We start from the raw sequence: 115,343 nt of genomic DNA on the forward strand, positions 1-115,343 counted from the left end.
ATGTACGCAACCGGAGCACTCAGGTATACATCAACCGTGGCTATACAGATGAAGATGAAATTGTTTACAGTCTCCCCGAAGGGTACAAAACCGATAAAAACCTGCTGGATATAGCTATAAATAAACCTTTCGGTAAGTTCACAGCAAAGACAACACTAAGCGGCAATAAGCTAATTTATAAACGCCGATTGGAGATAGTAGACGGATTGTACAATAAAGAGCTGTATCCGGAACTTGTGGAGTTTTATCAGCAAGTGGTGGATGCAGACAGTTACAATGTTGCCTTGGTGAAAAACTAATTAGCTGAATATAATAATGCCAAGTACTATACCTACGATCATGATAACGTATAATAGTATCTCCGTACCTGCAAACCGCTTGTATTTGGTCCAGAAGGAGTATTCGTCTTTGGGCTTTTCCATAAGATTACAAAATTAAAATTATAATACCATGAACGTTAATGAAGGCGAAGAAATTAAGAAAGAGTTCCAGTTAGAGCGTGTGATACTCTTTAGTGATGCGGTTTTCGCCATCATTATAACAATAATGGTATTGGAAATGAAGATGCCTGAAGGGCTGCGGCATGCTAATGCTGAAAAGGTTAAAGAAGCTTTCATGGAGCTGCTTCCTAAGTTTGGCGGTTACATAATATCATTCCTTATTGTAGGTGTTTTCTGGTCGAAGCACCTCAAGATATTCAGTTTTCTAAAAGATTATACAAGCCAGCTGATTGCCCTGAACCTGCTTTTTCTTTTTTCTATATCCCTGTTTCCGTTTGCTGTTTCGCTAATGACAGAAACACTTGGTCCGCATAGCTTGTACGGGCTGGCGGTGTACTTTGGTATAGTAATGTTTTGTTCTCTTACGCAAACGCTGCTGGTGCATTACCTGATTATAAATGCCAATGAGCTGTGCATTATGCCTGCAGAAATAAAAAAGAACCTGCAATGGAAATCGCAACGCTTTACCTATATCGCTGTACCGGCGTTTTACGCACTAATCATAGCAGCAATAGTGCTGAATTTAAATGTTAATGTTATAACCACCATAAGTGGTGTTTGGGCTATTACACTTGCTGTGATACGCAAAAGGTACTATCCTGCGGCTAAAGCTGAGGGCGGCCCTATACTGGCGAGGTTATTCCGCTCAAGAAGGCGCCTGAAAGAAGCTGCTGAAAAGCAGTAGAGAGTCTTGGAAATAACTATTTTAGTTGCCCGGTGCCGCCAGCTCAGCGGGATCGAAGATAGACCCTGCCCGGGAGAAATATTGATACAAGCCGTTATCATGTAAGCGTACTACTACAACGCCTCTGCGGGTACTGGCGTGTACAATGTAGCCGTTTTGCAGGTACACCCCTACATGGCTGAACTGCTTTCCGTCAAAATCAAAAAAGACCAGATCGCCTTCTTTCAGTTCATCCTCATACTTTCTTTTTATGGTATTAACCTGCATGGCACAAGTACGAGGTAAAGCGGTATCGTAAACCTGCAACTGCAACAATGAAACCAAACCCGAGCAATCGACACCGTCTTTTCCTAAACCGCCAAACCGGTAGGGGGTACCCATCCATTCGTCAATAAAGCTGTATAGCCGTCCGTTTTGTATATCGTTGCGTTTAACGCCCATCATTGTGGCGTACTTGTCGGCAAGCTCTTTATCAGGCTTCACCATCACATATGGTCCACGCCTGGTAATTACTGCAGTACTTCCGGCGTTACCATAGTTGTCTGTACGCGCTGTGAGTTTACGTGTGTGACAAGAAGCTAAAGTGGCTACGGCAACTATAAACAGTACAGCCTTAGTATAGGTACGGAAGTTAAACATGCTATAAAGATATTTGTGCACGGCAATATGTTACAACGGATGTTATAAACATTTTATCAAAGGTGGGACAAACAAACCCTTATCAGCTTTTTATTACCCGTTGTATTTCGTCCAGTTTCATTAGGGCTTCTACAGGGGTTAAAGTGTTTACGTCCAGATTGTTCAGGGTATCGCGGATCTTTACAAGCACCGGATCATCAATGGAAAACATTTGCATTTGTACGGCTTGTTTTTGCACTTTACGGATACTCTCTTTGATGTGCTCGCCGCCGGTGCGCTCATGTTCAAGCTTTCTTAAAATCTCGTTAGCGCGACTAAGCACTTTGCCTGGCATACCCGCTAGTTTAGCTACGTGTATACCGAAGCTATGCTCGCTGCCACCCGGGACTAACTTTCGCAGGAAGATGATCTGCTGACCAACTTCTTTAACTGAGACGTTGAAGTTCTTAATTCGATTGAAGCTGTTGCTCAATTCGTTCAACTCATGATAATGCGTTGCGAATAAAGTTTTCGCCTTTGCTGATGGATGATTGTGCAAGTATTCGGCTATAGACCAGGCTATTGAGATTCCATCATAAGTGGAAGTGCCGCGCCCGATCTCGTCCAATAATATCAAACTCCGGTCACTTAGGTTGTTGAGAATGCTGGCGGTTTCATTCATCTCCACCATAAAGGTTGATTCGCCGGAAGAAAGGTTGTCAGATGCGCCTACACGGGTGAAGATCTTATCAATTAATCCTATAGAAGCAGCTTTGGCTGGTACAAAGCATCCCATCTGTGCCATCAATACAATAAGGCCGGTTTGCCTAAGCAATGCCGACTTACCTGCCATGTTTGGCCCGGTTATAATGATGATCTGCTGTGAGTCGGAATCAAGGAATACGTCGTTAGTAATGTAGTCCTCACCAGGAGGGAGGTTTTTTTCTATCACCGGGTGTCGACCGCCTTTAATGTCCAGCACGCGGCTTTCGTTAACATCAGGCTTAACATAATAGTTCTTTAACGAAATGGTCGCAAAATTAAGCAACACATCCAGCCGGGCTACCAGTTGGGCATTCAGCTGTATCGGTTTGATATATTCTGCAAGTGCATATAGTAAATCGTTATACAGGCTGGTTTCTAATACTAATATCTTTTCTTCCGCACCCAGTATCTGCTCCTCGTATTCCTTAAGCTCCGGGGTAATGTAGCGCTCTGCATTTACCAGCGTTTGCTTACGAATCCAATCAGTTGGCACTTTATCCCGGTGGCTATGTGTTACCTCTAAATAATAGCCAAATACATTGTTAAACGACACTTTAAGCGATGGTATCCCGGTCACTTCTGCCTCACGTTTTTGTATTTCAAGCAGGTAACCTTTGCCACCGAAAGCTATTTTACGCAGTCTGTCCAGTTCTTCGTTAAGCCCATCGTTCATCACCGAGCCCTTTACCATCATAATCGGTGGTTCGGGATGAAGCTCACGTGCTATCTTCTCACAAATGGTAGTGCATTGGTTTAGCTGCTCGGCAATAGCACGCAGTGGTTCGCTTTCGCTGTTCTCTGCAAGTTTTTTGATGCTTGATATTGCCAGTAGCGCTTTCTTCAACTGGCAAACTTCGCGCGGATTGGCTTTTTGCAAGCCGATTTTTGATATAAGCCGTTCGAGGTCGCCTATTTGCCTTATCTGCTGTTGTAGTTCTTCGCGTAGTTCTTCCTGGCTTATAAGGTATTCTACCACCCCCAGGCGGTCACGTATGGGTTTTATCTCCTTTAAGGGCATCACTATCCATCGGCGCAGTAAGCGCGCACCCATAGGGGAGCAGGTTTGGTCAAGCACATCAACAAGCGTTAAGGCATTCTCATTTGCCGAGCCAACCAATTCCAGGTTACGTATGCTGAACCTGTCCAGCCATAGGTAGCGGTCTTCTTCTATGCGGCTTATGGCGCTGATGTGCTGCAGGTTCCTGTGCTCTGTTTCGTTAAGGTAATGCAGGGCAACCCCGGCCGCAACAATGCCTAGGTTCAGCTTATCAATACCAAAGCCTTTCAGGGATTTTACGCCGAAATGCTTTAGCAATGTTTCGTGGGCGTAATCGCCGCTGTATGGCCATTCATCAAGTGTGAAGGTGTAGTACCGATCGCCGTAAGTATCTTTAAAATCGTGCTGACGACTTTTGGGAAATATTATTTCGCTGGGAGAGTAGCTTTGCAGTAATTTATCAATGTAATTGCTGTTTCCCTGAGCGGTTAAGAATTCACCAGTGGAGATGTCAATTAATGCGATCCCAATACTGTTCTTTTCAAAATATAGAGATGCGAGGTAATTGTTCGTTTTTTGCTGAAGGATGTTATCGCTTGTGGCTACGCCGGGTGTAACCAGTTCTGTAACGCCGCGCTTTACAATTCCTTTCACCGACTTAGGATCCTCCAACTGATCGCATATAGCCACCCGCTGACCAGCCCTTACTAACTTTGGCAGGTAGGTTTCAAGCGAGTGGTGCGGGAATCCTGCAAGCTCGATGTGTGTTGCAGCGCCATTTGCACGTCGGGTAAGCACAATGCCTAAAATGCCGGATGCTTTAACAGCATCCTGTCCAAAGGTCTCATAAAAATCGCCCACACGAAAAAGCAGCAACGCACCCGGGTGCTTAGCCTTTATGGCATTGTACTGCTGCATTAAAGGGGTTTCTTTGGTTTCGCTTTTTGCCAAGGGTGCTCCGTTCAAATAATCCGCTAATTTAAGCCTATTGCAGCGTATAAACAGTATTGTGGAAAAGTAGGAATAATGTGGATTGCTAAATACCTACAGAACGGTTAATTGCCGTTGTGATAGGCCATGCTGTTAGCGTAGGTAGATTCCGCTGCTATTTTATTGAGGCTGTCTATGCGAAAAATACTGCATTTACGAAGATCATACCTTACACCGCCATTGGCTTTGTCGTGCAGCCCCACTACATCATATTCCACAACTACAGTGGTGTCGGTGTTGATGATCTTATCCACCAGATATTTTGCATCAGGTGAAACATAGAATTCTAAATGGAATATCTGGTCAGCGCCCTCCGGCCCTGTAGCCATGCCCTTCCAATCACTTGATGAAATGTTTGCTTTGGGCGCATACTGACTTGCCAGGCTTCTAAGGTCATGATCATTAAGGTACCTGAAGTGCTCCTGTATAAGTGTTTCCGACTGCATCTTCTTGTCAGCAGCAGGCTTTTCAGGCTTTGGCTGCCCACATGATGAGATCAGGATAATTGCTACAGCAGTAACTGCTGGTAAACATTTCTTAAGCATTGCTAAAGATAGAAAATACGTTATTAAAAAAGCAGGACTCATAAAGCCCTGCTTTTCTTTCTTTGTAATGCGATTAGAAGCTGCTTCTTACCGCATTGCCAAATGTTTTGGTGCTCCAATAGCCACTATCCAATATACGGCGAACGGTCATTAACGGGTACTCCGGATCGCGCTTATCAGCTAGCTGGAAGGCGATTTTAAAACCTCTTTTCTCAATTTCAGGCAATACAGGTTGTTTCCAGATACCAAACGGATAAGCAAAGTAGATTATTTTTTTTCCGGTGATCTCTTCGAGTTTCTTGGTTGGCTTGTCTATTTGTGTTACCCAATCGTCTACAGGGCGTTCGGTAACTTTGCCGTTCTTGCCGATTATTTTTAAAGTAGATGTGTGGGAAAGTTTATCCACTCGGTGGTGGTCCCACGTGTGGCTGCCGATAACATGGCCGTCGTCAGACAGTTTCTTGATCATGTCTGCAGTCATATAGTGTGGGCGGCCTATAGATACTGTCATCACAAAGAAAACGCCTTTGAACCCGTATTTTTTCATCTCTGGTGCAGCGATAGTAAACTGATCCAGGTCGGTATCATCAAACGTTAACATTATAGGCTTTTTAGGCAGCGCTGCTCCTGTAGTAAGATAATTGTATAACTGATCCGGCAATATGGTGTGATAACCGCTGTCTGCCAGCATTTTTAAGTGTTCTTTAAAGGCCGCTATCTGCACAATGTAATCCTTAGCGCCTTTGCTGTCAGTTGCTTTCCAGTCGCGTATTTGGTGATAGCACACAACCGGTACCTGCTTGCGCGCCATCACAGCGGCTTTGTCTACCGGGCCTGTGGCAAGCTTAGTGGCAGGAGCATCCGGCTGTCCGGCAGTTGCTGCGGTTGATGAAGCACTGTCTTTGGTGGCTTCGGCCTGGCCGGTTGGTTTTGATTGACAAGAGATCATGCCGGCTACAAGCAGCGGCAAAAGGGCAGAAAGTTGTTTGTACATAAGTATGGGACGTTTTAACAAGATGCTAAAATTATAAATTGCAGGAGATATATTATTAACTGTTAATAAATAAGACTAATGTTAAAGAACTATTCTTTTTCCTTCGGCCACAGACCTTTTAGCCGCATCAAGTATTTGCATTACCAGCATATTGTACTTTAACGATGACCGGTCATTAATGCCAAGCAAACGGTTTTTAAGAACCAGTTGCAAGTAGGTGACCGGATTGTCCAACGGTGCTTCCAGGGCATTCGTTACATTTATTGTGCTGGCAGTATCGCCGGTGCGGATAAGCGTGCTGCTGTTGTTAAACGCGTGCATGTAGCCGCTATCGCCAAAAACCTCCAGATCTTTGATGGAGAAAGGCCAGTTCCATGATGCTTCTATAATGCCGGTAGCCGTAGGGTATTCTACAATAATGCTTACATCATCTTCCACCTTAGGGTACATCTGCAGTTTCATATGACGGGCAACAGCTGTAACTGCCACTGGTTTTTGCCCCTCCATAAGCCAGGTCATTAAATCAGCGCCATAGCATCCAAAGTCTATAAGGGCACCACCGCCATTAAGTTCAGGGTCTGTAAGCCAGCTTACAAATTCTTTACTGCAACCAATCTCCTTTGGGCCCTGGTGGCCATCGTGCACTATCATTTTCCGTATCCGGCCAATGCTGTCTTTTTGCGTAAGGTTGTATACATGCTGGTAAGACTGGTACCAGGTAGTTTCGTAATTGGTAAGCAGCTTTATATAGTATTTCAGCGCCAGAAATTCCATTCGTTTTGCTTGCGCCAGGGTGGCTGCAAGTGGCTTTTCTACCATCACACTAATGCCAAGGGGCGCACAAACTTCAACCACATCTATGTGCTTTGCAACCGGGTTAAAGCCGAGTACAGCGTCCGGCTTTTTGGTGACCGCCATTTTTTTAAGATCGTCAAAAAACAAGGAGTCGGGTATGTCATACCGCTTCTTGTATTTTGCGCGGAGTTGCTTATCGGCTTCTGCTATGCCTACAATTATTACTTTTCCCTGGTGGTAATCAGTAAGGATATTATTTACGTGATCGTGTGAAAGGCCTGCTATGCCCAATCGTAACGTACTTACGGGCAAATTCATGGGCACAAAAGGTACAGCCGCAGGAATTGCCACTGCCGGCTGTTTTGCAGCCGGAACTTCCTGCGCTAACACAGCCGACGCAGATAACGTAATAAGTAAGCTAAATAGAAACCCTTTAATATTCATGCTACAACCAGCGTTATTTCTCGGTCGATAACGAATAAGGTACGTCCTCTGTTTTGATGCCGCGTGTTTTGTTAGGTGATGCAGACATGTCAAAGTTAAGCACTGCACCTTTTAGCAGGTTGAAATGGCTTAACCAATTATGTGTATATGGCTTCCCACCAATGGTAAGGGTTTTTACATATCGGTTAGCGTCGCTATTGGTTGGTGCGTTTATCACCAGCTGTTTGCCGTTCTCCAGAGTTACGGTCATTTTCTTAAACAATGGTGTACCTAAAACGTACTGATCGCTCGCCGGAGTAACAGGGTAGAAGCCCATTGCTGAGAATACATACCATGCAGATGTTTGCCCGTTATCTTCGTCGCCGCAGTACCCGTCAGGTGTAGCTTTGTACAACTTATTCATCACGTCGCGTACGTGCAATTGAGTTTTCCACGGCTCTCCTGCGTAACCATAAAGATAGGTCATGTGCTGTATGGGTTGGTTGCCGTGTGCGTATTGGCCCATGCCGGCAATCTGCATTTCGCGGATCTCATGAATTACTTCGCCGTAGTAGCTGTCGTCAAATACAGGTGGCATTGTCCAAACAGAGTCTAGCTTGGTTACAAATTTTTGTTTGCCGCCCATCAGGTCAATAAGGCCTTGCACGTCCTGGAAAACGCTCCAGGTATAGTGCCAGCTATTACCTTCGGTAAAAGCGTCGCCCCACTTAACCGGGCTAAAAGGCGTTTGGAAACTGCCGTCTTTATTTTTTCCGCGCATTAAACCTGTAGAAGGATCGAACAGGTTCTTGTAGTTCATGGCGCGTTTTTTATATAAGCCCGTCTCTGATGCCGGCCTACCTAAAGCTTTACCTAATTGGTAGATTGCAAAGTCGTCATAAGCGTATTCTAACGTGCGTGCGGCATTCTCGTTTATTTTAACGTTGTAAGGCACATAGCCAAGCGAATTATAGAACTCAACACCTTCGCGTCCGGTAGCAGCCGGGCCTTTATTGTTAGCGCCATGTAGTAGCGCCTGGTAAAGTGTGTTGATATCGTATCCGCGACCACCTTTTAGATAGGCGTCTGCAACTACTGATGCTGAGTTGTTACCAACCATTACTGCGCTATAACCCGGGCTGCTCCATTCCGGCAGCCAGCCGCCTTCTTTATAGTCGTTAACCAAACCAGCCTGCATTTCTTTGTTGATGGAAGGGTAAACCAGGTTCAGGAAAGGGTATAATGCCCGAAAAGTATCCCAAAAACCGGTACCGGCAAATTTATACCCAGGCAATACCTCGCCATTTTGCGCGCTGTAATGCATTGGCTGGCCTTTGGCATTTATCTCATACATTTTATTAGGAAAGAACAGCATACGGTACAGACACGAATAAAAGGTACGTACCTGGTCTACCGTTCCGCCTTCTACCTGTATGCGGTTTAGAGTTTTGTTCCATGTTGCTTTAGCTTTGGCACATGTTGTATCAAAGCTGTCATTTGCCAGTTCTCTGCTGAGGTTTAGTTCTGCTTGTTCCGGGCTGATGAAAGATGAGGCCACTCTGAGATGTACCTTTTCTCCTGTTTTGGTTTTAAAGCCTATTAGCGCGCTCACATGCTTTGCAGAAAGCTCGTTGCCATTGTTAAGTGTACTATCGCTATAAACCTGGGAAAGGTTGATAGCCTTATCTACATATATTACAAAATAATTCTTGAAGTTTTTGAGCGGACCGCGGGCGTACTTGGTGGAGTAACCCACAATTTTGCGTTGCTCGGGTATAACTTTAATGTATGATCCACGATCAAAAGCATCAACAACAATGTAAGAACTGTCGGACTTTGGATAAGTGAACCTGAACTGCGCAGCACGTTCAGTAGGAGTTATTTCCGTAGTGATATCATGATCGGCCAGGTATACGCTGTAGTAATATGGTTTTGCTACTTCTGCTTTATGCGAAAACCAGCTTGCACGTCCATTTTGCGACACTTTGATTTTGCCTGTAACTGGCATAATTGCAAATTGACCATAATCATTCATCCATGGTGATGGCTGATGGGTTTGCTTAAAGCCGTTAATTTTGTAAGCGTCGTAGGTGTATTGCCAGCCGTCGCCCATTTTACCTGTTTGAGGTGTCCAGGTGTTCATGCCCCATGGAAGGGCTATAGCAGGGTAGGTGTTACCATTGCTCAGGTCGTATTTAGATTGCGTTCCCATTAGCGGGTTAATCCATTCCACGGGGTCAGTTACTTTGGTAACCTGCTGGGCAAATACATTAGCGGAAAACAGACATGTAGTCAGGAAGAGTGAAATTTTCTTCATAGAGATATTTTGGGGATATACAGGCCGTAAATATAAAAGACCGGCAGGGATTGCCGGTCTTTTATATTGTAAAATTATTACCACCCTTGGTTTTGTTTCAATTTAGGGTTGGTGTTTATCTCTCTCTGTGGTATTGGCCAGAAATAATACTGTTCTTTAAACGTTACTCCCTGCTCATTCGGCGTAGAGGTAGCGTCGGCAAAAGTGCCGCCTGGTACAACGTATATTTTATGTGTACGCTGAATATCGAAGTAAGATTTGTCCTCATAACATAGCTCAAGGTAACGTTGCCTCCAAACTTCCTCACGGAATGCGGCCTGAGAAAGGTTTCCTATAGGAGCCAACTCGGCGCGTGCGCGGATAGCGTTCACCTGATCTCTGGCAGTTTGATTAGGTGCGCCTTCAGCTTCATTTTGTGCTTCTGCGTAAATCAACATTGCTTCGGGCAAACGGAATAATGTCCAGTTTTCATCACTCTTACCATTTCCCAACGCACTTTCTGCATGGAAGAATTTATAAAGCGAAGCTTTCTCAAAAGTGATGATTGTTGATGGATCTTTGTCTTTTGGATAGCTGCTGAAAAAGAATTGACGTTCTTTTGCACGTTTATCACCGGCAGGGTAGCTGGCAATAAATTGGGTAGTAGGTATCATTGCACCCAGGTGATCACCATAAGCACCAACTTGTAAGTTAAAAGGCAGTGTTAATTGTGGTATCGCGTTTTCTTTTACACCCACCAGGTAGTTAATCTGGAAGATCAATTCCCCCTGGTTTTTATGAGCGTTATCATGTAAATATGCATAATCCGGGAAAAGCGTATACTTTGTTAATACTGGTAGTACCTCAGCGGCCGCCAAAGCATAGTTTTCTTTTTTCTGCATCGGATAACCAGCCATGGTTAAATAAACGCTGCCCAGTAAGGTACGTACAGCGCCCAGAGATGCACGGCCGGTTTGGTCGGTCTCGGACAAGCCAGATTCCTTAGCGGCCTTTAGGTCGGCTACTATCAAGTCGTAAACTGATGCCATTGGCGAACGTTCAGGGTAAAGAGTTTCACTGGTGATGGTAACCGGTTCAGTAATCAAAGGCACATCACCGTACAGGCGCACCAGGTGGAAGTAGAAAAATGCTCTAAGAAAGTAAACTTCGCCAAGCAGCTTTTTCTTATCGGCATCCGGCATTGCAATATCTGGTATTCGTTTTAGCGCAATGTTGGCGTTTGCAATAGCGGCATAACTATTAGACCATACGGTTTGAAAACCGGGGTTTGTAGGGCTGGTGGTTTGGGTTATAACTTGTTTATTATTTACACTTTGCCCAAGCGTGGTGGTATGGCCTGCAAAAAGCTCCAACGTGATAAAAGGGCTCTCGCCATAGGCATCACCATTTTGAAACATGTATAAATTAGAGTATATACCATTTACAAAAGTTTGCGCCTGCGATGCAGTTGTAAAGTAGTTATTGGTGTTGAAATTGTCCCTTCGCTCTTCGTCCAGGTATTTTTTACAGCTACTGGCCGAAGCAGTAAGGATTAGCATTAATATACCAGCGCTATATTGTTTTAGGTTAAACTTCATAATAATGTATATTAAATTGTTTAATTAGAAACTAACATTTACTCCAAGCAAGAATGTTCTTGGTTTTGGATAATCGTAAAACAGGATGCCCTGTGTAAAGTTGCTGCTGCCGTTGTAGGTAGATACCTCAGGGTCGTAGCCGGTGTATTTTGTTATCACAAACAAGTTTTGAGCCTGCGCGTAAACCCTCAAACGGTTTATCTTCAAATGTTTGAGTATGTTGTCCGAAAAGTTGTACCCTAACGTTACCGATCTGCCACGGATGAAGTTGCCGCTTTCTACCTTAGTAGAATAAATTTCGGTCTGATAGTAAACATATGCAGGGCGGGTTTGAGCTATCGAGGTATTTTGGTGCTCTGGCGTCCAGGCGTCTAGTACGGTGGAATAGCTGTTAGCCTGACCGGTACGGTCCTGGCCCGAGTGCCTTGTCAAGTTCATGATTTGGTTACCGTAGTTAAACTGTAACTCTACACCCAATTCAAAGCTTTTATAGCGGAAGTTGTTAGTGAAGGTGCCAAAACCATCAGGTGTTGATTTTCCAAGTACTTCGCGGTCATCAGCTGTTATTTTGCCGTCACCGTTCAAATCTTTGATTTTCAAATCACCAGGTAATAGGTTGTATTTCGCAGCTTCAGCAGCCTCAGAAGTTCCCCATGTGCCTAGTACTGTATAACCGTAAAAGCTACCCGGCGACAAGCCTACCCTCATCAGGTTAAAATTTGAAAGGAAGCCAGGGTCAAGGAAGATATCATCGTTATTTTGGCCAAGTTGTAATATTTTGGTCTTTAAAAACGTGATATTGAAGTTAGTTGTCCAACTAAAGTCGTTTGTCTTAATGTTGGTAGTATTAATTGCAAGCTCAATACCTTTGTTTTCTAACTTACCAATGTTTTTGAATACGTTACCAAACCCGCTTGTTTGTGGTATCGGCGCATTAAGCAACAACGCTTTGGTCTTTTTCAGGAACGCGTCTGCTTCAATATTAACACGGTTGTTAAACAGGCCTAATGATACTCCCAAATCTAACTCCGAATTTTTTTCCCAGCCAAGTTCTTCGTTACCAATTGAAGTTTGATGAGTGCCAATGGCCTGTGCACCGCCAAATACGTAAGGGGTTGTTTCAATGTTGGCAGTTGAACGGTACTCGCCAATCTCGGTGTTACCGGTTAAACCATAGCTTACACGAAGTTTAAGGTCAGATATGGTTTTGTTATCCTTCAAGAATGATTCTTGCGATGCTCTCCAGGCCAGCGCCGCTGATGGAAAAAAACCATTTTTGGTATTTTTACCTAAGCGGGATGATCCATCCTGGCGGCCGGTTACAGTTAAGAGGTACTTCTCTTTGAGGTTGTAGTTCAAGCGAGCAAAGAACGATTGCATTTGCCATGCATCGTAGTTTGACGAAGGTATACCCGGGATTGCACCTGCTCCAAGATTATAAAAGCTATAGAAGTTATCAGATAATGTGCTTGTTGATGCACCAAAGCCTGTCTGTTTAAAGTTCTGACGCTCGAAACCCGCCACAAGGTTAATTTTGTGAATACCGGCAAAAGTTTTGTTGTAGGTAAAGTAGTTAGACCATTGCCAAAAAACATTGTTCGCCTCGCTTATAGAAGCAGAGCTGTAATCCTGACTGGCACTTGCACCACCTACCAAACCGGTTTGAGAGCTTGGGTAGTAATTGGCAGATGTAGTAACACCCAGCACACTGCGGAATTGCAAGCTTGGCAGAATGTTAAAGTTGGCGTAAGTATTACCACTAAACACCCGTATCTTGGTTAACTGGGTTATTTCATTCGCTTGAGCAACCGGGTTATCGCCGCCTTCCATATTAGGGTAGTCTGTACGTTTGCCATAGCTGCCATCAGGGTAGCGAATAGGGATGATAGATGGCATCTCTACTAACATACGCGGAATGTTGTTACCGCCTACGCCATTATCCTGTGCACGGCCTTCCTGCGCATTGTAGTTTAACGTTGCACCAACCTTTAACCATGTTTTTATTTGATTATCAAAGGTTAAACGTGCGTTATAGCGTTTTAAATAGCTGTTTAAGATAATACCCTGATCATCGGCATAGTTTAAGAAGAAACCATAGTTCATTTTTTCACTATTGCCTGTAAAGCCCAGGTTATGGTTCTGGCTTACCGCGGTGCGGGTAGTAGCATCCTGCCAATCTACATCGTACAGCGGGTTAAGGTTGGCATCGAATAATTTACCAATAAGTGCAGTGCGGATAACTTTGGGATCTTTCGAGGCATAGTTGCCGGCAGCCCATCCTACGGGATCAAACTTTTGTATGTTAGCATAACCCTGGTCTTCAATAGCTAAAAACTCCTTAGCGTTAAGCACATCAAGCTTTTTAGCCATTTTGCTTACGCTAACGTAACTGTCATAGCTTACAGTTCCGGCACCACCACGGGCACCACGTTTTGTAGTAACCAAAATTACACCATTTGCACCGCGTGTACCATAGATAGCAGTAGATGATGCATCTTTCAACACGTCGATAGATTCTACGTCATTTGGGTTGATAGCGTTACCGCCTTCTGTCCAAACCACACCATCTACCACATAAAGCGGGTTGGTACTGGCGTTTAATGACGTATAACCACGGATACGTACCTTAGTAGCGCCACCTGGCGCACCTGAGTTGGTAGATACATTCACACCGGCTATTTTGCCTGCAAGTTCCTGCTCCAGGTTGGTTTGCGGGCGGTCCTGTAGTTGTTTGGCGCTTACGCTACCTACTGATCCGGTAAGGTCTACACGTTTCTGTGTACCATAACCAACAACAACAACTTCGTTAAGTGCTTTTGAGTTTTCACCCAATACAACGTTAACTACTTGCCGGTTGTTAATTGGCTCCTCAATTGTATTGTAGCCTATAAAGCTAAACACCAGCGTGCCGCTGCCGTCTGGTACATTAAGCTTGTATTTACCGTTCACATCGGTTACGGTACCAGTTACAGTACCTTTAAGTTTCACGTTAACACCCGGTAGCGGGCCTTTTGCGTCGGTAACTGTACCGGTTATGTCTATTGCTTGTATAACAGTATTATGTTCAGCATCCTTTTTCTTAACTACAATGGTTTCATCAAAAATCTTGTAGGTGAGGGGCTGATCTTTAAACGCTTCATCAAGCGCCTGGTTAATGGTTACGTTATCTACGGCAATGTCAATCCCGCGTGCTTTTGCAACATCGGCTTTGTCGTACATAAAGTGATAGCCGGTTTGCCGCTCTATAAGGCGGAGTACTTTTTCCACCGAGGCATTCTTTTGCCTAATTGATACCGTTTGGCCAACAGTTTTGGCAGTAACATTGGTAAGTGCTGCAATTAATATAATGGCAGTTAGTTTCATAACCAATATAAATTTGAATGGTTTAGACCACGCCACAGGCGTAGCCTTAGAATTAAAATTCATAAGTTTGAGTGTTTGGGTTAAACGTTAAGTTTCAATTCGCTAATTGCAATGAATAATGGGTGACCCTGGCATTTTGCCGGGAAAGTGGGTCCAAGCACTTCCCGGTTTTTTATGCGATATATTTAAAAGAGGGCACCTTTTTCGGCGGCTAACTGTCTGTGTATACTTCTTTCATCATAGGTGTTTTTGTAGGGTTAGTTTATAGATGTTTACCGTGTGTGTTGCTATTGTACTATTATGGTGGTGCCTTCTATCTCAACGTTTACGCCGGTATACTTAAGCATTTTTAAAAGTTCCGATGCACGTACATTGCGTGACAGGTGACCGGTAAATTCTCTCTGCGGCACTTTTCCTTTGTAAGTTACGTCTACGTCATACCAGCGTGAAGCCTGTCTCAGGATCACGTCTATACCGGCATCCCTGAACTGGAAAATCCCATTCTTCCAGGCCGTTTCATCGTCTACATCAACATCGTCAACAACTCTGTTTTGCCCTGAACGATGTATCTGTGCCTGCTGACCCGGTTTAAGTGCCGCGCTGAAGTTGCCGCTGCTGATGTTCACAGCACCCTCCAGCAGCGTTGTTTTCATGACGTTTTCGTCGTCGTAGGCCATAACATTGAAATGAGTGCCCAGAACTTCTATTTTGGCCTGGTTTGTTTTTACCCTAAAAGGCATGGCTTTATTCTTTGTAACTTCAAAGTAGGCTTCGCCGGTAATGGTAACTTCTCTCGATGAACCAGTGAAGTGAGCGGGAAAACTGATTGACGACGCAGCGTTAAGCCAAACTTTAGAGCCATCAGGCAGTATGATCTGATATTGGCCACCTCGTGGCGTGGCAATGGTGTTCATTGCCATAGCATCGGATGTTTCCGCAGCAGCTGCGGCATTATAGATAAGTTGCCCGTCGGCCGTTTTCTTTATTATAGTAGCGCCCTGTTTGGCTAGCGTGCCGTTCTGCGCATCGTCTAAAATAATCGTCTGGCCGTTAGCCAATGTTAATACGGCTTTGTTACCACCGGGTAAAGCGTCATGTGCCGGGCGTTTTGCACGGGCGACCACCTGCTGTTTAGCTGGCCGTTCCTTAATCTGGTGGAAAACAGCTGCGCCTGTAAATACAATAAGCATAGCAGCTACAGCAACTTTGGCCCACATGATAATGGAACCTTTTGACTGGTGACCTGAACTTTCGTTCTGTTTAGTAATACTAGCAAGGATGGATGCTGACTTTTCTTTGGTGAAGAAAGGCTCTGTACTATTTAATTCATCCCAAGTTTGGCTAATAAGGTGTGCAAGTTCTTCATCCTGCTGCCCGGCATCTATAATGGCAAACAACTCGTCGCGCTCTGACTGAGAGGCAGTGTTATTGTAATAGCGATCAAAAAGATGTCGCAATCTCAGCCGGGACGTTTTCATTGATGTGTTTTAAATTGGTAGAGCAAGCTTGGGCAGCTTTCTATAACTAAGACACCATCGTTATTGAAAAAGGGGGTATAGGTAGACTATCTTTTTAAAATAAAATTAAAAGCAAGCAGTACTATTGCAGAAACATCAATATTCGACTGTACAAAGTTGGTAATGGAGTGCGTTGCACCTTGTAAATATTTTTTGACTGTTTCGCGGGACAGTCCCATTTGCGTGGCAATCTCATCGTACTTTAAGCGATTGTGCCTGCTTAGCAAGTAAACCTTTTGCTGTTGGGGGGGGAGGTGGTCTATTGCTTGATCTAATAAGGTATAAATATCCATTGAGCTTGTTTGCTCTACAGCAAGTACTGCGGCGTTTTCTTCTATAGCTTTCTGATGCATACGCTCCCGGGCCAGTTTGCGCAGGCAATTAAGCGCATGGTTACGAGAAACAACAAACAGGTAGGCTTTAAAATTTTCTACTAACGCAAGGCTCTCTCGGGCGGTCCAGATTTTTAAGAATACGTCCTGTACAACTTCTTCGGCGAGTTCTGCGGAGTCTGTTATCTTGTAAATATGCCTTCCTAAAAGGTGATGCCAGGTGTTGAACAATTCGCTGAAAGCGTGTTCATCTCCACGGGAAATTTTCAAGAGCAACTCTTTTTCACAGGGTGATCCCAAGTCAGACATAGGCGATAATTGGCGCTGGCAAGTAATAAAAAATTAACTATAACTGCAAATAAACAACAGCTTTATGTTAAAAAAGTATCACATTGTGTAAATTTTACACAAGCTAATTATCTGTAAGGCAATAACTTATTTTTTAAGCAATAAGAAAATCAGAACAAAGATGGGTTACCGCCAAGCTTAATTTTACCCAGGTGCTTGTAAGCACTCTCGGTAACCTCGCGTCCGCGTGTAGTACGCATCAGAAAGCCCTCCTGTATCAGGAACGGTTCGTAAACTTCTTCAATGGTTCCTTCGTCTTCGCCTACTGCTGTCGCAATGGTTTTCAGGCCGACAGGCCCTCCCTTGAATTTGTCGATAATGGTGGATAGTATCTTATTGTCCATTTCGTCTAACCCGTGTTCGTCAACGTTCAATGCGTTGAGGGCATATCGGGCTATCTCCGTATCAATACTGCCATTGCCCTTAATCTGAGCAAAATCGCGCGTGCGGCGCAGCAGTGCATTGGCAATACGTGGCGTGCCGCGGCTTCTGCGTGCTATTTCGTAGGCGCCTTCGTCGCTTATAGGTGTACGTAAAATAGACGACGAGCGGAGCACGATAGTAGTAAGCAGCTTTGCGTCGTAATATTCCAGCCTGGAGTTGATGCCGAAACGAGCCCTCAAAGGAGCAGTAAGCAGGCCGGAGCGTGTTGTTGCGCCAACCAGTGTAAAAGGATTTAATGATATCTGTACGGACCTCGCGTTCGGCCCGCTCTCCAGCATAATATCTATCTTAAAGTCCTCCATGGCCGAATACAGGTACTCTTCCACCAGCGGACTTAAACGATGTATTTCGTCAATAAAAAGGATGTCTCCCGTTTCCAGGTTGGTAAGCAGGCCTGCAAGGTCGCCCGGCTTGTCTAATACGGGGCCGGAAGTTATCTTGATACCAACACCCATCTCATTGGCGATGATGTGCGACAAGGTTGTTTTACCGAGACCGGGAGGGCCATGCAGCAGCACATGGTCTAGTGCCTCGCCACGTAAACGTGCGGCCTGAACAAATATCCTGAGGTTTGCTAATATTTTATGTTGCCCGGTAAAGTCTTCAAAAGCCTGCGGCCGAAGTACTTTTTCTATATCCCGCTCAGCAGGGGAGAGGCGTTCGCCATCCGGATCAAGGTTTTCGTTCATTGCCAACGAAATTAGTAATTTCTTTTTAGTCCGAAAGACTTAACAATTGCTTATGACATCGAACTTACTGACTTTCGGACTTTGCTATCCTTCAGGATATTTCCTGAAGATGCTGTTAAGTTTCATGTGGAGTACGCCAACTACCGCTTCGGTAAAAATACCTTTAGACATTTTTGATGAGCCCGCTGTACGATCAGTAAAAATGATAGGTATCTCTTTCACCTTAAAACCATGCTTTATGGTAGTAAATTTCATTTCAATCTGGAAGGCATAGCCAACAAACTTTATCTTATCCAGATCTATACTTTCCAGCACCCGGCGTTTGTAGCACATAAACCCGGCTGTAGCATCCTGTATGTTAATACCGGTGATAAAACGCACATAAACTGATGCAAAGTAGCTCATCAATACCCTGCTCATAGGCCAGTTAACTACATTAACTCCTTTTATGTATCTAGATCCAATAGCCGCATCAGCACCCGCTACACACTCTTGCCTTAGTCTCAATAGGTCGTCGGGGTTATGAGAAAAATCGGCATCCATTTCGTATATATAATCGTAATGGTTAGCAATGGCCCATTTAAAACCATGTATATAGGCAGTGCCAAGGCCCATTTTACCTGCTCTTTCAATCAGATGGAGCTTTTGAGAATAATCACGCTGCAAGGCTTTGATAATTTTGGCGGTACCATCAGGCGAACCATCATCAATTATCAATAGATGAAAATCGTGCTCCAGCGAAAATACCTTATGGATCATTCGCTCGATGTTTTCCTTTTCGTTATAAGTGGGTATAATTACTATACTGTCAGGCACTTAGCTAATGTTGGGTTAGGGGATGGACTGCAGGTGGCTAAAATAGCCGATTTACTTTGCTTAAAAAATAAAAAAACAGGAAAGCTGATGCCTTCCTGTTCTTTTATTGGTATTTTTTTCTTTACAGCCCCTTGGTATCGGCCATTACTTCGTTTTCAATGTATGGATCGGTGATATAGTTACGTTCTTTTAAACGGGAAGAAACGAACAGGAATGCAATTATAAACACACATATGAAAGCCACAAAGAACCATTCATAGTTGGCTCCTTTCAGGTTTTCGGCCCACCAGCCGCCGTCTTCAATTAATCCATTAACAACGGCTGTGATCAGATTCCCAAATGAAACTACCAGGAACCAAATACCAGACATAGTGCTTTTCATTGATTTTGGCGAGTGTGTATATGCGTACTCCAAACCTGTTATAGAAACCAGAACTTCTGCTGCAGACAATATCAAAAATGCCAATACCTGCCACCACATTGATGGTGCACCACCATTATCAATACTTACATGGGTGAAACCGATAACCACAAATGATAGAGCGGTTAAAACCAAACCCGCACCAAGCCTGCGTAAAGGAGTTGTTTTTAACCCCATTTTGTCTAATCGCGGATAAACCACGTAATTAAAGAAGGGTATAAATATCAACAGGAATATGGTGTTGAATGTAGACATTGAACCCGGCTCTACAGTAAACGACGTAAAGCCAAGATTTATATTGCGGTCCATTTTAGCAGCATACAACGTCCATTCTGAAAGGCATTGATCCCAAACTGCCCAAAAAGCCAGTGCGAAAAAAAATACCGCGATAACTCTATATACCGCTTTTACCCCCTCAACACGTTCCGGGTCGTAACTTTCTTTGGCAATGTCGAGCATGGATTGGCCTGGTTTCCTGTTTTTTAAATGGGTTAACGCATACCAGGTGATAAATACCAGGTTGTTACGATTAACACCCTGAGGCGGTACCTTAACGTACTTCTTGCGCCCCATAAAAAATATTACCGTTGCCAAAGCCATCAATATACCGGGGATACCAAATGCCCATTGAGGGCCATAGTACTTATAAACGGTAGGGATAGCGATTGTTGACAACATAGAACCGGCATTGATACTGAAGTAGAACCAGCCGTAAACCTTGGAAAGCAGATCCTGATTGCTGGCATCAAATTGGTCGCCTACGTTAGCCGAAACACAGGATTTAATACCACCTGCGCCGATAGCTACCACAAGCATACCTATTTCGAAACCGCTCAGACTGGTATCAAACATGGCCAGCAATAAGTGGCCGATGCAATAAATTATCGATACATATAGTATAAGTTTATACTTCCCGGTGAACCAGTCCGCTATCATGCCACCTACAAAGGGTAATGCATAAGCTACCATTACAAACAAGTGGTTTAACTTGTTGGCGTGGGCATCTGCCTGTTGCGATAAAGCAACATCTCCGGTGGGGTTAAAAAATTGCTTTACTAAAAAGAGCGTGAGTATAGAACGCATACCATAGAAGCTGAAGCGTTCTGCTGCTTCGTTGCCTATAATATAGGGTACTGCTTTGGGAAATCTTGACTTGGCCTTCACTGGAGCCTCGGTGGTTTCTTGCATACTGGAGTTAAAAAATTTGCCTAAAATACTATTATTCCGCTGAAACGGAATTTTATACCGAGATTATTACGAGCGGTAATGCTGTTATTTGGATTGCGTTAAATGTGTTAAGGTTTAATTCGTTTAGGTGCAGGCTGTAAGCTTTGACGATCTATTTTTGCCTGAGCTTTTGGATCTACGTAGTCAGCATCTTGTTCCTGAGGTACGTTGCGCATGTCAAGGTTTTCTACCAATACCCACTTGCCATTCTTAAGTTGGTAACCGTCGTAACTCAGGTCGGGGCCGTAGCTGTCCATTTTGCCCTTCATGCGGTCATCCGGTGGGGCAAGATGATCAAATACAATGAGGTTTTGCTCCGGTACATAGCGCAACAGCATAGATGCCTGCCGGGCATATTCAAATACCACACGCTTGCGCGTCTTGCTGTTTCCGGTAAATACGGGCATCCCTAGCACCGGCTTATCATCGCGGTTAAAAGAAAGTACTTCAATTACCTTTTTTGTTGATTTTACGGTGTTACCTTTCCAGCCCAGCAATACATAATATGGATTTGCGGCCGCTACCCTGATGATCTTATAATATTGAGCGCCGTACCATTTACGATTATCGGTAATGGTGTCTTCAGGGTTCTTAAACATGGGCGTGTAGTCTTCCAGCGGGTACATTACCAGCTTATCGCCGGTATTCATTTGTATCGTGCCGTAAAAGCGGTAGCTTCCATCCTGGTTCATGATATGCCAGCTGATAATACGAAAACGGCTATCCGGAGAATTGATAATGCTGATAGCCTTTACCGAGTCAAAAGAGTAGTTGAAGGAGTGTGGCACCTTTAACGCCGATACCAACGTAGGAATGAATTTATAATTTGCTGATTTACGGTCGAGATCACTGGTATCGTTTATAAAGTGTTTACCAAGGCTCGCCAGGCTATCCTCATACATTTTCAGCAACTTCAGATTTTTACTTTCGTCAGAATGCTGCGCAAAAGTATACAGACATGAAATTAGCAGAAGCAAAGTAATTACAGAACGTTTAACCACCTTTAACTAGTTGTTTTATTAGGTAAACTAAAAATAGGATAAAATATTTTAGCCCTGAGTTATTACGATAAATTTTCGATGACCATAGCACTTGCGCCACCACCGCCGTTGCAGATGCCCGCTGCCCCTAACTTGCCGCCGTTTTGCTGTAACACGTTTATAAGCGTTACTATGATGCGTGCGCCGGATGCACCAAGCGGGTGGCCGATAGCCACAGCACCGCCGTTAACATTAACCTTCGCGGCATCTAATTTAAGCAGCTTATTGTTGGCAAGCGACACTACCGAAAACGCCTCGTTTATTTCATAATAGTCTATCTGTTCTCCGGTAAGGCCAGCTTTATCAAGCGCCAGCGGAATGGCTTTAGAAGGTGCAGTTGTAAAATGCTCAGGCGCTTGTTGCGCATCAGCAAATGAAACTATCCTCGCAAGGGGTTTTACTCCCAGTTTTAGTGCTTTTTCTTTGCTCATCAACACCACTGCGGCTGCGCCGTCGTTCAAGGTAGAGGCGTTGGCTGCGGTTACGGTACCATCTTTTTTAAACACAGGTTTAAGTGACGGAATCTTCTCGAACTTTACTGTTTTAGGCTCTTCATCATCAGTAAATAATGTAATGTCGCCTTTTTTATCTTTTAATTCAACGGGTGTAATCTCGTTACTAAATTTTCCTTCCTGCTGTGATTTCAGCGCGCGGGCGTACGATTCTATCGCAAAGGCGTCCTGCTCTTCGCGGGTAACGTTACAATCCACCGCGCAAATCTCTGCAGCCGACCCCATGTGGAAGTCGTTGTAAACATCCCACAATCCGTCTTTAACCAAACCATCAGTAATTTGCCCATTTCCTAAACGGTAGCCATTGCGTGCTTTGTCAAGATAGTAGGGCACGTTGCTCATGCTCTCCATGCCTCCTGCTACAATAATGTCTTTATCACCGATAGCAATACTTTGGGCAGCCAGCATAATTGCCTTCATGCCCGATGCGCAAACCTTGTTAACAGTAGTAGCAGGCAGGTGAGGCAAGCCGGCGTAAATTGTTGCTTGTGTAGCAGGCGCCTGCCCAAGATTAGCCGACAGAACGTTGCCCATAAAAACTTCCTGAACATCGCCCGGCTGAATGTCTGCTTTATCAATTGCCGCTTTAATGACAATCGCTCCCAGTTGGGTGGCTGTTAAGCTTGCAAGGCTGCCGCCAAAAGCACCAATTGGGGTGCGTGTTGCCGACACAATATATACTTCTCTCATTACAATAACCTATTTTGATAAATGGTGATAGCAAAGTTAGAAATTTTACAACAAGCTAAAGAATATTATGCATGCATAGTAAATATCGCGATTGGTGTGTGATTATGATATAAATTCTAACAACTTTGCAACACGGAAGATCAATCAGTAACCGGCGATCAGAATAAGTGTGGTTTTTGATGGTTTTGGAACATGAAAATCACTTGTCCAACTTTTTCTTACGCGCACTCTTTCTGGCTTTGAGCGCCTCTTGTAGGAGGTACTCTATCTGCCCGTTTGTGCTCCGGAATTCGTCGGCAGCCCAGGCTTCGACTTCCTTTAGCATATCAGGATTTATGCGTAAAACAAAAGCTTTTTTTTCTGCCATAGTTTAACTTGCTGCGGCTGCCGCGGCGCGCGCTTGCCTTATCAAAACAATGTTTATACCTATAAAAGCCAGCAATAGCAAAGGCAGCGGCAGATTGTTCTTAAGATGCTGAGGCTCAATCTTAACCTCAAAAGGTTTGCTAAAACCCCATACCTTTTGTACCAACTGCATTATGTCGCCATATTGGTCATTATGAAGGTTTAAAGATTTGGAAAACAGCTTTTTATATTGGTAGGTAGCCTCAAAACCATTGTCCGTTTGTACCTTTATGTCTCGTTTCCAATTTGATGGCGTGATAGTACCAATAGTTTGGTCTTCACCATGGTTGAGCAATAAGGAGCGATTAAACCAGCCTTTCATTTTGATGGTCCACATATTATCTGCTGTCTCAATTATGGCGTATCGCTTCCAATGCCCTTTATAGCGCATACGCGCATAAATAAACTGCCCGTCAGTTAGTTCAAAGTAGGGGAAGAACCACTTATGGCGAGTTACAAAAAGCTCGCTTGTTTTTAGAAGATTGATGTCTCTTAAATCGTTCATCTTAATGGTATAAAGTGCCGGTATTTACAATAGGTGAAACAGCCTTCTCACCACAGAGTACAACCAGTAAGTTGCTCACCATGGCTGCTTTACGTTCCTCATCCAGGTCTACAATGTTCTTTTCTTCCATCCGTGTGAGCGCCATCTCAACCATGCCAACGGCACCTTCAACAATAAGCCTACGGGCTGCTATAATAGCAGATGCCTGTTGCCTTTGCAACATAGCCTGCGCTATCTCGGGTGCGTAAGCCAGGTGAGAAATTCTTGCTTCCATTACAATAATACCAGCACGTTCCAACCGGTCATTAAGTTCTTTTTCGAGCATTTCGCTTACTTGGTCGGCCCCGCCACGCAGGGTAATGCTGGCATTTTCATCCTCAATATGATCATAAGGAAAAGAGTTGGCCAGGTGACGTACGGCTGCCTCGCTTTGTATATTTACATATTGCATGTAGTTCTCGACAGCAAAAACAGCTTTAGCGGTGTCTTGTACCTGCCAAACTATTACAGCAGCTATTTCAATCGGGTTACCTACACTATCATTCACTTTTAATTGCTGGCCGTTAAGGTTAAATGCCCGTAAGGATACCTTCCTTTTTACGGTGAAAGGGTTCACCCAGAAAAAGCCATCAGCTTTAACGGTTCCCAGGTATTTGCCAAATAAGATCAGTACGCGAGACTCGTTTGGGTTTACGATGATAAGACCGGCAAGCACTACAACAAAGTCCAAAATACCAAGGATAACCGCCGGAACCGGGTAGCCGGCAACTCCTAGTAAAGCCGAAGCTCCCGCAAGCACAAAAAACAATAGCAAGCCCAGATAACCTGAAGGCGCTGTGATAATTTTTTCAGTGTTCATGATTAATTGTGATTTAAAATGATATCATAAAGATATCATATTTGGTTTGACTAAAGCAAGAAAAAATAGTTACAACCGAAACTTATCTTATTTTTGATTGATTTAACACGCACATGGCAAAACTATCTACATCACGTCAAAAGGCATTGTTGCGCAAATACGCACTTAATGTCAAGTTTTTTATGATGATAGTGAGTATAAGTGTAATCGTTTATACGCTACCTAAGCAGGCTAAATTTGGCTATGAATACGAGAAAGGCAGGATATGGAACCAAAAGGACCTGGTATCTCCTTACAGTTTCGCCATTTTAAAAACCAATCAGGAGATTGAGGCGGATCAAAAAGCAGCACTTAGTACAATTACACCTGTTTATCAGCTCAATTCAGAAGTAGGAAAGCAATTAACGGAGGGTTTCAAGAACGATCTTGAAATAAAGTGGCACGGGGCGGGAATAAATGATAGGCTTAAACCCAAATATATCCAGACTGGTACAGACCTGCTTTCGCAGGTTTACGATCGTGGGGTCATAAAGCCAACTGCAAAATACCAACAAGGCGGGCAGAACTATAAAATTACTATTCTTAGCAATAATATTGCTACAGAAAAAAACACTGCGGACATATTTACAAGGGAAACTGCTATTGCATACTGCGATAATGCTATAAGTAAAACACCTTCTTTAGACAAAGCTTTTCTGCTTAACCTTTTACAAGATAGGCTACAAGTAAATCTTACCTATGATGTTAAATTAACAGGTCGATTAGAAAAAGAAGTGCTGGATAATCTTTCTATTACCCGTGGTATGGTGCAAAAAGGAGAGACTATTGTTACTAAAGGAGCAGTAATCAACGACGAAACTTACCAAAAGCTATCATCTTATAAAAAGGCGTTTGAAGATAATGCCCGTATTAACGGAAACTACACGCTAGTATTATTGGGGCAGTTTTTATTGGTTGGCCTGGTAATAACATTACTGATGATATTCCTGTACTTGTTCAGAAAGGATATTTACAGCGATAACCGCCTCGTAAGCCTTATTTTGCTGGTAGTTACAGCAATGTTAGCTACGTTGTCGTTAGCTATAAAACTACAATGGCCGGGTAATCTTTACTATATACCTTATTGTATAGTGCCTATTATCATCAGGATATTGTTTGATACCCGTTTGGCGCTAAACATCCATTTGCTTGTGGTGATGATAGCGGGCTTTTTTGTGCCAAACAGCTTCGAGTTTGCTTTTTACGAGATCACGGCGGGGATGGTATCTATTTACAGTATTAAAAACCTTATTCGTCGGGAGCAGTTCCTGATATCGGCGGTAATAATTATACTGGCTTACTTCGTTGCATTTTTGGGAATTTCGCTAATACGCGAGGGTAGTTTCACAAACATCGACTGGATGGACTTTCTTCCTTTTGTTGCCAGCGTTGGTCTTACGTTGCTAGCTTATCCGCTTATCTATGCCTTCGAAAAGGTATTTGCTATCACGTCTGACATAACCCTTATTGAACTTACCAATACTAACGCCCCATTATTACGCGAAATGGCGTTTAGTGCACCGGGTACTTTCCAGCATTCGCTTCAGGTAGCTAACCTTGCCGAGAACGCTATATATGCTATCGGCGGGAATGCCTTGTTAGTAAGGGCAGGAGCGCTGTACCATGATATAGGTAAGCTACAAAACCCGTTATTCTTTATAGAAAACCAGAGCTCACATTTTAATCCGCATGATAAGCTACCTTATGAAGAAAGTGCGCAGATCATCATCAGGCACGTAAGCAAGGGAATAGAGATGGCAAGGAAAGCAAATTTGCCGGAGATAGTTATTGACTTTATACGTACCCACCATGGCAATACAAGGGTAGATTATTTTTACCAGTCTTATCTGAAAAATTTTCCGGAGAAGTTTGTAAACGAGAACATTTTCCGCTACCCTGGCCCTATACCTTTCTCCAAAGAGGGGGGCGTTTTGATGCTGGCGGACTCTATAGAGGCTGCTTCGCGTTCGCTCAAAGAACCTGATGAAGAGTCGATAAGTGTGTTAGTAGATAGAATAGTAAAGTACAAGCTTGATCAAAATCAACTGAAGGACAGTAATATAACATTGAAAGACTTGGAGACGATTAAAACCATATTTAAGCGAATGCTGATGAGTATTTATCACGTGAGAATAGATTATTAGAAATGTGATCTTTTTTTTTGACAGCTTTAACGATTTGCTATATTTGCAGTCCCTGAAAAAGGGATATTATTTATGATCTGGTGAGGTGCCTGAGAGGCCGAAAGGATCAGTTTGCTAAACTGACGTACGGGAAACTGTACCGAGGGTTCGAATCCCTCCTTCACCGCTGAATTGAGTTCAAACTTCATTAAAGCCCTGTAAACAAAATGCTTACGGGGCTTTTTGATTGATGGGCTTAGTGAAAACTTGCTTGACATAGCGCAGAGCTCTCAAAAGTTTGTGAAGCATCAATAAAAGTCCTGGTACTTTCTTGAACTGAAAAAATTAGACCCTCACTGTCAATAACTCTTTCGATAAATTATATCGTTTAAACTTCAACAGTTTATATCCAGCCATAGGAACTATTAAGCATGTTTAGTAATTTGCTTAAATGAGTACTATTACCGTAAACGTTGCACTTCCAAAAAACTTACAACCGTCTGAAAGGCATTTATTTGAGCCGTATAAAACTTATAAGATTAGTAATTTGCCAGTATTAGACTTGGAGGAAGTTTTTGTTACTTATACCGGTTTTTGTGCCAATGAAGATGGACTTATCAGCGATTGTCATCACGATCATCCTTATCAAATGGCAGGTTACGTTGCAGAAACGATGAATTACTACCAGGATGCGTCTGACTACCCCGAAAATCTGATCGAAATGGATGAGCATAAGCGCTATTTATTAATACATCACCCATGGTACAACTACTACCATTGGCTTTGCGAATGTATCCCCCGACTTTGGCGGGTACGAGACCAGTTAAAGGACGTAGTTTTATTAATCCCCGAACACTATATTCAAACAGATTTTATCAGCGGGTCGTTGGTTCCGTTCAATGTGCAAAATATGTTTGTTATCCCACGGGGGAAAAGCCTGATGGTACCTAAATTGAGGTTGCCGCGCATTAAGCCACTTTGCGATTCTTACGATAAGCTTGAGCTAAAGGAGCTGGCTGCATTTTATAGTAAATATGCAATAGAAAGTATTGCGGATATAAATATCGGTGATAAAATTTATCTAAGCCGCCGTAAGGCAGCTCGTAAAAAAGTGCTTAACGAAGACTTGGTTGAAAAGGTAATGACTCAATATGGCTTTAAAACAGTGTATAATGAAGATTATACCTTTTTAGAACAGGTACGTTTGTACGGTCATGTTAAGTACCTTGTATCTATACATGGTTCTGGGCTTACCAATATGATGTTTATGCCTGAAGGGGGCAGCGTCTTAGAAATTTTAAAAGCAAAAACCAATGACCTTGATAGACCAAGCTTTGTGTTTTGGTATGAGGCAGACGCTTTGAGCCACCAGTATTATGCACAGATAAGTGCACCTGTTAGTGAGCCCGACGATTACTTTTTTGGTGATTTTTATATTGATATTGAAACTTTAAAAAAGAATATGGCACTGATGATGAACCACTCATGAGTTTTCGTATATTGGATCGCCAATAAGCCTTTAGGGGCCACCTATGTTAACATCATTTCCTAATTTCAAGCAACTCGATACGATGGATTGCGGGCCTACTTGCCTGCGTATAGTGGCCAAACACTATCGGCGCGACATTAGTCTGGGTGTTCTGCGCAATCACTGTCAAATTAATAAAGACGGCGTTAACCTACTGGGTATTAGTGAGGCTGCCGAGAAAATCGGATTTCGGTCACTCAGTCTACGGCTAACGCCGGAACAGTTGAAAACTGCAGACCTCCCTTGCATCCTCCACTGGAAAAACAACCATTTTCTGGTGCTTTATAAGATCAAGAATGATCAGTATTATCTTTCAGATCCTTCGGGTGGTTTGGTTACGCTCAATCAGGTAGATTTTAACAGGGGTTGGAGTGAAAGCGGTGCGGGCATTGCCCTAATGCTAAGCCCAACGCCAAACTTTTATACCCAAGAGCACGAGAGAGACGTACTCAACTGGAAAACTTTGCTTCGCTACGTATCCAAGTACCGTAGCCTTATCACACAGTTGTGTTTGAGCCTTGCTTTAGGCAGTATCCTTCAGCTGATATTTCCCTTTTTAACACAGGCTATTGTTGATGTTGGAGTACAAACCCGCGATCTCGGTTTTATTTACATTATACTAATCGCTCAAACAGCGCTTGTTCTTGGCCGTGTAACTGTAGAATTTTTACGTTCCTGGATCCTTCTTCACGTGAGTACACGCATTAACCTTTCCATCTTGACGGACTTTTTAATAAAGCTTATGCGTTTGCCCATGAGCTTTTTTGACACCAAGAAAACGGGCGATATCATGCAGCGGATGAGCGATCAGCGTAATATAGAGACCTTCTTAACCGGGTCGGCACTTAATACAATATTTTCGCTTATCAATTTAGTAGTATTTTCGGTTGTATTGGTCTTGTACAATGCCACCATTTTTGTGGTTTTTGTAGTTAGTGGTATAGGCTACCTTGTTTGGATAAATCTTTTCTTAAAAGCCCGGCGTGAGTTAAATTATAAAAGTTTTGACATTTCCTCCCGCACGCAAAGCAATGTAGTACAGTTGATTAGTGGTATGCAGGAAATTAAACTGAACAATTGCGAACGTCAAAAACGATGGGAGTGGGAGCGGCTGCAAGCCAGTTTATTCAGGTTTAGTGTAAAAAGCCTTGCATTAAGTCAGTATCAGCAAGGAGGCTCAACGTTGATCAACGAAGGAAAAAATATCCTTGTGACGTTTTTGAGCGCAAAAGCTGTGATAGAGGGGCACCTCACTCTGGGCGGAATGGTGGCAGTGCAATATATTATAGGACAGCTGAATGGCCCGATAGAACAGATGCTGGGCTTCATCAGGTCCTTTCAGGACGCGCGGATAAGCCTTGAACGGTTGAATGATATACAGGCCGTTGCCGACGAAGAACCTGTAGGAAAGGAGCTGATATATAACTTACCGCAGGATAAAAGTATCACGATCAAAGATCTATCATTCACCTATCCGGGAGCAGGAAGCGAACCGGTTTTAAAGGATCTATTTTTAGAAATACCGCAAGGCAAAACCACTGCAGTTGTAGGCATGAGCGGTAGTGGTAAAACAACCCTGCTTAAACTTTTGCTGCGATTTTATGAGGTATCTGCAGGCAGTATTACGATAGGGAACACAGCTTTGAGCCAATTTAGCGTTCGCGCATGGCGTGGCAAGTGTGGTGTGGTTATGCAGGACGGTTTCATTTTTTCTGATACTATTGCTAACAACATAGCCGTTGGGGACGATAGCCCCAATGAGGCGAGACTGTGGCATGCCGTAAATGTCGCAAACATCACCGACCTGATTGAAAATCTGCCGCTTGGTATTGATACTGTAATAGGTGCCGAAGGAAACGGTATAAGCCAGGGTCAACGGCAGCGATTGCTCATTGCCAGGGCGGTTTATAAAGATCCGGATTATATTTTCTTTGATGAGGCTACCAACGCCCTCGACGCGAAAAACGAACGTGTAATAATGGACAACATGGCCGGTTTTTTTAAAAATAGAACGGTAGTAGTGGTTGCACACCGCCTAAGTACGGTAAACAATGCGGATAACATTGTGGTGTTAGATAAAGGAAACATTATTGAACAGGGAACACATCAGCAACTGATAGCCTTGCGTGGCGAGTACTATAAGCTTGTAAAAAATCAATTAGCATTGGGAGAATAGCAAATTAGAATAGGTTATGCCAATAGATAGCACACGAGATTTACAAAGACGCAATAGCCCTGAATTAGATGAGGTTATCTCAAAACCGCCACCGACTATCATCGCTTGGGGCATAGGCACCATTACTGTTATTATTATGGTGCTGGTGGCATTAGCAGGCTATTTAGAGTACCCCACCTTCATCAATGCACCTATCCACCTTAATGAAGAAGCTAGTGGTCAATTAACTGGTAGTGCTCAAATAGCTGAGCGTGACATTAGCAAAATCAAAAGCGGACAATTGGTTTATATTCACCTGAATGCGTTAGCCAATGGCGGCAATAATGATTTGCGGGCGGCAATCAGTACTATTGATACTGTTGTAGGAAAAAATGGATTAATTAGTGTTAAAGTCACCGGCCTTCCTAACACGTCAACTGCTGGCGAGCGAGCATTATTACCGGGCATGTCTGGCGAGGCGAAGATCCTGATATCTCGAGCTTCATTACTTCACCGGGTTACTGAACAATTTATTCATTTGCCAAAATGATTGGGGACAACATACCTACCGTATTGTTTGAGCTGGCGCGAAGGTTAAAGGTGCCGCTTACGTCAACGGGTATAAAGCGCGAACTGAATAAGCACCCAGAGCACTATAATTTCGTTGGTTTGGCGGATGTGCTCGGTAATTTCCTAATTCCAAATGGTGTATTCGAATTGCCAATTGATCGTCTGACAGAACTCGAGACTCCTTTTATTGCTCATTTAAAAAGCAGGGGAGGCGAGTTTGTAGTAGTAACCAATATAGATGATGGTAGTGCAACAATAGTAAATGAAGTTTATGCCAACAAAAAAGTTCAACGGGAGTGGCTAAACAGTCAGTATTCTGGGAGGGTATTAGTAGCAGAAGCGAATGATGGTGCCGGTGAGAAAAATTACGTTGTGAAACGACGACGTGAATTTAGGGAACTTTACCGAGGTGAATTTTTAATTGCAGGTGCTACGATTGCTGTGATGTGCTTGCTGATCGCAAAATATCCCAATTTCGCCGACGAGCCGGGTATCTTGGCGTCGTTAATACTCAAACTGACCGGCGTAGTGATTAGCCTGTTGCTTGCGCTCAAGAGTATAGATATATCTAACCCGTTGCTTGACAAATTTTGCTTTATAAACCGGAGAAGCGACTGCAACCAGGTGATTTTTTCTGATAGCGCAAACATTATCGATGAGCTTAGTTGGGCTGAGGCAGGATTATTCTATTTTTTAACGACTTTTTTGCTGACGGCATTTGCCGGTGCCCATAGTCTGCTGATACAATACCTCGCGCTTGCAGCCTTGCTGCCGGCCGTGTTTGTATTGTATTCGTTTTACCTTCAGGCATTTGTTATAAAGCAGTGGTGCATGCTGTGCCTGTCTATATTAGTTATACTTTGTGCAGACGGTGCTTTGTTATTCAAATATGCGTCCTGGCGGTTGCCCTTACTTACTGTTGATAGTGCTTTTTTTATGTTGTTTTGCTTTATTGTACCTGTTATTGCATGGACCGCTATCAAACCTCATTTAAAAGCAACACGAATGTTGCAGGCTAGCCGGGAGCAACTACGAGCGATTAAAGGCCAGAACATTTCACTTTTCAAAAAGATAATGGCCGATCAGCAGGAGGTGGTGATGCCTCCCCCGGAAATTACAATTATAGAAGGGGATAGAGATGCAAATACCGTAATAACTATCGTATCCAAACCGTTTTGTGAGGCCTGCGGTGAAGCGCATAGCCTCTTGTCGTCATGGTTAAGTTCCCGGGAGGATATTAAAGTTCAATTGTTTTTTTACGTGTTGAACTACCATGGCGACCCGGAAACAGCAGTAGCCTCGCACATGATGAGGCTTGCCGCTGAGCATGATCCGCATACATTATCGAACGCAATTAACGCATGGTTTGATGATAAATTAAAAAATTTCGATGCATGGAGGGCAAACTATCCTGCATCTCAACAACTTAATGTAGAACCTTTATTGGAGATGCAGAAGAAATGGTGCGAAGCTAACGATATATCAAGTACACCCCGCTTGTTTATTAATGGCAGGCAGTTACCAAATTTCTATAAACTGGAAGAAATCAAATACTTTATCTAAGATCATGCACGAGGAGTTTTTGCTGGCGGCAGACTATTAACTGCTTCCCAAAAAATAATTTTTGCTTGAGCGTTAACGTGTAAACCGTTCATGTTTCTGACGAAGTAAGCATTAAACTCTACAGCTTCGCTCAAAAAATTGCCAGTTTGCTCCAGGTGCCGCAAGTAAAAGCCACGGTCATATAGCATCTTGTGGATATCAAAGAACAGTTTTTGTTCTTTGTATATCTGTAATAAATGAGTTTCTAGTTCTATGCAAAGGACCTGATCCAGCAATTTGCCAAATCCTTCTAATACTTCATATTCAAATCCTTGTACATCTATTTTTATAAAATCTGGTACATGCAACCCCGTTTCCGCCGCAACTTGTTCAAAGCGCCTAAGGTTCGCCTTGGTAGAGCCGATCACCGTAAACCACTTTTCGAGATTAAAACGTCTGAGAACATCCATATTAGGTTCCAATACTGATGAGCATGATTGAGACGCCGTAATATTAATGTCGCGTTCCTCGTTCAGGTTGCTTAAACCCGTTTCCAAAACCATTGCATTTGGGTACTGTAGCCTAATATCAGCCGCTTGTCCGGCATCAGGCTCTATTAGCAATAGCATGAAATTAGGCTGCTGCGCAAAACGCTCCCATTTTGGCGGTAACCCGTAGCTTGCACCAATGTCAACGTAGGTTACTGGAAAAGGTAAATCGTCTATATCAGTTAACGATGACGGCTGGATGTCCTCAATGGCTAAAGCAGTGCCTGGTTCTGGCGGCTCCAAAACCAAAACAGTCCCACCAAAAATCAATTTAAATGAGTCCAGCAGCATAGGAACTTCATAGCTGTTGCGACTGGTTAACGACGCTTCCCTGTCGTTAATTTCGGTTACGATCATGTACTCGCCATTATGCGTATTAACGTATGTAATAAAAGGCAACGGTAATTCATGCAAACGCTCGAAAGGCCAGTTAAATGCTGCATTATCTATGCCGTATGCTTTCAGCGTCTCACTTATTGATAATAAACTTGGGTAGTCGTCATGAGCTTTAAGGTGGCGGCATGCGGTCACCACATCCACTTCTGACCTGAACTTCCTTAACATAGCACTTATCACATGTTCTTCGCTGTCCATTCAATTATGATTGTATTGCGTCCAACAACGGCGCAAAGCATTTTTCCGGTCCGTAACTTTGTTCTATAAAGTCGGCAGCTTCGGCAACTAAGCGCTGTCGTATGAGGCAGTCGTTTATTAATCTTTCTATTTCAAAAGCAAAATCTTCTGTGTTATTAACTATTATTAAACCTTTACCTGCAATTTCTTCAAGGCCGCGGGCACCATGCGCAGTGGTGACTAATGGCACGCTGCTGGCCAGTGCTTCAAGCGTTTTTATCTTCATGCCTGCTCCAAACCTTACAGGGTTAATAATAATGTCTGCATTGTCATAAACCTTGTTGAGGTCAGCGGCGTATCCCTTAAGAAACACACGCTCAGGTAATTCGCGACCGGTAAGCCGGTGACAAACATTGCCGTAAATATGCAGTTCAATATTTTTTTCTGCAGATACCAGAGGCCATGCCGTTTCCATGAAGTAAAATATTGCGTCAACATTTGGCAGGTATTCGCTAGCGATGTAAGTGATTGTATTTACCTTCGGCCGTACAAGTCGCCGGTGAACTAAATTTGGATGAGGGCACAGTACTACTTTTCCGGGAATGATATCATCTAACTTTTTGCGGTCGGGTTCGCATAGAACCATAACATGATCGTACACATCCATAATCCCGAATTCGTCTTCCGCGCACATTTCAGGGATTACGCCGCCATAATTAAATGTGCGAAAGGCTTCGGTACGGTCACTAATGATGTCGTGCATGTCCAGCAGCATTGTTACATCTTCATTGACAAAATTTAGCATATAGCTAAGGTGGATATACTCAATGATTACTGCATCTAGATGAATATCTTTTATTTTTTCGGCAAGCTTTTCACCATACTTCATAGGAGAGAGGGTGCCTTCGTTATCAAGGATGATTACCGTCGCTTTTAGCTCAGCTATTCGCAGCGTTTCCATTGGCGACACTATACCAATGTAAGCGATATATAGTTCGGTATTATTACCCAGGTAACTTACCAGCGCGCTGATGCGTACTCGGTGGCCTGCGCCGCCATTCCAAAAATCAACATCAGTAATCAGCAGGAGTTTTTTCATAGTGAGTTAGCAATGCCGGCGTTGTAAATTGAAGCAACAATAACCTTTTTCACCTCTACGGGTAAAGCTAATAGATGTAACAGTAATGTGCTTACATCATCGAAGAAGTCGACAGGTGAGGCATTAAGCCGCGTTTGGTCGGCGGCAGCGGTTACCATCCATTGTTTCATCCAGGCATTTTCTGGAGCGTCTAGAAATTCTAAAGATGACATGTCGTTCATTATTTCAATAAAAGTAGCTTCGTTGCCTTGGGTAATATCCATCAGGTTTGTGTTACTACCCGTCAGTTTTTTTTCATTAAGATTGCGCAATTCCTCAGTGGAAAGATTTAATCCCTTTCTCAATAAAGCATGAAGATAAAAAGCCAAGGTAAATGCACTATCACTATCTATTGTATCTTGAGCCAGAACATTTGTTAGGATGCCGGTAACCGTCCTTGATAGATTAATTACAGTTTCCACATCCAGCGCTTTAGTTACAACCCCCGGGAATTGATATAACCCGTAAGCAACCCGCCCGGCAGGGAAATTCATAAAGGTGCTGTGGTAGCGGGCAATTACAGGCACCGTCACAAATGAGAACTGCGATAACAACACATTAGCTTCTGCAACTAGCCACGAAAACAGGCTTTCTGAATTGCCAGAAGGCAAGAACCAAGTAACGGAGATATTATTGCCGCGGTAATTACTTAGACCGTATACGCAAAACGCTTCGGGACTTTGCCTAATGACTTTTTCCTGTAGAGGCAAGAGGACTTCCTGTAGGAGTTGGTGCCATTGACTTATGTGACAATATACCGACGTTGTTAGCACACGGTAGTTTCCTGCATTATTATCAACATTTATTGGAACAGATGTATCGTTGCTTAAAAAGCGCCTATTGGTGTATTGGGTATAAAACATTAGCATTTCGGTTACCATTTTTTTTTCGGTTACCTTTTCCATGCTGCGATCAGACGACGTAAGGTGTCCGTCTTGGACTGCAAATTTCAATTTCTGTCCATTCGGCTCGTCAATTGTCAAAGTCTCAGCCCCAAGCGTCCAACGGCCAATTACCCATTCGGCGTTTGTAAGTGCAAATTCATACCGGTGCCTTAACGGCCGAAGTGTGTTTTCTGGAGATGCCCAGTTTTTTGTGGTGCGGTCAACAAGTCTACCTGACGCACAAGAGCCGTCCTTAAAAAGAAATAACAGGTCAGATTCGTACGGCGAAATCAAGCCCAGATAAATGTCCTTTAAAGATGAGAACAACTGTTCTTCACGTATGCGTTCGTCGTCGTCGTGAGTAATGGCGTTAAAAAATCTTTTGTCAGTAATTACCTCTTGTTTCAAACCGGCTTTTTTTAGTCGGCTAATAATCTCGTAATCTTCAAAACCATAACCCTTTATGGCTTCGTTGTAACCTCCTATTTGCATAAAGTCAGTTCTTCTACAGCATATACGCCCCAAAAAGTCAGGAGTATTAGCTATCTCATCAGAAAAGGTAGTTAGGAAAATATCGGGGTCAGAGTGAAAGCAGCTATTAATATAATGAGCGAATCCCATGCCCACAAAATTGTCAGCATCTACGTTACATACCAGTTGGCCGGTGGCTGCATTGAAAGCCATGTTGCGCGACTTGCTCCGTTCGAAATATTCAACTTCATCCACTCGAATGTATTTGACTTTTCCAGCGGCCAAATGGGTAGCCATGTTTATGGTTATCCATTGTTCCAGCCCATCGTTCGAGTTGTAATCTAAAATGACAAATTCTAACGTCGGGTATGCTGCGTTATCAGCAAGGTTTTTTGGCAGCGTTTGCCTAAGATGGTGCAGGCGATTGCGGATTGCTGTGCAAAAGGAAATAGTGTACAACTCACTATAAATTTTAATGAGGAAAAAATTTGAAGTAACCAACGCTGGACAAAGCCAGCGTTGGTTTAATGTGGGTTAGCAGCCCTCGGCATAGCACTTTACAGTGCCGGGATAACTAGATACGCATATGCTATAATTAACAGAATAAGTACAGCTACTAGACTGGAAGCTACCTATAATGTAGCCACCAGAATTCTGGCAATGTACCCAGTGCATCACTGGTGGCGGGGGCGGCGGAGTGGTATAACCACCAACTACATTTTTTTGTTCTTCGCGGGAGAGTTGTTCGGCCTGAGCAAGCAAACCTTTTAAAACAAGTTTTTTCATAAATTAATCTAATTTGGTTTTTAGTAAATGTTCAAAAGGATACAAGGTTGCATGTGCGTGCAACCTTGTATTAGATTAGCAACCCTGCGTGTAAGCTGATGTTGAGCCTGGGTAGTAATACTGGCAAACACCTAAGTTAATAGAGTTGTTGCAGGTGTCTGATTGAAAGCTACCAATATTGTAGCCGCCCGAATTCCTGCAATAAACCCAGTGGTAGGTTGGAGGAGCGGGATCATAACCACCAACCACATTTTTTTGTTCGTCACGTGACAGCTGCTCAGCCTGGGCGAGCAGACCTTTCAATACAAGTTTTTTCATAATTTAAGGTTAAATTGATTAAAAGTAAACCTATATAAAATGTTGATTACTTGCAAGTTAATTCTTATTTTTTTTCTTGATAATTAAGTCATTATTGCCTAAAAAGTAATTTAAAGGCTATTACATTCGCAACAGATCGCAATAAGTAAGAGCGTAATGTCGACGTAAAAATACAGAGTAGTAGTATTGAGAGGTAACGAGTACCTTTGCTTTACAAAGGGTTGGTAAGGTATGCTTAATCAAAACACCCTCAAATAATTGATTTCGGGAACGTTTAGGTGTAGAAATTGCTTACTGTGTGCGTCCCCTAGTCTACACTTATATCTCTATTTTTTACAGAATATGAATCAGTTATACGCTACGCAAATAGCTTAGTGGACGTTTTGGTGATCCACCTTACCGAACACAGCCTTATGTAAAGTCAGTTTAGCTGAAGCCAGTGTGAGTAACACTTCCTTTTATCAGCTGCAACAAAATGTGCTCTCGCCCACCTAACTATTTATTATAGTATAAAACATCGCAATAGCAGCGGCGCCCATCGCAAATAAGGTGATCCACAATAAAGTCCTCGATACCCCACCAATTTTATATTGTCCCATGATTTTTTCACTACCGGCGATCTTTACAATTATAAAAAGCATGGGTACCGCGGCAACTCCGTTCAAAACGGCAGCAAAAATCAGCGCTTTGACGGGATCTAAACCAATAAAATTAATAAGCAGCCCGATGATAGTAGCTGCACAAATCACAGCGTAAAAAGCCGGGGCTCTCTTTACTTTTAAGTTGAGGCTTGATCTCCAACTAAACGCTTCGCATACAGCATAAGCAGCTGAGCCAGAAAGTACCGGGATGGCTAAAAGGCCGAGTCCGATAATGCCAACTGAAAAGATGAGTTTCGCCAATAAGCCGGCGTTAGGGAAACTATCAACTAAAGGTTCAAGTGCCTTAGCCGCATCCGCCGCCGTCTTAATATCTTTAACCCCGCTTTTGTGAAGAACAGTAGCGCATACAACAATGATACTCCATGTTGCAAGCTCCGAAAATATCATTCCGAAGTTATTATCGATTTGCATTTTTTTTATATCAAGCCAACTAACCTGGCGCTTGCGTTTGAAGATGCGGGCTGCTTCGTGCCGTTCTTCAACCTCCTGCGAGGCTTCCCAAAAGAACATGTACGGCGAAATGGTGGTGCCTAAAACGCCGGTAATAATAAACAAGAAAGCGAAATTGAATTCAAAGTTCGGTATAATAGTGGCTTTTAGAACGGTATCCCAGGGTTGATGAACAATAAACAGCGTCAATGGATAAGCAAGCAATGTAACAGCAAGCCATTTTAAAATCTTTGAATAAGTCCGGTAAGAAGTAAATATCTCTAACAGTAAGATGATAAAACTAAAGCCTACTGCCATCAAAACAAATGGCGCGGGTATCAGTAACTGAGCTGCTGATGCCATAGCCCCTATATCCGCTCCGATATTAATGGTATTTGCAACAACCACTAGGCTCACCACAGCATACAACACGATTTTACTGTAATGTTCTTTGACAACAGCACAGATTCCTTTGCCGGTCACCAAGCCTATTCTTGCACAAGCCTCCTGAACGGCTGCCATGAAGGGCAACATATACAAAGCTGTCCATAATTGCCCATACCCAAATTGGGCCCCTGTTTGCGAATAGGTTGCAATTCCCGAAGGGTCATCATCTGCTGCCCCTGTTGTCAATCCTGGGCCCAAAACCGATATGAATTTGAGGAAGCGGTTTTTTGGTGGCTTTTTGCCTTTTTCAGGTTCCATTGTTTTCGTGGCAATTGGATTCAATCTTTTTTAAACATCATACCCTCATTGGACTTTTAGGAGGCCGCTCGTCGCCCAGCAATACGCCCCATTGTTTGTAATTTTCAGTGTGGTCGAATATGAGCTTTAAAATCGAAAGCACCGGCATCGCCAGGAACATGCCTGACAGGCCGGCCATTGCGCCGCCGAGGATGATCCCGACGATCGAAACCAACGGATTAATCCTGACCTGCGAACCCACAATGCGCGGCATCAAAATATTATTGTCCAGGAACTGTACGACCGTGATCGTGGCCAGGACGATCAGGACATCCGCCAGGCGCTCTGAGGAGGCTAGGGTGAGCAGCACCCCCAGGATATTCCCAATCAGGGCACCCAGGTAAGGAACGAGGTTTAGAAAAGCAAAGATGATTCCGATCAATAAGGCATTCGGCATCCCCAAGAGCCATAAGCCGCCACCCAAAAGAATAATGATATAGGTGATCTGTATAAGCAGGCCAACCAGGTAGCTTTTGACCATGACTTCGGTCTGCCGGATGACCGCTTCGACTTGCGGGTGCTGGTCTTTAGAGAACCACATCAGCGTGAACCGGATAAAAAGGTTCCGATACAGCATAATAAAGTAGATATGAATGGGCAGCAGGCCGAGAAATATGATAATGCCTGACAAAGATCCCGCGGCACCGCTCAGGACGCCGCTCAGTGAACTGAAAAGTTTCTTACTCTGCTTATTGATGAATTTCACCTGCTCTGCCGGAGAATAGCCGAACGACCGATTGATCCAGATGCTCAGATCATCCAGGTGTTTAGCCACGGTATGCTGGATATTCGGAAAATCATCCAACAGGGCGCTGACCTGACTGGAAAACAGCCAAATCAGCAGGGCCACGACAATGGTTAATAATAAGATCGGCAAAAAGACCGCGACCACTTCAGGCACTTTGAGCTTCCGGAAAAAGCGGAATACCGGCAAAAGTACCAGGCTGAAAAAGAAAGCTATTAACAAAGGCATAATGATCGTGTTCCCGGCTATGATGACCGTTCCCAGGACGAACAGGCCAATGAGTTCGATGGTGCGCTTTACGGTGACTGGCATATCTTTTTTCATGATCGGCTATGCTTTTTGATGACCCAATACAGGCCTTTCACACCCGTTTGCCATTGGGGGATCACCAGGACGAGCAGGATCTCTTCCAACAGATCAAGAATGGTCAGCGTGGATACTGCATAGAATAGCGGATAAACCGGCTTAGGCAACCAATAGAAAAGGACCAGGAATATGCCTTGGAATATGGTAACAAATTTGGCCAGGTAAGTGTGAAAACTACTGATCTTATGATAACGGATTAGTGCAAAACAAATTTGGGTAATAAAAAGCAGGACCTGTACCATGACCAGCGTAAGTTCTTTTCGCAGAAATTCCGGGTTCACCAGCATCATACCGGTTATTGCCACCGCGATGGTCAGGTCGTCAGAAACAGAATCCAAGATGGCTCCGAAGATACTGGTTACTTTGTATTTGCGGGCGAGGTAGCCGTCGATCGCATCGGTCAGGAAACTGACCATCAGCAACCATTTAAAAACGGCAAGATGGCCGCTGAACAAGAGTATTAAAAGTAGCGGAGCCGCCAATAAGCGGTAAAGGGTAATTGCATTAACCACATAATAACTGGGTTTATGTATCGGCTTGATCGACATGGTTAATTTAGTCATTATCCTTGCCATCTTTATCCTTCACCGGGGATGCCGGATTCGTTCCAATTTCGGTATGCCTGATCTGTCCGCCTAAATAACCGGTCCTGACAATAAATCCAAATCCTACAAGGGAAATAAATAATACGATCAATGCAACTGGCCTAATTAAGAAAGAGCTTTTCCAAGTGACAAAAAGTCCAACCACTGCAATCCCTCCTGTAGCAATCAATAATGCCAGAGATATTATCGCAGATTCTGCATGTTCTTCGATCACATTTTTCGATATGCCCTGCAAGTGTTCGACCGTTTCTTCGGCACCTTCGCCGGTTGCATAAGCTATAGCGGCGCCTATAGCAGAGATGATCAGCAGGTTGTATGCAGCAATCAAAGTCGTATCGCTTTTTTTCCATATCCTATGGATCAAAACAAGGGCACCTAGCGCAGCGCCGATGATCGGCAGGTGGGTGATCAGCAGGTGGATGTGTGTCTCGTACATGATTTTTTTTATTGAAGGTCACTATTTAATCATACTGTTTAAGTAATTGTCATCAAACGCATTAATGATCTTTGTCATTTGTTTTTAGTCGGTAAAGCGCCAATTTTAGGAATTGGAAAAAGCCGTTATGAAAAAGATCCTGATGCTCACCGACTTTTCAAAAAGTGCGGACCACGCCGTAAAAACCGTTGCGAAAGTTTCCCCTCAGTTGAAGGCGGATATTTTGCTTTACAACACATATTATTATCACCCAAAACTCCTAAATTATGCCGACCCTTATGTAGTCGAAGAGTTTGTCCTTCGAAAGAATGAAAGCACCGCGAAACTTAGCCAATTAGCTGTTCAATTGCGGCAGATTATCGCACTCCTTAACAATTTACGCAAAGAAAATGGTTCAGGCCTGCTGGCGCTAGTTCATCACCGGGATGGTTTTTTTTCGGGATTATTTGATGAGTCTACAACAGCTGCGGCACTGGATAACCAGCACCTTCCCCTCATGGTCATCCCTTCATCACAAACCGATGCAGGCTGAGCTTTTTAATCTGCGGGGCCTTAGTGATAGTGAGGTCATCGCTGCCAGGCTAAAATATGGGGCAAACAGCCTATCGTTTAAAAATGAAAACGGATTTGTTAATGCTTTGAAAGGTTTAGCAAAAGAACCGATGGTGATCTTACTGCTAATTACCTCCGGCATCTACTTTATTAGTGGAAATACCGGTGACGGTATCTTCTTGGCTTTTGCAATTGTGCTGGTTGCGGGCATCTCTTTATATCAGGATTCCAGAAGCCGGAACGCGCTCGAGAAGCTGAAGGATTTTTCCCAACCCAAGTGCAAGGTTATCCGGAATGGCGAGGTTTTGGAGATCGACAGCACCTCGCTGGTGGTTGGCGACGCCCTGATGGTCGAAGAAGGTATGTCCGTTATGGCCGATAGCCGGATCGTGCATTCCCATGATTTTTCGGTCAATGAAAGTATCCTTACCGGCGAATCATTAGCCGTTTATAAAGACAGTTCTTCGGCCGATCCATTTATTTTTCATGGGACGACCGTGGCCAGCGGCCTGGCCGTCGCCACGATCACGGCCATCGGCAACCAAACCCGTCTGGGTCAGATCGGCAAGAGCCTGGAACATATTGAAGAAGAAAAAACGCCGCTTGAACGGCAAATCAACAATTTCGTCAAGAAAATGGTGATCGCCGGAGTGATCGTTTTTTTGGCCGTATGGGCGATCAATTATGCGCATACCGCGAATATTTTGGATAGTCTGATCAAAGCGCTTACGCTGGCTATGAGCATCCTGCCGGAGGAGATCCCAGTTGCGTTCACTACGTTTATGGCACTGGGCGCCTGGCGGATGATGAAAATGGGCATTGTGGTCAAACAAATGAAAACGGTGGAGACCCTCGGCAGCGCCTCCGTAATCTGCACAGATAAGACCGGTACCCTAACCGACAATAAAATGAGCCTGGCCAAAGTGTATGCCCTTCAAGGGGGGCGGATCACGGATGCTAAAGCAAATCTATTTTCGGAGGAAGAACTACAGTTGGTAAGTCTGGCCATGTGGGCCAGTGAACCAATACCCTTCGATCCGATGGAGGTGGCTTTGCACGCGGCCTATGAGGGCTCTTCGCGCAAAGATGAGCGACCTGATTACCGGATGATCCACGAATATCCTCTTGGCGGCAAACCGCCCATGATGACCCATCTGTTTGAGAATGCAGCGGGGCACCGGATTATTGCCGCTAAAGGCGCACCGGAAGCATTAATCAGCGTCAGTCTTTTAAGCAGTGATGAGAAGCAACGGATCGCATCGGCGATTGAGGCCATGGCCGTTGACGGGTATCGGGTACTGGCCGTAGGGAAAACTCGTTTTACCGGAAATAATTTCCCCGTCAGGCAGCAGGAATTTAATTTTACATTTAAAGGGCTTGTGGCCTTTTATGATCCGCCTAAAAAGAACATCAGTGCTGTATTAAAGGAGTTTTACAGTGCCGGTATTGCAGTTAAGATCATTACAGGAGACAATGCGGAAACCACTGGGGGCATCGCCCGGCAGATTGATTTCCAGGGCGCTGATCAACGCATGAGCGGCGACGAACTGATGCGCCTTCCCGAAAAAGCGCTTAGCGACCGGGTGGAAACCACAAATATATTTACCCGGATGTTCCCGGAAGCCAAACTTAAGATCATTAATGCGCTGAAAGCAAAAAATGAAATAGTGGCTATGACCGGTGACGGGGTTAATGATGGCCCCGCGCTTAAGGCGGCCCACATTGGCATTGCCATGGGTAAAAAGGGTACGGAGATCGCTAAACAGGCCGCATCCTTGATTTTGCTGGAAGATGATCTTTCGAAAATGGTAGCCGCCATTGCCATGGGCCGGCGAATTTATGCCAATTTGAGAAAAGCCATTCAATACATCATCTCCATTCATATTCCGATCATTCTGACGGTATTTATCCCGATAGCCTTAGGCTGGGTATATCCTAACATTTTTTCACCCGTGCACATTATTTTCCTGGAACTAATTATGGGACCTACCTGCTCGATCATTTATGAGAATGAGCCGATGGAAAAAAACACGATGCTGCAAAAGCCGCGTCCCTTCAGTGCCACTTTCTTCAACTGGAAGGAGCTAGCGCTAAGCATCATACAGGGTTTGGTGATCACCGGGGGTACGCTGGCCACTTACCAATATGCGGTAAGTCAGGGCGCTGACGAGCCGCTGACACGGACAATGGTATTTGTTTGCTTGATCACGGCGAATATTTTGCTGACCCTGGTCAACCGTTCCTTTTATTATTCATTGCTTACCACTATCCGGTACAAAAATAATTTGGTATTAATCATTATTGGGATTACCCTGCTTATATCAGCTTCGCTAATCTATTTTAAGCCGTTAGTACAATTCTTTGGCTTTGAACATTTGAATATCAGTCAGCTAACGATAAGCTTCATGATTGGCTTTATCTCGGTTATATGGTTTGAATTGTTTAAATGGCGGACACGTACCAATATAGGATTATAAAGAATCAGACCTGTCGAAATATACTGCCTATGCTTTTAGCATTCCGTGCCTTAGTGGTTGGGAGTGGCTTTGTGCTGATGATGGCGGATCTTATTGTATTAGGGTTTCACAGTCAGGTAACACTTAATTTTACAGAGTGTTAAATGATTAAGAACCTGCAATCATATGATCCAACGAAACAATTGCTTATCAATTATTACTTTTGTGAAGTTTGAAAAGCTCACGGCCATATTGCTTTTAACAGTTTCCTGTTTTCGACAACTGAATTACACAAGTTACCGAAGCTGCCTATGGATTTTTAGCACTTTGCCGAACACCGGAAGGAAAACAAAAGCATTTCATTCTTCCAATTTCTGGATATGCACTATGTGCACCGTAGCCCAAGGGACAAAGACTACAGCCAAGACATGAAGCTGCCCTTTAAATCGACGGATAAGTGCATGGCAATTATATTATCGGTGCTGGTTCCTCAAGTATCACCGCCGCTCACCCTTGCCGTTACAATTTCGGCAAAGATGAAATTACAAGCCTCCAATTCCGGGTTTAATTATTCCAATTAAAGCAGGGAGGATGGTCAGCTGGAACACGAAATTAATTGTTCGCGCATTCATTAACTGTTGGTGATCTTTTTGCTTGTGGTTCCGGAGATAGGTATCAAAGTCAACAACGAACTTATAGTCGACATCATTAATCCTGATGTCGATCATTTTGCGGTTTTCGAGTACTCCAGGTCAGGGCTGCAGAGGCGGTCTCGTAATGATACCCCATTAACTTGCTGAGCGAATGAGTTTGTTCGGCCTCTTCCCCGAGAAACATGGCCGTGAGTAGCTGCGGTGTTACCTTTCCCTGGCGATCTGCAATTGCTGGTAGTAAGTGGTGATGGTAAGTTTGACCCACTCCAGGTAATCATTGGTTTCTTTAAACTTTAATCCTAAGATGGCGGCGATCCACATCCCAATGCTCGATTTTCACATAATGTTTAAAAGCGAAACGAACGCGTTCTTTGTTGACCGTAAAACCAGCGTAACCGTTCATCACACTGTCCTTATCCTTTCTTTTTTGATGGTGAAATGCACATCAAACGACTGTGATGTTTGCATAAAATCTAATTTTTAAGTTTTAAATGTTTATTACTTCATCCAGTTTTTAGGTAACACAACAGGTAACACAAACACCGTAAAAATTGGTCTATAATCAAACTTTCAACGCTATAATAAACTGTATTCAATTCATTGAATCGGTTTGTGTTACCTAAGTTAAAAACAAAAAACAGGTAGTCGGATAGGTAACGAGAACCTTGGTTTTACAAAGGGTTGGTAAGGGGATAATTAAAAGAAAAACCCCCTAAATAAGCTATTTAGAGGGTTCTGACAGCGTTTGACGGCTGACTTTGTGCGCCCACCTGGGCTCGAACCTATTTCCTTAAATCATTGAATTTCAATGATTTGCTTTAGTTGTCGTTGTTTAAGGTAGTTACATAGGTAACACGCCCTATTGACTATACAAATATACTAATTTGCTCGTCACCAACAGAATTATTGATGAGAAAAGCCTCTATAAATATATTCCTATAGTCCAAACTTGATTGGGGTCGAAGTAACCTTTTTATAACTTTTAAACATCCTATCCCAAAACGGAAAGACCGATCCATAATTGGAGTTAGTTTCAACTACGACATTTGAGTGATGTATCCGGTGCATTAGTGGACTAATGATCATTTTCCTTAATAAAAAGTCAGCTTTTTGACTGATCCTGATATTGGAGTGGACCAGCAATACTACAGGAAAGAACAAAATCCCGTAAGCGACCAGTCCCGTAACGGTTATGCCCATTAATATAAGAAATACCGCTTTGGCAATTACTGAAAAAAACAATTCAACCGTATGAAACCGGACAGCCGTAGTGCTATTCATCCGTTCATCCTCGTGATGGAATTTATGGAATTTCCAAAATAATGGGATTTTGTGATTGATACGGTGCCACCAGTAAACAAAAAGATCGATACAAAGTATTTGGAGCACTATGGATAATAATGTAGGGATTTTGGCAAAAGGGATCAGGCCAATGCCCCTTATTGAAGTATAACCCATCAGCTTTTGCAGGTAATAACCACTTACAAATGAAAATACCAGATTGACCAGGCCCACCTTGATATTTTTTAAATCGTGATCATCTTTCAGCAACTCCTGCCTTTGCGGGAATAAATGTTCCGCAATGTAGGCCAGTATAAAAACAAAGCCAACCGCCAGGGACTGTATAATAGTATTCATAGCCTCAATTTACGAGATAGCTAAAGTTAAGCGTAAAAGACGCTTGTTTATAATTCATAAATCCAACTTTATCCTATATCTTCAATTTTGAATTACGATGAAACCACCATCAAAGGTTTTATTTGTTTCTATGATGCTGGGAATTTCGTCTTTTTAAAAAGCCGTCAGCCGATGAACAGCGTATATCTTTTAGAATTACAGGAACTATGGACAATTACCTTGATGAAACGATAAATGTATACCGCGATGCCGCATTAAAGCCTGATGTTGGCCTTTGCTGTACCACGACTCCCATGAATGCCTTTCCGGGGCTGGAAATACCGAAGATCATGCAGGAAATGAATTATGGCTGTGGTTCCATAGTAAGCGCCAATGACCTGGCTAATGATCCAACCATACTTTACGTCGGTGTTGGCGGTGGTATGGAGCTATTGCAGTTTTCCTATTTCAACCGAAACAAGCAAGGAGTTATAGGGGTTGACATTGTGGATGAGATGCTGCAAAGCTGTGCCGACAATTTACTGGAAGCGGAAAAATTAAATTCCTGGTTCAAAAAAGAATTTATTGATCTGCGCAAGGGATCTGCTTTAGCGCTTCCTGTAGCGGATAATTCCATAGACGTTGCCGGTCAAAACTGTCTATTCAATATTTTCAAGGAGAACGATTTGAAACAGGCATTAAATGAAATATACCGGGTGTTAAAGCCTGGCGGGCGTTTGGTCATGTCTGATCCGGTTTGCGACCAACCCATGAGCGAAGCCTTACGGAATGATGATCGGTTAAGGGCCTTATGCCTTACCGGTTCATTAACTTTAAATGATTACATCAAAAGTATAACCGATATCGGTTTCGGCACCATAGAGATCAGGGCTAAAAGGCCATACCGGATTTTGGCTCCGGGCCAGTATCCTACCGAGGAATTGTTGTATATCGAAAGCGTGGAAGTCTGCGCCATCAAAGACCCCATGCCCGCTGACGGCCCCTGTATATTTACCGGAAAGGCGGCTATCTATTATGGTGAAAAGGAGTATTTCGATGATGAAAAAGGCCATGTTTTGATGCCTAACCAGCCCTTAGCTGTTTGCGACAAGACTGCCGGGAATTTGGCAGCACTGAAGCGGGATGATATTTTTATCTCCAACTCTACCTGGTTTTATGACGGCGGAGGCTGTTGCTAATCGATACAGCCGATGAAAATATTTATTACAGGCGTTACCGGCTATATCGGCCAAAAGCTGGCTATACAGTTAGCCGATGATGGGCATACAATCCACGCGCTGGTGCGAGATGCGCAGAAAGGAAAATCTTTACTGGATCATTCCAATATCCTGTTATTTACCGGGGATATTTTAGATCCGGTTTCCCTGTTAACTGCCATGACTGGCTGCGGGCAGGTCTACCACCTGGCGGCATTAGCTTCGGTATGGCATAAAAATCCCCGAAGCTTTCATCAGATCAATGTGAACGGGCTGAAAAATGTTTTAGATGCCTGTTTGACAGCGGGTATAACCGACGTGCTGTTCACCTCAACGGCTGGGGTTGTTGGGGATTCTAAGGACGGTGAACCTGTGTGCGAATTGACCAACACTGATCCTAAATTGGAAACGCTTTATGAACAAAGTAAAGTAGCTGCGGAGCAACTGATCAAAACTTATATTCCGAGGGGTATCCGTGGCATCATTGTGAATCCCAGCCGGGTGTATGGTCCCGGATTATTAACCGAAAGCAATGGATTCACGAGGTTAATGAAAATGTATGTGAGCGGCCATTGGAAAATTAAACCTTGCAATGGAAATAGCATCGGCAACTATGTATATATTGATGATACGATAAACGGACTGATAGCCGCAATGGAAAAAGCCAAACCCGGCGAACGTTATTTGTTGGGTGGGGTGAATGCCACATACAATGAGTTTTTTAGCCTGGTGGATGAAATTACAGGAGTAAAAAGAAAAATGTACAATGTTCCTTTACCGGTTATGCTGTTTCTTTCCAGGATACAATTAATGATGGCTCGTCTGTTTGGGAAACAACCCATGATCACCCCGCCGTTTGTGAGGAAATACACCAAGCAGTGGATTGTAACTTCCAAAAAGGCCGAACAGGAAATAGGTTACACGATAACCCCGTTAAAAGAAGGGGTAAGTAAAACGCTGGACTGGCTCAATCAACCTGCCTGACAGCCGCGACCAACTCATCATAAGAATAAGCCGCTTCGTGAAACTTCCTTTTGCCATTTTTCACGATCAGGGTTCCGGGTAGCGCACCAGACCAATCAGTACTAATCTTTTCGTTGTATGAATTTGGCGCTTCGTTGAGTAAGTAAACCTCGCCGGTTAATTGATGCGCCTTTACAAAAGGCTGCACCCCGCTTTCCAGTTTGGATTTAAGATCGGCACTGATCAGGATAACTTTAACAGGTTTACCTTTAACCGAAGTTTTGAATTTTTCAAATTCAGGCAGTTCTTTAACACAGGGTTTGCACCAGGTGGCCCAAAAGTTGATCACATACGTTGTATCTTTCCCTTGTCTGATACGGCTTTCCAGTTGCGAAACGGTAATTAGTTTAACTTGCTGAGCTTTTAAATGGAAAGATAAAAGCAAGCAAAAAGCTAAAGTATATAAGATCTTATTTTTCATGACTTTCAAATTAATTCATCCGGTATGGAATGATATACGTAAATTTCAATTGACAGATGAAAGTTAGCGTAATTATTCCTGTATATAACGAAGCCGGAAACATCGGCCAATTACTTAGTTATTTAACCCGCTTTGGTTATGATAGTTTGCAGGAGATCATTGTATGTGATGGCGGCAGCACCGATCAAACCCTCAACATTGCGAAAGCCGCCGGAGCGATGGCTGTTTTATCGCCTCAAAAAGGGAGGGCGGCACAAATGAATTTTGGCGCATCGCTGGCTAAAGGCGACCTGCTTTATTTCGTTCATGCCGATACGCTGCCGCCTGAAACCTATATGACAGATATTGCCAATGCCGTTAAAAACGGTTATGATATGGGCCGGTATCTTTCTACCTATGACAGCAAAAGTTGGCTGCTTAAATTAAATGCCCTATTGAGCCGCCTGGACACGTTCGGCGGGATGGGCGGGGATCAAACCCTGTTCATCAAAAAAGACCTGTTTGAGCAAGCCGGCGGATTTGACGGCACGATGAAGATCATGGAAGAGTTTGAATTTTGCGCGAGGGCAAGAAAAAGGGGGAAATATAAGATCATTACAAAACCGGTACTGATCTCTGCCAGGAAATATGATACCAATGGCTGGTTTACAGTCCAAAAGGCTAACTACACCATTGTCAGGATGTATCAAAAAGGGGCAAGCCAGGAAAGTATGGTTTTGAAGTATAAGGAGCTGCTGAACTACCGCTAAACTGAAATTCCGTTTAGTTCCAAATCCGCCGCTTCATCCACGTCATGCAGCTTTTCCAGCAAACTGTAGCTACATTGCAATTGGTTGACAGTAGCTATGGTCTGATCGATTACCTGGTCAGTACTCCAGGCTTTACCGATAAATAATTCAGGGATGTACCGGTTTGAACCTATGAGGTAATAACCGCCGTCGAACGTAGGCCCTATCACGACTTCGCTACCGGCCAAAGTGGATATAGCCTGTTCAAGTACTGCCGTTTGTAATTGATAACAATCACTACCAATGATCATCACCCTTTTAAAACCCTGTTCAAAAAGTTCTTTGAAAGCGTTGGACATCCTTGCGCCCAGATCCTCCCCGAATTGCTGCCTTTTAGTAAAGCCAGGGAATGTCCAAATATCGTGTTCGACTACCTGATTGGTGTAATAGACGAATTTGCGGCAGTTTAAGGGTATCGTGACCTGGCGGGTATGGCCAAGTAATAAATTGTAAACAGACAATGCTTTTTCATCACCGATCACCCTCGCCAGCCGGGTTTTAACTTTACCCAGTTCCGGGTGGCGTACAAATAGGATCAGCGCGGTGTTTAAGGGAGTAATATCGGTCATACTTATTCGGCGACTGCGCCGCCGCAACTTGATCCCGCACCCGCGGTACAGCCGTAGCAGTGCTGTTTCAAAATGATCTCCCTGTTTTGCAATAAACTCAAATCAAAATCGGATAAGTGCTGCGAGGTTATTGGCGTAACTTTCAGGTCGAGCATTTGGTTAAAATCACAATCGTATAAATAGCCGTCCCATCCAACAGAGATGGTATTGCGACACATCACATTGTTGACAGCGGCAGGATTGAACGCGCTGATCAGTTTTTCCATATACTTATCGTAGTTGTTGGTTGTCAAAAGATAATCCAGATAGCGGCTGATGGGCATATTGGTAATGGCAAAAAGGTTATTGAAACTGATGTTGTATTTTTTCATCAGCTCAAATTTATATTCTTTTTCCAGCGCATCCTGCGATGGCGGTAAGAATGCACCAGCCGGGTTATAAACAAGGTTAAGAGTTAGGCCGGTATCAGCAAGGCCGTAGCCCACGGCATTTAACATTTGTAAGGCTTTAATGGAGTCTTCAAATACGCCGTCACCACGCTGTTTATCCGTTCTATCCTGTGTAAAGCTGGGTAAGGAGGAAACTACTTCGATCCGGTGCAGTTTAAAAAATTCAGGGAGATCGTGGAAACGTTTATTAGCTAAGATAATCGTGAGATTACAGCGCACAATAATATGCTTTCCTAATGCTTTGATCTGCTCCACAAACCATCTAAAATCAGGGTTGAGTTCAGGGGCACCACCCGTTAGGTCAACAATTTTGATGGGGGAACCTGCTAACACATTCAGGCACAACTGCATGGTTTCCCTGGTCATGATCTCTTTGCGGTCAGGCCCGGCATCCACATGGCAATGCTTGCAAACCTGGTTGCACATTTTTCCCATATTCACCTGGAAGATTTCGACACCACCAGCTAATAGGGGAAACATCCCCAGATCTGCGACTTTCTCCTGGAAAGAAGCATGTTTATGCTTCGGATCATGTTCTAAAATATCCAGTTGATAAGCACTATTGGCTAAAGGGTTTTGCAGAACTTTGAGGGATTTGATCATTACATGCTGATTTCTTTCACTTTGTTCATCATCTGTACACCATGTACCAATACCGCGCCGCCTTTGATGGCTGAGGCCACATGCACCGCTTCCATCATCTGCGCTTCGCTAAAGCCTTTTTCATAGGCATCGCTGCTGTAAGCGTCAATACAGTAAGGACATTGTACGGCATGAGCAACAGCCAAAGCGATCAATGATTTTTCCTTCGCGGTTAAAGCACCATCCTTAAAAACTTCACCGTAGTAGGCAAAGAATTTATCGGCCATTTCCTTTTGGTACTCTCCGATGTTGCCAAATTTTCCGAGGTCTTCGGCATTATAATAATGATCAGCCATTGTTTTCAGATTTATAATTATTCAAATATAAACTCCAATCGTACTTTTTAAAATGTATCGTTGGGTTAGTGCCTGCAGGTATGATCTTATTTCTGATCAAGATATCCAGCATTCCCTTTTTGCCGCCAAAATCATGGCGAAACCAACCCATGAGCGCCGGAACATCCACTGTATTTTGCTCTTTATTGTAAGTTACCTCTCCCTTTAAATAAGTTTTGACGGCCACATTTAACTGCTTGTCTAATTGCTCCGGTTCATAGAAAGCGATAGGCGGACAGCTTTTAGCTCCGCAGTTCAACGCGAAATGGATACGGTAATCCAGGTTTTCCACCCGGAACTTTTTTTCAAATCCGGAAGGGAAAAGCTTACTCAAATAACCTTCGCTCCATTTAACCTTGCTATGCCGCAATATCCCATGCTCGATCAGGTCCAAGCTTAATTCCTGTCCGGCAACGTGTATCTGCTTACTGGAAAAGAAAGAACCGCGCGTTTTATATTGATCAGGGTCTTTTTTTAAGATAACCTGGGTAAAACCGTTATACAGGTTTAGCCAGAAGGCCAGTTTTTTAGGGTCATTATTCAACTGCCCGGCTAAAACATTTTGATCCGCATTTTTCAAGGTATCGATAAATGCAGTTGTGCTATCGCCTGTTTTAGCTGCGTAGAGAAAGTTTTCTGATAATTTGATGTAGTTTGGGGCTTTGATGGTTTTCGGTTGCGCGTTGGCTGATACCGTGATCAACAGGAAGAATACCATTAAAGTTGATTTAAAAGAAAGTTTCAAACGCATATATAAATTACGTAATAAAATTTCTTATGGCTTTATGAAACTGAAATAAGAATTTCTTTGGAATTATAAATCATTCATCGTAATATTGCAATATAAAGTATGGGCTTAACTAAAACAGAAATATTCACCGAAGAACAGAACAGGTTAGCTGTGATGCTCAAAGCCATCGCGCACCCTGCCCGGATCGCCATCTTGCAGGAGATCATTAAATCGAATACCTGTATCTGCGGCGATCTGGTAGAGGAATTGGGTTTAGCGCAGCCGACCATTTCACAGCATTTGAAAGAACTAAAAAATGCCGGACTGATACAAGGCACCATTGAGGGCGTAAGCGTTTGTTATTGCATCAATCCACCGGTATGGAATGAACTGAAAGAACAAATGAACGGGTTCTTCGCGGCTTATGATCTGAAAGCGACCTGCTGTTAAAAAAATTTGAATAAATCAATCGCAATATTGCAATAATATAATAAACACAAAGCCATGAATAAAGTAGAAGCGATCAATTGGAAAACCTTTAACGATACCTTATTACAGCATCCCGACCTTGACCTGCAATTCCAATATGCCGAAGGCAAACTGGTAGATGCGGCTTACCATATTACCGAGATTAAACAAGCTCCTATTACCTCGGTAGATTGCGGCGGTGTGATGAACGCCTGGACAGAGATCATTGTGCAGTTATGGGTACCTGAAGGCGAACAACAGGAACGTTCTATGAAAGTAGGTAAAGCATTATCTATTGTTAACATCGTTGAAAAAATGCTGCCGCTTAACCCTAATGGTACGGTAAAGATCGAGTTCGGTAATTCTGAGTTTGATACCCGCCAGATGTTCCCCAATGAAATGATCGTGGACGGCAGCGCCTTAACCGTTGACTTACGTCCGGATGCCGTACAATGCAAAGCTCAAACCCGTGGCGGCAGTTGCGGCACCAATGATAAAGGCGAAGAGTGCTGCGCACCGGTTGCCGAAAAACCGAAAGTACAATTAGTGAACCTGGCTGCTGCACCTGCTGAAGCTTGTTGCACACCGGGTGGCGGCTGCTGCTAAATATTAAGGAAATGATCATCGACCAAGCCAAAACCTACCGGGACAAAATCATCGAGCTTCTGGCGGCTGAAAAGCTGCCGGTGGACGATTTGCCGGAAACGCTGGATAACTTTATTGTTGCTATCCAAGATGGCGAGGTGATTGGCATAGGCGGTGTTGAAGTTTACGCGAAGTATGGCTTACTTCGCTCACTGGCTGTCCACCCTGAACATAGAAAAGCAGGCATAGCTACAACTGCTGGCACGTTTGGATCATATCAGTAAACAAAAGGGCCTGTCAGAATTATACCTGTTAACTGAAACAGCGGCAGCATACTTTGAACAGAAAAATTACAGCAAGATTACCAGGGACGAAGTACCAGCCGAGGTGCAGTGCTCATCAGAGTTCAGCCATGTTTGCCCGGTATCAGCCATCGTAATGAAAAAGATAATATCATGAATAAGAAAAATATATTAGTGCTCTGCACCGGCAATAGTTGCCGCAGCCAACTGGCTGAAGGTTACCTGCGTTACTTTGCGGGTGACAAGGCCAATGTTTACAGCGCAGGTATCGAAACCCATGGCGTAAATCCAAAAGCGATACAGGTGATGGCTGAAGATCATATCGATATCTCCAGGCATACTTCTAACCATGTAGATGAATATATAGCCATACCCTTTGACCAGGTGATCACCGTTTGTGATAATGCAAACGAAGCCTGCCCATTTTTTCCGGGCAAAGTGGAGCGCTTCCATGAGAACTTTCCAGACCCTGCCAAAGCAACTGGTACGTCTGAAGAGGTGATGAATGAGTTCAGACGGGTAAGGGATATGATCAAAATTTACGCGGCTGACTTTGTAAGCGAACACGTGAACTAAGTTTTTTTTGCACCTATCAATCGTTAAATAGCAATAAACCAATTAAACCCTAAAAAATAAAGTCATGAAACAATTATCCTTACTTTTATTAGTCGGCTTACTGGTAGTAAGTTCCGCTTTTGCACCTGCTGGCGACCCCGTTTACCCTGAACTGGCGCAAACTTTTAAAGCCATTAAAAAAAGCAGTCCGATAGCCGATGCCCGGCAGGATGATCTGGGCGGCATCCAGCAATTGGGGATTGTTGTTAAAGGAAAAAAACAACCCGTGATCGTAGAATTTGTCGGCAATGATGGCTTTAGCGCCCAGGTTGCTAAAGCGGTACTGAAATCTTCCCTGGCATCTTATGGCATCAATGACGTTAAAATATTTGTAGTGGGCACCGCAACATCGGCTAAAGTGGCTCCGGCACTGGTAAAGCTCGGCTTTAAAGTAAGTGGCGATGAAGCTAAATATAATGACCAGGGCGGTTCGGTTACATTTGAAACCTCGCCATCGAATCCGCAGGCGATCCATATTGTGGTACAGGAAAGCGCAGCGTCATTACTCGCCAGCCCTGATAAGTTTGCCGTAAAACTGAAATATGCACCGTTAGCGGCCACTGCAACAGACGAGCAGTACGACACGCAAGCCAAGCTGATCACAGCGGAAATGCTATTTGCCGCCACTAAATTCAAAGAAAACTGGAAGTAGTTAATACTCAATTCATATTAAAACACGATATACGCAATAAATTATGTCAGCAAACAACTGTGCCCCCGTGGCCGAACGCAAAAAACTAAGCTTCCTTGATAGCTACCTCACGCTATGGATATTCCTGGCGATGGCTATCGGGGTGGGTATTGGTTACTTCATACCATCCTCATCCGGCTTTATCAATTCCTTTTCCAGCGGTACGACCAATATCCCTTTAGCTATTGGTTTGATACTAATGATGTACCCGCCGCTGGCTAAAGTGAAATACGAGAATATGGGCGAGGTATTCAAGGATACCAAAGTATTGAGCGCTTCACTTATCCTGAACTGGATCATCGGGCCGGTATTGATGTTTGTTTTAGCCATTACTTTATTGCGTGACCACCCGGCTTATATGGTTGGTTTGATACTGATCGGACTGGCCCGTTGTATCGCGATGGTGGTGGTTTGGAATGAACTGGCGGAAGGCAACCGGGAGTACGCTGCCGGGCTGATCGCATTGAACAGTATCTTCCAGGTGCTATTATACAGTGTTTATGCTTACCTGTTTATCACGGTACTGCCGCCATTGTTTGGGCTGAAAGGATTGGCTGTCAACATCACCATTGGCGAGATCGCCAAAAGTGTCGGCATCTACCTGGGCATTCCGTTTGCTGCCGGTGTTATCAGCCGTTATGCGCTGATCAAATTAAAAGGTGAAGAATGGTTCCAAAACAAATATGTGCCTTTTATCTCACCGATAACTTTGATCGCATTGCTGTTTACCATTGTGGTGATGTTCAGTTTAAAAGGTAACCTGATCGTACAGATACCTTTTGATGTATTACGAATCGCTATACCGCTGGTGATCTACTTTACTATAATGTTCGTACTAAGCTTTTTTATCGGCAAATCCTTTGGTGCCGATTATTCAAGGAGCACCTCGATAGCCTTTACTGCTACCGGCAACAACTTTGAACTGGCGATAGCCGTAGCCATCGGTGTGTTCGGTATCAATTCGGGTGAAGCTTTTGCCGGAGTGATTGGCCCGTTGGTAGAAGTGCCAGCACTGATCGCTTTGGTGAACCTGGCCTTTTACTTCCGTAAGAAATATTATACCGCTAAATCTTTAACCACCGTAGAATAATGAAGATCGCTCTTTTTTCAGATATCCACGCGAACCTGCCGGCATTGGAGGGATTTTTTGCTGACGTACAAAAGCAACAGCCTGATGCAATTTATTGCCTGGGTGACCTGGTAGGCTATAACATCTGGCCGAACGAAGTCATTGACGAGATCCGCAAACGTAACATTCCCTGCATTACAGGTAACTATGACTTCGGTATCGGCAGGCATAGTGATGATTGCGGTTGTGCCTATAAAACAGACGAAGAAAAGGCTTTAGGCAAAATATCCATCGCTTATACCAACGAGGTAGTAAAAGACGAACAGCGGGCTTATTTGCGCACATTACCGGCACATATCCGTTTGGAGTTCCAGCTCAATAATGATAAGCTCAATGTACTTTTTGTGCATGGCAGTCCGCGCAAGGTTAACGAATACCTGTTTGAAGATCGGGACGAGAAAAGTTTGCTACGCATTATGGAAACCGCTGATGCCGATGTGATGTGCTTCGGCCATACGCATCAGCCTTATCATAGGGTTCTTACCGATAAAGGCCAGTTCTACCATGCCATCAATATAGGTTCGGTTGGCAAGCCCAAAGATAAAGACCCCCGTGGCGGATACGTACTGCTGCATATCAATGAAAACAGTTCCAAAACTGATAAAGACAGTATCAAGGTCGAGTTCATCCGCTTTGATTATGATATTGAAAAAGCGGCCAAAGCGGTTGAGGAAAGCCCGCTGCCGAATGAATACGCTGACATGCTAAGAAACGGATAACATGAGGATCGCACTTTTTTCAGACATACACGCCAACTTACCGGCATTTGAAGCTTTTTTAATTGACCTGGACAGCCGCAAACTGGATGCGGTTTATTGCTTAGGCGATATGATCGGCTACAACATCTGGCCCAACGAGATCATTGCCGAAATACGTAAACGCGGCATCGCTACACTTGCGGGTAACCATGACCAAAAAACCAAGGGCTTCGCTTATGAACTGGTATCGGCTGATAACCGGGCATATCTAAATTCCTTGCCCGCACATATTAAACTGGAATACCAGCTGAATAATGATCGTTTGAATATGGTATTAGCGCATGGCAGTTCCCGCAGCATTAACGAATATGTGCTGGTGGATACTGACGAAAACTATGTACTGGAAATGATGGTAGAAGCCAAAGCTGATGTACTTTGCGTTGGGCATTCACACTTGCCGTATCACCGTACCATTGGTGATAAACACGTTATAAATATAGGTTCAGTTGGTAAACCTAAAGATGGCAACCCGAAGGGCTGTTATGTGATATTAAACATCGCAGAAAACGGCGATCTTAATCCCGAGTTCATCCGCTTTGAATACGATATCAAGAAAGCAGCCCAGGCTATCGAAAACAGTGAATTACCGGATGAACTTGCTGATAGGTTAAAGCGTGCGTTTTGATTCCTTTTACATTTTCATCCCAACCATTTGGTCGCTGCCGTTTTTAAAGATAGCTTCACTATTCAATAGGTACGCTCCGCTGGTAACCACGACCTCACCTGCCACTAAACCGGAAGTAACCGGCACAAAGGATTGGTTGCCAACGCCAACCGAGATCATTTTTGCAGTAAAACTGCCGTCCGGATTTTTCACCCAAACCCTGCTGCCTTTGCCGTCTGTCAAAACAGCCGATGCAGGAACAGCTAAATTTTTGTTACCACCATTTCCAATAGTTAAATATGCCAACATCCCAGGCCTGATCAATCCCTGATTGTTTGGAACACTGATCCTGATCAGATCCACTTTGGAGTTTTCAGATAATTCGGGATTCATAAATTCAACCTTGCCGCTGATGATCTTTCCGCCCAAATCGGGAAAGGATACATTTACCTGATCGCTGACTTTATAATTCCCAACTTCATTAGCGTAAAGCTGAGCCTCTACCCAAAGGCTGTTCAAAGATTGCGTTTTTAAAACAGTCATCCCTTCTGTAACATAGTCTCCCTCGTGTACAGCAATATCACTTACTGTTCCGGTCACCTTGCTCAATATAACGGTTGTGGGAGAATCTTTACCAAATGCGGCTAAATTCTTGATCTGCGATGATGACAAGCCCCATAATTGCAGCTTGCTTTCTGCCGCCGCGATAAGTTGTTTATAATCAATATCCGGATTAGGCAGTAGTTTTTGCTGCTGTTTGGCCAATAGGTATTCTTTTTCTGCTTCCTGGAGGTCTTCGCTGTAAATAGCATAAACAGGCTGACCAGCGGATATTTTTTCTCCAATTGCCCTGACAAATAACTTTTGGATGCGGCCAGCTAACCTGGCACTCAATTCCTGCGCACCGTTTTCATCTGTGGTTACCGTTCCTGTAAGTGTTTTTTCATTGCCGGTATTTTGTTCTTTAACGGTATCCGTTTGTATAGCTGCCAGTTGGATTTGTGTTGCGGTAAGGATGATCCTATCACTTGCCATGTTGCTCATCGTGCCAGTCAATTCAACCTGAATCAGTTTCATACCGCAGATCGGACAGTTACCATGATGATCTTCATGAACCTGCGGGTGCATGGAACAGGTGTAATAGGCTTTAAGTGTTGTTTTCGCTGTTGAAGCCTGCGGCTTTTGCTTGCAGGCAGCGAAGGCCAGCATTAGCAGTAATACTAATATTTTGAACTTAATCATGTCCTTGTGTTTTAATGAAGCTTTCGCTGTCGGATAAATATTGCGCATTAGATGCCAGGCTATCCGTTAATGACAAACCTTTTGTAACCTGTATCTCTTTATCATTTTTGATACCGGTATAGACCTGCTGCGCTTTATATAAACTACCTTGCTTGAGCCATACCATTTGTGTTTGCCCCAAATCCAGAACTGCAGACCTCGGTACCCATAAACCGTTTGTTTCCCCAGTTTGTATAGTGGCTTTAACCAGGCTGTTCACTTTTAATTCGTGATCCATATTGTCGAGATAAACTCGGATACTGGTAGCTTTATCTCCGTCCTGCAATGACGGCTCAATAAAGTTGACTTTCCCGCTAATCGTTTTGCCCGACATATCGGGCAAGCTGAGCTGTACCTTTTGGTTCAATTTTAAACCGGGAACCTGAGAATGGTCTATTTTGATAATGGCCCAAAGCCTATGCGGGTTAACGACATTGAACAAGGTCTGGCCCTTTTCTACGTACATGCCTTCTTTTATGGATAACGGAAGATTGCTGTTGAAATCAGCAGCTGTTCTATCTTCCGCGCTGCCTGCCATTTGGCTATGCGGCATATCGTGTACATGGCCGTCGTAAGGGCTATAAACCGGCAGGCTGTAAAATGCTTTACCCGTTCTGATGACTTGTTCTAACTGTGCGGAAGTCATACCTAAAAGCAATAGTTTCTGCTTTGCCGCCTGGATCAATGCGGGTTCCTGTGCAGAGTTTTTCGAAACGAACAGCAGATCTTGCTGGGCGGTCACCAGATCAGCGCTATAAATATCAAAAATGCGCTGCCCGGCATGTATCTCCTGAAAAGCGTATTTGATGTACAGTTTTTCGATACGGCCGGAAAAACGGGAAGCGATGTTATTGAACGTCCGCGTATCAAAGTCCAGGTAACCGTCGCCCGATATTTCTGTGGCAACCGCTCTTTGTACCGGCATAATATAGCCTACTGAAGAAATGACATTGCTGTTCACAGGCTGCAAAACCGTATGCAGGCTGATACCTGAACCCTCGCTGGCCTGGCCCGATTTTTTAACCAGGTTCATACCGCAAATGGGGCAACTCCCCGGATGGTCTTCCATGATCTGCGGGTGCATCGGGCAGGTGTATTTCACATCGCTTTTGGCCGTAGCGGCAACAGGCGCGGGTTTCTTATTTTCACAGGCGCTTACCACCAGCATCACAGCTAATGATAAGATCAATATCTTAAAACTTCTCATATTCCCTTTCATAAGCTACCTGTAAGTTTAATAGATCCTGCAAGCGGTCTAATGCTTCCATCCGGGCCATCTGCAAACTTTTGATACCATCCAATACCGAAGGCAGGTCGCCGGTATTCTGATCATAAGCCACCAAGGCCGTTTTATAAGCATTTTGCAGGGCGGGGACAATGTTGAGCTGGTAGTTTTTCAACTGTCTTTTCTTGCTGCCCATTTCTGCCCTTAATCCGCTTAGTTGCCCCTGCGCCTGGTTAAGCATATCCGATCTTTTTTGCTGTAATGCCTGCACCTCATAACGGATGCCTTTCAGGTTGGCTTTATATTCTTTCGATGCCCAGGGAACAATGGGTATGGTGACTGAAGCCATCAGGATATACTGGTTTGGAAAACCGCCGTAACTGATCATGTGAGCCGCCTGTATACCAAAATCGGGCTTGCGTTTACTGTACTCCAGCTGCGCATTCAATTGCTGTAATTCTATATTGCGGCTGACTCCTTTAATATCACTTCGCTGGTTGGAAAGCGTTGCCGTGTCGGTCAGGGTGCCTTCGTAATCTTTTAATATTATAATTGTATCCACCATGAAAACGGTCTGCTTATCCCGGTTCATCAGCGTATTGAGCATAATGTTCCGCTGGCTGATCTCATTATTCAGTTGCTCACGGATATTATCCAATGCAAACAAGTCGGCTTTGGCCTTATAGATATTCGGCAGTTTTTCTTTCCCGTAGGTGAGCCGGATATTCGCATCTTTAAGCATATATTCCAATAAGCCTTGTGTACCCTGCAATAGCGCAAGTTTTTTTTCCAGCACTACGCGCTCATAATAATATTGCCTGGCCTGGGCGATGAGCTGATTTCTTTGATAGTTCTTATCTTCCGCTGTTACTTTAGACATTCCTTTCAGATAATCTTCTTTTGCCCGGAGTTTAGCAGGGTTAGTAAACATTTGCTCGGCCTGGATCATAAATGAACCGCCGTTAGGATTAACCTGGTAGGGCGTTTGGTATTGCCCGGCGCTGATCTTTGGCGCATCGAGGCTTTTAGCGCCGGTTGCATAAGCATCCTGTGCGCTGATCTTTGCATCATAAGCCTGCAAAGCGGGGTTGCTTGCTACCTTAACTAATACACTGTCTAAGGGCAGGGTTTGTGCTTTGGCTGCAAAGCCGGCGAGGCAGGTGAGCAGGGTTATGATAATTTGATTGCTTGTTTTCATGGTTTTATTCCTTTACCTCCAGTACTTCCAGTTTGCCGTAATTCTTAAGTTCATACTCTTTTACCATCAAAAAGATGAGCGGGGTAACCAGTAAAATATGCGTTGAAGATGTTAAGACACCGCCGATCATCGGCAGCACGATGGGCAGCATGACATCGCTGCCAGTACCCGTTGCCCAAAGCACCGGCACCAGGCCAAACAGCGCGACACAAACAGTCATCAGTTTTGGGCGCAGGCGTTTTACCGCGCCATTCATGACATAAAGCCGCAGATCTTCACGGGTTATGGTTTCTTTAGCATTACCCTTCAATGCGACCAATTGCTGCATCGCATCGTTCAGATAGATCACCATGACGATACCTGTTTCTACGGCAATCCCGAATAGCGCGATAAACCCTACCGCCACGGCAACAGATAAATGCACCCCAAAGAAATAGACCATATATGCCCCGCCGATCAATGCGAACGGAATAGAGATCAGGCTAAAAAATGCTTCCCTTACCGAATGAAAAGCAAAGTACAAACAGGCAAAGATGATCAGCAGTACTACAGGTAAGATCAGCTTTAGCGTATGTTCCGCCCTGATCAGGTTCTCATACTGCCCGCTCCATTCGATGAAGTAACCTTTAGGAAGCGATTTCACCATGGTATTCAATCTTTCCTGCGCTTCCTGTACGGTGCTGCCCAGATCGCGGTCACGCACATTGAATAATACCGTGCCGCGTAAAAGGGCATTTTCAGATTGTATCATGGCCGGGCCGTCGCTGATCCTGATATCTGCCACGGAAGATAGCGGCACAGGCCCGTAAGATGGTGTTTGCACCAGTGTACGTTTGATCGCCTCCAGGTTGCTCCGGTAGTCCTGTGCCAGCCGGACATTCACACTGAAACGTTGCCTGCCCTCAATAGTAGTGGTTAAATTCATACCGCCCAAAGCACTTTCCACCACCTCATTCACATCGTCAACACTTAACCCATACCGGCCTATGGCATCCTTGTTGACCTGTATATCTACGTATTTGCCACCCGTTATCGGATCAACATACATATCCTTTACACCGCTGACACCCTGCAAGGCCTGTTTCATTCGGTTAGACAAAGCATTAATGGTATCCAGGTTTTGCCCGTAAATTTTAAGCCCGACATCGGTACGGATGCCGGTAGACAGCATATTGATCCGGTTAATGATGGGTTGCGTCCAGCCGTTCACTACGCCGGGTATTTGCAGTTTGGCATTTAGTTCATTGATAATATCTTCCTTTTTAATACCCTTGCGCCACTGTTCTTTAGGTTTTAACAGGATAATGGTTTCCGTCATGCTGATCGGCGAATTATCGGTGGCGGTATTCGCGCGGCCTGCTTTACCCAATACGTTCGCAACTTCGGGGATGCTTTTGATGATTCTGTCCTGTACCTGCAATAACTGCTTTGCCTGGGCATTAGATACATCGGGCTGGGTGACCGGCATAAAAAGGATCGTACCTTCATCCAACGGCGGCATAAATTCGCTGCCGAGACTTAATAGCAATGGGATACTAACGAGTAAGGCTATGATATTTATTCCGATAGTTGTTTTGCGCCAGGTTATGCACCAGTTGAGTATAGGGCGGTAGATCTTTTCCAGTCCCCGGTTCAGCGGGTTATGGTCGTCTGTCCTTAATTTCCCTTTCAGGAAAAAGGAGATCAACACCGGGGCAAGTGTTACCGCTAAAATGGCATCTATCGCCAGTATAAATGTTTTTGTCCAGGCTAAGGGGCCAAACAGTTTACCTTCCTGTCCCTCCAGTAGAAATACGGGGAGAAATGAAGCGACGATGATCAGCGTGGAAAAAAACACGCCCCTGCCAACCTGTTTGCAGGAGGCTTCTATGATCTTGATTCTTTCGGCTGTGGTCATGACTTTTCCTTTTCTTGTGCAATGGCTAAATTGCGGTGTGAGTTTTCTACCATGACAATACCATTATCAACTATCACCCCGATGGCCAGGGCGATACCGGTTAAAGACATGATATTGGAACTGATGCCAAAAGCGTTGAGCAGGATAAAACTGGCTGCTATGGTGATAGGTATCTGGATAATGATGCTTAAAGCGCTGCGCCAGCTAAACAAAAACAGGATCACAATAATCGATACGGTGATCATTTCTTCGATAAGCGTATGTTTAACGGAATTAACCGCGCTTTCAATGAGTACGCTTCTGTCATAAGCAATCTTGAATTTAACACCGGACGGTAAGCCTTTTTGAATGTCCGCCATTTTATCCTTAACGGCATTGATCACCTTGTCGGCATTTTCACCATAGCGCATGACTACGATACCGCCAACGGCTTCGCCTTCGCCGCTTCGGTCAAAAATACCCAGGCGTTCATCGCCACCCATTTGAACGGTGGCAATGTCTTTTATCCTGACGGGGACGGTTTTAATTACCTCAACACTGATATTTTCTACATCGGCTAACGTTTTGATATAACCCAGCCCCCGGACGATATACCCGGTGCCGTTCATTTCAAACTTGCGGCCGCCGACATCGTTATTATTGCTTTTTACGGCTTTAAGCACCTGCGATAACGGGATATTATAATAATTGAGTTTATGCGGGTCTATGCTGACCTGGTATTGTTTTTCAAAGCCACCGAAAGAGGCGACCTCGCTTACCCCCGGAACGGTTTGCAAACCCAATTTCACATACCAGTCCTGTAAGGCCCTTTGTTCACCGAGGTCAATGCCTTTCGCATCCAAAGTGTACCAAAGTACATGGCCGACACCTGTACCGTCAGGCCCCAATGTAGGTGTGATACCCTGCGGTAATAAACGCTGTGCATAGTTCAGGCGTTCCAGTACCCGACTTCGCGCCCAATAGACATCCGCTTTATCTTCAAAAACGATATAGACAAAGCTCATTCCGAACATGGAGGTAGCCCGGATGGCTTTTACCTTGGGGATACCCTGCAAGTTACTGACCAGCGGATAAGTTACCTGGTCTTCCATAATCTGCGGGCTGCGGCCCTGCCATTCGGTAAATACGATCACCTGGTTATCCGAAAGGTCTGGAATCGCATCGATAGGGTTCTCCTTCACCGCATAGGCTCCCCATCCGAAAAGGGCAACCGCGATCAGCAGAACGATATACCTGTTTTTTAGGGACAGGGAAATGAGTTGATTAATCATCTTAATTGCTTTAATCAGCCTCCCGTCCGCCTGTAGGCGAACGGAGGGCTGAATGGAATTACATCTTCATTTTTTCTGCAGGTTTCTTTTTGGCACCGGTTTTTTTAACCAATGCCATACCGCATTTCGGGCACTTGCCCGGCTTGTCGCTCAATACTTCCGGGTGCATGGTACAGGTGTACTGTACTTTTGCCGGTTTTACTTTTTTGGTCGTGTCGGAAGCCATTTTACTGGTGTGCGTGTCAGCGGCAAAAACGGTTGCGGCAGAAAACAGAATGGCTATAGCCATTAGCGTTACTTTTTTCATGTTTTTTAAAAATTGAAAATGGATAAATAGCATAGGCAAAGCCTGTGCGTGAATTATAAATTAAGATGGATTACGAGTGAATTACAGCCGGGTGCAGGAATGCAGGGCTATAGGAAATGCAGAATCAAATCCTGTAAGTACAATTAAGGGTATAAGCAGGCGTATCGGAATGTCCGGGGGGAGCATTGCTGTTATACACGATCTTAGTCTGTACTTGCGTTAGGGCAGGTTCATAATACGGCATTACAAATGACGGGATCAATACCGGTGCGGGATGATCCAAAGCCGATGCAGCTACACTGAAATGGCTATCCTTTACTTTGAAACTTTGCTTTTCGTGCTTGCAGCAGTTATCATTCGCGCCTTTTTCCTTTGGGTTATTATCCGGCATGGCATAGGTCAGGGTTACGGATGCCAGTTTACCACAGCAATAAAAACGGTTTACCCCGATACCCACACAGGATAAAAGATAAATAGCCGTTAATAAGATGAGCGTGGTGCGTTTCACAAATCGAAGATAATAAAATTATACGTTCTAAAGGACAGTTTAGTTTTAAAGCCGCCCCATACGAGGCGGCTTTACTGAGTTCTATAGTTTACATATAGTCTTACAAACACCGGATTCCTTACAAGTCTTACTGCAATAATCTTTGCAGTTCGGCCCGCAGCTCTTTGCGCAGGTTGTACAGTGGTTCATTTTGTTATTGCAGCAAGGGGTATTGGCATAAGTAATTGATATAGCAGATAACAACATCACCATGGTGATGAAAAGAAACTTTTTCATGATCTTGAATTTTAAGATTAATAATTAATTGAATAATACGGCCATTGATTGGCCGCGACACGAATTGAATTATTAAGCTTTTGGAGGGTTCCAGCCGTTGTCGTGATAATCTGATAGCGCACCAGTTGCGAATGGGTGTGTAGATTGCTGATGAAGATCAATAACCGCAGGTAGTATGGCTTGTGGCTGGTTTACGATAAATCCACAAGTGCCGCAAGATACCATAGCGTTACAATTCCCTTTGGTGCAATTGTTATCAGCACTTTGTTTTTGCTGTTTGCTGCAATCCTTGTGCGTTTTTTGCTGACAACAAGAAGCTGTTCCATGCTGAATACTTGCTATCCCTGAAAGGGAGGATAGCAGCAAGATATTCAGTATCAGGAAAACGGCTATATATTTCATGTTGTTATTAAACGTGTACGGTTTAAATATTGTGGCAACTATTGCTTGAATACTCTGTCGTAAATGTAAGGGTAATGAATGTTGGGCATTTTATATAATTCCGATTAAAATTTATATCCTATTGTATTACTCCTTTACTTTAAGCATACTGGCATTGATGGCTACCACGACCGTACTTACCGTCATTAAGACCGCGCCAGCGGCCGGGCTTAAAACAATGCCCTGGTTATATAATACCCCGGCTGCTAATGGCAGGGCGATCACATTATAGCCGGTTGCCCAAATGAGGTTTTGTATCATTTTGCGGTAGGTGGCTTTGCCAAACAAGATCAAGCTGACGATATCTTTAGGATTGCTGTTCACCAAAACAATCCCGGCTGTTTCTGCTGCTATGTCGCTTCCCGAACCAACTGCAATACCGATGTCTGCCTGGGCCAGTGCAGGAGCATCATTTACCCCGTCGCCGATCATGGCTACAAATTCGCTTTTGCTTTGCAGTTCTTTAATTTTCTCTAATTTTTGATGCGGTAATACTTCGGCTATAAAACTATCCATACCCAAAGTTTTGCTTACACTGGCGGCTACTTTGTTGTTGTCACCCGTAAGCAGGATAGATTTGATGTTCTCAGCTTTTAAGGTCTGAATAGCCTCTGCCGATTCCGGGCGTATCTCATCTGATAGTGAAATATACCCCGCCAATTGTTGATCAATCAAGACGAACACGACTGTTTCCGTGTCATTGGAAGTAAAGCCATCCGGCAGGGCTAATTTATGTTCCTTTAAATAACCAGGGCTAACGACCAATAATTTTTTGCCTTCTACGGTTGCTTCAACACCCTCGCCTGTGATGGCCTTAAAGTTTTCGGTTGGCGGAATGGCTAATTTCAAGTCTTTTGCTTTTTGCAGGATGCCGGTAGCTATAGGATGTTCTGATTTTTGCTCCAAGGCTGATGCCAGGCGTATCAGCTCATTTTCTTTAATCTCTTTATCTAAAGAAACCACTTTAGATACTTCAAACTTACCTACGGTTAGTGTCCCCGTTTTATCGAAGACAATGGTAGTAATTTTCCTGGCGTTCTCAAATGCCGTCCGGTTTTTGATCAACAAGCCATGTTTGGCCGATAAGGCCGTTGACTTAGCTACGACAAGAGGCACAGCCAAACCCAAAGCATGGGGGCAGCAAATAACAATTACCGTTACCATTCTTTCCATCGCGAACGCCAAACTTTGCCCGGTTAAATACCAGTATAAAAATGTACCGATACCCGTTACTAAAGCGATGACAGTTAACCATTTTGCCGCAGTATCGGCCAATAGCTGTGTTTGAGATTTTGACTTTTGCGCATCGTCTACCAGTTTGACTACTTGCGACAAATAGGAATCTTTGGCTGCGTGGGAAACGGTTACTTTAAATGAACCATTTCCATTGATTGATCCAGCGATCACTTTATCGCCTTTCACTTTTTGAACGGGCCTGGATTCACCGGTTAACATGGATTCATTCAGATAGCTTTCCCCCTCCAGTATAATACCGTCTGCGGCCACTTTTTCTCCCGGTTTTACTAAAATGACATCGTTCTCTTTTAATGTGTCTGTTTTTACATCATGTACTTTGTCACCCATGACCATATGGGCGTCGGCGGGCATTAACTGAACCAATAACTCCAATTCATTTGAGGCACCCATAACCGACCGCATTTCTATCCAATGCCCTAAGAGCATGATCAGGATCAGGGTAGCCAGTTCCCAAAAGAAATCCATGCCCTTCAGTCCAAACACCGTAGCTGTACTGTAGGCATAGGCTACCGTTATAGCAAAACCGATCAAAGTCATCATGCCGGGAGTTTTAGTCTTCATTTCACTCATCCAGCCGCTTAGAAATGGCCAGCCGCCATAAACAAATACCACAGACGCTAAAGCAAAAAGCACGTAAGATGAACCGCTGAAGCTTATGTCCAGGTGCAGCCATTGCTGAATTTGCATAGACAGCAGCATAACCGGAATAGTTAGCACGAGCACAACATAAAAACGCTTTTTAAAATCAGCGATCATCATGCTATGATGGTCATGCTCCGACATGCCCATATGCGGGTCACTGCCATGGTTCATTTTACTATGATCCATAGTTTTAGCTTTATTCTTGTTACCCGATTGTTCGTCGGCGGGCATTTTATGCGCTCCCATAGCGTGATGATCGTGTTGATTTTTCATACCTTTAAAGTTTAATAAGTGAGTGTTAATCCGCCACCCAGGCCCATATCGCTATCGTAATGTGTTGATAAGGAGAAGTATTTGGTAACAATATATCGAAGACCAGCGGCATACTCCTTGTCAGTATTCACCATGATGTTAAAGCGCAGGCGGCTGGTAACAGGTATATCATCCCGGCCTAACTGGAAGCGCAATTTACCGTCTCCATCAATACGCGCATCGGCCACAAAAAGCATCGGCAAAGTATAAGCCAGACCCGCGACGACCGTATGCCTGTTATCCTTATTGCTCACCTGTCCGAAAAGGTTTTTAGCATCACTACCAAATATATTTTTTTCATTAGGGTCAAATTTCTTGTAGTGGTAGTCAAAACCTATGTAAGGGTATAACCATTGCATTCTGCCAATATAACGCCCAATCATGGTTTCACTTTCATAACCCATGGTAGCATCAGTGCCTAAATGCCACATGGTACTGGCTTTCCACCGGGTATTGGAGAGCATGAATTGTGCATCGCTGCCATTGCTTTCTAAACCAAGTTTGCCCATAAAATGCGGCATTTGATCATCACGGTTCAGCATTCGTTGTGCCAGCTTTGGATCAGGGATTTCCGGATTTGGCGCAGAGTTTTCATAGCTGAATATCCTTCCCATACCGCTCATCATATGGTAGAGTATATGGCAATGAAAAAACCAATCGCCGCCAGGTTCTGAAGCATTGAATTCAATCGTATCCCGTTCCATTGGCATGATATCTACTACGTTCTTCATCGGCGCGTTTTCACCCTGCCCGTTAATTACCCTAAAATCGTGACCATGCAGGTGCATCGGGTGTCGCATCATGCTGTTATTGTATAGGATGATGCGCAGATTTTCACCTTTTTTGATCAAGATCCTGTCCGATTCTGATACCGTTTTGTTATCCATCGTCCATACATACCGGTTCATATTACCTGTCAGATCAAACTTCAATTCCCGCATCGGCCCTTTTGGTAAGGTAGTATGATGAGGGTCACGCAGCATCCCGTAATTTAGGGTCACAATGTCCGAATTGTCATCAGCCATATTCATGCCTGCCATGCTTTTGTCATTAGGCATCTGCATACCCGGCATGGCGGGTTTTTTATCATCCGCCTGGGGTTTGTCAGCTCCGGTTATTTCCGGATACATCACGGTGTTCATGTCCATCGTTTGGTTTTGCATTTTCATGCCATCCATTTGAACCATGTTGCCGCTCATATCCATCATGTCGTTCATCATCTTCATCCCGGCGAAATATTTCAGTTTCGGCATTTTTCCGGCATAAATTTTTTGGCCGCTGCCTAACCAAAGGGAGGCTGATTTGGTGCGGTCTTCAGGTGTTACCAAAAACTCATAGCTTTTATTTTCAGGAACTGTGACTACCACGTCATAGGTTTCGGATGGGGCGATGATCAGCCGGTCAACTTCAACAGGTTCAACGTCATTGCCGTCAGTAGCCACTACGATAACTTTACCTCCTGCATATTTGAGCCAGAAGTAAGAGGTAGCGCCGCCATTGGCGATTCGCAACCTTACTTTATCACCGGCTTTATATTGCGGCTGCTCGTTTTGATTTTTTCCATTGATCAGAAATTTATCGTAATAAACATCGCTGACATCCATCGCGTTCATGCGTTTCCATTCATTGGTAACCTTTGTTTTGAAATGGCCGGAAGCAATCGCCTCCGCATAACTTTGTGTTGTACCTTTTTGTATAGCGAACCAGTCGGATGCTGCGTGTAAACTACGATCAACCTCTTTGGGGTTCATGTTTGTCCATTCGCTAAGCACCACAGGCAGGGTTGGGATATCCCATTCCTTACGCTTGTTCATAATAAAAGCACCGTACATCCCGATCTGTTCCTGCAAGCCTGTGTGGCTATGGTACCAATGGGTACCATGTTGTTTGATCGGGAATTTATATAAATGGGTTTCGCCCGGCTTGATCGGCATCTGTGTCAGATTAGGCACGCCATCGTAGCGGTTGGGCAAATAAAGCCCGTGCCAGTGCAGGGACGTTTCTTCTTTCAATTTATTATGCACATAGATCTCGGCGGTATCGCCTTCGGTAAAAGTCAGGGTCGGCATTGGGATGCTGCCGTTAACGGCTATTGCCCTTTTTGGCTTCCCGCCGTAGTTGACAAGGGTGTCTGCAATGTAAAGATCATAACGAACGGTGCGGGGCGGCGCAATACTGACCAGTGTATTAATCGGGCCTAATTTTGCTTTTGCGTTTTTCATGTCATTGACCGCCTCCTTAGCGTCACCCATGCTCATACCATCCATTTTCATTCCACCCATATTATCGGCTTTTTTACCGTCATCTTTGGGCATTTGCATATCATTCGGCTTTCTGGTCTCGGGCTTATCCTGATCCATTTTCATACCGTCCATCTTCATCCCATCCATGCCGCCTGTTTTTTTTGCTGGGGCTTTTTTCGGCAGGGCTTTTGGTTTTTCCTTGACCAGCTTCATGCCGCACTTAGGGCAATTACCCGGCTTGGATGCATGGATTTCCGGGTGCATCGTACAGGTATAAGTAACAGCTGGCTGCTTTTGCATACCGGCCATATTTTGCATGTCGTTTTGAGCAAATACGAACTGCTTTAAACAAAGCATCATTGCCACAAATAGTATTTTTTTCATCTTTAATTTTTTTGTAAAAGGCTGTCGCCTGCAATTTTAACCCAGTTCATTAATGTTGCTTTATCATCCTTTGAAAGAATAGCGTTCTTATGGATAAAGGTGTAAGAAGATAAAGGCATCGAGCCTTCTTCCAGGCTTTCACCAATGGCCCTTAATCTGCTCCTTTGTTTCCTGGAAGAATAGGTTCCGAACTCGTTGAAATTAAGCTCTGCTTTACCGCCCCTGATGTGCCTGTCAAGCATCAACCGAAATGGCTGAAGCTTCGCATACCAGGGATAATCCGTGTGGTTGCTGTGGCAATCATAACATGATCTTTTGAGTATAACGCCAACATTTTCGGGAACGGAAATTACCTGTGCAATGTCGTTCACTGGTTTAGTTCCTTTATCATTATGATCACGGGGGACTAATTGGATAATGACCACAACGGTTACCAATACCATACCGGTAATTTTTACGATCCGTTTCATAGTTCCTATTTTAATTCCTCTTTGACCGAACCGCAGGTGGGCATTTTGGTGCCGAGGTAAGGGTTTTTGATGTCTTTGGTTTCGCTTATCCAGTCCGCACCTTTATTATTATTATACATCGGGCAGTGATCAACATATAAACCCTGTCCGGCACTAAATAATTTAACAAAGTCAATCATATCCTTGCTCAACATATCAAAGTGTTCGCGCTGGTGGGGTAGCTTCCCGGCGCTCATCCCGATATGCTCTGCCATTTCTTTTGCATCATCAGCTATATCGGTAAATGATTTTTTTTGAGTTGATGTTAATGCGGACTGGTCGAATTTCATAAAGCCTTCGGATAAAGCTTTCCCGGAAGTTGCGGCATCGGTGCTGTTATCTTTGGCCAGTGCGTTTTTTAAATCAAGGTAGTTTCCTACCATTTCCTTTACAGCAGCGGTCGTTTTTGAATCCAAACCACTTTTTGCCGGGTTAGATGTACCGGCTGAATTTGTTCCAGTCGAATCTTTGGAGCTGTTGGATGCTGATTTATTCGTGTTATTGCAGGCTACCATTGAAAATGAAGCCAGGCAGGTCACTGAAATAATGATTAGATTTTTCATAGGATGATTATAAATTACGGATCGCCCTGCGCAAGTCGCCGCGCAGGGAAATCAAATCTTTAAGAATTTAGTTAGCTTATTTATTCAGGGTTTCAGTGACCTTACCGCAAGTAAGCATTTGGCTACCATAGTAAGGGTTTTTGATTACATCCTCCGAAGCTAACCAATAACTCTTTTTCATTGGGCAATAGGCATAATAAACAGGTTTATCCGTTAATTTTACAGCCTTGGCCAGTTTGAAAAAGTTAACTGAAAAATTGGCGAAATGCTCACGCTGATGTGCAATGTCCTTGCTTTCAGAAATATGCCTGGCATCGAAAGCCAGTTTTTCCTGTGCCGCCATAAACACGGTAATATCCGGTTCTGGCAGCGATTTCATATCAACACCATTAACAGCCTTTAGAAATTCTCCTGCGTATGCAGCCGCATCAGCACTGTTTGATTTGACCAAAGCATCTTTAATGTTGTAATAAGATGTTACTAAAGTGGTAAGTGCAGTTGATTTTGTATCCTGCGAAAAAAGCAGTTGTGTAGAAGCAGTTGCGATCAACGCAACCAATAAAAATATTTTTTTCATGATTTAATTAATTAACGTAATAGAAAAAATTGGCACATGGCGAGGCCATGTAGTGCTGATGTTCTATCAATTAATCAAATCTGAAAACTTTGTAACGCGACGCGAATAGGATATGGAGGAGGCCGTCGTCGCCCGTCAACTAACGCCAATCGGGTCGATTGACTAACTGTTACGGGCTTTAAAAAGAATTGATAATAAGCCCCTATAAAAGTAAAGGGAGCCAGTAAGATAATTTGAGCTGATTGGGGAGTTACTTTAGCTAATGTATTAAAGCTATTGACCGCATCCTTGCAACAATGGTCATTTTGAGCTATCGACGTTTGGTTGTACAGCGGTAACTGATCACTAACAGTAGCCTTTATTTCTCGCTCACCAGCTTCGTGATGGTGTTCAGTTGTTTCGTCATGATGTTGTTCCTTACCTCCGTTTCCATCGTGGTGGTGTTCTGTCGCTTCATCATGCTCATGGATAGACATACGTAAAGCACATGCAAATCCGGTAACCGTATTTAGCAGGAATATAAATAATAATAAAAGTGCTTTACTTTTCATTTTCAACTACAAAGTTAAACAACAGGTTGTCAAATTGTTTTACATAATTACGTTTTAAATTTATACCCTATTGTGGAATCTGAAGCGAATACGTATCTGCAACTATTTTTTCATTCTTGCTAAAATAGCTTTCATCTGCGCAATCTCTTTTTCCTGCGTTTTAATGATACCGTCAGCAAGTTCTCTTACCTCTGGATCTTTAATATTTGCATGCTTACTGGTCATAATAGCGATCGAATGGTGCGGAATCATCCCTTTCATGTATTGAACATCACCAACAAATGTTTGGGTTCGCACGCCTACAAGTGAAAGAACAAAGGCCGCCGTACTGGATAAAATGATAACCACATTCAGTTTGCGGTTCTTATACATCATTCGCATCATTGCTAACATCAATAAGGCCATAGCGGCTACCATCATTAGCGTCATATAAAAGCGCGTCATACTTAAATAAACATGATCGGCCTGATCGACATTCAAAAACATAACGCCATACATGATAACAAATGACAATATCAGCATCAAAGCAAATGTTTTGTAGTTCCCCTTTTCCATAGTTAAGTCTTTATAAACTAACCCTTTCAATAATGCCTTTGTTTCGGTATCGCTTAAATTTTATCGATAGCTTTTCTACCCATTTTTTCAGAAGCTTTGAATTGACTGGGCGTTAATCCGGTGACGGCTTTAAATTGGGCAGATAAATGAGCACTGCTGCTATAACCCATCTTCCAGGTGATCTCGTTTAAATTCAGTTGTCCATATTCCAGCAACTCTTTTACCTTTTCGATCTTCTGCTGAATAATGAATTTTTCGATAGTTGTATCTTCTGCTTCAGAAAACATCCGGCTGAGATAAGCGTAATCCTTGCGCAGGCCATCAGACAGGTATTGAGAAAAATTCAAATGGGTGTCAGCAAGGTCACTATGATGAACCTTTTCGATGATGAGGCGTTTGATTCGCTCTACCATTTGATCTTTTTGATTGTCCAGTAATTCAAAGCCGAGTAATTTAAGCTGTGATGAGATCTGGCTCAATTGATCGCTATCCGGTTCGGGCTGAACAGTAGCGGTGCCTAAGCTCACTTCGCCAACGTTCAGCCCGATATTTTGCAACTGCTGCCTGACCACCATAATGCAGCGGTCACAAACCATATTTTTAATATGTAATATCATGAGGTTACATAAGCAAAAATACGGTTAAATTTTTTCAGCATGATAGCCTTTGATTTTTAAAGCGCTGATAACCTCGCTTGCTGTTAGTCCGTCGCCGGATTGCACAGTAAGGATCTTATCCGGGTTCGTGGTATCTACATCCCATTTGCTAACACCCTCCAGTGTATTAAGTGCTGGTGTAACCGTTGCAACACATCCACCACATTTGATATTGGTTTTGAATTTTAAAGTTTCCATGTTTTTTGATTTTTAAATTAAAGATTAAGTTTTGAAAATTTCAGTCTCAGGCTGTTGCTGACCACCGATACCGAACTTAAAGCCATCGCCGCGCCAGCGATCATCGGATTTAGTAAAAAGCCATTGAAGGGATATAATATACCAGCCGCGATGGGGATGCCGATCAAGTTGTAAATAAATGCCCAGAACAGGTTTTGACGGATGGTGCGGACCGTCAGTTTAGAAAGTCTTAATGCTTTGGGTACCTGCTGCAGGTCTGAGGAAACCAGGGTAATCTTAGCTACATCCATCGCGATATCTGAACCCTTGCCCATGGCTATACTGACATCAGCCTGCGCTAAGGCCTGGCTGTCGTTAATTCCGTCACCGATCATCGCTACGATCTTGCCTTCAGCCTGTAGTTTTTTAACAAAATTTGCTTTATCTGTTGGCATGGTATCCGCCTGAAAATGGGCGATACCCGCTTCCCTGGCGATAGCGGCTGCGGTTTGGGCATTGTCCCCGGTTAACATATAAACCGAAATCCCTTGTTTTTTCAACTGACTGACGGCTGCTGCCGAACCTGTTTTAATCGGGTCATTGATAGCCGCAATGGCCAGTACCTGTGTTTGACTGGCAAAGTAGATGACCGTTTTTGCCTGGTTTAAATAGGCATTGACAGGGTCGTTTAACTCTTGCGGTATAACTATGTTCTTTTCTGCAATCAGCCTATGGCTTCCGGCAAAATAAATTTGTCCGTCAAAGATTGCCTCAACACCGCGTCCGGTTAAACTATTAAATGCGCTTACTTTCACTAAAGCTTCATTGCCGGGTTTTAGGTAAGCTACGAGGGCATCCGCCAAAGGATGTTCTGATTGTTGTTCTATCGCCAAAAATAAAGCATGTAATTGACTTTGACTGCCGGGAAGGGACTTTGCCCAATGCAGGTCCGTAACTGCGGGTTTTCCCTGGGTGATCGTTCCGGTCTTATCCAATACGACCGTATCTACTTTATGGCCCAATTCCAGCCCTTCCGCATCTTTGATTAAAATACCGTTTTCGGCACCCTTGCCAATGCCCACCATAATAGCTGTAGGCGTAGCAAGCCCTAATGCGCATGGACAGGCGATAACCAATACTGTAACCATAGCCAGTAAGCCTTGTGTTAAGGCATGTTGCCCGCCAAATATCAGCCAGGCACTTAAGCTTAATAGGGCAATTAGGATCACAACAGGCACAAAAATTCCCGCTATCTTGTCTACTAATTTTTGTACGGGTGCTTTAGAGCCTTGCGCATCTTGCACCAATTGGATGATCTGGGCCAGCATAGTATCGCTTCCAACCTTTTCCGCTTTGAAACGGAAACTCCCTTTTTGGTTCAATGTACCCGCAAAAACGGGATCGCCTGTCTTTTTCTCTACCGCGACAGGTTCACCGCTGATCATGCTTTCATCCACAAAGGAATTGCCTTGGTAGACTAATCCGTCAACGGGAATCTTGTCCCCCGGACGAACTAACACTTGGTCGCCGATCTGCACATCAGCAATGGCGGTTTCAATTTCTCCCTGCGCGGTAATCAGTAGTACAGTTTTAGGTTGCAGCCCTATTAATTTCCTGATCGCAGATGAAGTATTTGATTTTGCTTTTTCTTCTAACAGCTTCCCAAGCATGATAAAGACGATCACGACAGAAGCCGCTTCAAAATAAACATGCGGGTGCAATCCCTGACGGTGCCAGAACTCAGGGTAGATCGTATTAAAAACACTGAATAGAAAGGCAATGCCCGTACTCATGGCCACCAGCGTATCCATATTAGCACGGCCATGTTTGCCTTGCTTAAAAGCGCCGAGAAAAAAGCTTTTCCCGGCAACAAAAAGCACGGGGGCGGTTAGTGCCATCATGATATAATTGGCAAACGGCATATTCATAAAAACCATTCCGATCAGTACCACGGGAATCGTTAAAATAGTGGCCCAGGTAATATTTCTCTTTAACTGCTGGTAATGACTTTGCTGCGCTTCCGTTTGTATTTCTTTACCTTTCACCGTATCAATGATCAGGTCATAACCTACCGATTGAACGGATTGCTGTAAAGCGGCGGGCTGAACAATTTCGGGATGAAAGGCAACCTTCACCGATTGGGTAGCATAATTTACCTCAGCCTTTTCAACGCCTTTTTGAGCGCCGATCATCGATTCAACACTGGCGGCACATGCCGCACAGGTCATGCCGGTAACAGGAAAAGTAAGGGTATGTAAATGTAGTGCTGGCATATCTTTTGTTTAACTGCACAAATTTACCTCCGGTTCCGGCTTTGAAAATTACAGGATTCTGTCTAAGATTTATAGAATAACGTAGCGTTGCGTTTCTGGATTTATTAAAACAAAATCCTTATCATTGAATATTAGTTGATAGTATAAACTAATGTCTAAACACACTATTTAAACCTTTAATTTATGGACAATTATTTCCTTGTTAAAAAACCTTATGCCGTAAATGAAAAAAAACGCTCCGCGTTAATTGAGTTTGTAAATAAAGGCTTGCGATTCATGCGTACAGGGTATCAGGTTAAACAACTGGACACCAACATAGATATGAATATCCCCGAGCAGGGCATTAACTACTACCATTTACTGGATTCAGTTATTTTCAACGGAGTTCCGGGGGATGTGGTTGAATTGGGCTGTTTTACAGGGCAATGCGCGCTTATTTTTGAGAAGGTGATAGAGCTTAATGGTTCTGAAAAGCAATTACATCTCTATGATAGTTTTTTTGCCACATTCACGGTGAAGGGAAGCGTTGAAGATGAACTTAAGTCAAATTTTAACAAAGCAAAATTAAAACAGCCATTTGTTCATAAAGGAGATTTTAAAACGACCTTACCAGATGAATTGCCTTCAGAAATTGCTTTTGTACATATCGACTGCGGTTTCGGCGGGGATAAAATGGAGCATAAGGCGGTGATGCTGCATTGTTTTGAAAGCATTTATCCTCGGATGTCTAAAAATGCTGTTTGTATCATGATGGACTATTTCGATGCAGAAAAGGGAGCGGAAGGGCTTGATATTAACCCCGGTGTCAAATTAGCTTATGATGAGTTCTTCGCCGACAAACCGGAAAAAATCGTATGCCTCTGGGGAAATCAATATAATCATGCATATTTCCGTAAAGTTTAAGAAGACTACATTTTCAAATATTTGATTTGCTTGTCCTGTTCCCAAACAAAGAAACTGGTGTAGGCATTAAGCTGGGCCGCTTTTAAAAAGCCACCGATACCGATCATCTTTGAGGTTTTTAGAGGGAATTTAACAACATTCAGGGTATCACCGGTTTGGTAGGTGATCAATGGATTTGTGCCGTTGCCGGCGATGCTGCATGTTCGCCCTGCTGCTACATAAGTTTCAGGATCACCCGGAGTGGCGTAATAGATATCTCCCTTGCGCTGCCATACAGTCTGTACAGCATTTGACGGGCTAATACGCAGGCCGCCGCCATCCATCGGGCAGCCGTTCAGTTTCCAGGTGCCCATTCCCATCTTGATTGCCGGAGAAAAAGTTTTTCCCTGATCGGATGAGCGGGTTACGTAAAGGTCTCTTGAACCATTCAACCAGTTCCTGAACATCAGCGCGACACTTGTTCCTTTAACGGCAATGCTTGGCCTGCAACATTCACATACATGCTGGTCGGGTGACTGATAAGCCATGATGTTTTTTGACCACTTTTGCGTATTATCTTTCAAAGATGAAAAATAGATCTGATTCTGCTTGCCAGTCCTGGTATCCAGCCAAACCGCATAGAAATTATCCTTATCGTCCGCAGCGATATTCATCAGCCCCTCGGGCGCTGAACCTTTCAGGTCATTAACCATACCCATATATTTCCATTTGGCAGTAGCATGATTGAGCTGATACCAGTGAATATTTCCGGTTTTGTCCATCGCAGTGATCACCGAGTAATGCTTAGAGCTGGCGAACTGTGGGCTCCTCGACATCCCCAGGTGCATTTCCGGAAGTTTGGCAACCAACAGCGGTTTGCCAAAAGATGTGCCATGATCGGTCGAAGTGGCGCAAAACATCTGATCGGCCGCCCCGAATACAACCCTTACAATTCCTTTACCGTCAACACTTACCTGCGGCTGCTGGCCGTTTCCGATAGAAGTATTAGGGAGGTTAGATGAAGACAAACTAAACAATGCCAATATGGGTAAAATCAGGAAGAGGAGCTTTTTCATTAAGTCAAACGGTTTTGAATCGTGGAATTTAAAAGTATTAAATGATATAGGGCAGTGTTAAATACAAAAAATAAAATAAGTAGCCGCAAAGTGACCTTATTTTAGAGCCCGCAAGATTCTTTAAAAGGGGAGTTTCTAATTTAAAGTTGATCTGTTATTTTGCTGATACCTGTTTTAAAAAGGTCTCTCACCTCTTTAACAGGTATATTGGTTATTTGTGCTGTTTCCTGAAAATCAAACTCTTCCTGCGTTTTTAAAAGGACAATAATACGTTCTTGCTGAGTTATGCCCTTCAAACCCGCCAGATGACTTTTGTTTAGCCTTTCGGCTGACAGGCGATAAAGTTTAATAAGTATGGTACCGCTTTCCTGTTTTGCCGTTGTTAATTTCCAGAATTTTAAAAAGACATCCTGTATCAATTCATCCGCAGCCTCATGTTCCAAACCTGCTTTCCGCAGGAAAAAATATATTTTTTCCTGGTACTTGTTTAGTACCTGTTTAAAAGCTTCGTTCCTTGTGGTATCGTTATGCAACAATCCTAATAAGGCTTCATCATCTGTATCGATTAACATAACTTAACCAGTTTAATGAATGATCTATTTCAACTTCATTTTTTGTATCCTGACCGCATTCAGGATCGCTAAAAGCGCAACGCCGACATCAGCAATAACTGCCTCCCATAAATTGGCAACACCACCTGCGCCAAGGACGAGGACAATCACCTTGACGACCATCGCGATGGTGATGTTTTGCCATACGATCCGCTTAGTTATCCTGCCAATTTGAATGGCGGCAGTGATCTTGGAGGGCTGATCATTTTGGATAACAATATCTGCGGTTTCGATGGTGGCATCGCTGCCTAAACCACCCATTGCGATCCCGGCATCAGCCAGCGCTACCACCGGGGCATCATTCACGCCATCCCCCACAAATGCGATACGGCTACCCGCATTTTTAAACTCCTGTACCTTTTCTACTTTCCCATCAGGCAGCAGATCACCGAAGGCTTTATCGATACCTAATAATTTGGCCACCTTATCAACTACGGCCTGTTTATCACCCGACAGCATGATGGTTTGAATTTTCAAACTGTGCATCTGCTCAATGGCCTGTTTAGCATCTTCTTTGATCTCGTCAGCGATGGTCAGATACCCGGCATATTTTTCGTTAACAGCGACGACAACAACCGTATCCACCAGTTGATCTACTTTGGATGGATAGGCGATATTAAATTTCTTAAGCAATTTCGTATTTCCCGCTAAAACCGTTTTACCATCGACCGTGCCCTTTAAGCCATGCCCGGATACTTCTTCGACATCTTTTGCTTTCAACCCTTCCAAAGTATCTCCGGCATAAATAACTACAGCTTTGGCAATGGGATGGGTGGAATTACTTTCGAGCGCTGCGGTGATCCTTACCAATTCTTTTTGGTCAATTCCTTCAGCTACTACTTCCTGAACATTAAAAACACCTTTGGTCAATGTTCCGGTTTTATCCATAATAACCGTGTTGATGGTGGTCATCACATCTAAAAAATTGGAGCCTTTAAACAGGATACCGTTACGGGAGGCGAGGCCGATGCCGCCAAAATAACCAAGCGGTATAGATACCACCAAGGCGCAAGGGCAGCTGATCACCAGGAATACCAGCGCACGGTAAAACCATTGATGGAAATTATAAGGATCGGTAAATAAATAGGGTGCAAAACAAACCAGCAAGGCAAGCGCAAAAACAATCGGCGTATAGATCTTGGCGAAGCGGCTGATAAACAACTGCGTTTGGGATTTACGAGCGGTAGCATCCTGCACCATTTCCAGTATCTTACTCAATTTGCTATCCTTGAAAAGTGATTTAACCTGCACTTCCGACACTTTATCTAAATTGATCATCCCGGCCAGCACGGTTTCACCTTTTCTCTTGGTATCCGGTTTGCTTTCGCCGGTTAACGCCGCTGTATTGAAAGTCGCTTCATCAGAATAAAGTTCACCATCCAGCGCTACCTTTTCGCCTGCTTTTATCTGGATGATCTCATCAATTTTGATCTCCTTCGGGTTAGTAACCAATGTTTTGCCGTCCCTGATCACCGTTACTTTATCCGGCCTGATATCCAGTAAGGCCTTAATGCTCTTTTTGGCTTTGTTTACTGCTGCATCCTGGAACCATTCTCCAATAGAATAAAATACCATAACCGCTACGCCTTCACTATAGGAGCCGATACTGAATGCCCCCAAAGTGGCTACGCTCATCAGGAAAAATTCGTTGAAGAAATCGAAATGTCTGGCTTTGCGCCAGGCCATACCTAATACATTATAACCCGCCAGCAGAAATGCCACGGAAAATATGATGAGATTTATCGGGAAAGCCGGCTGAAATTTAAACCCAAATTCCAGGGTTAGCATGACGGCCAATATAGCTAAGGCGGTAAGCAGCGGCCAATGGCTTAGCCAGTTTTCTTCTTCAGCAGGCTTGTTCAGGTCAACTGTTTCATCTTCTTCCTCATCATCCTCGGATTTTAATTCGCGATCAGTATCCTTTATGATGTTAACCTCGGCTTTATCTTCTCCTGTTTTTATTGGGGCATCCGGCTGAGTTGTCTCTGCCATACCGCTCTTCTTTTCTTTTTGCATCATTTTTTTAATTTAACGGTTTAACCTTCTGAATCCAAAAACCAGAGTTCAGCTTCTGCAATAGCTTTTTTCAAAGCTACACCTGATTGCAGGCCATCCTGATGATACCCGGCAGCCAGTTCCAATGCCTTTTGTTTTACTTCGGGCCGCAGATCTTTCAGCTGATCGTCAAAGCCCTCAAATTTTTCTTCATTCATGATCAATACTTCAAATTTAAGCAGGTATGCCCTGCAATCGTAGTGCAAATTATTTCCTGCATTCAGCGCATAAACCCTTGACAAGCAAACTTGTTTCCTGCCGCTCGTAACCGCCCGGCAATTTGACTTCAGGTATTTGCGTCTTAGGTAAACAGTGGGTTTCGCTGCAATTGGTACAGTAAAAATGTACGTGAAGGTCATGGTGACCATCAACCGTACAAGCCGGCTGGCAGAGCGCAAATTTAGTAGTGCCGGTACCGTCATCTATCCGGTGTACCAATCCATGTTCTTCAAATGTTTTGACACTGCGGTACAGTGTAACGCGGTCGGTTTTCTCCAGGCCGAGTTCCATATCAGTCAGGCTTACGGCATTGGTTTGTTTCAGCAGGTAATCCAGCACCACTAACCGCATGGCGGTTGGGTTGATCTGCTTTTCCAGCAATGTGTTTTCCAGTTCTTTCATCGCTATTCTTCCTCTGCGCCACCGGCTGCTTTTGATTGTAAATAGAATGCGCCTTTTAAGGCGACCTTTACGGATGATGGCAGTTCTTCAAGCGGTTTGATCTGTATAAAGCCTAATTCTGTTACCCCGGTGGATACCTCCACTTTTTTGAACCTGAAAACATTGGCTTTTTCTGATAAAACCATAAAAACAAACTGCTTGCCTTCCGAACGCACAACGGCATCAACCGGAACGGCCGAGGTTAGCCTACTGCCTGTACTGATCAGGGCCGTTACATACATGCCGGGAATCAGGTTCTTTTGCTCCTTGTTATTGATGACCGCATGAACCGTAACACCCTTGCTTTCATTTTCAAACGATTTATTGATACCATTGATCGTTCCGGTGATCTGTTGATTTTCCTGATTGGTCAACTGGAAACTCACTTTTTGACCGACTTTAACGTGCATGAGGTCTTTCTCAAATACAGTAAGGTCACAGTGGATCTTGGAGTTGTCCACCACTTCCATGATAGAAGTGCCGGGCTGAACAAATGCGCCGGTATTAGCGGTGATCTGGCCAACGGTGCCGCCAATCGGTGAAAGAACAGGGAATTGTGAAACGATATTGCCATCCGCTATTTTGCCGGGTGAAATGCCCAACTGGCTTAGCTGGCTTTCATAAGTGGTGATCCGGGAGCGTTCCGCATGATAGGTCGCTTCGGAAGACTGGAAAGATTTACCCGTGCCTGCACCGGCTTCCTGCAATTGCTTTTGCCGGTTATATTCTGCCTGCACATAAGTAAAATTGTTTTTAGCCGCGAGATAATCCTGCTGTATCTTAATAAGATCCTGGTTCTTAATGGTGGCCAGTAACTGCCCGCGCTTGACCTGCTGGCCTTCGATCACGCTGATATGGTTAATGATACCGCCTGAAAGGATGCTCACATCAGCCTTGTTTTGTGGCGGCACGGCCAATTGGCCGTTAGCTTTAATGACTGAATCCAGGTTTTTTTGCGCGATTGGGCCGGTTACAATGCCAACCGTTTGCATTTGCTCCGCGGTCAGTTCCAGCCCGTCGGCCTTTTTCTTGGCTGTTTCCGGCGCGCCTGCGTTCTCTTTGCTATCCGTTTCCTTTTTACCGGAATCACCCGAACAGGAAGCAAAGGCTAACCCGATCAAAAAGGCAGCTGTGATAAGTTTATATTTTTGAATGTTCATTGCTTATTCTCCTTTGATAAATTGTATTTGAATGGCGGACTGGTTCAAGCGGCTCACCGCTTCTATGTACGCTAATTTGACCTGTACTGCTGCGGACATATTTTGGATATATTCAATATACCCGATCTCGCCCAGGTTGAACGATACCTGCGCTATGCGTAACTGTTCGTCGGCTTGTTTTAAACCGCCTGAACGGTAATAATCAACCGCCTGTTTGAATTTTTGGTATTGCTGTACTTCCTGCTCATATTGCAGGCGCACCTGGGATCGCGTCTGCTGGTAATTGGTCTGCGCTACCTGGGCGGAAAGCCGTTCGGATTTGATCCTCGCACGGTTTGCCCCATTGAATATGGGCAGCGCAACACCTACCTGAATGCCTGCAATTCGCGTTCCTGGTGAATAGTCCCGGTTGATGCCCGCAGGATTAAAGCCTGAAATAACCAATTGCTGGTTATAGCCTAAAGTCAAATCGGGCAATCCTTTTGATCTTTCAACGGCGATCCTCGCGTTGGCGACCTCGATGTTTTGAAGATCGACATTCACCTGCGGGTTGTTAGCCACATTGATCGTGTCCGTCGGCAGGTTCAATATCAGGGGCAGATTACTTTCAGCAATAACCAACGGCCCGGAAGTATTAAGCAATTGTTGCAAACTCAATTCATTGCTTTGCAGATCTGCCTGCGCACCAATTTTGAGGGCTACAATTTCCTGGTATTTATTCCTTGCGCTGATCAGTTCCAAATTAGAGGTTTCGCCGGTTTTGAACCTGATCTCCGCTTTTCTTACGAAGCCTTTGTAAACGCTGTCCTGATAATTCAGGATGCGCAGGGTTTCCATGTTCAGCAGATAAGCATACCAGGCGCTCCGTACCTGACGGATAATATCGGCTCGTGTTAAATGTCCGCTGCGTTCAGCCAACAGCGTTTGCTGGTTCAGTAACTTGCGCTGGTTTTTGTACAAGCCGGGCCAGGCAATATTTTGGGTGATCCCAATCGCATTATCCATGTTACCGCCGCTGGTCGGGTCTTGTGTTACCATTAATTCAGTTTTGGGGATATCCGTGCCTGATCTTTGCAATGCCCTGGCCTGCTCGATGGATAAACCCGCCGAACGGATCTGCAGGTTGTTTTTAAGGGCCTGGTTGATCGCGCTATCTAAGGTTAGCGGCACCTTGCTTTGTGCCTGTGCGGTGTTTTGCTGGAAAATACCAAAACCGGTCACCATCAGTAGTGTAGCCAGAGCTTTAGGCACTTTGATCTTCCCGGCTTCTTTGCGGTTGAATAAGAGGTAAAGGCATGGCAGCACAAACAGCGTTAAAAAGGTCGCGGTTATTAAACCGCCGATAACAACAGTAGCCAGCGGCCTTTGAACTTCTGCACCTGCACTTGACGATAAAGCCATCGGCAGGAAACCTAAAGAAGCTACGGAGGCAGTCATCAGTACCGGGCGAAGCCTGGTCTTGGTGCCCTCTAAAACACGGTCATAAATATTGGACATACCTTCTTCTTTTAATTGGTTGAAGTAACCGATCAGTACGATACCGTTAAGTACGGCCACACCAAACAAGGCGATAAAACCCACACCTGCGGATATGCTGAACGGCATCCCGCGAATAAGTAATGCCGCCACACCGCCCATAGAAGCTAAGGGAACCGCTGTGAAGATCAGCAGGCTTTCTTTTATGGAACGGAACGTTACATATAACAGCACCAGGATAAACAGCAAAGCCGCAGGGACAGCGATCAGCAATCTTGCCTTAGCCGCTTGAAGGTTCTGGAATTGTCCGCCATAGGTGAGGTAATATCCTGTAGGTAACTTAAGCGCGGTGTTGAGTTTTGCTTGAATTTCTTTTACGGTAGATTCCACGTCACGATCTTTTACATTAAAACCGACGTAAATGCGCCTTTTGCCGTCTTCACGGGAAACCTGCGCAGGCGCATCTTTAAAAGAGATATCCGCTACCTGGCTCAACGGCACTTTATTACCCGAAGGCAGCGGAATAAGCAGGTTTTCAACACCCGATATATTTTCCCGCAGGTCACGGTTCAGGCGAACCACCATATCAAACCTCTTTTCGCCTTCAAATACCACACCGGTCACACTTCCGGCAAAGGCGGTTTTCAGGATCATGTTCACATCGCTGATATTTAAACCGTACTGCGCCATTTTATCCCGGTTATAAGCTACCTGTACCTGCGGCAATCCGCTTACTTTTTCGATATAGGGTTCACTAACGCCTTTTACCGGCGCGATCAGTTTAGCAAGTTTATCGGCTTGCACCGCTAAGATATCGAGATCATCCCCATAGATCTTGATCGCTACATCCTGGCGGATACCGGTCATGAGTTCGTTAAAACGCATCTGCATCGGCTGCGAAATTTCGACGTTAATACCGGGAATAGCTGACAGCGCATCTTCCATTTTATCGATCATTTCCTCTTTGTTCTTTGCGGACTTCCATTCCCCTTTAGGTTTCATGGCCAGCATCATATCGCCCTTTTCCATCGGCATAGGGTCGGTTGGTATTTCGGAACTGCCGATACGGGTAACCGCCTGTTTGATCTCGGGAAATTGGGCTTTTAACAGCTTCTCTGCCTTGCCGAACGTTTTGACCACTTCGGTGAGCGAAGTGCCCTGCATCATGGAAATCTCTACGGTCAGGTCGCCTTCGTCCAGCGTAGGGATGAATTCGCCGCCCATCCGGCTGAACGCCCATATCGCGATACCAAACACGATGAATACAATGGTTACGGTGATCACTTTGATCTTCAAAACGCCGATCAAAGAACGCTGGTAAATGCGCTGTAAAAACCCGATGATACGGTCTGAGATATTCCGTTTGTGTGAAGTTTTTTTACTAAGGAACAGGGCGCTTGCCATGGGCACATAGGTCAGCGACAGGATAAACGCGCCCAAAATGGCGAACGCTACGGTCTGCGCCATTGGCCGGAACATCTTGCCTTCGATCCCGACCAGGGATAGCAAAGGCAGGTAAACGATCAGTATGATGATCTGTCCGAATGCAGCTGATTTCATCAGCTTGCTGGCACTGTCCCGAACCTCCACATCCATTTGCGCGGTGGTCAGCTTTTCTACACCTTTTTGTTTATAGCTGCCTGTGGTGATGTGATGAACTACACTTTCGACGATGATCACCGCGCCGTCAACGATCAAACCAAAATCTATTGCCCCCAAACTCATCAGGTTACCTGATACCCCGAAAAGCCGCATCATGGAAAAAGCGAATAGCATGGCAAAAGGGATAACCGAAGCCACAACTAAACCTGCTCGTAAATTCCCCAGCAGCAGGACCAACACGAATATCACGATCAATGCGCCTTCCAAAAGATTACGTTTAACCGTATTGATGGCCCGGCCAACCAGTTCGGTACGGTCAATGAATGGTTCGATCACCACACCTTCCGGCAGGGATTTTTGGATCTGCACCATCCGTTCTTTAACATTTTTGATCACTTCACTAAAGTTCTCGCCTTTGAGCATCAGGGCGACACCGGCGACCACTTCGCCTTCGCCGTTGCGGGTTACCGCTCCGTAACGGGTCGCGCTGCCGAATTGCACTGTGGCAATATCGCGTACCAATATGGGAGAGCCTTTGGTGTTGGCGACCACTATCCGGCGGATATCGTCCAGGTTTTGCACCTGTCCCAGGCCACGGATGAAATAAGCGTTGCGCTGTTGCTCGATGTAGGAGCCGCCGGTATTTTCATTGTTCTTTTGCAGTGCTTCATATACCTGCGGTATAGTGATACCCAAAGAGTTCAGCTTATCATTATCCAGGGCGATCTCATATTGTTTAACATAACCGCCCCAGCCGCTGACTTCGGCCAGTCCAACGGTTCCGGCCAATTGGGTACGTACCAGCCAGTCCTGTATGGTTCGTAGGTCGGTAGCGGTGTATTTATTTTCATAGCCTTTTTTGGCATGGATCACATACTGGTAAATTTCACCAAGCCCGGTGGTGATCGGTGCCAGGGAGGGTTCACCCAGGCCTGCCGGAATACTGTTTTCAGCTTCTTTCAATTGGGAATTGACCTGCTGCCTTGCCCAATAAATATCCACATCATCCTTAAATACAATGGTGATCACGGATATGCCGGAACGGGATATGGAACGTTTTTCTATGATCCCGGCGATATTGGCCATGGATAATTCTATGGGAGCGGTAATGAACTGCTCTACTTCCTGTGCCCCAAGGCTGGGGGCTTGCGTAATGATCTGTACCTGGTTATTGGTAATATCGGGCTGCGCATCAACCGGCAGGTTGTAGGCCGAATAAATGCCCACCAGTATTAAAACCAGTGTCATGATCCCGATAGTTACCTTGTTCCGGATAGAGAACGCGATAATCTTGTCAAACATAAATTTGTAATAAATGAATACGAATACGGAAAAGCCGTGCAAAGTTGATTGCAGGCGAAAACATCAAGAAATTTCGTATTAGCTTATTTGCGGGGGCTGCCAGATATTGATCGGTTGTTCCTGGACGGCGGGTGTGCTGTAATCAGGATATACACTGGCGATTGTTTTTGTAAAAACGCCGATAGCTACGGTTGCTGTTAGATGCCTGGCTGTCGAGCAGCATGAACAGGTACAAAAAGGCGGGCAGGTTTCCTGACCCCTTTCGTCACTCGGTGCATGACTTTTTTGAATGGTTACGTGCATCACGCTGGCGATCATATCTTCTCTGTCCTGGCAGGGCAGTAATGCCAGCAGCGTAAAGTAGATACTGAATATGAACGCGATGTATTTCATTCAAGGGCAAATGTATTAGAATAATTCTAAATAACAAAATGCTGCGAAATATCAAAAAAAGCACCGCAAAGCTTTGCCCGCGTATTTGATCAGGTTTATATCCGAAAAAGACTACGGCATAATATAGCCGCTTCGTTTCAGCAGGCCATACCCTTCGGGACTTATTCCGTTTCCTTTTTCCGGGCGCGGGCAAATATTTATGCTTTCTTTTTTTCCTTTTTCTTTTAAAAATGATTTAATTTAATGGGATGACGGACAATGACAAAAGACGGTTAAGCATTTTTGATAAGTGCGCAACGTTGATGCCATTCATAAAATGCTTAAGTGGATAGATAAACTAAGCAAAGACGAGGTAAAATAAAAATCCCGGACACTCGCTGCACGGGATCTTTAACCTAAACCTTATCACAAAGTCAAGTGTTATCTTGACTGAAATAGTTTTCTAATATACGTTATTTAACAATTACCAAATATTACTGCTATGCAAAACCTGCCTTATTCAGTATTTTATCAATCACCTGATGGTTTTTTCGTATGCCGGACTGACTTCAACGAATTGGAGCAGGCGGATGAATTTATAGCTTCCAGGATATTTATTTTTGACGGAGCCAAATTTCATTTTATCCTTAAAGATGGAAAAAAACTCGTTAAGGGCGAGCCTATGCAGCGTACTGAAAAATTCTATTCCGATTCGATGAAATTTGCGGTGGAGATACCCTTGTCGAGTTTAACTAAATCTTCTTAAGATCAGCGCCCCCTGTTTTCACCAAAGATCATCAAACAATACGAAAACAGGGGGCGTTCTTCGGGCGGGCGATAGCCCGCCGCCGGGGAGTTTTAGAAATAAGGGGGATTGCTCCCCCTTGTAAATATTAATTGTAGATCAGGGCTTCGCTTCCCGATACCGCAAAATCACGGCAAAGATTAAAGGCGGTCTGCGCCCTTTGTTTGGCTGTCCCGTCCATAATGGACTTAAATTTTGCTTCTTCACTCTTGAAGCTACGCACATTCTGAAAATAGCCTGTAACGCTATTATATGCGCCAAATACTGTTCCTGCGGTGGTGTCCATCTGCTGGGTCTGGCTTCCTAAAGCATACTCATACACGTTATCAACGATATTGGTATAGTGTGTAGATAGCAGGTCTAATTTACCCTCTGCTAAATTTTCTAAAACCTCTTTGTTAGGTGCCATTGCGATCTGTATCAATTTTTTAACCTCCGCATCCGTAATGCGCACTTTCGCCCACTGGTTAAATAAGCCTTCCATTTCACCGCTTAATGATCTGCTGATACCCATAAGCGTATGCGCCTGTTTTAAGCGCTCGGTGGCGGAGGCGGTATGACGTATTTTTATAGCCCCCGAATGATTGTTCATAGCTGCGTTTAGCGTATTGTTGCATACTATCCTGATCGGCGTAAAAGCGGCGGTAATGCTTCCTAAACCATCGTGCGTAGTCGTTAAAAACAAATACTGTTCTATCCAGTCCTTAACGCCCACCCGAATATAATCGGGCAACTTAGCAGTAATAAAAACCCGTTCACCGTTACCTAAAGCCCCTGCCGTCTCGTATAAAATCCCATCACCACCGCCAACGATAGCATCAAAGAACGAAAACGCATCACGGTTTTGTACCACTTCGTAATCATTGCCGACTACTCCTAAAACCTGCTCGGTATCTGCCCGAACGGTTGCAAAGAAATTGGGCACTTCTATTTCGGGGATCATGATATCGTCGCTTCCCTCGCCTAAATGATTTGCAGTATCATAAGTAAACAAAGGACGTTTCTCAACGATGTAATCCAAACCCGCGTGCTGTATCGCTTCGCTGCTGGTTGGATAACGGTCTATAATTTGCCCTAACCCGTGCCAGGCTTTTTCCTTAACGCTCATAAAGCTGTTTTTGCCTGTTTTCTGATTGAAATTTATTTGATGTGCCATGACTTTAATTTTTTGTATTCAGTTCAATAATTTTTGTTTGTAATACTTCCACATTGGGGGTGCTGCTCACCTGTAAAACCGTTTCAGTTTGCAGTTCCTTTATAGCATCGTGTATGCTGCCATGCGTGGTTTTTATGGTGACTTTCACCAGTAAAAAGATTTTATCTTCCATTGCGTTAAAATTGATAGGTATTCATAAAATCGCTTAGTTCTAACTGAAACCTTGCAGGGTTTTCTTTCGCTAACGTTTCGGCGTAACCCTCCCAAAATATTTGGTTGGTCAGTTCTATAAATTGCTCGTACATAGGAATTGCTGTTTTTTTGTGAAACCATAAAAAATGCTCACCATCCCGATAGCTTTCGGGATGGGAGCATAATTTGTTTAAGCATTTGGAAAAATGATGTTGGCTTCAATTTCGGCCAGTTTTTCGTGGCAGGCATCGAAAATGAATTGGGAAACCATGCGGATAAGGTTAGGCGTGTTAGTGACAAACTCCCGGCCTTTATCATCTTTGATAATTAGCTTGCAACCCTGATAAGGGTTATTTTCCAGTTCGTCGTTCTCCTCGATAAGTTTTACCTCAAAATCTTCCAATAACTTAATGCGGGATAAAAGGGTAATGCGCTGAATGCTTAGGCGGTGTAAGCCCTCCACCGATTTTAACGTTTGCTCTAAGTTCAAAGCGAACTTTTTAGGTTCGGCTTTCACTTCTTCAACTTTTGCGGGTTCTGCTTTAGCTTCCTCCGCTTTTGCTGGCTCGGCTTTCGGTGCTTCGTCTAATCCCTGTCCTGTGGTGTAAGGCGCAACGTTAGCGGGTTGGTTATCCACTGTAGCGGGGCTATCGGTCTTAACCTCGGCAGTTTTGGTTGCCTCAACTTGCGGAGTTTTGGCAGGTGTTTGATCTTTAGCGTTTTCATCTTCTTTGGCTTCCTTTCCTGTTAAGCTTGGGCGGTTTTCAACTCTGTTTGCTGTTTGGTTGTTTTTTGCTGCTGTACCTTGTACTGCGGTTGCATTTTTTTCTGCTGTTTTCATTTTTTAAATGATTTAAAAGGGTTAAAAATTTATTTTTTTCGTTTCCCTCTTTCCCCGAAGACTTTCCCTGAAAAGCTATTTTTCAAAAGAAAAAACGGAAAAAAAGAAAGCTCAAAAAGCCGGTCGTAGAACTTTCACGGGAGAACTATAAGTCCCGAAGGGTGACCGCAGCAAAGCGGAGGTCATTATGCGTTCGTACGTGGAAGTTGACCGAGCTTGAGTTTCTTTTAGGCCGTTTCTTGAAAAATAGCATCTTGAAAGCATCTGATATTTGAGCAGTCAATTAAGTGCAGCGTGAAGGCAAGCGCCGCTTTTCCCGGCGCAATAAAAATGAAGCGGGTAAACAAGTGAAGTCCTGAATAATGCGCTTAATAGGAGTTATTAGTAGTTACAGTTAAGGCGAAGCTTTTGCAGCGCAGCAAAAATGCTGGAGCGGGACTTTCAGGCAAGCGGATCTTTTATTTCCTGACAGGGATTGCAACGGCATCCTTTTGAAAAAAGATAGAGTGTAAAGCCCGGCCTGAAAGGGGCAGCATGATCTATATACAAAATCTGAACGGATTGTAAATTTACCCATCTTTCCATTTTGGTTCTTTATCCGTAATTTTGTGTAGGCCGTAAATCATCAAATAGCAGCTTGGAACAATACACATTTTATAAAGACCAGTACGATAAAACTTTGGAGCGTAAGAATGAGATCAATTCCTCGTTATCTACGCCTATCGGTATTCTGACCGCTTTAGTGGCCGGCTTATTCTATGCGACCACAAACTTTAATTTCGATGACAACCTAACGCTATCTATCGTTTTCGCAGTTATCGGACTGGTATCTGTAGGTTTATTGAGTGTTTCCATTTATCGCCTGGTCAGGGCATTTTCCGACCTGCAAAATGGACTTGAATATTTTTACCTGAATGATGCTGATGTCCTGAATACTTATTATCAAGGGCTAATTACTTTTTATACCGCCCAGGCAGGCATAACTCCGGCTAACATCATTATATCGGCACAAAAAGATTTTGAAGAATATTTGACATCAGAACTGATCACAAATACGGCAAATAATCAGATCAATAACCGTGAAAAAACTTTTCATCGTTTTCAATGCCATCAATACATGATTTATTCTTTAATTTCGTTAAGTTTGTTAATCATTCCGTTTGGCATTGATTTTGGTATCAGTAAAGGGAAGGATAAAGTACAGAAAGTTAAAGTTGAATCTGGCATACCGGTGACTTTAACCTTAAAATATAAAGACACAACACAACGTTTAATTATAAACCCATCAAACAATGGCACAAGGAGCAGTAAAACCGACACCACCACCGTCATTAAGAATAAGGGACGGCGTTAATCCTGTTGTTTATCGTCCGGCAACTTCCACGGTATCAACCGCAGGATCAAAAAAGAAATAAGCATTTGTAATAAATACACCGAGCCGCTGACAGTAAAACTATCAGCGGCTTTTTAATTTGATCTTTGTTAAGATTCAAACTTGTTTTAAAAAATTTCCTGTGCTCTTTTAACGGTGGTCGCGAGATCTATACCTTTACCTAAAACACCGGTAAACAAGTCACCCGTTTCTTTTAGGCGGTCAATAGCGTTGTGGATCGTAAAATCACGCATTGTCAATCCTGGCCGGACCTCATCCCATGTCACAGGCATAGACACTGTGGCGCCTGGTTTAGGTCGTAGACTATAAACGCCTGCTATTGTAGCACCAGGACGGTTCTGTAAAAAGTCAAGATACATTTTGCCCTTTCGGTTGGAAATCATTCTTTCGAGGGTGGTGAAATCAGGAATTTGCTTTTGTACAAGTTTGACAATGATATTGGCAAATAGCTGGCTTTGGTCGTAAGTATATTGAGCGCCGAGCGGTATGTAAATGTGCATACCTGTAGAACCCGATGTTTTAGGATAGCTCGGAACATCAATGGCATCTAAAACCTTTTTTACCTCCAATGCTGCCTGTATAACCTGGTCAAAATGCTGTTTATCGGGATCAAGGTCAATAATGCAATAATCAGGATTATCCGGCGATTGAACTCTGCTAAACCACGGGTTCATTTCAATACATCCTAAAGAAGCCATCCATAGCAAGGTTGCTTCGTTGTTGCCGAGCAAATAATCTTTATCAACTCCTTCGCCATTAGTATGCGGCATGGTTTCAGCCCATTCCGGTGCCTTATCCTTTACATTTTTTTGGTAAAAACTTTCGCCATGTATGCCGCCTGGAAAACGGTTGAGAGACATTGGCCTGTCTTTCAGGTAAGGCACCATGAAAGGCGCTACCTGATGATAATAATTAAACATATCCCTTTTTGTGACTTTATCCTCCGGCCAGTAGAATTTATTAAGATGCGTCAGCTTTAGGAGGTGACCTTCAACTTTTACTTCTTCCGTTTCCTTTTTGGAAGTGATCAAAAGCTTTGCGGGAGTTTTGGTTGATTGAGGTTTTGTTGCCTTTCTTACCAAAGGGACTGCCTTTTGTTCTTCAACTTCTTTAATATCTGCCTGTAAATTAATCTGGTCAACTACTTCATCAGTGTCGGCTTCAATTTCCATCACCACATCTTTCGGTTTTTTATCACTGCGCATACCTTTAAATGATGCCTGGCGAACCTTACCATAGCTCGTTATTTCTGCAAATTCCACCTCACAAACCAGTTCAGGTTTTAACCAGGTTGCTTTAGCGCCTAATCTTCTTGGGCGGAATTGCGACGGCTCATCTACATCGGGTTCAACATCAAAAGGGCTTTCGTTGGTGATTAATGGCTTAAACTGCGCCATCATTTCCTTTTGTTTGGTATCGTTAAAGCCTGTGCCAACTTTGCCTATATAACGAAGCACACCTTTCCCATCATAAACGCCGATAGCAAGCGCACTAAAATATTTACCCGTTCCTTCGTTTTTAGTAAATCCAGCAATAACTACTTCCTGTCTGCGCTTGGCCTTGATCTTCAGCCATTCACGAGAACGGGCATCAGAGGTATATAAACTGTCCGACCGCTTCGCAATGATGCCTTCCAGTTTCATTTTTTTGGCAGACTCAAAAAACTCTATACCGTTTACCTCAAATGCCTGGCTTATGCGGATCAATTCATCATCAGGCGGCAAAACGGCTTTCAATATTTCACGTCGTTGATATAGCGGCAAGTCTATTAGGAGATTTCCATCATACCAAAGAATATCAAAAACGAAATAAGCCAGCTTAGCATTTTTAGAATTACGCCAATTTTGTAAAGCGCCAAAGTTGGCATTCCCCTGTTCATTCAGCGCGACAATTTCGCCGTCTAACACCGCATTCAACTTCCATTTTTCCAACAAGTCATTAATCGGGCTGAATTGATCAAACGGGAGATTACTTCGGGAAAATAAATTAGCTTTTCCCTTGTCCACGATCGCAACGGCACGATAACCATCCCATTTGATTTCATATATCCAACCAGGGTTATCGAATGGAGCATCTACCAAAGTAGCCTTCATTGGTTTTATTTCTGTAGGAATTTTTGATTTGGGTGCATTTTTTAGCAGCGTATCGAGATCTGCTGAAGGACGACTATTTTTTGTGCTGCCTGTTTCGGCTTCTTTGATTTTCGTTTCGAGCGAATCAGCTTTTTTAGTTAAAAGTTTACTTTCCGGCAAATCTTCGGCCAGTTCAATCCATACAGGTGCGTGATCACTTGCACCTTTCCAGCCACGAACTTCTTTGTCAACTTCGGCAGCCGCCAGCCGTCGGGCAATTTTCGGATTTAAAAGGAAATGGTCAAGCCTCAAACCAGCGTTCCTGCCGTAGGCATCACGCAAGTAATCCCAAAAAGTATAAATTCGCTCATTAGGGTAAAGTGTTCGTATCGCATCTGTCCAACCCTGATCTACCAGGTCTTTGTAAGCCTTGCGGCTTTCAGGACGGAATAACGCATTTTCTAAATATTTTTCAGGTTTATACGTGTCTAACTCGGTTGGCATTACATTGTAATCACCAATTAAAATAACAGGCAAATCGCGGTTTACTAAATCCCTGGCATGTTCTGCTAATCGTTCAAACCAGCGTAATTTATAATCAAATTTTGGCCCAGGATAAGGGTTGCCATTTGGAAGATAAATGCAACCTATAACGATTCCATTGATAAAGGCTTCAATATAACGGCTGTGCGTAAACTCTTCATCCTCGCCAGGTAGATCATTTCTTAATTCTCTTATTTCTGTTTTGGATAATATGGCCACACCGTTCCAGCTTTTCTGACCGTGCCATATCGCCTGATAACCGGCCTTGTTGATTGCATTTTCAGGGAACTTATGGTTTTCTGATTTCAATTCCTGCAAGCATACAATATCGGGCTGCGCTTCTTTTAACCAGCGCAGCAAAATCTCCAAACGGCCATTAATTCCGTTAATATTGTAAGTTGCAATCTTCATAAGCCAAAGACAACAAAGCCCCTTGCGGGGCTTCTATTAAAAGTTTGTTTCGGCTTATTTCTTTCCTGTTAGTTTGTTTTCAACAGCAGTGCGCTGATTTGATCCGGCTGATTTTTTTGCAGCTTCTACTTTTTTTGCTGTAGTACCTTCCTTTTTAGCTTCATAAGCTAATTCGTGTGGTTGATCCGAAACGGAATGCCTTTCCACTTTTGTTCCTCTTGTTGCCATAGTTTTAGTTATTAGTAGATGATTTTTAACTATAACAATAAACGACACATTGGGTTTTATGAGAAATCGACCTGTGTGATTATATACTGAAAACAACGTCAACAGCAATGTCAATTTTTAGGAAAATGCTTATACATCACCAATTCCTGCTTTCAATTGGTTCAATAAATTTTGAAAACCCCGGCCATCTTTAATCGACTTACCTGATGCCCAACCGGAATAAGGGAAATATTTTACTACGGAATCTTTAAAAATGAAGTTGATTTCATTATTGCTTATAACCTGAACTTTAAAGCCCATTTCTGTTAACGTTTTGATTGCAACTTTAGTCCGTTCCGGTTCCAATAAGGCCTGTCTTTCGGCGTCCAAACGATCTGATTTATATTTACCTTGCTTATCAAGGAATGTGTTGAACTCTAATAAGGTCGAATTAACGTATGATAATTTTTCGTCAAAACTGTCACTTTCAGGTTTTTTTTGAACTGCGTAAAATTCCTCTATGATATTTTGATGGCGGCCATCGGGAATATTAAATATAAAAAAGCCCTCCATGTGAGCGCTTAATTGCCTTTTCAAGTCTGCTAAATCTGAAAATTTATAACCCATGATAAAATCTATAGTGTAAATATAATGATCTGAAATTTAGATCTTATTTCATTTCGTTTTATTGAGATTGTGAAATAGCGTTAATTGTTCGTTGATAAGTAGCATGTCTTCCTCTGGAAAGTCCGTATTCATTAATTGTGCAAATCTGCCCGAATTTTCCTTTTTGATATAGCCCCGAAACAGTCCGTCAATAGACACCATATAACAAGGCCCTTTTTCCCCTGGGATCTTTTTTATGTCAAATTGCATTTCAACCGCCTTGTTCGAAATCACACAATTAATTTTAAATCTTTCCATATAGTTAATCGATAACAGGGTTAATGTGAATAGGAAGTTTGGCGAACTTTAACACTTCAATACTGGCAAAGCCATATTCTTCAACAACTTTTCCGTAAATCAGGTAGCAGCCGGCACCGGTAAATGGATATTCTTTCGTTGTGTTTGGGAAATGCACGGTGTCAAAGAAGTTGCCTTCTACGTCCAGAAATGAACCGAACCACATCAATTTTCCCGTTTTCGTTTGTACAGTTTTTTCACAGACATACCAGCCTACCATTTTTACCAACTGGCCTAAATGGTTAATCAGATCGTTAGCATATATCTCACCGCGATAATCAGTTTGTAGCAAATCAAAACTGGTTATGGTAACCGGAAAACCTAAAAGTTCCAGCTCGTGATAGGTGTCTTCCAAAGCCGTATTGACTAACACAGGCAGGCTGTAGTTTTTTGCCTCTATTGCAAATAACTCTACATCATTAGTCACTTTAACTTTAGCCCCCATAAGCAAATGCACTTCCCAAAGCAATGCCTTTTTACTTTTACCTGTAAAACGTAGGGCGCCCACCCTGATTAATATAATAGCTTGCTCCAAGCCAACACCTGTCCGTTTTATTAAATCTTCCAAGTTTTGGTACAATCCGTTTTCCCGTCTTTCTTCGGGAATTAAATTGATGTATTTCTCGTTTAGTCCATGTACACCAACAAAGCCTAAGTAAACATCTATACCATTGATATTAACTATGCTGTCACTGTTATTAACGCATGGCAGGTGTATTGTGGCACCCGCTTTTTTAAGTTCATGCAAGTAGAGGTATCGAGCGTAAAAACCGCCATAATTATTGAGGACGGCCACCATAAATTCCCGTGGATAATATGTTTTTAAAAACAAACTCTGATAGCTTTCTACCGCAAAACTGGCCGAGTGTGCTTTACTGAAACTGTAGCCTGCAAAGGATGATACCTGCCTCCAAACTTCGGCTACTACGTCGTCAGGCCGGGCCAATTTTTTTGCTTCTTCAAAAAAACGTTCGACGAGACGCTCGAACTCTTTTTTTGAACGATACTTTCCGCTCATTCCCCGCCTTAAAATATCAGCATCTGTACCGTCCATACCCGCGAAGTGAATACATATTTTAATCACATCTTCCTGATAAACCATTACCCCGTATGTTTCCTCCAATTGTTCTTTCATTACAGGATGGAGATAATTTACCGTATCAGGTGCATGATGGTATTTTATGTAAGTGCCCATCATGCCTGAACTGGCCACCCCAGGACGGATGATAGAACTGGCGGCGACTAATGTGAGATAATTATCACAATTCAATTTTCGTATTAACTGCCGCATGGCCGGAGATTCAATATAAAAGCAACCAATTGTATCACCTGTTTTAAGCTGCGCGTTAACTTTCGGGTCTTTCATAAACACCTTGACTTGGTGTATATCGATCTTACGCTGCTGATTTTGTTCAATCAGCTTAACCGCCATTTTAATATGACCGATACCCCGCTGACTTAGGATATCGTACTTGTCAAAGCCAATCTTTTCCGCTTCATACATATCCCATTGAACTGTAGGCATCCCTTTTGGCGGCATATCAAGCGCCGTATAATAGGTAATAGGTTCTTCAGTAATCAATACGCCGCCTGCGTGAATGGAGCGCTGATTTGGCATATTTGACATGCGCTCGTAAATAGCGGTAATCTTTTTGAACGTTGGATTATTTCGGTTTTCAGCCGCTCTGCGTGAATCAGTAAAACTGTCTATTTCCGATTTCGGTAAACCCATGACTTTGCCGATCTCCCGGATAATACTTCGGTCTTTGAAGGTTGACATGGTGCCAAGTAAAGCGGTATGATGGCTCCCATAGCGTTTGAAAATGTAATCCTGTACGTCTTCCCGTTCATCCCAGGAATAATCTATATCAAAATCCGGCGGCGAGGTTCGCTGTGCGTTCAGAAAGCGTTCAAAATACAGGTTAAGTTCAATCGGGTCAACATCGGTTATTTTGAGACAATAAGCGACTATACTATTAGCGCCCGATCCTCTTCCAACGTGATAGTATCCCCGAGAGGATGAATAACGGATAATATCGTATGTAATTAAAAAATAGGCGCAAAAATCCAGTTCGTAAATTACCTTCAGTTCATGCTTAACTTTTTTAAGCGCTTCTTTATTGCTTTTTCCGTAACGATATTCCAAACCGCTCATCGCTAATTTTTCCAGCAATTCTTTATCATTCTTCTTATTACCGGTAAATGTGCGGCGGTTCAGGTTTATCCTGCCCTTCGGATAATCCATCGTGCAACGGTTCATCAGGTTACGGGTATTATCCAGTATAAAAGCATAGCGTGAATATCTTGCTTCCATTTGGCCAGGGGGCAAAAACATATCAGTTGGTGTGCATTTATCTTCCGGCTTTACCATCGTCAATACCAGATTCAAATCAATGCTGCGCAAATATTCATGAAGGCGGTATTCAATTTTGTCCAAAACAAATACTGGCTGTAAAGCAACCAGTTTATCTTTCAGCACAGTCAAATCTTTACCGTAAAGCTTATTTAATTCATCAAACCGAATGCCCAGGTATTCATTTTGCTTTAGGTCTTCGGTGTAACGATAAGGATAAATAACAAAAGCATTTTTGAAAGCAGGGGCACTATCGGGTAATGGCTTCTTTTCCAGGTTGTGTTCACTTAAAAATTCATTAAGTTCACGCATGCCCTCTTTATTTTGAGCAATTCCAATGTATAGCAGGTGTTTATCCCGGCGAAATTCTATCCCTGCAATTGGCTTTATTCCGATTTCATCACATTCACGCATAAATTCCATGACACCTGTGGAATTATTGATATCCGTTAAGACCATTTGGGTAATTCCGCGTGCTGCTGCTTCCTCGACCAAGTTGGGAATTGACATGGTACCATAGCGAAGGCTGTATTGTGAGTGAACGTTCAAATACATGACCTACAAGTTTAAATCTATACCAGAGGCTAACTTAATTGAACCCGGCCCAAAGCGTCGGCGTATCTTATCCATCGCCTGGCAAAGGCTATATTGTTCTTCGGATTCCGAATAAAGATCGATCTGCTCAAAGCCGCTAACCAGATTAGATAGTCGAACGCCGACTAACCGAATTAAAAGGCGTTTTTGATAAAGTTGCTTAAACAGTTCTTTGGTTTTAGCGATTAAAACTCCGTCAAGTGCTGTATAGGGTATTCTTGCCTGCTTGGTTACCGTCTCGAATGTTGAATAACGCACGGTAACAGTAATGCAAGCTGACTGCTTTTTACTTTGCCTTAACTCAAAAGCGAGATCCATTACCATTGAGGTAAGCAGGTGATTAATGGTTTCAACGTCAATACTGTCCTGATTAAATGTAGATTGTGTACCTATCGTTTTTGCTTCATGGTAAGGGATAACAGGAGAATCGTCAATGCCTTTAGCTTTTTGTAAAAGCCAAATACCATTTTTCCCTAAAATGCTCGTCATATATTCCGGGTGTACCTGCGCCAGTGTATGGATACGCTTGATACCCATGTCACTTAATTTGATAAAGGTCTTTTCGCCTAAGCCGGGAATTTTTCTAATCGATAACGGATTTAAGAACGGCTGTACCCCAGGCTGAGCCACGCTGAGTTCACCATTGGGTTTACACTCGTTAGTAGCCATTTTAGAAACCGTTTTGTTGACGGACAAACCAAAAGATATAGGCAAACCTGTTTCTCTGATGACTTTAGCCCTAATCTCCTTCGCGCATTTGAGCGTTCCGTAATGCTTATCCATGCCGCTCATGTCGATATAATGCTCATCTATACTTGCCTTTTCAAGTACAGGAACCATTTCCTGAATGATGTCAGTAATTTCGTGTGAGGCTTTGGTATATTCGTCCATGTTGCCCCTTATCCAAATACCATGCGGACAAAGGCGTTTTGCTAATCTCGCAGGCATAGCGGAGTGTACCCCGAACTTCCGTGCTTCATAACTGCATGATGCCACTACGCCACGGTCTGAAAGACTGCCAATGATTACCGGCCTGCCTACCAAACGAGGGTCTTTTCTAACCTCGACAGATACAAAAAATGCATCCTGATCCATGTGAATTATTTGGCGGTCGGCGTTCATGTTAGTCTGTTGCTATTACATTCAATTTAAATAAAATTTAATATTTCAGTCGGCAAGTTCACGGCGTATAGATCACGGCCACAAAACCGGTATGAGAATCTCTACAAAACTAATGCTAAAAATATTAGTATTTTAAATCTTTTTTCTATTAATTTTGCTTATCAGTTTTTGCTACGAATAAAAGATTGATAGTAAATAGGTTAATAAGAAGAAATTTATGATTTGGACATTTATTCAGGGTTCAGATTTAGTTTCTTAATTCACACAAAACTTATAATTTTATACAAAATGAGGGAAGTTGAAGCACCATTTGAGATTCAATATAAGGGCGGCGTCTCGAAAGTGACGGAAGCCGAAATAAAGAGCAGGAGGATATTTTATATTCAGTTTTCCGATAACAGGAAAGTTTTAACTGTAACGGTTGGCAAAGGGCTTGGAGACGAAAAGTTTTGGACGTCAATTCCCGAAGGCCGTCAGGAAGAGGCAGAAGAAGTTGGCAAGCTAATTGCCGCATTTATCAGGAATAAAAAAAATTAAGCTTATGTGTTATTACAATGGACAACGTGTTACCAGAGCAGAGTATATTGAATTAAAGGGTTTGGCAAAGCCGGTAAGAAATTACCCTTTTTTAAATGTCGGTGTACACAACGGTTTTAACTATGCACCATGTGCAATATTGGTACCATCAGAAGACGGTAAAGATTTTGATATTGTGCAGGCAGAATGGGGGTATGTTCCTGGCTTTGTGAAGACAAGATCCGAAGCGAATATATTTCGTGCAAAATACACTACGCTCAATTTCAAATCTGAAAACCTCTTTACTAAAGAGGATGGCAAAAGGTCAATGTGGGCCGATGCTGCCAAAAATCGTCGGTGTCTTGTTTTGTCAACTGGAATAGTCGAATCGCGCCACATTCCTAAGATTGGCAAAAAGGGTCAGGAACTAAAAGAGATGATTAAATACCCATATCAGGTAGGTCTTAAAGAACAAGAATATTTTTATTTGCCAGGTTTATATAACGAGTGGCTTGACCCTGAAACGGGGCAGTTTGTGAATACAGTTGCCTTTGGAATAACTGATTCCAATAACGTAATGTCGCAGATACATAATTCTAAAAAAAGAATGCCCTCAATCTTAACAGAGGATTTGGCCTGGGAATGGTTAATGGAAAAGCCGAGCGAAGAACGTCTTTCTAAAATAGCCCGAACGCAAATTCCATCAAAGTTACTGGAATTTTGTACAGTAGACCGTAATTATAGAACGGCACTCGAAGCAACACCATTACAATATCCTGAATTAGCGGCAATTGATACAACCTTTGTTGATACAGAGGAGCTGCAATTTAACCATTGGCAAGATTTACAAACGGTTAAAGCTTAATGTCCGAGGAATTACAAATCGGTGAATATTATTGGCGTCCATGTGCGGAAATAATGACTATTCCCGACGGTCGAATTTATTACATTCCTGTTTTCGACCATCTTCACGCAGATAAGCAATTTGATTTTCCCGATGAACATTATCATATAGATGGTAGGTTTGAAATGGAACCGCGAATGAAACAGCAATTTAATTGCTGGGATGGATATACGGCTGCTGTAATTGTTCCTAAAAGTTTTTCAAATTATAGCTTCCTTTCTATTGCAAAAACAAAAGTTAAATGTGAGCGGCATGATACTGGGTTACGTGTTCCAGAACATCCCACTGAAAAGCAACTACCTAAAGTTGGGAAATACAGAGATTGGTATAAATCCTATATAGGTAAAAAGTGCGAAGGTAAACTTTGCCCTCATTTTGGGACTGCAATGTTAGAAAAGAATGGCCTATTGGTTTGTCCAATGCATAATTTAACGGCAGATTTACAAACATTAGAAATTATAAATACCTAAAAAAAGGCGATGCTGTTGAGCACCGCCTTTTCATGTTTAACTAAACGTGGACTTTAGCTTTACGCGACTGCTTTTTTGCAGGAGCATCCTCCTTTTGCTGCTCGCGTTGTTTTAAGTTCCTTACCGGCTTTTGGTCGGTCTGCAGCAATTCTTCCCGTTTTATTTTCTTCATTTGATGATCGTAAAGGTCAACGGTTTTGAATTGCGGGTTAGCCGCGATAAAATATTTTTTATCGCCATCCTCACCGCCAATGGTTATCTGCTGGGCGTTACCTTTTTTTAACGAATACATCAATTCTTCCTTGGCTTTCGGGTCATCAAGTTCCTTAATACCTTTTCCGGCGATAACTTTTTCAAGATCGTAGCCATAATTTTCATGGTAATGCTTAATCTTTTTGTTACCGTTCTCGGTAAGATTTTTATCGTCAAGCGTCAACCAGGCTTGGTATTTTTGCCCTTCTAAATTGTAAAGCTGTTTGTGAACGGCACGGCCTTCCATTAGGTTAAAAGCTTCCTTAGCGGTAATGCCGCTGCCTTTATTGATAAAAAATGTCTGGTCGATATTCTTGGCAGGATCATCTTTATGGTTGATCGTTGCATCGTACTTGTTAAAGAAGTACATGTCCTGGTTATCACCGGCCTTAAAATGCAAGGTATAGTCAACCGTTTTTTGGTTGAACTCATGTTGCAACCCTAACTTAAATTCAGGCGTTTTAGCGGCCATTTCTTTATCTAATTCAGCATTTAACTTGTCTCCAAAACCCAGGTTTAGCAGGCTTTTTTTCAAAAATTCAGCATTTTGAGTGTTCATAACTTAATGATTAAAAATGAAATAAATGGTTAATTAAAGTGTGTTGGCAGCTACTAAAGTATTTCCCGGTTGCTGCTTTGGAGGGGCGATTGTTTTTAAATCGTCCAAATCCTTTTGTTTGATTTGAAGGTAAATGTGGCGGTTACCATTACGCTCGTATAATTCAATATTTAGCGCCTGATCTTCAGAAAGCGAAAAACGGTGAAAGCCAAAAATTTTTGCAATCTCCTGTTTATGGGCAATTGAAGTTTTTTTTCGCAGTGTTGTAATTAATGGCACTATCTCCTGTTCATGAGTTGCCATCCGCGCAACTGTCTTCAAATCCCTGATATAAAACCGGACAAAATCAATTTCATAAGGCAGATTGGATTTGTTGCGAATGTCCAGCCTAAAGAAAATCCGGTTACCGGCAAGGGATAGTTTATCTACCCAGGCTTTTACGCCTCCGGTTTTTTCATGATCTATCACATCTTTACGTTTTCCTTCGGCCAATTGGGTAACGACTGCGCTATAATTATAATCGGCAGTTTTAATGACCCTTACAGTCATAGGTGCTGCTCCGTCAATTTCAATACGTCTGCCGGCACGACCGTAAGAATATTCAACTGGAATATGATAGACTTTGGCAGTACTAATTTCCTGCACATTTATACGTGTAGGCTTAAAATCCGTATCAAGTGCTTTGATAGTAATCAGCGCATCTTCCTTTTGATTTACATCAAAATCGGGTGTTGATTTGCTGATAATTTTGACAGCTGATTTAAAGAATAAAGCGGTGGTTTTATCACGGCTTACATAGGCGGTATCTTGCGCGTAGGAAACTGTTCCCCAGGCACCAAGAATGAAAATAAAGAATGATTTTTTCATGGCTTATTTAGTTTAATTATCACGGTCGTTACTATCCTTTAGGAGGACTTCGTAACCGGCCTTAACTTTAACTTTGATCTGTTTTACCTTGTGGTTGAATAACCCTCTAGCGGCTTCAACGCCCGCACTGGCGGCTTGTGTGCCAACGGACTGATCCATAGACATAAGTTGCATAGACTGAACGGCATCCCCAACACCATTTTTTGCGGCATCCCTTCCGATGGAACCCGGAACATATAGGCCTTCCATACCGTCAAGATCATAGACAGCGAGCGCTACCGGCAAAATGTTATTGAGGTAACGAATACTGGCAATTTTGACTTCTAAACGCTCATTGTTCAACGAGCAAGTTCCATAAACAAAGCTGCCTTTAGGTATCATCTTGCCATTTACATAAATACCATCCAACAACCTTAATTTGATAACCGCGCCGGTTACTAACGTTTGATCTTCATGCACTACTGCCTGAATGGTATTACCTGCTGTTTCTGCCGTATTCGCAGAGCGGCGTTTTTTTGACTTGCCACCGCCATCGTACGAAGCGTAGCTAACCTGTATTTTATCCGGTGCGGAATTATCATCGTCATCATCTTTGGCTGCGGCAACAGCGTAAACCCTACCATGATTTTTTAGCGACTGATTACGTAGCCTGCTATTAGCATTGCCGGGATTTTGTATATCGTTTATTTGTTGAAGCATTTGGGTTAGCTGCTTCATTTCAGGATCGTTGCCGCCGCCGTTGCCGTTCATGGCTTTCATCATTAATTCCAGTCTTTTTACATCGGCAGTGGATTGCGGGGCTGTTGCACCGCCGCCGTAGTTTGTGGGTTCCGGCTGGCTGATCTGCTGATTAATAGCAGCAAGCTTGGCCTGAATTTTGGCTTCATTAGCATCTGCTACAGTAGGACCGCCTGTAAGATTAGCAGTTGAACGCTGCGTAGCAGAATCAATATGCCCGGCTTTTGCGGCATCCAATCCCATTGATTTTACAAAGCTTTCACTAACTCCGCTATTTGCGGAACTTGCGGAATCCGTTTTAACGGTTTGATAAACGCCCATCTTATCCTGGGCTTTTTGATCCTTAAACTGTGCCTGCGGTAATGTGGCATTCAATCCCTGTGCATTGGAATTTTCAAAGGCTGAAGCGGATTGTTTACCGCCACCCAATGCCCAAAATGCCATCGTTAAAAATGGAATGATAAGCAGTGGCATGATGACTAAAAATTTGCGCTCCTTCAGAAATTCAGGAGTATGCTGCGGCAATTGGCCGCTGTTTAATACTGCATTCATGATTTACTTTTTTTTAGTTAATGAATCTGTTAATTGACGTTTAATAAATTGGGGATCGGGAAATTCTGATGCCTGCCCGATATGGGCAGAGGTATAATTTTGTGATAATTTGGGGATCGTGTAAAAACTGCAAAATGAACTACTGACAAGTATGATTGACGTTAGTAGTCCGAATGCAATAGCAATTCGTTTCTTTTGACGAACAGTGTAAGCATTGAACCACCTGTTAAGCCAGGTTGAAAAACGATTTTGGAAGTCAATTATCTGTTTTGCCAACGAAGCGGCAACCTTGTCGCATAATTGCGCTGACGTTTTACTGTTTGATAAATTCATAGCTTTTAGTGTTGAATGGTAGTGTCCCTGTTAGCTAAAGTTTCCCAATGCAGGATTAAAAAACCATGCGGGTTATTGTCCGACCTTGCTACATTTCGCAAATAACCCTGTGTAATCAGGCTGCGGTTCGCGGTTGATGTAGAGCGGATCAGCTTTTGTGTGGCGAAGCATTTGAAATAGTAGGGATATTGGTTAATATCGAGTTGAATACTATCCACGGTAACCTGCTGGCTGATATTGCCGGAAATAAGGTTATTGTAGTAACTTTTTTCCTTTAAATCGTTGTATTGATTTTTGGCACTTTCATCAGCCAGGTATAAGGCCTTGCCAATGTTTGCATTAATGACCTTTTCATCAGGATCAAGCGTAAAAAAGTAATGGTGGAACATCCGAATATGATCACGGGCCTCAACGGGAATATTATCTTTCCGGTCGGCGGCAAAAGCCTCCAATGCTTTCCCATTAGCTAAAATGTAAATGTGACTGCCTGCGATATTCGCTGCCTGGTAACTTTTATAAAGTGCAAAACATGATATAATGGTACACGCGGCAATTAAAAAATAGCTGAATAGCTTGATGTGCTTAAAGGCTGTTTCTATGTTTTTGAGATGTGTAAACATGCTTTTTAAATTTTAGGTAAATAATTAGGCTTGCTGCGGATTGATCTTACTTGCCCGTCCGTTATTAGGGTTGCTGCCTTTGTCCTGAAAATATGGTTTTGATACAGCGCTGTCGGCCATGCTTTGGCTGGTATTGGACTTTTGATTGCCAAAAGAATCCGCAGACATACCGCTGCCTGATGCAGCCCCAACAACCGACTGGCTTGTACTGCTCACGATGCTGTTTACCTTTTGAAGCAGACCATTGCCACCGCCCGCATTTACTATGTAATTAGCTACGCTTGGTACGGTGAAATAACCGATGATGCCAATAATTAAAAAGATGAGGTAAGCGGTATCAGTTGAGCTAAAGAAAGTGTCACCCGCATTTTGAACCTGGGTAATATCGAGCTTCAGCATGTTTTCCTGAACTTTCCCGATGATCGCACCAAATATATTTGCTACCGGCAACCAAAGAAATACATTGATGTATTTTGCCAGCCACACTGTTAAGGTGTGCTGAAAACCGTCGAAGACAGCTAAGCCAAATACGATAGGCCCTAATATGGCAAGAATGATAAGGTAGAATGTGCGGATCGTATTGATACATAATGCAGCGGCTTCATAAAGCACCTGCAGCACCTCGGACATCCATTGCTTAACTGAATTGCGAAAATTATAGGAAGCTTTGGACATAGCGAACTTCACGTCATTGCCTACACTGGCAAGCATTCCTTCGCCGCTACCATCCTTATCTTCGGGATGGGTATATTTATACCATTTATCCCTGTCGCCATCACCATCAGCACCAACATACATTTGCCAAGTGTCTGTCTTTTCTACTGCCGCTTCTTTGGCTTTCAGCAAGGCTGCAATCGCGGCATCAGAACTTTGCACCATCCCGCCGGTAGCACTTACAGTAGGCGACATAATTCCATTGATGATAGCAATAACTGTGGGGAACAAAAGAATAGCTAAGCCTAAAGCGAATGGCCGCATCAGCGGGTAAAAATCTATAGGTTCAGCGCTGGCTATTTGTCGCCATACGCGACTGCCGATATACCATAAGGCACCAAATCCTGCTATTGCACGACCAACACCGATGAGTTGGCTGCACATGGGAAGCATATCGTTATAAACGCCATTTAAAGTTCCCTGCAAGCCCTGAATATCAGTAGCAAGGCCGTCTGCTTTGGAAAATAAAGGAAAAGCTATCCCCGTTACCGCAAAAATTGCGGTTAAATAAATCTTCTTTTTCATAAAATTGGGATTAGTTATTTATACCATAGAGCTGTTTCAGCGTTCGGGTATCGCCTGCATCTTTGGTGCGCTGGATATTCAGCAAAACGCCCTGCCGGTTGAAGTGCCGGAGAAATTGCAGCTTATCTGAACTGCTGGCGTAGATGCGATCAATTGCCCGCATTCGTTCATCATCGGACATACGCAGTTTACCAGCGGTTAGTACATTCGTCAGATCGTCGAGGTTTTGCAGGCTTTGATTAACCAACTGGGTATATACGCTATTCATGTAGTTCAACTCCCCAGCACTAAATGAGCCGCTTTGCTGAAATCGCTTATAGGCGCTTTTATACTCGCTAACCAAACTTACCTGCTGGGTAATTATATCGGCTACTCTACCATAATTTTTTACCGTTGGGTTTATGGATAGTAACCCATTTAGGTAAACACTATGCAGGTCAAAATTACCCTTGGAAAGTTGGGATATGCTGCCATAGCCTTGCTGATAGATCTGGTAACCCATTTTCATGTCGCTTAAAATGCCCTTCAATTGGGTTAGCTTTTCAATATCTAAAATCAATTGCTGCATTTCCTGAACCTGCGCGCTGGCAATCTTTGCCGTACCCAGGCAAAAGAAAAATACCAGTATAATTACGATCTGCTTGATTTGCTTTTTCATAATTGGCTTTGCTTATTGAATCCCGTAAATCTTCTTTTCGGAGATCACATTATTGTTTTCCTGAACACGCTGTACCGCATAAACTTTCACCTGGTCAGTAAATGCAGAGGCAAAACGGTAATTATTTTGCATAGCGGAATGAATTACTCCGATATGCTTCAACCGTTCTTCGTCACTCATCTTTAGTTTGCTGTCGGTAAGCACATTTTGTAACTCGGTAATCTCTTGATCACAATCTTTAAATAAAGCGGCTTTAACCTGTATAATATATTTGCGTTCACCATTGTTAAGATTGGCAGTTTTGTCGAGGCTGTTCATGCGGGTAAGAATATCTTTCTGCCATTGCAGTATATCATTTACCTGTTTATTATTCTTAACTACAGGACTAACGTTATTGAGATTGTTGTAAAAGGTAGAGTGTAATCCGTTTTCTGATTTGAGGTATCCGGTTATCGAACCTAAACCGTTACGGGCAATGTTATTACCCGCCTTGTAATATGAGGCGTAAACTTGTAGTGCAGCAATTTGCTGTAACAGATATTTCTTTTGCGTTTTTTTCTGTTGGAACCATTCAGCGAAAGTTTGAGCTCTCACAGTAGTAGCCAGCACGGATGCGGCAACCGTCATAACTGTGAAAGCCAATAATTTCCTGCTTTTACGCCTGATCTCGTCTGCCAGTGTTTTTATTTGATTAATTGATTCCATAAAGCTTTTTAATTGATTGGGTATCACTCAGATCTTTGCTGCGTTGCAGGCTTAATTGAATGCCCTGGTTATTGAACTGATGCAGGTCATTGTAATTTTCATCCAAATGATCACTGGCCTTGTTGATTAATTCCAGGCGCTGTTCGTCCGTCATTTGTGTTTTTGCGGGGCTAACAACAAGCATGATCTCATCCAGATTTTTAACACTCGCGTCTAATATGCCTGTATAGACCTGTTGCATATAATTCAATTCCTGCGGGTTGAAATGATTATCCTGCCGGAACAAGCTCCAGGCTTTTTTATATTCACTAACCAGGGCAGCTTGTTTTAAAGTAATATCCTTTATCCGCTGGTATTTAGATATAGTGGCTTTGATGTTTCCTAATTCTGTGTAGTAACTGCTGTATAATTGCCTTTGCTGCTCTGTCCAACCGGAAATTTCAGTCAACCTTGTTCTGGACATTTGATTTTCAATGACCTTTTGTGCGTTTTGCAGCCATATTGTTTTATTCTGCATTCGCTGTACTTTAAGGTCTATTGCTTTGATTACTTTGGTTACTGTAAGCTTTATTACTTCGCCAATTACAAACTGTGCTTTTACAGATTTAATAGATGTTAAACTCATGATAATGACCATAATAACAACCATTAAGAATTTAAAATTTTTCATATAACCTCCCTGTCCGGCCATTTTTGACCAGCTAATTTTAAAATCAATAAATAGGAGTGACTACTTTAACTTAGTGTATTCCGATGCACCAAGTTTTAATATATGTGTTTCTGGCAAAACGCTGATTTGTCGCCCTAAAGTTTCTTGCAAGAGTTGTTTATCTGCATTGTAGGAAGATAGCCATTTGGCTACTTTAAATTCTTTTGCAAGTTGTTTACCGTTTCTGATTTTAATGAACCCGGTTTTTCTTACTACATCGTAAGTTTTGTCTGAAGATTTAGTAGATGAAATTATCAAACTATCATCTGTGATATTAAACTCATTTTGAAAATGCGTTACGTATGTACCTTCAATATCTACATTACTTTTAGTAGTGTTATTGCAGCTTAATGAAAATACTGCGATGATTGCTATTAAAACGAATGATGTTTTCATAATTATGGGTATTAGTTTATGCTGCTTTTTCTAATTCTTCTCTAACGATGGCGGCTATCGCAAGCTTAACACTGCCTAATCTTTTTGTGTAGGCATGAACTTTTGCTTTTTCCGACGATTCTGTAGTATAAGTCCAGTACTCTTCACGGCTTACTTCGGTGCGATATACTTTAGATAGCTGGCCATTTAAGCTGATGAAAACCTCTTTATATTTCAGGTTTTCGTCATTGTTGCGGTTCATGCTCATAATGAGCGCCGTTTCCTTATCCGTTATGCCTAATAGCTGTTGAATTTTAGGAAAATCATTCTGATATTTTCGCTGGTCAAGTAAGATCTTGCAATCACTATTATTGATGATAGCCTGTTTAACTACCGGCGAACTAATAATATCTTCAATGTCCTGGGTAACAACCAATGCCTCACCGAAATATTTGCGAACTGTTTTAAAAAGATATTTGATGTACTCAGCCATACCTTCCCGCGCGATCGCTTTCCATGCTTCCTCTATAAGAATCATCTTTCTGGTATCTTTAGCCAGTTTGCGCATTTTAGAAACGAACGTTTCCATAATGATAAGCGTAACCACCGGAAATAAAATTGGATGATCTTTAATATTATCTAACTCAAAGACAATAAAACGCTTTTGCAAAAGGTCGAGATTTTCTTTTGCATTCAGCAGGTAGGCATATTCACCACCTTTATAATATGGTTTCAATACAAATAGCATGTTGTCTATATCAAAACGTTCATCTTTCACTTTTGATTGCTTCATGGTATCATGAAATTCACCATTAAGAAATTCGTAAAAGCTGTCAAAGCAAGGGAAAATTTCAGGATGGCTTTTTAGTTTTTCATAGTAATGGTATAAAGCATCTGAAATCGCCACGTATTCAGACCGTTGTACACCCTCGTCCTCTTTCTTCCATAGCGCTAAAATCATGGCTTTTATGCTTTCCCTTTTTTCAGTATCTAAAAGGTCACCGTCTGCTATATAAAATGGATTAAAGCTAATTGGCTCATCTTCAGTGTATGTGAAATAATAGCCGTCCACAAAATCACAAAGCCCTTGGTAACTATGTCCAACATCAACTAAAACCACATGCGAACCCTGCTCAAAATAACTGCGTAACAGGTGATTAGTGAAGAAAGATTTGCCGCTGCCTGACGGACCTAAAATAAATTTATTTCGATTGGTGGTGATTCCCTTAGTCATCGGGTCATCGCTAATATCAACATGCACGGGCTTGCCGGATAATCTGTCGCCCAAACGGATACCACAAGGGCTGATGCTTGATTGATAATTTGTTTCCAGATTCAAAAAGCAGGTAGCCTGCTCAACAAAAGTGTCAAATGTATCATTCATTGGGAAAGCGGCCTCGTTGCCTGGCAATCCAGCCCACCAGATCTGAGCAGCGCCGTCAGTTTCCTGTTTAGGCTGGGCATCCATTTGAGCCAATGATGAACTAACTTTATTTTTAAGATCCTTTAACAGCGCAGGGTTATCCGTCCAGGCTAAAACATTGAAATGTGCTTTTACAGGAAGTCGCTGCTGACTGATAGCTTCATTTAAAAAATCGTGTGTAGCATCACGGCCAATCGCATTTTCGCGGGAATAAGCGGAAAGAGATTGCAAGCGCAATTTTTTTGCTTCCAGCTTTTTGATCGTTTGCAGGCTGTCACCGATAAATATATACTGGTTGTACAAATGATTACATTTTAATAAAGTGCCTATCGGAGTAGCAAAGCCGGTACTGAATTTTGTTTTATCTGTACTGTATTTATCATAGGTAATTCTCGGGCCGCATAATGGTGGCAGATCTTCCGCATCGCTTAGGGTATAAAGTTGGCAATGGTTATCACCGATCCTTATCTCATCCTGAATATGAATATCTTTCAATACCGGCGCTTCGTTTTGATTAAGCAAAAAGCAGTACTGCTCCAAAACACCGGCCTTATTTAACGTGCCTGCTAACTCGTCATCGTTCAGCCGTGAAAGGGTTATTAGACCGCTATCCTCCAACACCCTTACAAACTGGCCGGCGCTATCCTGAAAATCTCTGAACAATTCATCGCAGGTAGTTTGTGCAGGAACAATGCGTTTACGCATTAATGAACTAACCGCGCTTGAATACTGTTTAAACTTATCGGGTTTTTTAGTAATAAAAATATGGCAATGATGGTGCAAAAACTCGCGTTCGTGAAAATAACGTTCACTGGAATGAGATAAGAAAGTTTTAACCTGCTGATGGCCTTCTTTAGCAAAGACAGCTTCATATTGATCATTGATAAACCAATCCTGTTTATGAAATACAGTATTTTTTGGCAGAAGCTTCAATGCTTTAATAATTACCTCATGGAAAGCAAGATACTCGTCATTTGATAGGGTGAAGATTTCGGGCAGGTTTACTCTGTAACCAATGGTCAAATCGCCATTTGCGGAAACCATGCAGTTATGCTCCACCTTGTAAACAGGAAATACCTGTTCTGCTTTGCTGTGTGATGCCATGATTATTTCTTTAGTTGTAAAAAGATATTTCGTGTAGTGAACTTCAAATGATCTGGTAAGTACCTTTTGGCTGCTTTTTTCATCAAGCCGTGTTCACCGTATTTATGACTTAATTTAAACACCTGGTAAAACAGGGCGCTGCCTAAAACAGAGATAATAATGATGCAAGTAATTACCGGCACTCCTACGATATACATGATAGCAAATCCGATAAGCAACAGTACAAGCCCAGCTGCCAGATAGCCGATGTACTGTGCTTTCAGTCCTTTAAATTCAATCGGCTTATTAATGCCCTTGTTGATCTGATATAATGCCATGATATGTTTTTTATACCCCAAAGAATGATTTTAACACTGTGGCAACTACTACCAAAAAGATACAACTGCCGAACCAGCTTGAAGCAACTTTGCCGGTGTCGTGTTCGCCATCGTTCCATTTTTTGAATACTTTGATGGCTCCCACAAGTCCGACTATGGCACCGATAGCATACATTAAGCTTGTGCCAGTGCTGAAATAACTTTTAACCTGTGTAGTTGCTGCTGTTATTCCTGAATTGCCATCCTGTGCATATAAGCTAAGGCTAATTATCAATAAGGTGACAGTTGCCAGTAAATGCCTGAAAAAAATTACCGCCCTTGAACGGAAGTCTGTTTTTTGAGATTTCATAATTTCTGAATTAATGTTAATGGATAGGTTGCCTAAGCCCAGGTGTTTTTAAAATCGGATAAGGCAACTGTGAATTTTAATTTGTCTTTGGAAATTTCTACCACGCGGCTTAGTGCAGCCGGAAGATCTATTTGCTCCTGAAACCTTTTATAAGAGCTAACCAAAATACCAACGAGCGTTAAAAACTCCTGCTTGTTGTCAACATCCCTAAACGCTTCAATCAGGTTTCCGGCTTCTGAAACCAGTTCTGATGAAGGGTCGTCTTGAATGCTTGTGGTGTGAGTTGATTCCTTAACTAACTCATGTGGATCATCAGGCAAAACTTCTGAAAAGGGTAAGTTTTGTGTATCGCCAATGCTTACACCATTATCCGGTTTAGCCTGGCCCATTACGGAAATGGCAGGCGATTGAATTGCTGTAAACAGATCAGCTGATTGCGGTTTGCGATTGAATAGATTACTTATCTCTTTCTGGTAGTACCTAAGAGCAACATACAAGTAGTATGAAATAGTAATGATGATAACGGCTGCGAGATAGTGCTGCCAGGAAATAGAGGACAACATAATGCTTTGCTTTAACCCTCACCACACCATGCGGCGATTGTGAAAGCAAAGGTTGGAGTAGCAAAAAATATTATTTCACACCTTATACATGAGGTAGGTGTTTTTTTTATTTTATAAAAACATAAGTATCTGTAAATCAAATAACTAAAAACTATTCAAATTTCATTCTTTGTTGCGGGCCGCTGTCCTCATCTAATTTTTCATCAATTCTTCTTAGTAAAGCAAGCTTAAGTTTATCCAGAAAAGCAGTACGTTCCTTTTTGCGCCGGGTTATATCTGTGTATTTATGATAGTAGGCACCTAAATCAACATGAAACACTGTTTGAAAAAAGCTGACTACTGATTTGATTTCTGAGTTGCCATTGTTAAACACGCCTAACGCTACTAACGCGTATATTAATTCAACAAGATCTGTTTTATTAAAAGTCCAGGTAAGCGGTAATTCAATGCCAATTTCCTGCGGCTTCTCATCATGGTTTAAAATTTTCTGTAGTTCGAGATTGAGGTAATCCTGGTATTTTTCGTTGGCTATGATCTTAGACAGCTTATAATCATGACTGGTCGAATACAATTCATCCTCTTCAAAATCTTCCAGTTCTACGTGAACGTCAAAACCGCCACGGGTAAAGTAAACTTCATCCATTTGGGAAGACCCTGACCGGTAATATTGATAGAAAGCATGGTTATGGTCGAAAAACCGTTTGATATCGGTTAATTCATAATTGATGTAATCCTTTATAATTTCCTCACTGCCTAAAGGCTTTTGCATCAAAAAATTATACACATTAATAAAGTAGATATACTTGCTGTAAAACTGGGGTTTTACAACCTTGAAAAATTCTATCTCATCTTCGGTATTCTCGAAATTATAACTGGAGATATAATTTTTAAGTTTGGCCATTGCCTTTTTGCAAAGCATGATGGAGGTTTTATATTGGTCGGCTAATGAATCGCCATTAATTGAAACTTCGTTCAATTGATTTTCTAAAGCGCTGTAGAAGCGCTCTGTTATATTTCTCATAGATAAGGTTAGATAGGTTAGTACAGTATTAAAATAAATAAATTTCTATAGGCAGCAAGTTTAATTCCTGTTCCACAGCAAAGCTTAGCCACAACATGGTAGCATTTCCAAAAGTCAGGAATAGTTTTTAAATCAGGTTTTTGCAGGCAATTCTTTATTCAGCATATCCAAAAGGGTGGTGTCTAAACCTTCGGCTATTTCTTGCAGATAAATATATGAGGGGTTAATATTTCCTGCTTCTAAACGTTGAATTGATTGCTGGTCTTTTCCGATGGAGTGGGCAAGCTGTAGTTGAGTAATACCCTTATCCTTTCGGACAGTGCGTATTCGTTCACCTAAGTCTTTTAAAAGTTGTTCCTTTTTCATCGGAACTATAAAAGAATGGCAAACCGAACGAAATTAACACAACGGATACGTTGTATTAATTCTTATATATGAAATATTACGAAAAATATTTAATTTATTTAAGAAATGTTGC

General features: G+C 43.2%; 114 protein-coding genes and 1 tRNA gene (2 of these 115 cut by a window edge). 27 read left to right on the forward strand and 88 right to left on the reverse strand.

Annotation, left to right across the window (positions count from 1 at the left end):
* Positions 1–299 carry the 3' end of a DUF3857 domain-containing protein gene (locus tag AC59GT_RS05805; RefSeq protein ID WP_497236756.1) on the forward strand. Its footprint begins 1,612 nt before the window's first position, so the window shows 299 of its 1,911 coding nt (coding positions 1,613–1,911); its start codon lies beyond the left edge, outside the window; it ends in the stop codon at positions 297–299.
* Here AC59GT_RS05805 and AC59GT_RS05810 read toward each other — a convergent pair whose 3' ends face one another.
* Positions 300–422, reverse strand: coding sequence for a hypothetical protein (locus tag AC59GT_RS05810; RefSeq protein WP_262511251.1), 123 nt, complete (start codon positions 420–422; stop codon positions 300–302).
* A gap of 28 nt (positions 423–450) precedes the next feature.
* Here AC59GT_RS05810 and AC59GT_RS05815 point away from each other — a divergent pair, with 28 nt between their 5' ends.
* On the forward strand, positions 451–1,185 hold the full coding sequence (locus AC59GT_RS05815; protein ID WP_497236757.1) for a TMEM175 family protein: 735 nt from the start codon (positions 451–453) through the stop codon (positions 1,183–1,185).
* A 21-nt stretch (positions 1,186–1,206) separates the two neighbouring features.
* Here the strand turns inward: AC59GT_RS05815 and AC59GT_RS05820 are convergent, their stop codons facing one another.
* The 18 genes from AC59GT_RS05820 to AC59GT_RS05905 form a co-directional block, all read right to left on the reverse strand.
* Positions 1,207–1,824: a C40 family peptidase gene (locus AC59GT_RS05820; RefSeq protein WP_497236758.1), complete on the reverse strand. Its 618-nt coding sequence runs from the start codon at positions 1,822–1,824 to the stop codon at positions 1,207–1,209.
* Between the two features lie 82 nt (positions 1,825–1,906).
* Complete coding sequence (gene mutS, locus AC59GT_RS05825) at positions 1,907–4,516, reverse strand: DNA mismatch repair protein MutS (RefSeq protein WP_497236759.1); 2,610 nt, start codon at positions 4,514–4,516, stop codon at positions 1,907–1,909.
* Positions 4,517–4,620: 104 nt separating this feature from the next.
* The gene (locus tag AC59GT_RS05830) at positions 4,621–5,100 is read right to left on the reverse strand and encodes a nuclear transport factor 2 family protein (RefSeq protein ID WP_497236760.1); all 480 of its coding nucleotides are present in this window, start codon (positions 5,098–5,100) and stop codon (positions 4,621–4,623) included.
* 73 nt (positions 5,101–5,173) lie between these two features.
* Positions 5,174–6,094, reverse strand: coding sequence for a polysaccharide deacetylase family protein (locus AC59GT_RS05835; protein WP_497236761.1), 921 nt, complete (start codon positions 6,092–6,094; stop codon positions 5,174–5,176).
* 81 nt (positions 6,095–6,175) lie between these two features.
* Positions 6,176–7,333 carry a Gfo/Idh/MocA family protein gene (locus tag AC59GT_RS05840; protein WP_497236762.1) on the reverse strand — a complete coding sequence of 386 codons (1,158 nt, stop codon included), beginning with the start codon at positions 7,331–7,333 and terminating at the stop codon, positions 6,176–6,178.
* 13 nt (positions 7,334–7,346) lie between these two features.
* Positions 7,347–9,629, reverse strand: coding sequence for a GH92 family glycosyl hydrolase (locus AC59GT_RS05845; RefSeq protein ID WP_497236763.1), 2,283 nt, complete (start codon positions 9,627–9,629; stop codon positions 7,347–7,349).
* 77 nt (positions 9,630–9,706) lie between these two features.
* Complete coding sequence (locus AC59GT_RS05850) at positions 9,707–11,206, reverse strand: RagB/SusD family nutrient uptake outer membrane protein (protein ID WP_497236764.1); 1,500 nt, start codon at positions 11,204–11,206, stop codon at positions 9,707–9,709.
* Between the two features lie 24 nt (positions 11,207–11,230).
* On the reverse strand, positions 11,231–14,632 hold the full coding sequence (locus tag AC59GT_RS05855; protein WP_497236765.1) for a TonB-dependent receptor: 3,402 nt from the start codon (positions 14,630–14,632) through the stop codon (positions 11,231–11,233).
* A 224-nt stretch (positions 14,633–14,856) separates the two neighbouring features.
* Entirely contained in the window at positions 14,857–16,047 is a 1,191-nt protein-coding gene (locus tag AC59GT_RS05860; RefSeq protein WP_497236766.1) for a FecR family protein, read from the reverse strand.
* Between the two features lie 86 nt (positions 16,048–16,133).
* Positions 16,134–16,727 (reverse strand): RNA polymerase sigma factor, encoded by a 594-nt coding sequence (locus AC59GT_RS05865; RefSeq protein ID WP_497236767.1) that lies wholly within the window; start codon positions 16,725–16,727, stop codon positions 16,134–16,136.
* 149 nt (positions 16,728–16,876) lie between these two features.
* Positions 16,877–17,899, reverse strand: coding sequence for a Holliday junction branch migration DNA helicase RuvB (gene ruvB, locus AC59GT_RS05870; protein ID WP_497236768.1), 1,023 nt, complete (start codon positions 17,897–17,899; stop codon positions 16,877–16,879).
* 84 nt (positions 17,900–17,983) lie between these two features.
* Positions 17,984–18,715, reverse strand: a complete 732-nt coding sequence (locus tag AC59GT_RS05875; RefSeq protein WP_117382180.1) for a polyprenol monophosphomannose synthase — start codon at positions 18,713–18,715, stop codon at positions 17,984–17,986.
* A gap of 121 nt (positions 18,716–18,836) precedes the next feature.
* On the reverse strand, positions 18,837–20,324 hold the full coding sequence (locus AC59GT_RS05880) for a POT-type proton-dependent oligopeptide transporter (RefSeq protein ID WP_497236769.1): 1,488 nt from the start codon (positions 20,322–20,324) through the stop codon (positions 18,837–18,839).
* 107 nt (positions 20,325–20,431) lie between these two features.
* Positions 20,432–21,364 carry a hypothetical protein gene (locus AC59GT_RS05885; RefSeq protein WP_497236770.1) on the reverse strand — a complete coding sequence of 311 codons (933 nt, stop codon included), beginning with the start codon at positions 21,362–21,364 and terminating at the stop codon, positions 20,432–20,434.
* A 62-nt stretch (positions 21,365–21,426) separates the two neighbouring features.
* Positions 21,427–22,605, reverse strand: a complete 1,179-nt coding sequence (locus tag AC59GT_RS05890) for an acetyl-CoA C-acyltransferase (protein ID WP_497236771.1) — start codon at positions 22,603–22,605, stop codon at positions 21,427–21,429.
* A gap of 199 nt (positions 22,606–22,804) precedes the next feature.
* Positions 22,805–22,972 (reverse strand): type II toxin-antitoxin system antitoxin, encoded by a 168-nt coding sequence (locus tag AC59GT_RS05895; protein WP_117382176.1) that lies wholly within the window; start codon positions 22,970–22,972, stop codon positions 22,805–22,807.
* A gap of 3 nt (positions 22,973–22,975) precedes the next feature.
* The gene (locus AC59GT_RS05900) at positions 22,976–23,515 is read right to left on the reverse strand and encodes a hypothetical protein (RefSeq protein WP_497236772.1); all 540 of its coding nucleotides are present in this window, start codon (positions 23,513–23,515) and stop codon (positions 22,976–22,978) included.
* A gap of 1 nt (position 23,516) precedes the next feature.
* Positions 23,517–24,374 (reverse strand): SPFH domain-containing protein, encoded by an 858-nt coding sequence (locus AC59GT_RS05905; protein ID WP_497236773.1) that lies wholly within the window; start codon positions 24,372–24,374, stop codon positions 23,517–23,519.
* A gap of 113 nt (positions 24,375–24,487) precedes the next feature.
* On the opposite strand from AC59GT_RS05905, the gene AC59GT_RS05910 reads away from it, so the two are divergent.
* From AC59GT_RS05910 to AC59GT_RS05935, 6 genes are all read left to right on the forward strand, one after another.
* Complete coding sequence (locus AC59GT_RS05910) at positions 24,488–26,557, forward strand: HD family phosphohydrolase (protein ID WP_497236774.1); 2,070 nt, start codon at positions 24,488–24,490, stop codon at positions 26,555–26,557.
* A 79-nt stretch (positions 26,558–26,636) separates the two neighbouring features.
* Positions 26,637–26,723, forward strand: a tRNA-Ser gene (locus AC59GT_RS05915).
* A 264-nt stretch (positions 26,724–26,987) separates the two neighbouring features.
* Positions 26,988–28,025, forward strand: a complete 1,038-nt coding sequence (locus AC59GT_RS05920; RefSeq protein WP_497236775.1) for a glycosyltransferase family 61 protein — start codon at positions 26,988–26,990, stop codon at positions 28,023–28,025.
* A 43-nt stretch (positions 28,026–28,068) separates the two neighbouring features.
* Entirely contained in the window at positions 28,069–30,240 is a 2,172-nt protein-coding gene (locus tag AC59GT_RS05925; protein ID WP_497236776.1) for a peptidase domain-containing ABC transporter, read from the forward strand.
* A gap of 16 nt (positions 30,241–30,256) precedes the next feature.
* The gene (locus AC59GT_RS05930; protein ID WP_497236777.1) at positions 30,257–30,769 is read left to right on the forward strand and encodes a hypothetical protein; all 513 of its coding nucleotides are present in this window, start codon (positions 30,257–30,259) and stop codon (positions 30,767–30,769) included.
* A complete protein-coding gene (locus AC59GT_RS05935; protein WP_497236778.1) occupies positions 30,766–32,352 on the forward strand; it encodes a vitamin K epoxide reductase family protein in 1,587 nt (528 codons plus the stop codon). The genes AC59GT_RS05930 and AC59GT_RS05935 overlap by 4 nt, the downstream gene beginning before the upstream one ends.
* Positions 32,353–32,354: 2 nt before the next feature.
* Here the strand turns inward: AC59GT_RS05935 and AC59GT_RS05940 are convergent, their stop codons facing one another.
* The 9 genes from AC59GT_RS05940 to AC59GT_RS05980 all read right to left on the reverse strand — a co-directional run bounded on the left by AC59GT_RS05940 (position 32,355) and on the right by AC59GT_RS05980 (position 41,036).
* Positions 32,355–33,473 (reverse strand): FkbM family methyltransferase, encoded by a 1,119-nt coding sequence (locus AC59GT_RS05940; RefSeq protein ID WP_497236779.1) that lies wholly within the window; start codon positions 33,471–33,473, stop codon positions 32,355–32,357.
* A 4-nt stretch (positions 33,474–33,477) separates the two neighbouring features.
* Positions 33,478–34,551, reverse strand: a complete 1,074-nt coding sequence (locus tag AC59GT_RS05945; RefSeq protein WP_497236780.1) for a glycosyltransferase — start codon at positions 34,549–34,551, stop codon at positions 33,478–33,480.
* Entirely contained in the window at positions 34,548–36,404 is a 1,857-nt protein-coding gene (locus AC59GT_RS05950) for a glycosyltransferase family 2 protein (RefSeq protein ID WP_497236781.1), read from the reverse strand. Before AC59GT_RS05950 ends, AC59GT_RS05945 begins: the two co-directional genes overlap by 4 nt.
* A gap of 75 nt (positions 36,405–36,479) precedes the next feature.
* Positions 36,480–36,731 carry a hypothetical protein gene (locus AC59GT_RS05955; protein ID WP_117382112.1) on the reverse strand — a complete coding sequence of 84 codons (252 nt, stop codon included), beginning with the start codon at positions 36,729–36,731 and terminating at the stop codon, positions 36,480–36,482.
* Between the two features lie 75 nt (positions 36,732–36,806).
* Entirely contained in the window at positions 36,807–37,049 is a 243-nt protein-coding gene (locus AC59GT_RS05960) for a hypothetical protein (protein WP_117382111.1), read from the reverse strand.
* Positions 37,050–37,540: 491 nt separating this feature from the next.
* Positions 37,541–38,845, reverse strand: a complete 1,305-nt coding sequence (locus AC59GT_RS05965) for an NRAMP family divalent metal transporter (protein ID WP_497236782.1) — start codon at positions 38,843–38,845, stop codon at positions 37,541–37,543.
* A gap of 37 nt (positions 38,846–38,882) precedes the next feature.
* Positions 38,883–39,953, reverse strand: coding sequence for an AI-2E family transporter (locus AC59GT_RS05970; RefSeq protein ID WP_497236783.1), 1,071 nt, complete (start codon positions 39,951–39,953; stop codon positions 38,883–38,885).
* The gene (locus AC59GT_RS05975; protein ID WP_497236784.1) at positions 39,950–40,543 is read right to left on the reverse strand and encodes a CDP-alcohol phosphatidyltransferase family protein; all 594 of its coding nucleotides are present in this window, start codon (positions 40,541–40,543) and stop codon (positions 39,950–39,952) included. The genes AC59GT_RS05970 and AC59GT_RS05975 overlap by 4 nt, the downstream gene beginning before the upstream one ends.
* Positions 40,544–40,550: 7 nt before the next feature.
* Positions 40,551–41,036, reverse strand: coding sequence for a hypothetical protein (locus AC59GT_RS05980; RefSeq protein ID WP_497236785.1), 486 nt, complete (start codon positions 41,034–41,036; stop codon positions 40,551–40,553).
* Positions 41,037–41,163: 127 nt separating this feature from the next.
* Between AC59GT_RS05980 and AC59GT_RS05985 the strand changes: the two genes are divergently transcribed.
* Both AC59GT_RS05985 and AC59GT_RS05990 read left to right on the forward strand, forming a co-directional pair.
* On the forward strand, positions 41,164–41,568 hold the full coding sequence (locus AC59GT_RS05985; RefSeq protein ID WP_497236786.1) for a hypothetical protein: 405 nt from the start codon (positions 41,164–41,166) through the stop codon (positions 41,566–41,568).
* Positions 41,558–44,065, forward strand: a complete 2,508-nt coding sequence (locus AC59GT_RS05990) for a cation-translocating P-type ATPase (protein WP_497236787.1) — start codon at positions 41,558–41,560, stop codon at positions 44,063–44,065. The genes AC59GT_RS05985 and AC59GT_RS05990 overlap by 11 nt, the downstream gene beginning before the upstream one ends.
* 521 nt (positions 44,066–44,586) lie before the next feature.
* Here AC59GT_RS05990 and AC59GT_RS05995 read toward each other — a convergent pair.
* Together AC59GT_RS05995 and AC59GT_RS06000 are read right to left on the reverse strand one after the other, a co-directional pair.
* On the reverse strand, positions 44,587–44,772 hold the full coding sequence (locus tag AC59GT_RS05995; protein WP_497236788.1) for a phage integrase SAM-like domain-containing protein: 186 nt from the start codon (positions 44,770–44,772) through the stop codon (positions 44,587–44,589).
* Between the two features lie 861 nt (positions 44,773–45,633).
* Complete coding sequence (locus tag AC59GT_RS06000; protein ID WP_290308939.1) at positions 45,634–46,335, reverse strand: sterol desaturase family protein; 702 nt, start codon at positions 46,333–46,335, stop codon at positions 45,634–45,636.
* A gap of 206 nt (positions 46,336–46,541) precedes the next feature.
* On the opposite strand from AC59GT_RS06000, the gene arsM reads away from it, so the two are divergent.
* Positions 46,542–47,513, forward strand: coding sequence for an arsenosugar biosynthesis arsenite methyltransferase ArsM (arsM, locus tag AC59GT_RS06005; protein ID WP_290308938.1), 972 nt, complete (start codon positions 46,542–46,544; stop codon positions 47,511–47,513).
* A gap of 12 nt (positions 47,514–47,525) precedes the next feature.
* Positions 47,526–48,515 carry an NAD-dependent epimerase/dehydratase family protein gene (locus AC59GT_RS06010; RefSeq protein WP_497236789.1) on the forward strand — a complete coding sequence of 330 codons (990 nt, stop codon included), beginning with the start codon at positions 47,526–47,528 and terminating at the stop codon, positions 48,513–48,515.
* On the opposite strand, the gene AC59GT_RS06015 is transcribed toward AC59GT_RS06010, so the two are convergent.
* Positions 48,499–48,975 (reverse strand): TlpA disulfide reductase family protein, encoded by a 477-nt coding sequence (locus tag AC59GT_RS06015; protein WP_497236790.1) that lies wholly within the window; start codon positions 48,973–48,975, stop codon positions 48,499–48,501. The two genes, AC59GT_RS06010 and AC59GT_RS06015, sit on opposite strands and share 17 nt — an antisense overlap.
* Positions 48,976–49,031: 56 nt before the next feature.
* Between AC59GT_RS06015 and AC59GT_RS06020 the strand changes: the two genes are divergently transcribed.
* Complete coding sequence (locus AC59GT_RS06020) at positions 49,032–49,724, forward strand: TIGR04283 family arsenosugar biosynthesis glycosyltransferase (protein WP_497236791.1); 693 nt, start codon at positions 49,032–49,034, stop codon at positions 49,722–49,724.
* Here the strand turns inward: AC59GT_RS06020 and AC59GT_RS06025 are convergent.
* The 4 genes from AC59GT_RS06025 to AC59GT_RS06040 are packed head-to-tail and all read right to left on the reverse strand — an operon-like array spanning position 49,721 to position 52,509.
* Positions 49,721–50,332, reverse strand: coding sequence for a TIGR04282 family arsenosugar biosynthesis glycosyltransferase (locus tag AC59GT_RS06025; protein ID WP_497236792.1), 612 nt, complete (start codon positions 50,330–50,332; stop codon positions 49,721–49,723). The two genes, AC59GT_RS06020 and AC59GT_RS06025, sit on opposite strands and share 4 nt — an antisense overlap.
* A 2-nt stretch (positions 50,333–50,334) precedes the next feature.
* On the reverse strand, positions 50,335–51,384 hold the full coding sequence (gene arsS, locus AC59GT_RS06030) for an arsenosugar biosynthesis radical SAM (seleno)protein ArsS (RefSeq protein ID WP_497236793.1): 1,050 nt from the start codon (positions 51,382–51,384) through the stop codon (positions 50,335–50,337).
* Entirely contained in the window at positions 51,384–51,719 is a 336-nt protein-coding gene (locus tag AC59GT_RS06035; RefSeq protein ID WP_191165255.1) for an arsenosugar biosynthesis-associated peroxidase-like protein, read from the reverse strand. The genes arsS and AC59GT_RS06035 overlap by 1 nt, the downstream gene beginning before the upstream one ends.
* Entirely contained in the window at positions 51,712–52,509 is a 798-nt protein-coding gene (locus AC59GT_RS06040; RefSeq protein ID WP_497236794.1) for a DUF547 domain-containing protein, read from the reverse strand. The genes AC59GT_RS06035 and AC59GT_RS06040 overlap by 8 nt, the downstream gene beginning before the upstream one ends.
* 99 nt (positions 52,510–52,608) lie before the next feature.
* Here AC59GT_RS06040 and AC59GT_RS06045 point away from each other — a divergent pair, with 99 nt between their 5' ends.
* The 8 genes from AC59GT_RS06045 (at position 52,609) to AC59GT_RS06080 (ending at position 57,661) form a co-directional block, all read left to right on the forward strand.
* The gene (locus tag AC59GT_RS06045) at positions 52,609–52,938 is read left to right on the forward strand and encodes an ArsR/SmtB family transcription factor (RefSeq protein ID WP_290308930.1); all 330 of its coding nucleotides are present in this window, start codon (positions 52,609–52,611) and stop codon (positions 52,936–52,938) included.
* Positions 52,939–52,992: 54 nt separating this feature from the next.
* Positions 52,993–53,562, forward strand: a complete 570-nt coding sequence (locus AC59GT_RS06050) for a DUF6428 family protein (protein ID WP_497236795.1) — start codon at positions 52,993–52,995, stop codon at positions 53,560–53,562.
* 11 nt (positions 53,563–53,573) lie between these two features.
* A complete protein-coding gene (locus tag AC59GT_RS06055; protein ID WP_497236796.1) occupies positions 53,574–53,825 on the forward strand; it encodes a GNAT family N-acetyltransferase in 252 nt (83 codons plus the stop codon).
* Between the two features lie 171 nt (positions 53,826–53,996).
* Positions 53,997–54,419, forward strand: coding sequence for an arsenate reductase ArsC (locus tag AC59GT_RS06060; protein ID WP_290308927.1), 423 nt, complete (start codon positions 53,997–53,999; stop codon positions 54,417–54,419).
* Between the two features lie 64 nt (positions 54,420–54,483).
* The gene (locus tag AC59GT_RS06065) at positions 54,484–55,110 is read left to right on the forward strand and encodes a hypothetical protein (RefSeq protein ID WP_290308926.1); all 627 of its coding nucleotides are present in this window, start codon (positions 54,484–54,486) and stop codon (positions 55,108–55,110) included.
* A 43-nt stretch (positions 55,111–55,153) separates the two neighbouring features.
* Positions 55,154–56,239 (forward strand): ACR3 family arsenite efflux transporter, encoded by a 1,086-nt coding sequence (arsB, locus tag AC59GT_RS06070; protein ID WP_497236797.1) that lies wholly within the window; start codon positions 55,154–55,156, stop codon positions 56,237–56,239.
* Positions 56,239–56,997 carry a metallophosphoesterase family protein gene (locus tag AC59GT_RS06075; RefSeq protein WP_497236798.1) on the forward strand — a complete coding sequence of 253 codons (759 nt, stop codon included), beginning with the start codon at positions 56,239–56,241 and terminating at the stop codon, positions 56,995–56,997. Before arsB ends, AC59GT_RS06075 begins: the two co-directional genes overlap by 1 nt.
* A gap of 1 nt (position 56,998) precedes the next feature.
* Positions 56,999–57,661: a metallophosphoesterase family protein gene (locus AC59GT_RS06080; RefSeq protein WP_497236799.1), complete on the forward strand. Its 663-nt coding sequence runs from the start codon at positions 56,999–57,001 to the stop codon at positions 57,659–57,661.
* A gap of 6 nt (positions 57,662–57,667) precedes the next feature.
* Here the strand turns inward: AC59GT_RS06080 and AC59GT_RS06085 are convergent, their stop codons facing one another.
* The 18 genes from AC59GT_RS06085 to AC59GT_RS06170 all read right to left on the reverse strand — a co-directional run bounded on the left by AC59GT_RS06085 (position 57,668) and on the right by AC59GT_RS06170 (position 76,743).
* A complete protein-coding gene (locus AC59GT_RS06085; protein WP_497236800.1) occupies positions 57,668–58,882 on the reverse strand; it encodes an efflux RND transporter periplasmic adaptor subunit in 1,215 nt (404 codons plus the stop codon).
* Positions 58,875–60,128, reverse strand: coding sequence for a heavy metal-binding domain-containing protein (locus AC59GT_RS06090; protein ID WP_497236801.1), 1,254 nt, complete (start codon positions 60,126–60,128; stop codon positions 58,875–58,877). The genes AC59GT_RS06085 and AC59GT_RS06090 overlap by 8 nt, the downstream gene beginning before the upstream one ends.
* Positions 60,115–61,344: a TolC family protein gene (locus AC59GT_RS06095; protein WP_497236802.1), complete on the reverse strand. Its 1,230-nt coding sequence runs from the start codon at positions 61,342–61,344 to the stop codon at positions 60,115–60,117. The genes AC59GT_RS06090 and AC59GT_RS06095 overlap by 14 nt, the downstream gene beginning before the upstream one ends.
* Before the next feature lie 4 nt (positions 61,345–61,348).
* Positions 61,349–63,241 (reverse strand): efflux RND transporter permease subunit, encoded by a 1,893-nt coding sequence (locus AC59GT_RS06100; protein WP_290308919.1) that lies wholly within the window; start codon positions 63,239–63,241, stop codon positions 61,349–61,351.
* Positions 63,238–64,512: an efflux RND transporter permease subunit gene (locus tag AC59GT_RS06105; RefSeq protein WP_290308918.1), complete on the reverse strand. Its 1,275-nt coding sequence runs from the start codon at positions 64,510–64,512 to the stop codon at positions 63,238–63,240. Before AC59GT_RS06105 ends, AC59GT_RS06100 begins: the two co-directional genes overlap by 4 nt.
* A gap of 58 nt (positions 64,513–64,570) precedes the next feature.
* Complete coding sequence (locus AC59GT_RS06110) at positions 64,571–64,819, reverse strand: heavy metal-binding domain-containing protein (RefSeq protein ID WP_031267547.1); 249 nt, start codon at positions 64,817–64,819, stop codon at positions 64,571–64,573.
* A 124-nt stretch (positions 64,820–64,943) separates the two neighbouring features.
* Positions 64,944–65,327, reverse strand: coding sequence for an HYC_CC_PP family protein (locus AC59GT_RS06115; protein WP_497236803.1), 384 nt, complete (start codon positions 65,325–65,327; stop codon positions 64,944–64,946).
* Positions 65,328–65,675: 348 nt separating this feature from the next.
* Positions 65,676–66,005, reverse strand: coding sequence for a hypothetical protein (locus AC59GT_RS06120; RefSeq protein ID WP_497236804.1), 330 nt, complete (start codon positions 66,003–66,005; stop codon positions 65,676–65,678).
* A gap of 126 nt (positions 66,006–66,131) precedes the next feature.
* A complete protein-coding gene (locus tag AC59GT_RS06125) occupies positions 66,132–68,216 on the reverse strand; it encodes a copper-translocating P-type ATPase (RefSeq protein ID WP_497236805.1) in 2,085 nt (694 codons plus the stop codon).
* A gap of 11 nt (positions 68,217–68,227) precedes the next feature.
* Entirely contained in the window at positions 68,228–70,882 is a 2,655-nt protein-coding gene (locus tag AC59GT_RS06130; RefSeq protein ID WP_290308914.1) for a multicopper oxidase domain-containing protein, read from the reverse strand.
* A 2-nt stretch (positions 70,883–70,884) separates the two neighbouring features.
* Complete coding sequence (locus AC59GT_RS06135) at positions 70,885–71,352, reverse strand: heme-binding domain-containing protein (RefSeq protein WP_497236806.1); 468 nt, start codon at positions 71,350–71,352, stop codon at positions 70,885–70,887.
* 5 nt (positions 71,353–71,357) lie between these two features.
* Positions 71,358–71,954, reverse strand: coding sequence for a DUF3347 domain-containing protein (locus AC59GT_RS06140; protein ID WP_290308912.1), 597 nt, complete (start codon positions 71,952–71,954; stop codon positions 71,358–71,360).
* A 76-nt stretch (positions 71,955–72,030) separates the two neighbouring features.
* A complete protein-coding gene (locus tag AC59GT_RS06145) occupies positions 72,031–72,531 on the reverse strand; it encodes a DUF3347 domain-containing protein (protein ID WP_497236807.1) in 501 nt (166 codons plus the stop codon).
* A gap of 74 nt (positions 72,532–72,605) precedes the next feature.
* The gene (locus tag AC59GT_RS06150) at positions 72,606–73,082 is read right to left on the reverse strand and encodes a hypothetical protein (RefSeq protein WP_497236808.1); all 477 of its coding nucleotides are present in this window, start codon (positions 73,080–73,082) and stop codon (positions 72,606–72,608) included.
* 102 nt (positions 73,083–73,184) lie between these two features.
* Positions 73,185–73,637: a DUF305 domain-containing protein gene (locus AC59GT_RS06155; RefSeq protein WP_497236809.1), complete on the reverse strand. Its 453-nt coding sequence runs from the start codon at positions 73,635–73,637 to the stop codon at positions 73,185–73,187.
* Positions 73,638–73,690: 53 nt separating this feature from the next.
* Entirely contained in the window at positions 73,691–74,254 is a 564-nt protein-coding gene (locus AC59GT_RS06160; protein ID WP_497236810.1) for a helix-turn-helix domain-containing protein, read from the reverse strand.
* A gap of 24 nt (positions 74,255–74,278) precedes the next feature.
* Positions 74,279–74,491 (reverse strand): heavy-metal-associated domain-containing protein, encoded by a 213-nt coding sequence (locus AC59GT_RS06165; protein ID WP_022833741.1) that lies wholly within the window; start codon positions 74,489–74,491, stop codon positions 74,279–74,281.
* Positions 74,492–74,508: 17 nt separating this feature from the next.
* The gene (locus AC59GT_RS06170; RefSeq protein WP_497236811.1) at positions 74,509–76,743 is read right to left on the reverse strand and encodes a heavy metal translocating P-type ATPase; all 2,235 of its coding nucleotides are present in this window, start codon (positions 76,741–76,743) and stop codon (positions 74,509–74,511) included.
* A 183-nt stretch (positions 76,744–76,926) separates the two neighbouring features.
* Between AC59GT_RS06170 and AC59GT_RS06175 the strand changes: the two genes are divergently transcribed.
* A complete protein-coding gene (locus tag AC59GT_RS06175) occupies positions 76,927–77,646 on the forward strand; it encodes a class I SAM-dependent methyltransferase (protein WP_497236812.1) in 720 nt (239 codons plus the stop codon).
* Positions 77,647–77,651: 5 nt separating this feature from the next.
* On the opposite strand, the gene AC59GT_RS06180 is transcribed toward AC59GT_RS06175, so the two are convergent.
* From AC59GT_RS06180 to AC59GT_RS06215, 8 genes are all read right to left on the reverse strand, one after another.
* Positions 77,652–78,701 carry a hypothetical protein gene (locus AC59GT_RS06180; RefSeq protein ID WP_497236813.1) on the reverse strand — a complete coding sequence of 350 codons (1,050 nt, stop codon included), beginning with the start codon at positions 78,699–78,701 and terminating at the stop codon, positions 77,652–77,654.
* 140 nt (positions 78,702–78,841) lie between these two features.
* Positions 78,842–79,273 carry an RNA polymerase sigma factor gene (locus AC59GT_RS06185; RefSeq protein ID WP_497236814.1) on the reverse strand — a complete coding sequence of 144 codons (432 nt, stop codon included), beginning with the start codon at positions 79,271–79,273 and terminating at the stop codon, positions 78,842–78,844.
* 24 nt (positions 79,274–79,297) lie between these two features.
* A complete protein-coding gene (locus tag AC59GT_RS06190) occupies positions 79,298–81,331 on the reverse strand; it encodes a heavy metal translocating P-type ATPase (RefSeq protein WP_290308899.1) in 2,034 nt (677 codons plus the stop codon).
* 17 nt (positions 81,332–81,348) lie between these two features.
* Positions 81,349–81,525 carry a hypothetical protein gene (locus tag AC59GT_RS06195; RefSeq protein ID WP_290308898.1) on the reverse strand — a complete coding sequence of 59 codons (177 nt, stop codon included), beginning with the start codon at positions 81,523–81,525 and terminating at the stop codon, positions 81,349–81,351.
* A 49-nt stretch (positions 81,526–81,574) separates the two neighbouring features.
* Positions 81,575–81,988: a Fur family transcriptional regulator gene (locus AC59GT_RS06200; RefSeq protein ID WP_290308897.1), complete on the reverse strand. Its 414-nt coding sequence runs from the start codon at positions 81,986–81,988 to the stop codon at positions 81,575–81,577.
* 2 nt (positions 81,989–81,990) lie between these two features.
* A complete protein-coding gene (locus AC59GT_RS06205) occupies positions 81,991–83,187 on the reverse strand; it encodes an efflux RND transporter periplasmic adaptor subunit (protein WP_497236815.1) in 1,197 nt (398 codons plus the stop codon).
* A gap of 3 nt (positions 83,188–83,190) precedes the next feature.
* On the reverse strand, positions 83,191–87,567 hold the full coding sequence (locus tag AC59GT_RS06210) for a CusA/CzcA family heavy metal efflux RND transporter (RefSeq protein WP_497236816.1): 4,377 nt from the start codon (positions 87,565–87,567) through the stop codon (positions 83,191–83,193).
* A 78-nt stretch (positions 87,568–87,645) separates the two neighbouring features.
* Complete coding sequence (locus AC59GT_RS06215; protein WP_497236817.1) at positions 87,646–87,960, reverse strand: DUF6660 family protein; 315 nt, start codon at positions 87,958–87,960, stop codon at positions 87,646–87,648.
* Positions 87,961–88,441: 481 nt separating this feature from the next.
* Between AC59GT_RS06215 and AC59GT_RS06220 the strand changes: the two genes are divergently transcribed.
* The gene (locus AC59GT_RS06220; RefSeq protein ID WP_497236818.1) at positions 88,442–88,705 is read left to right on the forward strand and encodes a hypothetical protein; all 264 of its coding nucleotides are present in this window, start codon (positions 88,442–88,444) and stop codon (positions 88,703–88,705) included.
* A 127-nt stretch (positions 88,706–88,832) separates the two neighbouring features.
* On the opposite strand, the gene AC59GT_RS06225 is transcribed toward AC59GT_RS06220, so the two are convergent.
* The 4 genes from AC59GT_RS06225 to AC59GT_RS06240 all read right to left on the reverse strand — a co-directional run bounded on the left by AC59GT_RS06225 (position 88,833) and on the right by AC59GT_RS06240 (position 90,933).
* A complete protein-coding gene (locus AC59GT_RS06225) occupies positions 88,833–89,900 on the reverse strand; it encodes a DUF932 domain-containing protein (protein ID WP_290308892.1) in 1,068 nt (355 codons plus the stop codon).
* Between the two features lie 4 nt (positions 89,901–89,904).
* A complete protein-coding gene (locus AC59GT_RS06230; RefSeq protein ID WP_290308891.1) occupies positions 89,905–90,072 on the reverse strand; it encodes a hypothetical protein in 168 nt (55 codons plus the stop codon).
* A gap of 4 nt (positions 90,073–90,076) precedes the next feature.
* Positions 90,077–90,205: a hypothetical protein gene (locus AC59GT_RS06235; protein ID WP_022833727.1), complete on the reverse strand. Its 129-nt coding sequence runs from the start codon at positions 90,203–90,205 to the stop codon at positions 90,077–90,079.
* A gap of 77 nt (positions 90,206–90,282) precedes the next feature.
* A complete protein-coding gene (locus AC59GT_RS06240) occupies positions 90,283–90,933 on the reverse strand; it encodes a hypothetical protein (protein WP_290308890.1) in 651 nt (216 codons plus the stop codon).
* Between the two features lie 637 nt (positions 90,934–91,570).
* On the opposite strand from AC59GT_RS06240, the gene AC59GT_RS06245 reads away from it, so the two are divergent.
* Positions 91,571–92,287, forward strand: coding sequence for a hypothetical protein (locus AC59GT_RS06245; RefSeq protein ID WP_497236819.1), 717 nt, complete (start codon positions 91,571–91,573; stop codon positions 92,285–92,287).
* Positions 92,288–92,433: 146 nt separating this feature from the next.
* On the opposite strand, the gene ligD is transcribed toward AC59GT_RS06245, so the two are convergent.
* From ligD to dinB, 6 genes are all read right to left on the reverse strand, one after another.
* Positions 92,434–95,352 carry a DNA ligase D gene (gene ligD / locus AC59GT_RS06250; RefSeq protein WP_497236820.1) on the reverse strand — a complete coding sequence of 973 codons (2,919 nt, stop codon included), beginning with the start codon at positions 95,350–95,352 and terminating at the stop codon, positions 92,434–92,436.
* A gap of 54 nt (positions 95,353–95,406) precedes the next feature.
* Positions 95,407–95,580: a hypothetical protein gene (locus tag AC59GT_RS06255; RefSeq protein WP_497236821.1), complete on the reverse strand. Its 174-nt coding sequence runs from the start codon at positions 95,578–95,580 to the stop codon at positions 95,407–95,409.
* A 129-nt stretch (positions 95,581–95,709) separates the two neighbouring features.
* Positions 95,710–96,186 carry a hypothetical protein gene (locus AC59GT_RS06260; protein ID WP_497236822.1) on the reverse strand — a complete coding sequence of 159 codons (477 nt, stop codon included), beginning with the start codon at positions 96,184–96,186 and terminating at the stop codon, positions 95,710–95,712.
* 48 nt (positions 96,187–96,234) lie between these two features.
* Entirely contained in the window at positions 96,235–96,483 is a 249-nt protein-coding gene (locus tag AC59GT_RS06265) for a hypothetical protein (protein ID WP_497236823.1), read from the reverse strand.
* 4 nt (positions 96,484–96,487) lie between these two features.
* Complete coding sequence (locus AC59GT_RS06270) at positions 96,488–99,430, reverse strand: DNA polymerase III subunit alpha (RefSeq protein WP_497236824.1); 2,943 nt, start codon at positions 99,428–99,430, stop codon at positions 96,488–96,490.
* 3 nt (positions 99,431–99,433) lie between these two features.
* A complete protein-coding gene (dinB, locus tag AC59GT_RS06275; RefSeq protein WP_497236825.1) occupies positions 99,434–100,591 on the reverse strand; it encodes a DNA polymerase IV in 1,158 nt (385 codons plus the stop codon).
* Between the two features lie 288 nt (positions 100,592–100,879).
* Here dinB and AC59GT_RS06280 point away from each other — a divergent pair, with 288 nt between their 5' ends.
* Genes AC59GT_RS06280 through AC59GT_RS06290 form a run of 3 tightly spaced genes read left to right on the forward strand, consistent with a single transcriptional unit; the run spans position 100,880 to position 102,481 of the window.
* Positions 100,880–101,128 carry a hypothetical protein gene (locus tag AC59GT_RS06280; RefSeq protein WP_497236826.1) on the forward strand — a complete coding sequence of 83 codons (249 nt, stop codon included), beginning with the start codon at positions 100,880–100,882 and terminating at the stop codon, positions 101,126–101,128.
* 4 nt (positions 101,129–101,132) lie between these two features.
* Positions 101,133–101,972 (forward strand): SOS response-associated peptidase, encoded by an 840-nt coding sequence (locus tag AC59GT_RS06285; RefSeq protein WP_497236827.1) that lies wholly within the window; start codon positions 101,133–101,135, stop codon positions 101,970–101,972.
* The gene (locus tag AC59GT_RS06290) at positions 101,972–102,481 is read left to right on the forward strand and encodes a Rieske (2Fe-2S) protein (protein ID WP_497236828.1); all 510 of its coding nucleotides are present in this window, start codon (positions 101,972–101,974) and stop codon (positions 102,479–102,481) included. The genes AC59GT_RS06285 and AC59GT_RS06290 overlap by 1 nt, the downstream gene beginning before the upstream one ends.
* Before the next feature lie 40 nt (positions 102,482–102,521).
* Here the strand turns inward: AC59GT_RS06290 and AC59GT_RS06295 are convergent, their stop codons facing one another.
* From AC59GT_RS06295 to mobC, 17 genes are all read right to left on the reverse strand, one after another.
* Positions 102,522–103,292, reverse strand: a complete 771-nt coding sequence (locus AC59GT_RS06295) for a hypothetical protein (protein ID WP_497236829.1) — start codon at positions 103,290–103,292, stop codon at positions 102,522–102,524.
* A gap of 33 nt (positions 103,293–103,325) precedes the next feature.
* Positions 103,326–104,159, reverse strand: coding sequence for a DUF4138 domain-containing protein (locus tag AC59GT_RS06300; protein ID WP_497236830.1), 834 nt, complete (start codon positions 104,157–104,159; stop codon positions 103,326–103,328).
* A 12-nt stretch (positions 104,160–104,171) separates the two neighbouring features.
* Complete coding sequence (gene traM / locus AC59GT_RS06305; protein ID WP_497236831.1) at positions 104,172–105,449, reverse strand: conjugative transposon protein TraM; 1,278 nt, start codon at positions 105,447–105,449, stop codon at positions 104,172–104,174.
* Positions 105,450–105,452: 3 nt separating this feature from the next.
* Entirely contained in the window at positions 105,453–105,782 is a 330-nt protein-coding gene (locus tag AC59GT_RS06310) for a hypothetical protein (protein ID WP_497236832.1), read from the reverse strand.
* A gap of 5 nt (positions 105,783–105,787) precedes the next feature.
* Positions 105,788–106,402, reverse strand: a complete 615-nt coding sequence (gene traK / locus AC59GT_RS06315; protein WP_497236833.1) for a conjugative transposon protein TraK — start codon at positions 106,400–106,402, stop codon at positions 105,788–105,790.
* A 24-nt stretch (positions 106,403–106,426) separates the two neighbouring features.
* Positions 106,427–107,641 (reverse strand): conjugative transposon protein TraJ, encoded by a 1,215-nt coding sequence (gene traJ, locus AC59GT_RS06320; protein ID WP_497236834.1) that lies wholly within the window; start codon positions 107,639–107,641, stop codon positions 106,427–106,429.
* Between the two features lie 10 nt (positions 107,642–107,651).
* Complete coding sequence (locus AC59GT_RS06325; RefSeq protein ID WP_497236835.1) at positions 107,652–108,299, reverse strand: TerB family tellurite resistance protein; 648 nt, start codon at positions 108,297–108,299, stop codon at positions 107,652–107,654.
* A gap of 12 nt (positions 108,300–108,311) precedes the next feature.
* Positions 108,312–109,004 (reverse strand): hypothetical protein, encoded by a 693-nt coding sequence (locus AC59GT_RS06330; RefSeq protein ID WP_497236836.1) that lies wholly within the window; start codon positions 109,002–109,004, stop codon positions 108,312–108,314.
* Positions 108,991–109,674, reverse strand: coding sequence for a conjugal transfer protein TraI (locus AC59GT_RS06335; protein ID WP_497236837.1), 684 nt, complete (start codon positions 109,672–109,674; stop codon positions 108,991–108,993). The genes AC59GT_RS06330 and AC59GT_RS06335 overlap by 14 nt, the downstream gene beginning before the upstream one ends.
* A 60-nt stretch (positions 109,675–109,734) precedes the next feature.
* Complete coding sequence (locus AC59GT_RS06340; protein WP_497236838.1) at positions 109,735–110,109, reverse strand: hypothetical protein; 375 nt, start codon at positions 110,107–110,109, stop codon at positions 109,735–109,737.
* 16 nt (positions 110,110–110,125) lie between these two features.
* Positions 110,126–112,615 carry a TraG family conjugative transposon ATPase gene (locus tag AC59GT_RS06345; protein ID WP_497236839.1) on the reverse strand — a complete coding sequence of 830 codons (2,490 nt, stop codon included), beginning with the start codon at positions 112,613–112,615 and terminating at the stop codon, positions 110,126–110,128.
* 2 nt (positions 112,616–112,617) lie between these two features.
* Entirely contained in the window at positions 112,618–112,932 is a 315-nt protein-coding gene (locus tag AC59GT_RS06350) for a DUF4133 domain-containing protein (protein WP_290308868.1), read from the reverse strand.
* 10 nt (positions 112,933–112,942) lie between these two features.
* Positions 112,943–113,281: a DUF4134 domain-containing protein gene (locus tag AC59GT_RS06355; protein WP_497236840.1), complete on the reverse strand. Its 339-nt coding sequence runs from the start codon at positions 113,279–113,281 to the stop codon at positions 112,943–112,945.
* Between the two features lie 32 nt (positions 113,282–113,313).
* Positions 113,314–113,844, reverse strand: a complete 531-nt coding sequence (locus AC59GT_RS06360; protein WP_497236841.1) for a hypothetical protein — start codon at positions 113,842–113,844, stop codon at positions 113,314–113,316.
* Between the two features lie 151 nt (positions 113,845–113,995).
* Positions 113,996–114,865, reverse strand: a complete 870-nt coding sequence (locus AC59GT_RS06365; protein ID WP_497236842.1) for an RteC domain-containing protein — start codon at positions 114,863–114,865, stop codon at positions 113,996–113,998.
* Positions 114,866–114,997: 132 nt separating this feature from the next.
* The gene (locus tag AC59GT_RS06370) at positions 114,998–115,231 is read right to left on the reverse strand and encodes a helix-turn-helix domain-containing protein (RefSeq protein ID WP_022833085.1); all 234 of its coding nucleotides are present in this window, start codon (positions 115,229–115,231) and stop codon (positions 114,998–115,000) included.
* Positions 115,232–115,329: 98 nt separating this feature from the next.
* Positions 115,330–115,343 carry the 3' end of a conjugal transfer protein MobC gene (gene mobC / locus AC59GT_RS06375; RefSeq protein WP_497236843.1) on the reverse strand. Its footprint extends 1,924 nt past the window's final position, so only the last 14 of its 1,938 coding nucleotides appear in the window; the start codon falls outside the window, past its right edge — the gene reads right to left on this strand; it ends in the stop codon at positions 115,330–115,332.

This window comes from Mucilaginibacter sp. 320_HR (assembly GCF_059691875.1).

Excerpts from the sequence above, each read along its gene's own strand:
- AC59GT_RS05810 (WP_262511251.1), bottom strand. The coding sequence starts at position 422 with ATGGAAAAGCCCAAAGACGAATACTCCTTCTGGACCAAATACAAGCGG.
- AC59GT_RS05815 (WP_497236757.1), top strand. The coding sequence starts at position 451 with ATGAACGTTAATGAAGGCGAAGAAATTAAGAAAGAGTTCCAGTTAGAG.
- AC59GT_RS05820 (WP_497236758.1), bottom strand. The coding sequence starts at position 1,824 with ATGTTTAACTTCCGTACCTATACTAAGGCTGTACTGTTTATAGTTGCC.
- AC59GT_RS05830 (WP_497236760.1), bottom strand. The coding sequence starts at position 5,100 with ATGCTTAAGAAATGTTTACCAGCAGTTACTGCTGTAGCAATTATCCTG.
- AC59GT_RS05835 (WP_497236761.1), bottom strand. The coding sequence starts at position 6,094 with ATGTACAAACAACTTTCTGCCCTTTTGCCGCTGCTTGTAGCCGGCATG.
- AC59GT_RS05840 (WP_497236762.1), bottom strand. The coding sequence starts at position 7,333 with ATGAATATTAAAGGGTTTCTATTTAGCTTACTTATTACGTTATCTGCG.
- AC59GT_RS05845 (WP_497236763.1), bottom strand. The coding sequence starts at position 9,629 with ATGAAGAAAATTTCACTCTTCCTGACTACATGTCTGTTTTCCGCTAAT.
- AC59GT_RS05850 (WP_497236764.1), bottom strand. The coding sequence starts at position 11,206 with ATGAAGTTTAACCTAAAACAATATAGCGCTGGTATATTAATGCTAATC.
- AC59GT_RS05855 (WP_497236765.1), bottom strand. The coding sequence starts at position 14,632 with ATGAATTTTAATTCTAAGGCTACGCCTGTGGCGTGGTCTAAACCATTC.
- AC59GT_RS05860 (WP_497236766.1), bottom strand. The coding sequence starts at position 16,047 with ATGAAAACGTCCCGGCTGAGATTGCGACATCTTTTTGATCGCTATTAC.
- AC59GT_RS05865 (WP_497236767.1), bottom strand. The coding sequence starts at position 16,727 with ATGTCTGACTTGGGATCACCCTGTGAAAAAGAGTTGCTCTTGAAAATT.
- ruvB (WP_497236768.1), bottom strand. The coding sequence starts at position 17,899 with ATGAACGAAAACCTTGATCCGGATGGCGAACGCCTCTCCCCTGCTGAG.
- AC59GT_RS05880 (WP_497236769.1), bottom strand. The coding sequence starts at position 20,324 with ATGCAAGAAACCACCGAGGCTCCAGTGAAGGCCAAGTCAAGATTTCCC.
- AC59GT_RS05890 (WP_497236771.1), bottom strand. The coding sequence starts at position 22,605 with ATGAGAGAAGTATATATTGTGTCGGCAACACGCACCCCAATTGGTGCT.
- AC59GT_RS05895 (WP_117382176.1), bottom strand. The coding sequence starts at position 22,972 with ATGGCAGAAAAAAAAGCTTTTGTTTTACGCATAAATCCTGATATGCTA.
- AC59GT_RS05900 (WP_497236772.1), bottom strand. The coding sequence starts at position 23,515 with ATGAACGATTTAAGAGACATCAATCTTCTAAAAACAAGCGAGCTTTTT.
- AC59GT_RS05905 (WP_497236773.1), bottom strand. The coding sequence starts at position 24,374 with ATGAACACTGAAAAAATTATCACAGCGCCTTCAGGTTATCTGGGCTTG.
- AC59GT_RS05910 (WP_497236774.1), top strand. The coding sequence starts at position 24,488 with ATGGCAAAACTATCTACATCACGTCAAAAGGCATTGTTGCGCAAATAC.
- AC59GT_RS05920 (WP_497236775.1), top strand. The coding sequence starts at position 26,988 with ATGAGTACTATTACCGTAAACGTTGCACTTCCAAAAAACTTACAACCG.
- AC59GT_RS05925 (WP_497236776.1), top strand. The coding sequence starts at position 28,069 with ATGTTAACATCATTTCCTAATTTCAAGCAACTCGATACGATGGATTGC.
- AC59GT_RS05930 (WP_497236777.1), top strand. The coding sequence starts at position 30,257 with ATGCCAATAGATAGCACACGAGATTTACAAAGACGCAATAGCCCTGAA.
- AC59GT_RS05935 (WP_497236778.1), top strand. The coding sequence starts at position 30,766 with ATGATTGGGGACAACATACCTACCGTATTGTTTGAGCTGGCGCGAAGG.
- AC59GT_RS05940 (WP_497236779.1), bottom strand. The coding sequence starts at position 33,473 with ATGGACAGCGAAGAACATGTGATAAGTGCTATGTTAAGGAAGTTCAGG.
- AC59GT_RS05945 (WP_497236780.1), bottom strand. The coding sequence starts at position 34,551 with ATGAAAAAACTCCTGCTGATTACTGATGTTGATTTTTGGAATGGCGGC.
- AC59GT_RS05955 (WP_117382112.1), bottom strand. The coding sequence starts at position 36,731 with ATGAAAAAACTTGTTTTAAAAGGTTTGCTTGCTCAGGCCGAACAACTC.
- AC59GT_RS05960 (WP_117382111.1), bottom strand. The coding sequence starts at position 37,049 with ATGAAAAAACTTGTATTGAAAGGTCTGCTCGCCCAGGCTGAGCAGCTG.
- AC59GT_RS05965 (WP_497236782.1), bottom strand. The coding sequence starts at position 38,845 with ATGGAACCTGAAAAAGGCAAAAAGCCACCAAAAAACCGCTTCCTCAAA.
- AC59GT_RS05970 (WP_497236783.1), bottom strand. The coding sequence starts at position 39,953 with ATGAAAAAAGATATGCCAGTCACCGTAAAGCGCACCATCGAACTCATT.
- AC59GT_RS05975 (WP_497236784.1), bottom strand. The coding sequence starts at position 40,543 with ATGTCGATCAAGCCGATACATAAACCCAGTTATTATGTGGTTAATGCA.
- AC59GT_RS05980 (WP_497236785.1), bottom strand. The coding sequence starts at position 41,036 with ATGTACGAGACACACATCCACCTGCTGATCACCCACCTGCCGATCATC.
- AC59GT_RS05985 (WP_497236786.1), top strand. The coding sequence starts at position 41,164 with ATGAAAAAGATCCTGATGCTCACCGACTTTTCAAAAAGTGCGGACCAC.
- AC59GT_RS05990 (WP_497236787.1), top strand. The coding sequence starts at position 41,558 with ATGCAGGCTGAGCTTTTTAATCTGCGGGGCCTTAGTGATAGTGAGGTC.
- AC59GT_RS05995 (WP_497236788.1), bottom strand. The coding sequence starts at position 44,772 with ATGATCGACATCAGGATTAATGATGTCGACTATAAGTTCGTTGTTGAC.
- AC59GT_RS06000 (WP_290308939.1), bottom strand. The coding sequence starts at position 46,335 with ATGAATACTATTATACAGTCCCTGGCGGTTGGCTTTGTTTTTATACTG.
- arsM (WP_290308938.1), top strand. The coding sequence starts at position 46,542 with ATGGACAATTACCTTGATGAAACGATAAATGTATACCGCGATGCCGCA.
- AC59GT_RS06010 (WP_497236789.1), top strand. The coding sequence starts at position 47,526 with ATGAAAATATTTATTACAGGCGTTACCGGCTATATCGGCCAAAAGCTG.
- AC59GT_RS06015 (WP_497236790.1), bottom strand. The coding sequence starts at position 48,975 with ATGAAAAATAAGATCTTATATACTTTAGCTTTTTGCTTGCTTTTATCT.
- AC59GT_RS06020 (WP_497236791.1), top strand. The coding sequence starts at position 49,032 with ATGAAAGTTAGCGTAATTATTCCTGTATATAACGAAGCCGGAAACATC.
- AC59GT_RS06025 (WP_497236792.1), bottom strand. The coding sequence starts at position 50,332 with ATGACCGATATTACTCCCTTAAACACCGCGCTGATCCTATTTGTACGC.
- arsS (WP_497236793.1), bottom strand. The coding sequence starts at position 51,384 with ATGATCAAATCCCTCAAAGTTCTGCAAAACCCTTTAGCCAATAGTGCT.
- AC59GT_RS06035 (WP_191165255.1), bottom strand. The coding sequence starts at position 51,719 with ATGGCTGATCATTATTATAATGCCGAAGACCTCGGAAAATTTGGCAAC.
- AC59GT_RS06040 (WP_497236794.1), bottom strand. The coding sequence starts at position 52,509 with ATGCGTTTGAAACTTTCTTTTAAATCAACTTTAATGGTATTCTTCCTG.
- AC59GT_RS06045 (WP_290308930.1), top strand. The coding sequence starts at position 52,609 with ATGGGCTTAACTAAAACAGAAATATTCACCGAAGAACAGAACAGGTTA.
- AC59GT_RS06050 (WP_497236795.1), top strand. The coding sequence starts at position 52,993 with ATGAATAAAGTAGAAGCGATCAATTGGAAAACCTTTAACGATACCTTA.
- AC59GT_RS06055 (WP_497236796.1), top strand. The coding sequence starts at position 53,574 with ATGATCATCGACCAAGCCAAAACCTACCGGGACAAAATCATCGAGCTT.
- AC59GT_RS06060 (WP_290308927.1), top strand. The coding sequence starts at position 53,997 with ATGAATAAGAAAAATATATTAGTGCTCTGCACCGGCAATAGTTGCCGC.
- AC59GT_RS06065 (WP_290308926.1), top strand. The coding sequence starts at position 54,484 with ATGAAACAATTATCCTTACTTTTATTAGTCGGCTTACTGGTAGTAAGT.
- arsB (WP_497236797.1), top strand. The coding sequence starts at position 55,154 with ATGTCAGCAAACAACTGTGCCCCCGTGGCCGAACGCAAAAAACTAAGC.
- AC59GT_RS06075 (WP_497236798.1), top strand. The coding sequence starts at position 56,239 with ATGAAGATCGCTCTTTTTTCAGATATCCACGCGAACCTGCCGGCATTG.
- AC59GT_RS06080 (WP_497236799.1), top strand. The coding sequence starts at position 56,999 with ATGAGGATCGCACTTTTTTCAGACATACACGCCAACTTACCGGCATTT.
- AC59GT_RS06085 (WP_497236800.1), bottom strand. The coding sequence starts at position 58,882 with ATGATTAAGTTCAAAATATTAGTATTACTGCTAATGCTGGCCTTCGCT.
- AC59GT_RS06090 (WP_497236801.1), bottom strand. The coding sequence starts at position 60,128 with ATGAGAAGTTTTAAGATATTGATCTTATCATTAGCTGTGATGCTGGTG.
- AC59GT_RS06095 (WP_497236802.1), bottom strand. The coding sequence starts at position 61,344 with ATGAAAACAAGCAATCAAATTATCATAACCCTGCTCACCTGCCTCGCC.
- AC59GT_RS06100 (WP_290308919.1), bottom strand. The coding sequence starts at position 63,241 with ATGACCACAGCCGAAAGAATCAAGATCATAGAAGCCTCCTGCAAACAG.
- AC59GT_RS06105 (WP_290308918.1), bottom strand. The coding sequence starts at position 64,512 with ATGATTAATCAACTCATTTCCCTGTCCCTAAAAAACAGGTATATCGTT.
- AC59GT_RS06110 (WP_031267547.1), bottom strand. The coding sequence starts at position 64,819 with ATGAAAAAAGTAACGCTAATGGCTATAGCCATTCTGTTTTCTGCCGCA.
- AC59GT_RS06120 (WP_497236804.1), bottom strand. The coding sequence starts at position 66,005 with ATGAAATATATAGCCGTTTTCCTGATACTGAATATCTTGCTGCTATCC.
- AC59GT_RS06125 (WP_497236805.1), bottom strand. The coding sequence starts at position 68,216 with ATGAAAAATCAACACGATCATCACGCTATGGGAGCGCATAAAATGCCC.
- AC59GT_RS06130 (WP_290308914.1), bottom strand. The coding sequence starts at position 70,882 with ATGAAAAAAATACTATTTGTGGCAATGATGCTTTGTTTAAAGCAGTTC.
- AC59GT_RS06135 (WP_497236806.1), bottom strand. The coding sequence starts at position 71,352 with ATGAAACGGATCGTAAAAATTACCGGTATGGTATTGGTAACCGTTGTG.
- AC59GT_RS06140 (WP_290308912.1), bottom strand. The coding sequence starts at position 71,954 with ATGAAAAATCTAATCATTATTTCAGTGACCTGCCTGGCTTCATTTTCA.
- AC59GT_RS06145 (WP_497236807.1), bottom strand. The coding sequence starts at position 72,531 with ATGAAAAAAATATTTTTATTGGTTGCGTTGATCGCAACTGCTTCTACA.
- AC59GT_RS06150 (WP_497236808.1), bottom strand. The coding sequence starts at position 73,082 with ATGAAAAGTAAAGCACTTTTATTATTATTTATATTCCTGCTAAATACG.
- AC59GT_RS06155 (WP_497236809.1), bottom strand. The coding sequence starts at position 73,637 with ATGGAAAAGGGGAACTACAAAACATTTGCTTTGATGCTGATATTGTCA.
- AC59GT_RS06160 (WP_497236810.1), bottom strand. The coding sequence starts at position 74,254 with ATGATATTACATATTAAAAATATGGTTTGTGACCGCTGCATTATGGTG.
- AC59GT_RS06165 (WP_022833741.1), bottom strand. The coding sequence starts at position 74,491 with ATGGAAACTTTAAAATTCAAAACCAATATCAAATGTGGTGGATGTGTT.
- AC59GT_RS06170 (WP_497236811.1), bottom strand. The coding sequence starts at position 76,743 with ATGCCAGCACTACATTTACATACCCTTACTTTTCCTGTTACCGGCATG.
- AC59GT_RS06175 (WP_497236812.1), top strand. The coding sequence starts at position 76,927 with ATGGACAATTATTTCCTTGTTAAAAAACCTTATGCCGTAAATGAAAAA.
- AC59GT_RS06180 (WP_497236813.1), bottom strand. The coding sequence starts at position 78,701 with ATGAAAAAGCTCCTCTTCCTGATTTTACCCATATTGGCATTGTTTAGT.
- AC59GT_RS06185 (WP_497236814.1), bottom strand. The coding sequence starts at position 79,273 with ATGTTAATCGATACAGATGATGAAGCCTTATTAGGATTGTTGCATAAC.
- AC59GT_RS06190 (WP_290308899.1), bottom strand. The coding sequence starts at position 81,331 with ATGATGCAAAAAGAAAAGAAGAGCGGTATGGCAGAGACAACTCAGCCG.
- AC59GT_RS06195 (WP_290308898.1), bottom strand. The coding sequence starts at position 81,525 with ATGAATGAAGAAAAATTTGAGGGCTTTGACGATCAGCTGAAAGATCTG.
- AC59GT_RS06200 (WP_290308897.1), bottom strand. The coding sequence starts at position 81,988 with ATGAAAGAACTGGAAAACACATTGCTGGAAAAGCAGATCAACCCAACC.
- AC59GT_RS06205 (WP_497236815.1), bottom strand. The coding sequence starts at position 83,187 with ATGAACATTCAAAAATATAAACTTATCACAGCTGCCTTTTTGATCGGG.
- AC59GT_RS06210 (WP_497236816.1), bottom strand. The coding sequence starts at position 87,567 with ATGTTTGACAAGATTATCGCGTTCTCTATCCGGAACAAGGTAACTATC.
- AC59GT_RS06215 (WP_497236817.1), bottom strand. The coding sequence starts at position 87,960 with ATGAAATACATCGCGTTCATATTCAGTATCTACTTTACGCTGCTGGCA.
- AC59GT_RS06220 (WP_497236818.1), top strand. The coding sequence starts at position 88,442 with ATGCAAAACCTGCCTTATTCAGTATTTTATCAATCACCTGATGGTTTT.
- AC59GT_RS06225 (WP_290308892.1), bottom strand. The coding sequence starts at position 89,900 with ATGGCACATCAAATAAATTTCAATCAGAAAACAGGCAAAAACAGCTTT.
- AC59GT_RS06230 (WP_290308891.1), bottom strand. The coding sequence starts at position 90,072 with ATGGAAGATAAAATCTTTTTACTGGTGAAAGTCACCATAAAAACCACG.
- AC59GT_RS06235 (WP_022833727.1), bottom strand. The coding sequence starts at position 90,205 with ATGTACGAGCAATTTATAGAACTGACCAACCAAATATTTTGGGAGGGT.
- AC59GT_RS06240 (WP_290308890.1), bottom strand. The coding sequence starts at position 90,933 with ATGAAAACAGCAGAAAAAAATGCAACCGCAGTACAAGGTACAGCAGCA.
- ligD (WP_497236820.1), bottom strand. The coding sequence starts at position 95,352 with ATGAAGATTGCAACTTACAATATTAACGGAATTAATGGCCGTTTGGAG.
- AC59GT_RS06255 (WP_497236821.1), bottom strand. The coding sequence starts at position 95,580 with ATGGCAACAAGAGGAACAAAAGTGGAAAGGCATTCCGTTTCGGATCAA.
- AC59GT_RS06260 (WP_497236822.1), bottom strand. The coding sequence starts at position 96,186 with ATGGGTTATAAATTTTCAGATTTAGCAGACTTGAAAAGGCAATTAAGC.
- AC59GT_RS06265 (WP_497236823.1), bottom strand. The coding sequence starts at position 96,483 with ATGGAAAGATTTAAAATTAATTGTGTGATTTCGAACAAGGCGGTTGAA.
- AC59GT_RS06270 (WP_497236824.1), bottom strand. The coding sequence starts at position 99,430 with ATGTATTTGAACGTTCACTCACAATACAGCCTTCGCTATGGTACCATG.
- dinB (WP_497236825.1), bottom strand. The coding sequence starts at position 100,591 with ATGAACGCCGACCGCCAAATAATTCACATGGATCAGGATGCATTTTTT.
- AC59GT_RS06280 (WP_497236826.1), top strand. The coding sequence starts at position 100,880 with ATGAGGGAAGTTGAAGCACCATTTGAGATTCAATATAAGGGCGGCGTC.
- AC59GT_RS06285 (WP_497236827.1), top strand. The coding sequence starts at position 101,133 with ATGTGTTATTACAATGGACAACGTGTTACCAGAGCAGAGTATATTGAA.
- AC59GT_RS06290 (WP_497236828.1), top strand. The coding sequence starts at position 101,972 with ATGTCCGAGGAATTACAAATCGGTGAATATTATTGGCGTCCATGTGCG.
- AC59GT_RS06295 (WP_497236829.1), bottom strand. The coding sequence starts at position 103,292 with ATGAACACTCAAAATGCTGAATTTTTGAAAAAAAGCCTGCTAAACCTG.
- AC59GT_RS06300 (WP_497236830.1), bottom strand. The coding sequence starts at position 104,159 with ATGAAAAAATCATTCTTTATTTTCATTCTTGGTGCCTGGGGAACAGTT.
- traM (WP_497236831.1), bottom strand. The coding sequence starts at position 105,449 with ATGAATGCAGTATTAAACAGCGGCCAATTGCCGCAGCATACTCCTGAA.
- AC59GT_RS06310 (WP_497236832.1), bottom strand. The coding sequence starts at position 105,782 with ATGAATTTATCAAACAGTAAAACGTCAGCGCAATTATGCGACAAGGTT.
- traK (WP_497236833.1), bottom strand. The coding sequence starts at position 106,402 with ATGTTTACACATCTCAAAAACATAGAAACAGCCTTTAAGCACATCAAG.
- traJ (WP_497236834.1), bottom strand. The coding sequence starts at position 107,641 with ATGAAAAAGAAGATTTATTTAACCGCAATTTTTGCGGTAACGGGGATA.
- AC59GT_RS06325 (WP_497236835.1), bottom strand. The coding sequence starts at position 108,299 with ATGAAAAAGCAAATCAAGCAGATCGTAATTATACTGGTATTTTTCTTT.
- AC59GT_RS06330 (WP_497236836.1), bottom strand. The coding sequence starts at position 109,004 with ATGGAATCAATTAATCAAATAAAAACACTGGCAGACGAGATCAGGCGT.
- AC59GT_RS06335 (WP_497236837.1), bottom strand. The coding sequence starts at position 109,674 with ATGAAAAATTTTAAATTCTTAATGGTTGTTATTATGGTCATTATCATG.
- AC59GT_RS06340 (WP_497236838.1), bottom strand. The coding sequence starts at position 110,109 with ATGAAAACATCATTCGTTTTAATAGCAATCATCGCAGTATTTTCATTA.
- AC59GT_RS06345 (WP_497236839.1), bottom strand. The coding sequence starts at position 112,615 with ATGGCATCACACAGCAAAGCAGAACAGGTATTTCCTGTTTACAAGGTG.
- AC59GT_RS06350 (WP_290308868.1), bottom strand. The coding sequence starts at position 112,932 with ATGGCATTATATCAGATCAACAAGGGCATTAATAAGCCGATTGAATTT.
- AC59GT_RS06355 (WP_497236840.1), bottom strand. The coding sequence starts at position 113,281 with ATGAAATCTCAAAAAACAGACTTCCGTTCAAGGGCGGTAATTTTTTTC.
- AC59GT_RS06360 (WP_497236841.1), bottom strand. The coding sequence starts at position 113,844 with ATGTTGTCCTCTATTTCCTGGCAGCACTATCTCGCAGCCGTTATCATC.
- AC59GT_RS06365 (WP_497236842.1), bottom strand. The coding sequence starts at position 114,865 with ATGAGAAATATAACAGAGCGCTTCTACAGCGCTTTAGAAAATCAATTG.
- AC59GT_RS06370 (WP_022833085.1), bottom strand. The coding sequence starts at position 115,231 with ATGAAAAAGGAACAACTTTTAAAAGACTTAGGTGAACGAATACGCACT.